Origin of the sequence: Sporolactobacillus sp. CQH2019 (assembly GCF_028765345.1) — a bacterium.
GTDB lineage: Bacteria > Bacillota > Bacilli > Bacillales > Sporolactobacillaceae > Sporolactobacillus.
The window spans coordinates 1-114,732 of the sequence record NZ_JARAJZ010000007.1; the positions used below are offsets into that span (position 1 = coordinate 1).

Annotated in this window: 113 protein-coding genes, 2 pseudogenes and 1 riboswitch (1 of these 116 only partly in view); of the genes and pseudogenes, 69 read left to right on the top strand and 46 right to left on the bottom strand. The window is 47.3% G+C overall.

The annotated features are described in order from the left end of the window. A pseudogene (locus tag OYT88_RS21080) lies at positions 1-83 on the top strand (transposase); the annotation flags it as partial. A 340-nt stretch (positions 84-423) separates the two neighbouring features. Here the strand turns inward: OYT88_RS21080 and OYT88_RS10875 are convergent. The 3 genes from OYT88_RS10875 to OYT88_RS10885 are packed head-to-tail and all read right to left on the bottom strand — an operon-like array spanning position 424 to position 3,386. After that, positions 424-861, bottom strand: coding sequence for a MarR family winged helix-turn-helix transcriptional regulator (locus tag OYT88_RS10875; RefSeq protein WP_274400004.1), 438 nt, complete (start codon positions 859-861; stop codon positions 424-426). Between the two features lie 32 nt (positions 862-893). Further along, positions 894-2,714 carry a DHA2 family efflux MFS transporter permease subunit gene (locus OYT88_RS10880; RefSeq protein WP_274400006.1) on the bottom strand — a complete coding sequence of 607 codons (1,821 nt, stop codon included), beginning with the start codon at positions 2,712-2,714 and terminating at the stop codon, positions 894-896. Positions 2,715-2,729: 15 nt separating this feature from the next. Beyond that, positions 2,730-3,386, bottom strand: a complete 657-nt coding sequence (locus OYT88_RS10885; RefSeq protein ID WP_443029664.1) for an HlyD family secretion protein — start codon at positions 3,384-3,386, stop codon at positions 2,730-2,732. A 469-nt stretch (positions 3,387-3,855) separates the two neighbouring features. Here OYT88_RS10885 and OYT88_RS10890 point away from each other — a divergent pair, with 469 nt between their 5' ends. Both OYT88_RS10890 and OYT88_RS10895 read left to right on the top strand, forming a co-directional pair. Next, positions 3,856-4,614: a DeoR/GlpR family DNA-binding transcription regulator gene (locus tag OYT88_RS10890; RefSeq protein ID WP_274400010.1), complete on the top strand. Its 759-nt coding sequence runs from the start codon at positions 3,856-3,858 to the stop codon at positions 4,612-4,614. A 144-nt stretch (positions 4,615-4,758) separates the two neighbouring features. Beyond that, on the top strand, positions 4,759-5,592 hold the full coding sequence (locus OYT88_RS10895; protein ID WP_274400011.1) for a Cof-type HAD-IIB family hydrolase: 834 nt from the start codon (positions 4,759-4,761) through the stop codon (positions 5,590-5,592). Positions 5,593-5,643: 51 nt separating this feature from the next. On the opposite strand, the gene OYT88_RS10900 is transcribed toward OYT88_RS10895, so the two are convergent. Then, entirely contained in the window at positions 5,644-5,919 is a 276-nt protein-coding gene (locus tag OYT88_RS10900; protein WP_274400012.1) for a hypothetical protein, read from the bottom strand. Then, positions 5,910-6,680 (bottom strand): hypothetical protein, encoded by a 771-nt coding sequence (locus tag OYT88_RS10905; RefSeq protein WP_274400013.1) that lies wholly within the window; start codon positions 6,678-6,680, stop codon positions 5,910-5,912. Before OYT88_RS10905 ends, OYT88_RS10900 begins: the two co-directional genes overlap by 10 nt. 38 nt (positions 6,681-6,718) lie before the next feature. On the opposite strand from OYT88_RS10905, the gene OYT88_RS10910 reads away from it, so the two are divergent. Further along, positions 6,719-7,285 carry an LOG family protein gene (locus OYT88_RS10910; RefSeq protein ID WP_274400014.1) on the top strand — a complete coding sequence of 189 codons (567 nt, stop codon included), beginning with the start codon at positions 6,719-6,721 and terminating at the stop codon, positions 7,283-7,285. A 153-nt stretch (positions 7,286-7,438) separates the two neighbouring features. Here OYT88_RS10910 and OYT88_RS10915 read toward each other — a convergent pair whose 3' ends face one another. Next, entirely contained in the window at positions 7,439-8,047 is a 609-nt protein-coding gene (locus tag OYT88_RS10915; protein WP_274400015.1) for a TetR/AcrR family transcriptional regulator, read from the bottom strand. A 119-nt stretch (positions 8,048-8,166) separates the two neighbouring features. Here OYT88_RS10915 and OYT88_RS10920 point away from each other — a divergent pair, with 119 nt between their 5' ends. Next, complete coding sequence (locus tag OYT88_RS10920) at positions 8,167-8,748, top strand: cysteine hydrolase family protein (protein WP_274400016.1); 582 nt, start codon at positions 8,167-8,169, stop codon at positions 8,746-8,748. A 282-nt stretch (positions 8,749-9,030) separates the two neighbouring features. Beyond that, on the top strand, positions 9,031-10,425 hold the full coding sequence (locus OYT88_RS10925) for an MFS transporter (protein ID WP_274400017.1): 1,395 nt from the start codon (positions 9,031-9,033) through the stop codon (positions 10,423-10,425). Between the two features lie 1,076 nt (positions 10,426-11,501). Here OYT88_RS10925 and OYT88_RS10930 read toward each other — a convergent pair. Continuing rightward, positions 11,502-12,929, bottom strand: coding sequence for a DHA2 family efflux MFS transporter permease subunit (locus OYT88_RS10930; RefSeq protein WP_274400018.1), 1,428 nt, complete (start codon positions 12,927-12,929; stop codon positions 11,502-11,504). Positions 12,930-12,997: 68 nt separating this feature from the next. Next, positions 12,998-13,567, bottom strand: a complete 570-nt coding sequence (locus OYT88_RS10935) for a TetR/AcrR family transcriptional regulator (RefSeq protein ID WP_274400019.1) — start codon at positions 13,565-13,567, stop codon at positions 12,998-13,000. A 402-nt stretch (positions 13,568-13,969) separates the two neighbouring features. Between OYT88_RS10935 and OYT88_RS10940 the strand changes: the two genes are divergently transcribed. From OYT88_RS10940 to scfB, 3 genes are all read left to right on the top strand, one after another. Continuing rightward, the gene (locus tag OYT88_RS10940; RefSeq protein WP_274400020.1) at positions 13,970-14,680 is read left to right on the top strand and encodes an alpha/beta hydrolase; all 711 of its coding nucleotides are present in this window, start codon (positions 13,970-13,972) and stop codon (positions 14,678-14,680) included. Between the two features lie 213 nt (positions 14,681-14,893). Next, positions 14,894-15,043 (top strand): six-cysteine ranthipeptide SCIFF, encoded by a 150-nt coding sequence (gene scfA / locus OYT88_RS10945; RefSeq protein WP_274400022.1) that lies wholly within the window; start codon positions 14,894-14,896, stop codon positions 15,041-15,043. 78 nt (positions 15,044-15,121) lie between these two features. Beyond that, the gene (scfB, locus tag OYT88_RS10950; protein ID WP_274400023.1) at positions 15,122-16,528 is read left to right on the top strand and encodes a thioether cross-link-forming SCIFF peptide maturase; all 1,407 of its coding nucleotides are present in this window, start codon (positions 15,122-15,124) and stop codon (positions 16,526-16,528) included. Between the two features lie 467 nt (positions 16,529-16,995). On the opposite strand, the gene OYT88_RS10955 is transcribed toward scfB, so the two are convergent. Beyond that, entirely contained in the window at positions 16,996-17,757 is a 762-nt protein-coding gene (locus OYT88_RS10955; protein WP_274400024.1) for a class I SAM-dependent methyltransferase, read from the bottom strand. A 309-nt stretch (positions 17,758-18,066) separates the two neighbouring features. Between OYT88_RS10955 and OYT88_RS10960 the strand changes: the two genes are divergently transcribed. The 4 genes from OYT88_RS10960 to OYT88_RS10975 all read left to right on the top strand — a co-directional run bounded on the left by OYT88_RS10960 (position 18,067) and on the right by OYT88_RS10975 (position 21,210). Then, entirely contained in the window at positions 18,067-18,486 is a 420-nt protein-coding gene (locus tag OYT88_RS10960) for a MerR family transcriptional regulator (RefSeq protein ID WP_274400025.1), read from the top strand. Continuing rightward, on the top strand, positions 18,486-19,022 hold the full coding sequence (locus OYT88_RS10965; RefSeq protein ID WP_274400026.1) for a hypothetical protein: 537 nt from the start codon (positions 18,486-18,488) through the stop codon (positions 19,020-19,022). The genes OYT88_RS10960 and OYT88_RS10965 overlap by 1 nt, the downstream gene beginning before the upstream one ends. Beyond that, positions 19,019-20,284 carry an MFS transporter gene (locus OYT88_RS10970; RefSeq protein ID WP_274400027.1) on the top strand — a complete coding sequence of 422 codons (1,266 nt, stop codon included), beginning with the start codon at positions 19,019-19,021 and terminating at the stop codon, positions 20,282-20,284. The genes OYT88_RS10965 and OYT88_RS10970 overlap by 4 nt, the downstream gene beginning before the upstream one ends. Before the next feature lie 158 nt (positions 20,285-20,442). Then, positions 20,443-21,210 carry a metallophosphoesterase family protein gene (locus OYT88_RS10975; protein ID WP_274400028.1) on the top strand — a complete coding sequence of 256 codons (768 nt, stop codon included), beginning with the start codon at positions 20,443-20,445 and terminating at the stop codon, positions 21,208-21,210. Positions 21,211-21,923: 713 nt separating this feature from the next. Here OYT88_RS10975 and OYT88_RS10980 read toward each other — a convergent pair. The 6 genes from OYT88_RS10980 to OYT88_RS11005 form a co-directional block, all read right to left on the bottom strand. After that, a complete protein-coding gene (locus OYT88_RS10980) occupies positions 21,924-22,265 on the bottom strand; it encodes an Imm6 family immunity protein (RefSeq protein ID WP_274400029.1) in 342 nt (113 codons plus the stop codon). A gap of 397 nt (positions 22,266-22,662) precedes the next feature. Continuing rightward, complete coding sequence (locus OYT88_RS10985; RefSeq protein WP_274400030.1) at positions 22,663-23,376, bottom strand: SMI1/KNR4 family protein; 714 nt, start codon at positions 23,374-23,376, stop codon at positions 22,663-22,665. A 157-nt stretch (positions 23,377-23,533) separates the two neighbouring features. Then, entirely contained in the window at positions 23,534-23,740 is a 207-nt protein-coding gene (locus tag OYT88_RS20930; RefSeq protein ID WP_274400031.1) for a hypothetical protein, read from the bottom strand. A 125-nt stretch (positions 23,741-23,865) separates the two neighbouring features. After that, positions 23,866-24,048, bottom strand: a complete 183-nt coding sequence (locus tag OYT88_RS10995; RefSeq protein WP_274400032.1) for a hypothetical protein — start codon at positions 24,046-24,048, stop codon at positions 23,866-23,868. Positions 24,049-24,129: 81 nt separating this feature from the next. Then, positions 24,130-24,657 (bottom strand): Imm6 family immunity protein, encoded by a 528-nt coding sequence (locus OYT88_RS11000; protein ID WP_274400033.1) that lies wholly within the window; start codon positions 24,655-24,657, stop codon positions 24,130-24,132. Positions 24,658-24,668: 11 nt separating this feature from the next. Beyond that, positions 24,669-25,151: a hypothetical protein gene (locus OYT88_RS11005; RefSeq protein WP_274400035.1), complete on the bottom strand. Its 483-nt coding sequence runs from the start codon at positions 25,149-25,151 to the stop codon at positions 24,669-24,671. A gap of 116 nt (positions 25,152-25,267) precedes the next feature. Between OYT88_RS11005 and OYT88_RS11010 the strand changes: the two genes are divergently transcribed. From OYT88_RS11010 to OYT88_RS11035, 6 genes are all read left to right on the top strand, one after another. Then, positions 25,268-25,912, top strand: coding sequence for an MFS transporter (locus OYT88_RS11010; RefSeq protein ID WP_274400037.1), 645 nt, complete (start codon positions 25,268-25,270; stop codon positions 25,910-25,912). After that, the gene (locus OYT88_RS11015) at positions 25,906-26,490 is read left to right on the top strand and encodes an MFS transporter (RefSeq protein ID WP_274400038.1); all 585 of its coding nucleotides are present in this window, start codon (positions 25,906-25,908) and stop codon (positions 26,488-26,490) included. The genes OYT88_RS11010 and OYT88_RS11015 overlap by 7 nt, the downstream gene beginning before the upstream one ends. A gap of 174 nt (positions 26,491-26,664) precedes the next feature. Next, entirely contained in the window at positions 26,665-27,876 is a 1,212-nt protein-coding gene (locus OYT88_RS11020) for a PrsW family glutamic-type intramembrane protease (protein ID WP_274400039.1), read from the top strand. A gap of 236 nt (positions 27,877-28,112) precedes the next feature. Next, complete coding sequence (locus OYT88_RS11025; protein WP_274400042.1) at positions 28,113-28,451, top strand: PadR family transcriptional regulator; 339 nt, start codon at positions 28,113-28,115, stop codon at positions 28,449-28,451. Positions 28,452-28,464: 13 nt separating this feature from the next. Next, positions 28,465-29,820 (top strand): permease prefix domain 1-containing protein, encoded by a 1,356-nt coding sequence (locus OYT88_RS11030; RefSeq protein WP_274400043.1) that lies wholly within the window; start codon positions 28,465-28,467, stop codon positions 29,818-29,820. A gap of 608 nt (positions 29,821-30,428) precedes the next feature. Continuing rightward, positions 30,429-31,820, top strand: coding sequence for a L,D-transpeptidase (locus OYT88_RS11035; protein ID WP_274400044.1), 1,392 nt, complete (start codon positions 30,429-30,431; stop codon positions 31,818-31,820). A 314-nt stretch (positions 31,821-32,134) separates the two neighbouring features. On the opposite strand, the gene OYT88_RS11040 is transcribed toward OYT88_RS11035, so the two are convergent. Next, the gene (locus OYT88_RS11040; RefSeq protein ID WP_274400045.1) at positions 32,135-33,094 is read right to left on the bottom strand and encodes a 3-hydroxyacyl-CoA dehydrogenase family protein; all 960 of its coding nucleotides are present in this window, start codon (positions 33,092-33,094) and stop codon (positions 32,135-32,137) included. Positions 33,095-33,677: 583 nt separating this feature from the next. Between OYT88_RS11040 and OYT88_RS11045 the strand changes: the two genes are divergently transcribed. Then, a complete protein-coding gene (locus tag OYT88_RS11045; protein WP_274400046.1) occupies positions 33,678-33,857 on the top strand; it encodes a MarR family transcriptional regulator in 180 nt (59 codons plus the stop codon). Positions 33,858-34,008: 151 nt separating this feature from the next. Here OYT88_RS11045 and OYT88_RS11050 read toward each other — a convergent pair whose 3' ends face one another. Further along, positions 34,009-37,728 (bottom strand): dynamin family protein, encoded by a 3,720-nt coding sequence (locus tag OYT88_RS11050; protein WP_274400048.1) that lies wholly within the window; start codon positions 37,726-37,728, stop codon positions 34,009-34,011. Between the two features lie 407 nt (positions 37,729-38,135). Between OYT88_RS11050 and hisC the strand changes: the two genes are divergently transcribed. The 3 genes from hisC (at position 38,136) to OYT88_RS11065 (ending at position 40,418) form a co-directional block, all read left to right on the top strand. Continuing rightward, positions 38,136-39,197, top strand: coding sequence for a histidinol-phosphate transaminase (gene hisC, locus OYT88_RS11055; RefSeq protein WP_274400049.1), 1,062 nt, complete (start codon positions 38,136-38,138; stop codon positions 39,195-39,197). 77 nt (positions 39,198-39,274) lie between these two features. Beyond that, positions 39,275-39,754 carry an ASCH domain-containing protein gene (locus OYT88_RS11060; RefSeq protein ID WP_274400051.1) on the top strand — a complete coding sequence of 160 codons (480 nt, stop codon included), beginning with the start codon at positions 39,275-39,277 and terminating at the stop codon, positions 39,752-39,754. A gap of 181 nt (positions 39,755-39,935) precedes the next feature. Beyond that, positions 39,936-40,418, top strand: coding sequence for a DUF3995 domain-containing protein (locus tag OYT88_RS11065; protein WP_274400053.1), 483 nt, complete (start codon positions 39,936-39,938; stop codon positions 40,416-40,418). Between the two features lie 119 nt (positions 40,419-40,537). Here OYT88_RS11065 and pdxR read toward each other — a convergent pair whose 3' ends face one another. Continuing rightward, entirely contained in the window at positions 40,538-41,968 is a 1,431-nt protein-coding gene (gene pdxR, locus OYT88_RS11070; protein WP_274400055.1) for a MocR-like pyridoxine biosynthesis transcription factor PdxR, read from the bottom strand. Between the two features lie 90 nt (positions 41,969-42,058). On the opposite strand from pdxR, the gene OYT88_RS11075 reads away from it, so the two are divergent. After that, entirely contained in the window at positions 42,059-42,490 is a 432-nt protein-coding gene (locus OYT88_RS11075) for a GNAT family N-acetyltransferase (protein ID WP_274400056.1), read from the top strand. Between the two features lie 293 nt (positions 42,491-42,783). Here the strand turns inward: OYT88_RS11075 and OYT88_RS11080 are convergent, their stop codons facing one another. Continuing rightward, entirely contained in the window at positions 42,784-42,999 is a 216-nt protein-coding gene (locus tag OYT88_RS11080) for a hypothetical protein (protein WP_274400057.1), read from the bottom strand. Between the two features lie 592 nt (positions 43,000-43,591). On the opposite strand from OYT88_RS11080, the gene asd reads away from it, so the two are divergent. The 6 genes from asd to OYT88_RS11110 all read left to right on the top strand — a co-directional run bounded on the left by asd (position 43,592) and on the right by OYT88_RS11110 (position 48,325). Beyond that, positions 43,592-44,710 carry an aspartate-semialdehyde dehydrogenase gene (gene asd, locus OYT88_RS11085; protein ID WP_274400058.1) on the top strand — a complete coding sequence of 373 codons (1,119 nt, stop codon included), beginning with the start codon at positions 43,592-43,594 and terminating at the stop codon, positions 44,708-44,710. Between the two features lie 390 nt (positions 44,711-45,100). After that, entirely contained in the window at positions 45,101-45,586 is a 486-nt protein-coding gene (locus OYT88_RS11090; protein ID WP_274400059.1) for a GNAT family N-acetyltransferase, read from the top strand. A gap of 353 nt (positions 45,587-45,939) precedes the next feature. Beyond that, on the top strand, positions 45,940-46,278 hold the full coding sequence (locus tag OYT88_RS11095; RefSeq protein ID WP_274400060.1) for a carboxymuconolactone decarboxylase family protein: 339 nt from the start codon (positions 45,940-45,942) through the stop codon (positions 46,276-46,278). 141 nt (positions 46,279-46,419) lie between these two features. Then, the gene (locus tag OYT88_RS11100) at positions 46,420-46,629 is read left to right on the top strand and encodes a hypothetical protein (protein WP_274400061.1); all 210 of its coding nucleotides are present in this window, start codon (positions 46,420-46,422) and stop codon (positions 46,627-46,629) included. 326 nt (positions 46,630-46,955) lie between these two features. Then, a complete protein-coding gene (locus OYT88_RS11105; protein ID WP_274400062.1) occupies positions 46,956-47,585 on the top strand; it encodes an HAD family hydrolase in 630 nt (209 codons plus the stop codon). Between the two features lie 131 nt (positions 47,586-47,716). Further along, complete coding sequence (locus OYT88_RS11110; protein WP_274400063.1) at positions 47,717-48,325, top strand: transglutaminase-like domain-containing protein; 609 nt, start codon at positions 47,717-47,719, stop codon at positions 48,323-48,325. A gap of 262 nt (positions 48,326-48,587) precedes the next feature. On the opposite strand, the gene OYT88_RS11115 is transcribed toward OYT88_RS11110, so the two are convergent. From OYT88_RS11115 to OYT88_RS11145, 7 genes are all read right to left on the bottom strand, one after another. After that, the gene (locus OYT88_RS11115; protein WP_274400064.1) at positions 48,588-49,349 is read right to left on the bottom strand and encodes an ABC transporter permease; all 762 of its coding nucleotides are present in this window, start codon (positions 49,347-49,349) and stop codon (positions 48,588-48,590) included. A gap of 2 nt (positions 49,350-49,351) precedes the next feature. Next, positions 49,352-50,110 carry an ABC transporter ATP-binding protein gene (locus OYT88_RS11120; protein WP_274400065.1) on the bottom strand — a complete coding sequence of 253 codons (759 nt, stop codon included), beginning with the start codon at positions 50,108-50,110 and terminating at the stop codon, positions 49,352-49,354. Next, positions 50,094-50,468, bottom strand: a complete 375-nt coding sequence (locus tag OYT88_RS11125; RefSeq protein WP_274400066.1) for a DUF1048 domain-containing protein — start codon at positions 50,466-50,468, stop codon at positions 50,094-50,096. The genes OYT88_RS11120 and OYT88_RS11125 overlap by 17 nt, the downstream gene beginning before the upstream one ends. Positions 50,469-50,477: 9 nt before the next feature. Then, the gene (locus OYT88_RS11130) at positions 50,478-50,825 is read right to left on the bottom strand and encodes a DUF1048 domain-containing protein (RefSeq protein WP_274400068.1); all 348 of its coding nucleotides are present in this window, start codon (positions 50,823-50,825) and stop codon (positions 50,478-50,480) included. After that, positions 50,822-51,130, bottom strand: coding sequence for a PadR family transcriptional regulator (locus tag OYT88_RS11135; RefSeq protein ID WP_274400359.1), 309 nt, complete (start codon positions 51,128-51,130; stop codon positions 50,822-50,824). The genes OYT88_RS11130 and OYT88_RS11135 overlap by 4 nt, the downstream gene beginning before the upstream one ends. A gap of 414 nt (positions 51,131-51,544) precedes the next feature. Continuing rightward, positions 51,545-52,411, bottom strand: a complete 867-nt coding sequence (locus tag OYT88_RS11140; RefSeq protein WP_274400070.1) for a pentapeptide repeat-containing protein — start codon at positions 52,409-52,411, stop codon at positions 51,545-51,547. A gap of 14 nt (positions 52,412-52,425) precedes the next feature. Further along, positions 52,426-52,752: a PadR family transcriptional regulator gene (locus OYT88_RS11145; protein WP_274400072.1), complete on the bottom strand. Its 327-nt coding sequence runs from the start codon at positions 52,750-52,752 to the stop codon at positions 52,426-52,428. Positions 52,753-52,890: 138 nt separating this feature from the next. Here OYT88_RS11145 and OYT88_RS11150 point away from each other — a divergent pair, with 138 nt between their 5' ends. Beyond that, positions 52,891-53,139 (top strand): hypothetical protein, encoded by a 249-nt coding sequence (locus OYT88_RS11150; protein WP_274400074.1) that lies wholly within the window; start codon positions 52,891-52,893, stop codon positions 53,137-53,139. Positions 53,140-53,246: 107 nt separating this feature from the next. Continuing rightward, a complete protein-coding gene (locus OYT88_RS11155; protein WP_274400077.1) occupies positions 53,247-53,486 on the top strand; it encodes a hypothetical protein in 240 nt (79 codons plus the stop codon). Positions 53,487-53,670: 184 nt separating this feature from the next. Here OYT88_RS11155 and OYT88_RS11160 read toward each other — a convergent pair whose 3' ends face one another. Then, on the bottom strand, positions 53,671-54,051 hold the full coding sequence (locus OYT88_RS11160) for a carboxymuconolactone decarboxylase family protein (RefSeq protein ID WP_274400078.1): 381 nt from the start codon (positions 54,049-54,051) through the stop codon (positions 53,671-53,673). 90 nt (positions 54,052-54,141) lie between these two features. On the opposite strand from OYT88_RS11160, the gene OYT88_RS11165 reads away from it, so the two are divergent. Further along, positions 54,142-54,510, top strand: coding sequence for a MerR family transcriptional regulator (locus OYT88_RS11165; RefSeq protein ID WP_274400080.1), 369 nt, complete (start codon positions 54,142-54,144; stop codon positions 54,508-54,510). A gap of 68 nt (positions 54,511-54,578) precedes the next feature. Here OYT88_RS11165 and OYT88_RS11170 read toward each other — a convergent pair whose 3' ends face one another. Continuing rightward, positions 54,579-55,787: an MFS transporter gene (locus tag OYT88_RS11170; RefSeq protein WP_274400082.1), complete on the bottom strand. Its 1,209-nt coding sequence runs from the start codon at positions 55,785-55,787 to the stop codon at positions 54,579-54,581. Between the two features lie 137 nt (positions 55,788-55,924). Here OYT88_RS11170 and OYT88_RS11175 point away from each other — a divergent pair, with 137 nt between their 5' ends. The 4 genes and pseudogenes from OYT88_RS11175 to OYT88_RS11190 all read left to right on the top strand — a co-directional run bounded on the left by OYT88_RS11175 (position 55,925) and on the right by OYT88_RS11190 (position 59,432). Continuing rightward, positions 55,925-56,803, top strand: a complete 879-nt coding sequence (locus OYT88_RS11175) for a LysR family transcriptional regulator (protein WP_274400084.1) — start codon at positions 55,925-55,927, stop codon at positions 56,801-56,803. Between the two features lie 140 nt (positions 56,804-56,943). Beyond that, a pseudogene (locus tag OYT88_RS11180) lies at positions 56,944-57,403 on the top strand (GNAT family N-acetyltransferase). Between the two features lie 77 nt (positions 57,404-57,480). Beyond that, on the top strand, positions 57,481-58,095 hold the full coding sequence (locus tag OYT88_RS11185; RefSeq protein WP_274400085.1) for a nucleotidyltransferase family protein: 615 nt from the start codon (positions 57,481-57,483) through the stop codon (positions 58,093-58,095). A 104-nt stretch (positions 58,096-58,199) separates the two neighbouring features. Further along, on the top strand, positions 58,200-59,432 hold the full coding sequence (locus OYT88_RS11190; protein ID WP_274400086.1) for an MFS transporter: 1,233 nt from the start codon (positions 58,200-58,202) through the stop codon (positions 59,430-59,432). Positions 59,433-61,525: 2,093 nt separating this feature from the next. Here OYT88_RS11190 and OYT88_RS11195 read toward each other — a convergent pair. Further along, positions 61,526-62,392: an aldo/keto reductase gene (locus OYT88_RS11195; RefSeq protein WP_274400087.1), complete on the bottom strand. Its 867-nt coding sequence runs from the start codon at positions 62,390-62,392 to the stop codon at positions 61,526-61,528. A gap of 432 nt (positions 62,393-62,824) precedes the next feature. Continuing rightward, on the bottom strand, positions 62,825-63,970 hold the full coding sequence (locus OYT88_RS11200) for a glycosyl hydrolase family 18 protein (RefSeq protein WP_274400089.1): 1,146 nt from the start codon (positions 63,968-63,970) through the stop codon (positions 62,825-62,827). A 379-nt stretch (positions 63,971-64,349) separates the two neighbouring features. On the opposite strand from OYT88_RS11200, the gene rpsN reads away from it, so the two are divergent. The 7 genes from rpsN (at position 64,350) to OYT88_RS11235 (ending at position 71,089) form a co-directional block, all read left to right on the top strand. After that, positions 64,350-64,619, top strand: coding sequence for a 30S ribosomal protein S14 (rpsN, locus tag OYT88_RS11205; protein ID WP_274400091.1), 270 nt, complete (start codon positions 64,350-64,352; stop codon positions 64,617-64,619). 317 nt (positions 64,620-64,936) lie between these two features. Beyond that, entirely contained in the window at positions 64,937-65,848 is a 912-nt protein-coding gene (locus OYT88_RS11210; protein WP_274400092.1) for a metal ABC transporter solute-binding protein, read from the top strand. Positions 65,849-66,467: 619 nt separating this feature from the next. Next, on the top strand, positions 66,468-67,118 hold the full coding sequence (locus tag OYT88_RS11215) for a DUF6944 family repetitive protein (protein WP_274400094.1): 651 nt from the start codon (positions 66,468-66,470) through the stop codon (positions 67,116-67,118). A 259-nt stretch (positions 67,119-67,377) separates the two neighbouring features. Further along, positions 67,378-67,542, top strand: coding sequence for a metal-sensing transcriptional repressor (locus OYT88_RS11220; protein ID WP_274400095.1), 165 nt, complete (start codon positions 67,378-67,380; stop codon positions 67,540-67,542). 104 nt (positions 67,543-67,646) lie between these two features. After that, positions 67,647-67,946: a rhodanese-like domain-containing protein gene (locus OYT88_RS11225; protein ID WP_274400097.1), complete on the top strand. Its 300-nt coding sequence runs from the start codon at positions 67,647-67,649 to the stop codon at positions 67,944-67,946. A gap of 13 nt (positions 67,947-67,959) precedes the next feature. Then, a complete protein-coding gene (locus tag OYT88_RS11230) occupies positions 67,960-69,618 on the top strand; it encodes an FAD-dependent oxidoreductase (RefSeq protein ID WP_274400099.1) in 1,659 nt (552 codons plus the stop codon). Between the two features lie 718 nt (positions 69,619-70,336). After that, positions 70,337-71,089, top strand: a complete 753-nt coding sequence (locus tag OYT88_RS11235) for a TIM44-like domain-containing protein (protein WP_274400101.1) — start codon at positions 70,337-70,339, stop codon at positions 71,087-71,089. 276 nt (positions 71,090-71,365) lie between these two features. On the opposite strand, the gene OYT88_RS11240 is transcribed toward OYT88_RS11235, so the two are convergent. Next, positions 71,366-71,578 (bottom strand): hypothetical protein, encoded by a 213-nt coding sequence (locus OYT88_RS11240; protein WP_274400102.1) that lies wholly within the window; start codon positions 71,576-71,578, stop codon positions 71,366-71,368. Between the two features lie 216 nt (positions 71,579-71,794). After that, on the bottom strand, positions 71,795-72,121 hold the full coding sequence (locus OYT88_RS11245; protein WP_274400104.1) for a YbjQ family protein: 327 nt from the start codon (positions 72,119-72,121) through the stop codon (positions 71,795-71,797). A 444-nt stretch (positions 72,122-72,565) separates the two neighbouring features. On the opposite strand from OYT88_RS11245, the gene OYT88_RS11250 reads away from it, so the two are divergent. Further along, complete coding sequence (locus OYT88_RS11250) at positions 72,566-73,246, top strand: GntR family transcriptional regulator (RefSeq protein WP_274400105.1); 681 nt, start codon at positions 72,566-72,568, stop codon at positions 73,244-73,246. Continuing rightward, complete coding sequence (locus OYT88_RS11255) at positions 73,246-74,160, top strand: DMT family transporter (RefSeq protein WP_274400106.1); 915 nt, start codon at positions 73,246-73,248, stop codon at positions 74,158-74,160. The genes OYT88_RS11250 and OYT88_RS11255 overlap by 1 nt, the downstream gene beginning before the upstream one ends. Positions 74,161-74,376: 216 nt before the next feature. Here the strand turns inward: OYT88_RS11255 and OYT88_RS11260 are convergent, their stop codons facing one another. Then, a complete protein-coding gene (locus OYT88_RS11260) occupies positions 74,377-76,056 on the bottom strand; it encodes an alpha-keto acid decarboxylase family protein (RefSeq protein WP_274400108.1) in 1,680 nt (559 codons plus the stop codon). Positions 76,057-76,336: 280 nt separating this feature from the next. Between OYT88_RS11260 and OYT88_RS11265 the strand changes: the two genes are divergently transcribed. The 3 genes from OYT88_RS11265 (at position 76,337) to OYT88_RS11275 (ending at position 79,844) form a co-directional block, all read left to right on the top strand. Continuing rightward, positions 76,337-76,792 carry a MarR family winged helix-turn-helix transcriptional regulator gene (locus OYT88_RS11265; protein WP_443029668.1) on the top strand — a complete coding sequence of 152 codons (456 nt, stop codon included), beginning with the start codon at positions 76,337-76,339 and terminating at the stop codon, positions 76,790-76,792. Positions 76,793-76,848: 56 nt separating this feature from the next. Next, a complete protein-coding gene (locus OYT88_RS11270; RefSeq protein ID WP_274400109.1) occupies positions 76,849-78,789 on the top strand; it encodes a DUF2207 domain-containing protein in 1,941 nt (646 codons plus the stop codon). A gap of 65 nt (positions 78,790-78,854) precedes the next feature. Further along, entirely contained in the window at positions 78,855-79,844 is a 990-nt protein-coding gene (locus OYT88_RS11275) for a 2-hydroxyacid dehydrogenase (protein ID WP_274400110.1), read from the top strand. Between the two features lie 418 nt (positions 79,845-80,262). Here the strand turns inward: OYT88_RS11275 and OYT88_RS11280 are convergent, their stop codons facing one another. Continuing rightward, positions 80,263-80,370, bottom strand: a complete 108-nt coding sequence (locus tag OYT88_RS11280) for a YjcZ family sporulation protein (RefSeq protein WP_274400112.1) — start codon at positions 80,368-80,370, stop codon at positions 80,263-80,265. A gap of 546 nt (positions 80,371-80,916) precedes the next feature. Between OYT88_RS11280 and OYT88_RS11285 the strand changes: the two genes are divergently transcribed. The 5 genes from OYT88_RS11285 (at position 80,917) to OYT88_RS11305 (ending at position 85,499) form a co-directional block, all read left to right on the top strand. Next, on the top strand, positions 80,917-81,102 hold the full coding sequence (locus OYT88_RS11285; RefSeq protein WP_274400114.1) for a hypothetical protein: 186 nt from the start codon (positions 80,917-80,919) through the stop codon (positions 81,100-81,102). 347 nt (positions 81,103-81,449) lie between these two features. Continuing rightward, positions 81,450-81,641 carry a hypothetical protein gene (locus OYT88_RS11290; protein ID WP_274400115.1) on the top strand — a complete coding sequence of 64 codons (192 nt, stop codon included), beginning with the start codon at positions 81,450-81,452 and terminating at the stop codon, positions 81,639-81,641. A 990-nt stretch (positions 81,642-82,631) separates the two neighbouring features. Then, entirely contained in the window at positions 82,632-83,243 is a 612-nt protein-coding gene (locus tag OYT88_RS11295) for a flavin reductase family protein (RefSeq protein WP_274400117.1), read from the top strand. A 247-nt stretch (positions 83,244-83,490) separates the two neighbouring features. Further along, a riboswitch (M-box (ykoK) riboswitch) is annotated at positions 83,491-83,678 on the top strand. A gap of 231 nt (positions 83,679-83,909) precedes the next feature. Next, positions 83,910-85,226, top strand: a complete 1,317-nt coding sequence (locus OYT88_RS11300; RefSeq protein WP_274400118.1) for an Nramp family divalent metal transporter — start codon at positions 83,910-83,912, stop codon at positions 85,224-85,226. Between the two features lie 33 nt (positions 85,227-85,259). Further along, positions 85,260-85,499: a hypothetical protein gene (locus tag OYT88_RS11305; RefSeq protein WP_274400119.1), complete on the top strand. Its 240-nt coding sequence runs from the start codon at positions 85,260-85,262 to the stop codon at positions 85,497-85,499. Positions 85,500-85,734: 235 nt separating this feature from the next. On the opposite strand, the gene OYT88_RS11310 is transcribed toward OYT88_RS11305, so the two are convergent. After that, positions 85,735-86,340 carry a CGNR zinc finger domain-containing protein gene (locus OYT88_RS11310; RefSeq protein ID WP_274400120.1) on the bottom strand — a complete coding sequence of 202 codons (606 nt, stop codon included), beginning with the start codon at positions 86,338-86,340 and terminating at the stop codon, positions 85,735-85,737. A 131-nt stretch (positions 86,341-86,471) separates the two neighbouring features. Here OYT88_RS11310 and OYT88_RS11315 point away from each other — a divergent pair, with 131 nt between their 5' ends. Beyond that, positions 86,472-87,626 carry an epoxide hydrolase family protein gene (locus OYT88_RS11315; RefSeq protein ID WP_274400121.1) on the top strand — a complete coding sequence of 385 codons (1,155 nt, stop codon included), beginning with the start codon at positions 86,472-86,474 and terminating at the stop codon, positions 87,624-87,626. A 281-nt stretch (positions 87,627-87,907) separates the two neighbouring features. Here OYT88_RS11315 and OYT88_RS11320 read toward each other — a convergent pair whose 3' ends face one another. Together OYT88_RS11320 and OYT88_RS11325 are read right to left on the bottom strand one after the other, a co-directional pair. Next, on the bottom strand, positions 87,908-88,117 hold the full coding sequence (locus tag OYT88_RS11320) for a hypothetical protein (RefSeq protein ID WP_274400122.1): 210 nt from the start codon (positions 88,115-88,117) through the stop codon (positions 87,908-87,910). Between the two features lie 78 nt (positions 88,118-88,195). Next, positions 88,196-88,672, bottom strand: coding sequence for a hypothetical protein (locus tag OYT88_RS11325; RefSeq protein WP_274400124.1), 477 nt, complete (start codon positions 88,670-88,672; stop codon positions 88,196-88,198). Positions 88,673-88,848: 176 nt separating this feature from the next. On the opposite strand from OYT88_RS11325, the gene OYT88_RS11330 reads away from it, so the two are divergent. After that, complete coding sequence (locus tag OYT88_RS11330; protein ID WP_274400125.1) at positions 88,849-90,009, top strand: glycosyl hydrolase family 18 protein; 1,161 nt, start codon at positions 88,849-88,851, stop codon at positions 90,007-90,009. Positions 90,010-90,271: 262 nt separating this feature from the next. On the opposite strand, the gene OYT88_RS11335 is transcribed toward OYT88_RS11330, so the two are convergent. Together OYT88_RS11335 and OYT88_RS11340 are read right to left on the bottom strand one after the other, a co-directional pair. Beyond that, entirely contained in the window at positions 90,272-90,640 is a 369-nt protein-coding gene (locus OYT88_RS11335; protein ID WP_274400127.1) for an ArsR/SmtB family transcription factor, read from the bottom strand. Continuing rightward, positions 90,640-91,071 carry an SRPBCC family protein gene (locus OYT88_RS11340; protein WP_274400128.1) on the bottom strand — a complete coding sequence of 144 codons (432 nt, stop codon included), beginning with the start codon at positions 91,069-91,071 and terminating at the stop codon, positions 90,640-90,642. Before OYT88_RS11340 ends, OYT88_RS11335 begins: the two co-directional genes overlap by 1 nt. Before the next feature lie 654 nt (positions 91,072-91,725). Here OYT88_RS11340 and OYT88_RS11345 point away from each other — a divergent pair. The 4 genes from OYT88_RS11345 (at position 91,726) to OYT88_RS11360 (ending at position 94,915) form a co-directional block, all read left to right on the top strand. Continuing rightward, positions 91,726-92,523 carry a COG4705 family protein gene (locus tag OYT88_RS11345; RefSeq protein WP_274400130.1) on the top strand — a complete coding sequence of 266 codons (798 nt, stop codon included), beginning with the start codon at positions 91,726-91,728 and terminating at the stop codon, positions 92,521-92,523. Positions 92,524-92,848: 325 nt separating this feature from the next. Beyond that, positions 92,849-93,127, top strand: coding sequence for a hypothetical protein (locus OYT88_RS11350; RefSeq protein WP_274400131.1), 279 nt, complete (start codon positions 92,849-92,851; stop codon positions 93,125-93,127). A gap of 253 nt (positions 93,128-93,380) precedes the next feature. Beyond that, complete coding sequence (locus OYT88_RS11355) at positions 93,381-94,076, top strand: lysophospholipid acyltransferase family protein (protein ID WP_274400132.1); 696 nt, start codon at positions 93,381-93,383, stop codon at positions 94,074-94,076. A gap of 191 nt (positions 94,077-94,267) precedes the next feature. Next, the gene (locus OYT88_RS11360; protein ID WP_274400133.1) at positions 94,268-94,915 is read left to right on the top strand and encodes an endonuclease III domain-containing protein; all 648 of its coding nucleotides are present in this window, start codon (positions 94,268-94,270) and stop codon (positions 94,913-94,915) included. Between the two features lie 450 nt (positions 94,916-95,365). On the opposite strand, the gene OYT88_RS11365 is transcribed toward OYT88_RS11360, so the two are convergent. The 3 genes from OYT88_RS11365 to OYT88_RS11375 form a co-directional block, all read right to left on the bottom strand. Further along, on the bottom strand, positions 95,366-95,980 hold the full coding sequence (locus tag OYT88_RS11365; RefSeq protein WP_274400134.1) for a DUF4811 domain-containing protein: 615 nt from the start codon (positions 95,978-95,980) through the stop codon (positions 95,366-95,368). Between the two features lie 53 nt (positions 95,981-96,033). After that, positions 96,034-97,515 (bottom strand): MDR family MFS transporter, encoded by a 1,482-nt coding sequence (locus tag OYT88_RS11370; protein WP_274400135.1) that lies wholly within the window; start codon positions 97,513-97,515, stop codon positions 96,034-96,036. 72 nt (positions 97,516-97,587) lie between these two features. After that, on the bottom strand, positions 97,588-98,073 hold the full coding sequence (locus OYT88_RS11375; protein WP_274400136.1) for a MarR family winged helix-turn-helix transcriptional regulator: 486 nt from the start codon (positions 98,071-98,073) through the stop codon (positions 97,588-97,590). A 340-nt stretch (positions 98,074-98,413) separates the two neighbouring features. On the opposite strand from OYT88_RS11375, the gene OYT88_RS11380 reads away from it, so the two are divergent. Beyond that, positions 98,414-99,490, top strand: a complete 1,077-nt coding sequence (locus tag OYT88_RS11380) for an NAD(P)H-dependent flavin oxidoreductase (protein ID WP_274400137.1) — start codon at positions 98,414-98,416, stop codon at positions 99,488-99,490. A 241-nt stretch (positions 99,491-99,731) separates the two neighbouring features. Here the strand turns inward: OYT88_RS11380 and OYT88_RS11385 are convergent, their stop codons facing one another. From OYT88_RS11385 to OYT88_RS11395, 3 genes are read right to left on the bottom strand one after another with little or no spacing between them, the layout of a single operon-like run. Then, positions 99,732-100,379, bottom strand: a complete 648-nt coding sequence (locus tag OYT88_RS11385) for an ABC-2 transporter permease (RefSeq protein WP_274400138.1) — start codon at positions 100,377-100,379, stop codon at positions 99,732-99,734. Beyond that, positions 100,369-101,235 (bottom strand): ABC transporter ATP-binding protein, encoded by an 867-nt coding sequence (locus tag OYT88_RS11390; protein ID WP_274400139.1) that lies wholly within the window; start codon positions 101,233-101,235, stop codon positions 100,369-100,371. Before OYT88_RS11390 ends, OYT88_RS11385 begins: the two co-directional genes overlap by 11 nt. Next, the gene (locus OYT88_RS11395) at positions 101,232-101,615 is read right to left on the bottom strand and encodes a GntR family transcriptional regulator (RefSeq protein WP_274400140.1); all 384 of its coding nucleotides are present in this window, start codon (positions 101,613-101,615) and stop codon (positions 101,232-101,234) included. Before OYT88_RS11395 ends, OYT88_RS11390 begins: the two co-directional genes overlap by 4 nt. A 345-nt stretch (positions 101,616-101,960) precedes the next feature. Here OYT88_RS11395 and OYT88_RS11400 point away from each other — a divergent pair, with 345 nt between their 5' ends. After that, positions 101,961-103,142: an FtsW/RodA/SpoVE family cell cycle protein gene (locus tag OYT88_RS11400; RefSeq protein WP_274400141.1), complete on the top strand. Its 1,182-nt coding sequence runs from the start codon at positions 101,961-101,963 to the stop codon at positions 103,140-103,142. Between the two features lie 578 nt (positions 103,143-103,720). Here OYT88_RS11400 and OYT88_RS11405 read toward each other — a convergent pair. Next, positions 103,721-104,536, bottom strand: coding sequence for an undecaprenyl-diphosphate phosphatase (locus OYT88_RS11405; RefSeq protein ID WP_274400142.1), 816 nt, complete (start codon positions 104,534-104,536; stop codon positions 103,721-103,723). A gap of 827 nt (positions 104,537-105,363) precedes the next feature. Between OYT88_RS11405 and kdpF the strand changes: the two genes are divergently transcribed. The 7 genes from kdpF to OYT88_RS11435 all read left to right on the top strand — a co-directional run. Further along, positions 105,364-105,441 carry a K(+)-transporting ATPase subunit F gene (gene kdpF / locus OYT88_RS20935; RefSeq protein WP_443217512.1) on the top strand — a complete coding sequence of 26 codons (78 nt, stop codon included), beginning with the start codon at positions 105,364-105,366 and terminating at the stop codon, positions 105,439-105,441. A 38-nt stretch (positions 105,442-105,479) separates the two neighbouring features. Then, complete coding sequence (kdpA, locus tag OYT88_RS11410; protein WP_274400143.1) at positions 105,480-107,186, top strand: potassium-transporting ATPase subunit KdpA; 1,707 nt, start codon at positions 105,480-105,482, stop codon at positions 107,184-107,186. A 39-nt stretch (positions 107,187-107,225) separates the two neighbouring features. Further along, positions 107,226-109,277 (top strand): potassium-transporting ATPase subunit KdpB, encoded by a 2,052-nt coding sequence (kdpB, locus tag OYT88_RS11415; RefSeq protein WP_274400145.1) that lies wholly within the window; start codon positions 107,226-107,228, stop codon positions 109,275-109,277. 12 nt (positions 109,278-109,289) lie between these two features. Continuing rightward, entirely contained in the window at positions 109,290-109,859 is a 570-nt protein-coding gene (kdpC, locus tag OYT88_RS11420; protein ID WP_274400146.1) for a potassium-transporting ATPase subunit KdpC, read from the top strand. 102 nt (positions 109,860-109,961) lie between these two features. Next, a complete protein-coding gene (locus OYT88_RS11425; protein ID WP_274400147.1) occupies positions 109,962-112,250 on the top strand; it encodes a universal stress protein in 2,289 nt (762 codons plus the stop codon). Continuing rightward, entirely contained in the window at positions 112,243-112,767 is a 525-nt protein-coding gene (locus OYT88_RS11430; RefSeq protein WP_274400148.1) for a hypothetical protein, read from the top strand. Before OYT88_RS11425 ends, OYT88_RS11430 begins: the two co-directional genes overlap by 8 nt. Before the next feature lie 116 nt (positions 112,768-112,883). Then, positions 112,884-114,732 carry the 5' portion of a DUF4118 domain-containing protein gene (locus OYT88_RS11435; RefSeq protein ID WP_274400150.1) on the top strand. The gene runs 170 nt beyond the window's last position, so 1,849 of the gene's 2,019 nt are visible here — the first part of the coding sequence; its start codon is at positions 112,884-112,886; its stop codon lies beyond the right edge, outside the window.

Below are 114,732 nucleotides of genomic sequence, written 5' to 3' on the forward strand. Positions count from 1 at the left end.
TTTCCGCCGATTTCATCTGCGAGGACTGGACAAAGTCTCGATTGAATTCGGCCTGTTAGCGTTGGCCCACAACCTCATGAAGAAAGTCCGAAGGGATTTCACCCAGGAAGGAGCCCCTCATTTTCACACAAAGAAGAACCGGAGAGAAATTTTTTTACAAATTTTCTCTCCGGTTCTTGAGTTTTAACAGGGCTTTTGAGACAGCCTCTTTTATCGGGTTGATTTATGGATAACCCGCAGCAGTAAATTATGGCGGGTCGTTTTATATGGAACGGCCGCCTGCTTATGAAATTCGCTATTCCTCCATCACCATAAGAGACAGGGAGTGTTTTCAGGCAACCGCAAAAAGCGGCTGAGCCATTTTCTTCCCGCGTCTTTCATGAATTCTTAGCCTTGCTAGAAGCAACAGTTTGTCAGTTAGAGTCACCGATCAACGCCATTGCTTCCGGCCGCTAATTTTACAAGGAGATCGTTGAGTTCACGGAGTTCGCCGTCACTGAAATTTTGCAGCATACGGTGCGTATAGGCTCTATGAATTTTTTTATACTTTTCATAAAGTGCTGCTCCTTTTTCCGTAACTGTCAGCTGCACGACCCGCCGGTCGTTTTCCGAGCGGCGGCGGCGCACCAATTCTTTTTTAATCAGTCTGTCGACGGCCATTGTTGCAAAACTCGCCGTGACTTCAAATTTTCTGGCAATCATTGAAGCCATCAGAGGCTGATTCTCCGCGAGGTAGGCAAGAAAAACATAATCATTGCCGGTTAATTCATTGCCGTGAAGCTCATTAATATCCCTGCGGAATCTCCGTATGATAATTGTCAGTTCGTTTTTGATTTGCATGATCAGATCGTCCCGGTCCATCGCTGTCACCTCACTCTTGGGCCGATAAACTTCTACGCGTGGGCTTCCGATTCGCCGGTCGAAATTTTAGCCTCGGCTTTGATCTTTTTCTTTCTTCTTGACGGCGTTGCCCTTTTGATAAAGAAGGACAGGATCAGCGCAAGCAAGGTCAGACCGGTGGCGACGATGAATGAGTCATTAATGCCCTGAATCGTTGCCAGCTGTTCAACCTTAGTTTCCAAAAGCTGCATGACGCCGCTCATACCGGCAGCAGATCCTGCATGTCCGGTGCCGGCGAGGACATTTCCCGCTGCGCCAAGCTGCTGCATCAATACGGGGTTGTCCTTTGTCAGGTGATTAGCATACTCTCCGACATGGTAGGTTGCCCGGTTTGTCATGACGGTGACAAGGAATGCTGTCCCCAGTGCGCCGGCTACCTGACGTACTGTGTTGGACATCGCTGTACCGTGGCTGTTCAGTTCGCGCGGAAGATCATTCAAGCCTTCGGTCATGATCGGCATCATCAGAAGCGACATGCCGAACATGCGGGTTGAATAGAGCAGCATGATATGTCCGTATGAAGTGGTGTCCGACAGCATGGAGAATTGCCATGTTGTAATCGTCGTAATGATCAGCCCCGCAATCGCCAGCGGGCGGGAACCGATCCGGTCGAACAGAATACCGGTCAGCGGCGACATCGCTCCCATTAATAGAGCGCCCGGCAGGAGCAGAAGTCCGGACTGAAGCGGGGTGAATCCGCGAATATTCTGGAGATAGATCGGCAGCAGAATCATAGCGGCGAACATGGCCATCGTCACGAGAATATTGACAAGCGTTGTCAGTGTAAATATCCCGTATCTGAACACGCGCAGTTCGAGCACGGGTGTTTCCGTGGTCAGCTCCCGCCAGACAAAAAATGCCAGTGCAATCATCCCGATAATTAATGTAGAGATGACTTCTGTATTATTCCAGCCGTTGTTTCCGGCTTCGCTGAAGGCGTACAGAATGCCTCCGAAACCGATCGTCGACAAAACAACGCCCGGCAAATCAAGCTTTGGAAAGGAGCGCCGGCCGACATTTCGCAGGAAACGGAGAGCGAGCAGAATATCGATCAAACCGATCGGGAAGACGACCCAGAACAGGAGGCGCCATGTATAATGCTCAACAATGTAGCCTGACAGCGTCGGCCCGACGGCAGGTGCGAAAATCATGGCCAGTCCCATCAGTCCCATCGCGCCTCCGCGTTTCTCCGGCGGAAAAACGGTCAGAAAAACGTTGGTCATCAAAGGCATGATGATTCCGGCGCCGGAAGCCTGGACGACGCGTCCAACCATCAGAATAAAGAAGTTCGGCGACAGGGCGCAAATCAGCGTCCCGATCGTGAACAGGCTCATGGCCGAAATGAAAAGTTTGCGTGTCGTAAAGGTCTCCATTAGAAAAGCAGTAATCGGTATCAGGACTCCATTGACGAGCATGTATCCGGTCGTAATCCATTGGGCCGTATTGGTTGAGATATTCAGATCCGTCATCATTTTGGGAAGGGCCACATTCATTAATGTCTGATTCAGCAAGGCGACAAATGCGCCGAGAAGCAGAATAGCGACGACGGGCACATGACTCTGACTTTCTGTCTGATTTCGTATTTTCCCGCCCGCTGTGCGCGCCTGCCCGTTTCCCGTTTCCGGAAGGAGGCTGATATCCGCCGGCTGTTCGGAACCATGTACGTGATCCGGAGATTGAATGTTATCCGGGACAGCCGCTACCTTGTTAAAAGCCTGCCGCCGTCCCGTTCTGCGCCGATACAGAATAATGACGTTGATCAGTATCAAAAAAACGAGCGCGCTTCCTGAATAAACAGAAAGAAACGATGACATAAGATCCCTCCTCTCTTAAATATGGATCTTGACTGTCGCGTTCATACCCGGGAGCAGCTGATCGCCTTTGAAATCGTCAAGAGAAACTTTCACCGGGACCACCTGAGCCACTTTTGTATAATTGCCGTTGCTGTTCGAGCTCGGTATCAGCGAAAAGGTTCCCGCCGTAGCGGTTCCGATCTGCGTCACTTTGCCTGTGAATGCGGTATTCGGAAAAGCGTCGATATAAATATCCACTTTCTGTCCCTTTTTAATCTGATCAATTTTGGTTTCGTCAACATTCGCCGTAATGTACAACCTGTTTAAATCATAGGCCTGAGCGAGCTGCGTTCCGGCGGCAACGAATGTGTTCTGAACGACGTTGTCCAGAGCGATTGTCCCGTTATCCGGCATTGTAATGGCAGTCTGTACGGGTCTGCCGTTCGTATCGACACCGTCGATCTCACCGATGGCCTGATTGCGGCTGAAGCTCTTACCCTGATCGCCGTTCCAGGAAACCAGTTTCCCGGCTGCCGGCGATGCGATTGAAACAGACTGGCCGCTGACCGAAGCATTGTCGGTCGTCACATAATTCGTTGCCTGATCGTAATAGTAGTAGCCGACGGCTCCCCCTCCGATCAATACGACAATAACGACGATGTTAATAATAAGAAGGCGGACAAAATTACTCACTCCCTGACTTCCTTTCTTAATAGAATGGGTTAATCTGCAAAGAAGAAAATAAAAATAGATAACCTTATTAACTATTAACAAGATTAACCTTTTCAGCATAAACCATGCTAACACGATCAACATAAATCTGCAAGAAGTTAACCTGAAATTTTTTTGAGAAAATCAAGATAATTAGAAAAAGAATTCGACATTGTTTACTCATCATAGATCGGGAAACGGGCATTGGACAACACACGAAAGGCCGTTTTGACGGCGGAAAGATCCACTGACAAGCATAAATTCCCGGCTTTCCGGTACAAACTCACCGCGGGAGCGGCATTGAAGGCCGTGTTGCCGGCAGCATAAATAATCTCCATTTTAATTATCCAGGATAGTGCTGCGTTTATTTTTTATCCTGGTATATAAATCATTGACCACAACTAAAAACATAATTATAATTTGGTTATGGTTGCTATTCGGGGTGATTATGTTGGCAAAACCTTTAAATATTGAAAGAAGGACTAAAGTCGCTCAACTCATTATGCTGAGGGGAAGTATATCTGTCAGGGAACTGGCCAGGCAGTTTGATGTTTCAACTGAAACCATCAGAAAAGATCTAATCTTATTGGAGAAAGAGAATATCATTAGCAAGGAGCATGGCGGCGCTACAATCTCCTCTCATTATTCAGAGAGCCACTTTAGTGATAAATTGCTGAAAAATAGCGCCGTTAAGACGAGACTCGCTCAGAAAGCGCTGGAGATGGTGCCGGAAAGAGGCGTCGTTATTTTAGACACGGGAACGACTGTTTTGCAAATTGCCAAGTTATTGAATCTTAAAAACGATTTAGTCATTATTACAAACTCTTTAATTGCGGCAGAGGCACTGGAAAATACTGAAAACCAGCTTCTTTTAACAGGCGGACAGCTGCGCAGAAAGAGTATGTCATTTGTCGGGGACTGGGCAACCAGGGCTGTCGCAAGTATCCGGGCCGATATAACATTTGTCGGCTGCGACGGGTTTCATGAAGATGGTCCCTGTTCCCGATCATACAGAGAATTGGATGTTAAACAGACTATCATAGAGAACTCTGAAAAAGTTGTTTTGGTCGCCGACAGCTCCAAGTTCAGCAGGGACGGACTTTACAGATTCGCAACTTTCGATCAGATTGATTATTTGCTGACAGATTCAGGCATAACCGGGCAACAGCGCGAACTATTTTCTTCTCATGTTGAATTGATTGTGGTGTAAAATTCAATTCTGAAGAGCTGTATTTTTAAACGGGCGATAAGGATAGGCCGGCCTGAGCCGATCAGTCCGCCGGCCGAATCAATTGAATAGGGGATAATCCATCAGCGGTATGAAACGTGACAAAGAAACGGAGGCATTCGTTTGATGATTAAAATGGTGGTAACCGATATCGACGGAACTTTCCTGAACGATCAACACGATTATGAAATTGAGCGTTTTAATCGTCAGTTAGAAAAAATGTCCGCATTCGGCATACATTTTGTCGTTGCCAGCGGCAATGGCTATACACATTTGCTTGATGTTTTCGACCGGAAATCCGATGTAACAACGTTTATTTCTGAAAACGGGGCATTAATTGTTGACAATGGCAGGGCGATTGTTGAAAAAACCATTCCGGACCAGACCATTAAATTACTTTTGAAAAAAGTCTTAAGCGATCCGCATCTGACCAAAAGCTCTGTTCATTTGTCGGGGAGAGACGGTACCTACGTTCAAAAAGAAGATCCTTTTATAGATAATGAAAAAGTGCAATACTTTCTAAAAAATGTTCAGGCAGTTCCAGATCTGGCCGCCGTCCATGACTCCATCTATAAAGTTAATCTCGATTGCCAGGATGAAGACGTTAGTGATAAAGTTGAATATATTAACCGGCTGTTCGATCACCAATTGCACGCGACACAAAGCGGCTGGGGCAGTATCGATATTATTCCGGGCGGTGTCAATAAAGCCTGGGCCTTACAAAGATTAGAAGACTATTGGAAAATAACACCGGATGAGATTGTCGCGTTTGGTGATAATTTCAATGATTTAGAGATGTTGCAGCATGTCGGGCTGGGTTATCTTATGAGAAATGCGGATGCTTCCATACATGATTATCATCTGCCGGTTACCGACAAGGACAATAATCACAGCGGCGTGCTCGATATGATCGATCGGATCCTGGACCGACCGATCATGAGCTGGCAGCATCAGGACTGAACGGCCTACAACAAAACCGGCAGCAGTGACTGATAGATTGCCAGTGACAGATCAGGTGCCCCGGCCGATAAACAGCAGCAACGGTTCTATTGCCGGCGCTGACCGATAGACCGGCTTGCCGGTCGAAAACTCAGGTGCGCGGACCGATAAATCACGTACAACGGTCGAAAACTCAGGTGCGCCGACCGATAAATCACGTATAACGACCGAAAACCCGCTGCTGGTGACCGAAAAACTCTCTGCGCGGACCGATAAACCGGGGCCAGACCGAAAACTTGCTCCGAACGGTCGAAAACTCAGGTGCGCCGACCGATAAATCACGTACACCGACCGAAAACCCGCCGCTTGTGACCGAAAAACTCTCTGCGCGGACCGATAAACCGAGGCCAGACCGAAAACTTGGCTCCGCCGACCGATAAACCGGGTGCGCCGGTCGAAAACCCGCCGCTTGTGACCGAAAAACTCTCTGCGCGGACCGATAAACCGGGGCCAGACCGAAAACTTGGCCTCGCCGACCGATAAACCGGGGCCAGACCGAAAACTTGGCCTCGCCGACCGATAAACCGGGTGCGCCGGTCGAAAACCCGCCGCTTGTGACCGAAAAACTCTCTGCGCGGACCGATAAACCGGGGCCAGACCGAAAACTTGGCCTCGCCGACCGATAAATCACGTATAACGACCGAAAACCCGCTGCTGGTGACCGAAAAACTCTCTGCGCGGACCGATAAACCGAGGCCAGACCGAAAACTTGGCCCCGCCGACCGATAAATCACGTACACCGACCGAGAATCCGCCGCTTGTGACCGAAAAACTCTCTGTGCGGACCGATAAACTGAGGCCAGACCGAAAACCCGGCTGCGCCGACCGATAAAACGGGTGCATCGACCGAAAACCCGCCGCTTGTGACCGAAAAACTCTCTGCGCGGACCGATAAACTGAGGCCAGACCGAAAACTTGCTCCGAACGGTCGAAAACTCAGGTGTGCCGACCGATAAATCACGTACAGCGGTCGAAAACCCGCCGCTTGTGACCGAAAAACTCTTTGCGCGGACCGTCGAAAACCCGGCTGCGCCGATCGATAAATCCATAGTTGGACTTAAATATTATATATGAGGAGTTTATGAAAATGAAATATATTGCCGTATACTGCGGCGCTTCTGCCGGCAACAGTAAAATTTACGCAAATGTGGCTCGGAGGCTTGGCACATGGCTGGTGCAAAATAGATACGGGCTGGTGTATGGCGGCGGCAGAGTCGGACTTATGGGAGAAATCGCAAAAACAGTCGTTGATAACAAGGGCTATGTATGGGGAATTATTCCACGGTTTCTGGCTGAGCGCAAATTAGCATTTACGGAGGTCACCAAATTGGAAGAAGTAGCCGATATGTCGGAGCGGAAAGCAAGAATGTTACATATAGCTGATTGCTGCATTGCTTTGCCGGGAGGTCCCGGAACACTTGAAGAAATAACGGAGGCGTTTTCGTGGGCTCGCTTGGGTAAAAATGCCAGTCCGTGTATATTCCTAAATATTAACGGCTTCTATGATCCGTTAAAAATGATGTATCAGCAGATGGTCGGCAGAGGTTTTCTGACTGAAAAGGATTATAAAAAGCTGCTATTTACTGAAAATCTGGATGACATTAATCCTTTTATAGAAAATTATTCGGCGCCGCAAATACGGCAGTATAAATGATCCTGCTCAAAATAATATTAATTAATCGGAGAATAATGGCATATTTTTTGGCACTTGTTCCCTCCAAGTCTTTCACTCAAAATAGATTTTGATTTTTTATGCGGAATTCCGACCCCGCTGTCTGCAATCGCCGCATGCCAATGATGCATCCTGTTAGCTTAATGTAAAAATCGCGCAGAGCTGCTCCAGGATCTCTTCGGGTGAAAGTCCCCGCACTTCTCTTTGAAATAAATAGGCATCGCTCCTTAATGCCGCAAGTAACATATCCGCCCTGAAAACACTGTTTGGCCGGTCTTTTTTCATTGCGGCCATCTCTTTAAATAAATCGGCAAATAACTGATGCAGCTCATCGTATAAGGGGCTATGATACGTTTTTGACCGGATTCGATTGGTCATTTCCGCTTCTTCGACTCCCTTAAGCAATTGTGCTTTGTTTTCTCTGAAACGAATAAATAAGCCGAGGCTGCCTCTTAGTCGCCGGTCCGGCGAAGCCGTCTGATTGTCCTGCATATATGCCTCAACTTTTTCAAAAAAAATAACTACGTTGTCTTTTATTAAATCAAGGCATAACTCGCCTTTATTTCTGTAGCGGCGATAGAGCGTCCCCGGCCCGATCCCGGCTTTTTTGGCGATTTGATTCATACTGACCGGTTCAACGCCGTTTTGCTCGAACAGCCTGGAAGCAGCGTCTAATATACGCTGACGATTCTCGGCCGCGTCACGTCGTTCTGTATGTACATCAAATATTTTTTTATTATTCACGATGCAATCACATCCAAAATGAGAATAAAAAACGCATTGACAAGTGGAGAGCACTCCGTTTATCATAAGTGATAGACCTCTCCACATATAATAAATCAATAAAAGGGAGATGACAACTCATGACCGATCAAAAGGCTAAAACTGCACTGCTCATCATGGATTTACAAAACGGCACTGTATCACGTTTAGGGGAAGGCAAAGAAAACGTCCTCATTCCATTTCGCAGGGCAGTAAAAGCCGCCCGCGAACATTCCGTTCCGGTGATTTTTGTCAGACTGGGTTTCAGCGAGGGGTATCCTGAGATCAGTACAAAAAATAAAATTTTTTCAGCCGGGCACCTGAATTCTCGAAATGGAGCACTAACTGTTCATGATGGAGCGGCACAAATCCATGAGTCTGTTCACCCGGGAAAAAACGAACCCGTGATTACGAAATATCGGATCAGTGCATTTGCCGGCAGCAATCTCGAAGTCATCCTGCGTTCGCAGCAGATTGATACGCTTATTCTCGGCGGAATTGCGACGAGCGGAGTTGTTCTGTCGACTCTACGGGAAGCGGCGGACAAAGACTTTGAGATTAAAGTGCTGTCCGACGCCTGCTTGGATCAAGATCCCGAGGTTCACCGGGTGCTGATCGAGAAAGTATTTCCGCGGCAGGCCGAAGTGCTGAGTGTCCGGGACTGGATCGATACAATGAAATGAATATTGAGTGCCCGTTTCCGTTAACGGCTGAACAGAATTGGATATTAGGCTGCTGTCTCAATGCTGAAGCAGGCGGAACAGGGATTTAATCCTGCGCTGCTGACTCAATATTGAATAGGTTGAACTGGTTCTGATCCTACGCTGCTGTCCTCAATATTGAATAGGGTGAACTGGTTCTGATCCTGCGCTGCCGACTCAATGTTGAATAGGATGAACCAGAATTTGATACTGCCGGTACCGTTTCATGTTGAAATAGGGTGAAAAAAGAAGGAAGGCAAAAATTTGTCCGAGTCTCGCAATGAAGGTCGGTTTAATCAAAAATTGATTGCACCGATGATCCTGGGATCGATTCTAAATCCGATCAATTCTTCTATTATTTCAGTAGCCTTGATTCCTATCGGGAAAGCGTTCGGTGCACCGCCTTCGCAGACGGCGTGGCTTGTTTCCGCCTTATATCTGGCCACGGCGATCGGGCAGCCTGTCGTCGGAAAATTAATTGATATATACGGCCCGCGGCTTCTCTTTTTAATTGCAACGTCTTTAGTCGGCTTCTCAAGTTTCATTGCCATTTTCGCTCCTGACTTTTGGTGGCTGGTCGTGGCCAGAGTGCTGCTCGGTTTTGGAACCTGTTCCGGCTATCCGGCTTCCATGTATCTGATCCGCAGTGAAGCAGAACGGACCGGAGAAGGCAGTCCGACGAGCGTATTGACTTTGCTGGCGATTGCCAATCAGACGATTGCAGTTATTGGGCCTACATTAGGCGGTTTGCTCATACAGGTCGGGGGGTGGCAGAGCACATTTATCATTAATATCCCCTTGTCGCTGGCCTGTGTTCTTTTGGGCTGGTTCCGTTTTCCGAGAGTCTCATCGATTTCTATCAGGGAAAAGCGAAGGGGAACATCCATTGATTTTACCGGAATGGCCATCTTCGGGATCACGTTAATTTCCGCTTTGCTTTTCCTGATGGACCCGGCTCTGGATAAGCTTTATTTGTTAGCCGTTGCAGTTGTCGCCGGCACCGCTTTTGTCATCGTTGAGCTGAAAAGCAGGGATCCCTTTATTAATGTCCGCGTATTAAGCGGAAATAAGGCTTTGCTGTCGACTTACGCGCGCAGTCTGCTTGCTGCTACAGTCACTTACTGTTTCATTTATGGATTTACTCAATGGCTGGAAAAGGGGAGGGGCCTGTCCCCTGCTCATGCCGGCTTACTGCTGCTGCCGATGTTCCTGACGGCGATTATTATTTCCAGAATCACGGGAAAAAGCCCGGCAATACGTTTGAAACTGATAGTCGGCAGCCTGATCCAATTCATAACGATGGCACTGCTGTTCTTTGCCGGACCTGCGAGCAATCTGGTCTTTCTGGCCGGGATCATTCTGCTGCTCGGCATACCCCAGGGCCTGCTGAATCTGGCCAATCAAAATGCTGTCTATTTTCAGGCGGTTCCAAGCCAGATGGGAGCTTCATCCGGTTTATTAAGAACCTTTATGTATATGGGCGCTATGCTTGCTTCTGCGGCCAATGGACTGTTCCTAAAATCCGAAGATATTACATTCGGGATGCACCAGCTTGCACTATTTTGTGTGGTCATTGGCATAATCTTGATCATCATCACCCTATTCGATCACTCATTAGGTAAAATCGGCATTAAAAAACAAGCGGAAAATAAAATCTGAGAGATAAACGGAGGCCTTCGTGACCCGGCAGTTTCTTGGATGGGCTGAAAGAAATTTTATGACCGTTGGCGCTGCGGCATCTGCCGGAGGGGCTGTTTTTCGCAGCTGCCCGAAAAAATACGGAAAAATCCACGCTGCTTCCTGATACAGAGACGGCGCGATGGATGGCTGTTCAGCGGCAGACACGTCTGCTGAGTGCTTGCTGCTTTGTATGGATTAAAGTTTACATAATGTATGTATGGGTAAACGGAATCATTGATATGCGAGCCGTGGAACGAAAAAGCGGGACAAGAGATGGCTGAAAACGAATAAGCGAATGGAAAATAGAAGGAGAGCGAGAATAATGCCGGGACAATGAGAAGCTTTAAATAATTTTCCACTAAGTGTGAACACGTTAGTCAATATAGAGGGAATGCAGATAGCTCGATTCAATTGGCCTGACTTTTTGTCATGATTGTGACCCTCGGATTCTTGGGAAGATGTTTGATCAGCTAAAGGTTTGTCGTACTTCCATCCTCATAATCTTTCTTTTAGAATTTGGTCTGAGCAACTCTATCTTAACTGAAATGATGGGTTCGGGTTCATTTTCTATAAAAAAATGAAAGAGACAAGAGCAATGGAATCTCATTGTTTTTCTGGAAAAGGGGAGTTGGCTACCACTCCCCTTTTCCAGAAAAACAGAACTTCTAATCCTCTCTTTATATTCAGATAATCATCTTTACACAAGTAACGGACTTAATTGATGTGGGTATAAAAATGGATGGAGAATATGATGTTGGTCCAGCCATCTTGGAGAAGAAAATTGGTAGAGATGTTGACAATCTAAAATTTATCTCAAATGTAATAAACGCTTCTGAGAAAAAATTGATTATTTAAGATTTCCATTATCTATCCATTAATGAAAATTAATGAAAAAAGTTTGCTTATGATCTAAAAACATCTTTATTTTTTTGAGATAATATTCAAATAAAACTTTTTGATAGCATTTAAGCTACCGCCTGCTAAGCAGATGGTAGCTTAATAGTTTCTTGACAATCAGTGGGGTTCAGGATTTTATTATGCTTCCAATTCTTTCTTCAGTTTTTTTCCTGTTCTAAGCCTGGTTTAAGTGCCAATACGCTTGTGTGTTTCATGAAAAGGGACAGCACAAAGCCGATAATGGCGAGAACAAGCGTGAAGGTAAACCCGTATTTTACACCATTCGTCAGCATCTCTGCAGTGCTGTGCCCAATGGTAGCCCGGTAAACATTTTCTCCTGCTGCTAAAAATGTCGTGGTCAGCGCTATCGCAATGGCCCCGCAGATCTGCTGACCTGTATTCATGATCGCACTGCCGTCGGGAGACAATTCTTTAGGCAGTGCATTGAGTCCGTTTGTTTGCGAACAGGTAATAACAAGCGGCATGCCGATCATGAGCAGTATATTGGCACCGATAACATATACGTAGGAAGAGGAGACCCTAATATTCACGAACATAATCGCTGCGATGATATTGAGTGCAGCGCCGATTTTGACGAGCCATTTAGGCCCGTATAAATCATACAGCCTCCCCGAAATAACCGAGACAAGCCCGTTGACAATCCCCCCGGGCAATAATAAAAGGCCCGCAATGGCTGCACTTAATAGCTTCCCACCTTGCCAGTACATTGGCAGCAGTAACATCGCCGACATGATTATGCTAAAAGATGTGACCACTTCAACGATGCCAACTGTAAACATCGGAATTTTAAACCCCCTGATATTCAGCATGGGGTTTTCCATCTTTAATTGTCTTATTGAAAATAATATGATACTGATCACACCGATGGCCAGCAGGAAGAGAACAGCGGTGCTTGTCCATCCCAAGTCTCCTGCAAAACTGCAGCCCGCTACGATACCTCCAGAGCCTAGTGTCGATAAAAAAATGGATAACGGATCAATTTCCGGCCGGGTTACCGTATTGACATCTTTGCAAAATATAATGGAAACAACGAGGGCAAGGATAAGAAACGGGAGCATCAGCCAAAATATCCACTGCCAGCCTAAAGCATTTAAAATCAAGCCGGCAACGGTCGGTCCGATAGCTGGAGAAAACATTAAAATCAGTCCGACCATACCAAAAGCCGTGCCTCGTTTTTGCGGCGGATAAATGGCCATTACGGTATTAAAAAGCAGCGGAATTAAAATGCCGGTCGCGATTCCCTGGATTAATCGGCCTGTTAACAACATAGGAAAGCCTTGAGCCATTGCAGCTATAAAGGTTCCTGCGATAAACGCTGCTAAAGCGGAGAAAAGAAGCTGACGGGTGGTGAACCATCGAATCAGCAATCCTGAAACGGGTACCAAAATACCTACAATCAGTAAATATCCAGTGCTTAACCATTGAACGGTGGGTGCACTGACGTGCAAGGCTTTCATTAAGGGCGTTAAGGCAATATTGATCGCCGTTTCGCCAAACATACCGATAAAAGCGCTAATTAACAGGCCTAGTAAAATCGGCATTCGTTTGCTTTCATTTGTTTTCATTTTGTAAAATTTATCCTCCCCATCAAAGTAGACCAGTCTATATATAAGGAGACAAATAATAAAAACACTCAAATGTTCTTAAAAATAACTTCAACTTTTTCTGTCAGCAAAGTAAAATAGGAAATATCCTGAAAGGTGATCGACAGAGTCACAGCTCCTTCAATCAAAATGTTAATTAAGCTGGCCGTCTGTTTGGCCCGCTCCTCTGTGTAACCTTTTTTCACTAAAAAATCTGCATTTATCGACATCAAGTCTCTGTGGGTTTTTTCGCATGCCGCTCTGATTTTTTCATTGCTTCCGGCACATTCGAATGCAATTAAGCCGATTCGGAATTCTGCTTTTTCTGTGTCCAATACTTTCGCGGCAACATGTTTCAGCTGTGCCCGGATGGCATCAATCGGATTATCATAGAAAGACATGATTTGCAAAATGTCCTGTCGCACTGAGTTTCCAACATTTTCAATAGCGGCGATTGCTATCTCTTCCTTTCCCTTAGGAAAGTAATAATATAAAGATCCCTTCGGAGCGCCGCTTTTCTCGATAATTTGATTAATGCCCGTTGCATGATAACCCTTAATCTGAAAGAGATTTTTAGCCGCATTGATAATTTTGTCCCGCGTATCCTGTTTTTTATCCATTCGTAACTCCTTTATATAGACCAATCTATATAGATATTAATATTTTTTCTGACACAAATCAATGATATTACATTTAATTTAAAAATATTTACTTGCGAAACACATTTGAATTTATTAGGTTTTGTTGAGATTTTATATGCTGTGTGTTTAAGTCAAGATATTATTCACAAAAAGTAAATTTACGATTTCTAACATCATTAGCAGAGACCGAAACAGCGATTCGCTGCATAGATGGCAGACGCTCCGGCAGACTAAGATTACCGTCCTTTTTGAGTAATACATTCGCTGAAACTGAGCGAAAAATCGATGACGGTAAACCTGCGGCCGACCGGAACGAAATAAACCGGCTGAGTCACTGCGTGCTGAACGGGTTATTCAGGGCCGCCTTAGGAGAGGTTTTTTATGCAGCAGGAACTATGTATCCTTATTCACGGATTCGCGGGGAACCCGCAGGAATTAGCGCCGCTCGCTCAGGCCCTGAAGCAGAAGGGCTATGAAGTGATCACGCCTTTGCTGCCCGGGCATCGTATGGACAGGAGACGGATGGAGAAAATCACGGCACCGGACTGGCTGCACGTGATTGAGGATATTGTTGAACACGCTATTGAGGAGAAGAAAGAGATTCATCTGATCGGTTTTTCCATGGGAGCGATGATCGCTTCGATTACGGCCTGCCGTTATCGGACAGCTACCCTGGTACTGCTCTCTCCGTCGCTATATGTGCTTTCTCCCGGCGTTCTGAAGATACGGCTGAAAAATTTTTGGCAATACATGAGAAAAAATCATGGATTGCCGCCCGTCCGGGTAATTCTCAGTAATCGCTCATTTGCCGGCTCAGTTCCCGTTCACAATCTGCTTCAGTTTCAGAAGATCGTCCGCCGTGCAAAGAGAATTTTCCGCCGTATTTCTGTTCCGGTTTGCATCATTCACGGGCGGATGGACGAAATCGTCGATCCGAAAAGTTCCGAATGGATTTTTCATACGGTGTTATCAATGGAAAAAGAGCTTCATTATCTTCCACATTCAAAACACCATATTTGTCATGACAGTGAAAGCGGCGCTGTCATTAAAATGGTCACCGCCTTTTTAGAAAAGCATCATCGGCATCAATGAGTCGGGTAAACTGATTTTTTAACGTTTTTTTATATAAAAGCATGGGGATGTACGATAAACATCACAGGAATAATCGCTTTTATTTATTATAATAATTATTATCAGTACCTGTTGAAAGGGCCCTGATTAGAAAATGAACTTTATGACGGATCTGATGCTTGATCCCGAATACGTGTTTTTTCAAAAAATGTTTTAAAAAAGAGGGTTTGTATAATGAGAAGGATTATATCACTGAATACGATGGACCTGAGAGAAAGTGCCAGACACGGCGGACGCGGCGAGTGTCAGACATCCTGCCAGTCGGCGTGCAAGACATCCTGCGGCGTTGCCAATCAGAAGTGTGCCGATCCGGCGCACCGATAAATAGCAGAGGAAGTGTACCGCCCGACTGTTTCGCAGACGGGCGGCAATTTTTTGAACAAGGGAGTCCGATCGCCAGCTATGATACATCAATATAAGTTAAACGGATATAATATCGTGCTTGATACTTACAGCGGGGCTGTGCACGTTGTCGACGATCTTGCCTATGATATCATCGCACTTTATGAAGAACATTCGTCTGAAGAAATCGCGGATTTGATGGTGAAGAAGTACGCCGATCATACAGACATCGGCGCAGAGGACATATACGAAACGATCGCGGACATCGATAAACTGAAAAAAGACGGACGGCTCTTTTCGGAAGATACGTATCAGGATCTCTCATTCGATTTGAAAAAACGGAGGACGTATATTAAAGCTTTATGCCTGAATGTCGCACATACGTGCAATCTTTCCTGTGAATACTGCTTTGCGAGCCAGGGCAAATACCACGGTGCCCGGGCGGTCATGAGCTATGAAGTCGGCAAGAGGGCGATCGATTTTCTGCTGGAAAACTGCGGATTTCACCGCAACCTCGACGTTGATTTTTTCGGCGGAGAACCTCTGATGGATTGGAAAGTTGTCAAACAGCTCGTCGCCTATGCGAGAAGCAAAGAAAAGGAGTATAAGAAAACTTTTCGCTTCACTCTGACAACCAACGGCATGCTGCTTAAAGATGAAGTCGTCGATTTTCTGAACAAGGAGATGCACAATGTCGTCCTGAGCCTGGACGGGCGAAAAGAGGTTCATGATCGGCTGCGTAAAACGGTAAACGGCAAGGGAAGCTATGATTATATCGTTCCGAAGTTCCAGAATTTCGTCAGGAAGCGGGGGGATAAAGAATACTATGTCCGCGGGACCTTTACCCACAACAATGTCGATTTCAGCAATGACATTTTTCATATGGCCGATCTCGGTTTCGACCGGCTCTCGATGGAACCGGTCATCTGCGATCCAAAGGAACCGTATGCACTGACCGAGGAGGATCTCCCTGAGATCTACAGACAGTATGAGATTCTCGCCAAGGAAATGCTTCGCCGTTCAGAAGAGGGCCATGGCTTTGTTTTTTACCATTACATGCTTGATCTGACGGAAGGGCCCTGTATCCATAAAAGAATCTCCGGATGCGGATCGGGCACCGAATATTTGGCGGTCACGCCATGGGGCGAGCTTTTCCCCTGCCACCAGTTTGTCGGCGATCAGGCATACAGTATGGGCAACATCTGGGACGGCATCACAAAACCGGAGCTGCAGAACCGATTTAAAGAGTGCAACTGCTACTCAAAGCCGGAATGCCGGGACTGCTGGGCGAAACTCTACTGCAGCGGCGGCTGTCCCGCCAATTCGCTGCATGCGACCGGCTCGCTCAACGGGAACTATCAATTCAGCTGCGACGTTTTTCGTAAAAGAATCGAATGCGCTGTGATGATTAAAGCGGCCGAATCGATCAGGGCGATGGACAACGATCAACAGACCGCCGTTGAATGAATGAAGCGTAAGACGAAAAAAGAGGCCGGGCAGCCATCGGAGAAAAATCGATGGATACCCGGATTTTTCATGCAAGGCGGAAAAAGATGAGATTCTCAGACTTCTTCCAAAGCATCATCACGTTCGCGCTTTCATTGATTTATGTTGGATAGGAACTATAAAGATGGGAACAGTACAAGGGTGGGGATCACTGGTTTTACAGAAAATTAAGCGAAGCCGGAGCGTATGATTTACGAAAATATCCGAAGTGATAAAGAGTATGGTAAAAAATGTGGAAAGCGTCTTAAAACATCAGCCAAAAATGACGCAGGAATCTTTTGGCCATCATAAATGATGTCTCCGCTTAATCATATCTGATCAGGCTATTCTTGCAATATAATGTCATAAGAGAAATCTCATTTCCAGACCCCTTCATTTTTTTGTGTCTACTCTTTTATGTTAGAATTACATTTCCATAAAAATTTATCTTAATCGGCGCGGCACACCAAACAAAAAATTCTGTGCGGAATCCCGATAACGTCTGGATATTCTCTTTGCAGCCGTTCTTTTAACCGGCGATCAAATTCGACTAGTTTATCGTGTGGCAGACTGGCGCCTACTCCGGCGCTTGCCCGGATTCTTCCTCTCCATGCTTCCTGACTATAAGTTAAATTAAGATCAAATGTGAATGTTTCGATATCTGTAAATCCACCCATAGCTGCCTGCGTTAGCCAGCCCGGATAAACACCTGTTCCTCCGACGCCTTTCCAATCCGGATTATAGGATAATATAAGTTCCTCTGTTTTCGATACAACATTGCTGCCGAGCGGTATCCAATCCAGATGAACAATGACTAACTTCCCGTGTGCATGCAAAACACGGCGTACTTCTTCCAACACTTTGTCGCCTTGGAACCAATGCCAGCATTGGCCTGCTGTAACCACGTCGAATTCAGGAGATGAAAAGGGCAAATGCTCTGCCCGCGCATTTAGGTATCGAATATACACGTGATCTTTTTTATCCAGCTTCTTGGCCTCTTCTATAAGTTCATCAGATATATCGACTCCTGTCACCCGGGCGCCTTGTTTAGCAAATGTCCTTGCCAGATATCCCGTGCCTGTTCCGATATCCAATATCGACTGGCCTTTGATTCCAATACCATAATTTTTAAGGCGTTCATATAACTCAAGCGGATAGCCTGCCCGATATTTGCTATAGTCTTTGGCAGTAAGACCGAAATTTACATTCATTATAGAACCTCCGTTTCAAAATCAGTCGGCGATGCGGACATTACAGCGATTTTGCCTGCCGGTGAATAGAACTAAAAAAAAGTTTGTTGCAAATCATTCAAAATTATAATGTCATGAATAAAAAGTTCTTCACGGATGGGCTTTAACCTTCTTAGAAAAGACCTTTTTTTAGAATAATCATTCGATCGTCAGTTCTGTACGTCACTGCTGATACTTGAAGCGGGTGACCGGTGAATTTGACAAACATCTATCGTTACACTAAACTGTATCTTGTACATTAAAGTGTAACTTTAAACTGGAGGAATTGTGATGCCAGGCTATACAGCGAAACAGATAACTGAACTGCTTCAACGAGAAGGGGCGGACATTCATTTACGCACGGTAAGGTATTATACGCAAATTGGCATGGTGCCGCCGCTTGAGACAGTTGAAAACAAACGGGTTTATACAGACAATCATCTGGCCCATTTTCGCGCGATTCTGACTCTGAGCAAAACAGGAGAGACACTTGCTTCCATCCGGAAAAAACTGCAGGCACTTTCTATGGATGAAATTAAGAAAATCGGTAAGCAGATGACACTCTACCAATCTGAAAACCTGATTACCCGGGAAACCACGAAAATAAATGATGATGCTTTTATAACACTCAGTTCGAATGTGCCGGAACAGATGAAGCAGGAAATCGTTGACTCTGTTTCAAGAATCATGAAGAAGAATGGGGAGCGATGATGATTCAGGTCAAATTGGAGAAAAATCAGTTGGAGTGCTTCGAGGGCTTGAATCACTTGTGGATTCATATCAGTAGGCCGGCGGTTTCCGAAATAGTCAATTTCAGGCTTCGCCTGATCCTTCCCAAAGGAGTAGGAGCCCAAAAGAATTTAAACCATTTTCCGGAAGATGAAGATCACGCAGTGACTGTACCTGAAATAATAAAAGATATAGATTTGATTTTTGAGCTGTTTACAGAGGAAGAGCTTTTGCCCGGCCGACTATTTCTGACGATCGCTTTTTCCTATTTACTCAATGATCGGCTTTATGATGGCAAAAAACAAATCCCGCTAATGATCGTTCCTGAAGAGATGAGCGATCAAATAGCGCCGGATTCCGAGGTCGTCTCTTTGGTAGAAAAAATTAAGAGAGACCGCGCCCGGGAGTGGGGACAGCACTCCTTTGTTGTTTTTCCTGCCGTACAGACAGTAGAATACGAGCTCTCGCCCTTGGAAAAGAAGTATCGCATTCAGGGTTCCTATGAGGCTTTTCAGTGAATCGATTAATAACCATTTTTAAAAATACGAACTATCGGAGCCTATTCTTCGCTTCTTTTGCGTCCCAATTAGGAACGGTTACTTCAACAACTGCCTTTACCTTTTATCTTCTTGACCGCTATGGAAACAGGCCTTTCTATGCAACCGCTGTAGAATTGATGTACACGCTGCCTACGCTTTTTGTTTTTTTTCTTACCGGCGTGCTGGCCGATAACATCAATAGGCAGAAGATTACGATTTTTTCTGATCTGATCAACTCCGGTTTCTGTATTCTGCTGATCTTCGCAGTTTTTTCGATGAATGTTTTATTTATCTTTCCTTTTCTTTTTCTGATCACGGCAGTATCCAAGTTTTTTACTCCCGCCCAAACCGGTCTGATTCAAGGCATTCTGAGCCATGATGAATATGCCATTGCAGGCGGGCTCAACCAGATGCTGACAAGTATTTTTTTGCTTTTTGGAACGGCTTTAGGCGCCTTTTTTTACTGGAGACTGGGAATTTCAGGCGCGATTCTGATCAATGGCTGCAGTTTTCTGATCTCGGCTTCTCTCATTTTTCACTGCCGTTTTCCAAATGAGGCGGTTTTACCGAAGGGGCGTTCCAATCCTTTTCATTTTAACGTGAGGCTCGTTTTTGCTGAATTTAGGGAAGGTATTTTTTATATTTTGCAACATCATGTGCTCAGGTATTTAATGCTGGGAACGTTTATTTTAGGTTTTGTAAATGGCGGCCTGTCCATTATGCCAATATACATGTTGAAATATAAATTGGCAATCGGATATTATCAGCAAGCCGCGGCTTTATCAGGAATTGTCTTCGGAATCGGTATCTTACTGGGCAGCTTTGCTGCGTCCTTAGCAGCAAACAGGGTCAAACTGTACAAATTAATGATCGGCGGATTTTTGATGGCCAGTGTCTTTATTGCCCCGGAATCGATTGCGTCAAGTCTCTCTTTCTTTCTCATCTTTTATTTTCTCACCGCATTTTCGATACCGATCGTGAATGTTGCTTTCTTCGGATGGCTTCCGCAAATGGTTAATCCCGGATTTTTGGGACGTGTACAAGCGTGGTTCGATCCGCTCGGCAATCTGGCTCAATCATTGCTTTTTATTCTCCTTGCATTTACTTTTCCTCGGTATGTGTCTATCGGAACGCCATTTCTCTGGTTCGGAGGCTGCCTTCTGGCTGTCGGAATGCTTTACATGTTTGTTCTTCCTCAGGCGCAGCGGCAGGTAACAGAAGGCGTATCTCATGAAAATTAAGAAGTAAGAACCGGACAGATGGATTTTGAGGGAAAAGTCATTCTTTCGTGATGTGGACAAACCGAAAAAATGGTCCGCTTTTGTAATATCCGGCGGATTATTTTCGTTTAGATGAATGAGATATTCTTAATGAGATCGGAGAGGGGAGGATAGATGTAATGAAAATTGCCGCACTTTATGATATTCATGGCAACTTTCCGGCTCTGAAAGCGGTTCTTAATGAACTCGAATCAATAAAGCCGGATTGGACTGTCATCGGAGGCGACATGGTTTCAGGACCGATGCCCGTACAGACGCTGGAGTGTCTCTTGGACTTACAAAAAAGAACAAAGATTAAGTTCATCAGAGGGAACGGAGACCGGGAAGTTGTCGAAGCGGCCAGGGGACGGAAGCTGGAGCAATTATCGGAACAGGGTCGTAAAACCCAGCGATGGGCAGCTAATGAACTAACGGATAAGCATCTTGAATTTCTTGCGAATTTAGACAGCAGCGCAGTGATTCAAATGGAAAATGCCGGTGAAGTTTTATTCTGTCATGCGACTCCGGAAAGTGACGAACAGATTTTTACGCCTCTGTCGCCAAGGAAACGGCTTGAAACACTCTTTGCCCGTGTTGACCAGCCAATTGTTGTGTGCGGCCATACACATATGCAGTTCAAAATCGAACTGGAAAAAACGCATGTTATTAATTCGGGGAGTGTCGGGATGCCTTTCGCGAACCAGCCAGGCGCCTATTGGCTGCTTATTCATTCAAATGGGATCGAATTTAAACAAACGCAATATGACTTTGAAAGAGCAGCTGGAGAAATTAGAAAAAGTAATTGTCCAACCGCCGAAAATTTTATAAAAAATAATCTGCTTCACATTCCAGACGAAAAAGAATCGATGGTATTACTAGAAAAAATACCAAAAGATAAGCTGAAATGAGTAGAGTTTCTATTAGAAAATAGTGAATGATCAAAGAATCGATAAAAAACCTAAACCCGCATTTGTCCTGTTAAGAACTCAACTTTCATAGTTCAAAAATCGAGGTGGATTGCCTAAATCACACGAATCACAGCTTTCATAGCTTATTGATTAGGGCTCTTAACTAAAATGGAGGGCCCCCGCTCTTTGGTAAAGTGAATTTTGACGAATAACACGACCAGAAAGAGGATGTCCTCTATGATAACGAAAAGGGCTCAAAACAATTAACTCTTTAGAGAAATAAAAGTAAAATTTGATGAGCTGGGAATTCTGAAGCATCTGCGTCAGGCGGGAATTACTAAGGCCTTCGGCTTTTCCTGCGGAAAGCTCTCTGCGCCGCCACCCCCCCGAAGCGCCGGCAAATTCCGGCTGCAGACTGCCAGGGAAACCCGGCCTCCCGTGTTCAGTTTCCGCTTTATTAATTTTTATCACCTGATCGGTGAAAACAAAAAAACTGTTACGGCGCAATAGGTAAGTGTTTCAGCTAATCAGAAGATTGGTTCATGAATAATTCAGGTATATAGCTTTTCTTGAATCATAGTTTGTAAATCAACATAATTATCAGCTTTATATTGAGTCAAAAAAGAATTCATTTTTTTAATGTATTTTTCGGGATCTGATACACATGTTTTAAAGTTTTCAATAAAATGATCTACTAATGTGTCGTCTACTAATTAAATAGGTTCTGGGAAATACTTTGCTCCCTCACCTTCAAATGCTTTGCGGCTGGTAAAAGCAACTGAATCAATAATACAATTCCAAGCCGTTTCATCTTTTTCAACCTCAGACATTTCTTGAATTGAAACTATTCCTTTCTCCTCGTCATCTAATAAGTCATAAAGAGATTCTCCAATATTTTCTTTGTTTTTTAGCCATTCCCAGCAAGCATCTAAAGCACCTTGAGCAATCTTTTGATCTTCTTCACGAGAAAAAACATCTACAACCTTTTCAGAAAGCCCTAGAAAAAAAATTACCTTGTTATCATCTTTCATTTGTTCAAAATTTTTATTACTCATAACTACCTCCATTTAGTCACTATATTTCCCATTTTTAATTATTAAAAAAAGTCTCCCAGTTACTTTAAGCTCTCCTCCGCAACAAGGACAAGCAACCCTTTCCGTACTCTTAACTAAAAACGCCAGTTGAATGCTTATCAATGAGATCATACTTTGATATAATGATCATATGTGTTGGGGGCATCTCCGTGTAAGTAGGATTACATGACAAAGAGATGTCCTTTTCCTTTCCTAAAATAAGTGCCAGCTATAAAGTTCTACGGACATTATAACTGGCACTTATTGGACAGGAAATCCCGTCAACTTCCGGCCCAAATTAGGCATCAATAACAGCGACAACTTCCAAAACGTTTCGGGTGGATAAACAGTCTTTGTTTCTCATAACTGTATTATTAAATTATGCTTCAAAGCCAATAACCATCCGTTCATCTACAAAATCCCAAAAGTTAATATTATATTCAGGCTGATCTTCTGATGACCACAAAGTTGCGTTGTCCTGTTCGCAATTCTGATAATCAATGGCCACATACGTTCCCATCCCATTGTTAAAAAAGCCAAAAGATGTGTCCAAGTCAATCTCCATTGGTTTTTTTAAATCATCAATAATGATCCAATCGAAATCATCGTCCCCTAAGAAGGAAACATCTTCCAAAGGTACTAGGCCCATAGCCCCACTCGCACAATAATAAAACCCATTATGGATGTTATCATAGAATAATCGTATTTTTGCAGGTATCTTGTCCCAAACTCCCTTTAGCGGTTCATTTTTAAAATCTTCGCAAGGGCTCCTTCCTTTATAGTAAAGTATTTTTCCCTGACGATTTCTGATTGTGTATAAAATGGAATACCTTTTGTTTATTTCCATTAGTTCAATATTTTCTAGATAATTATTTAAATAGGATATAGTGTTTCTTAATTCAGTACCTAAATATCTTTTCCAGATTCCTAATAGAATTTGAATTCTAGGCTTAATTGTTCTTTCTCTGAATATTTCATACCAAGCTTTGGGAAGTGTATCTATTTGTCCGATCTCGTCAGTTGAAATCAAGCGTACATATCCGTCTTTTTTCATCGTGTACTTTTTCAAATAGTCTATTTTCCGTTGATCCATTATCTAATCTTCTTACCTGGCTTCCGGTCTTTTATACCCACTAAATCATCAATTTGCCTTTGCAATACTTTCTCCAACTCGTTCTCCTTTTTAATCATTTTATCTCTAAATGTGGGCTCTATTTCAATCTCACCTGGTTTTCCTTTCTTGTAGTGAGTCACTCCTCATAACTTTTATCCTGCTTAGAACCATTTGCTGTTCTACTTAATCCTATAAAGTTTTTAGGGTTGTTTAAAACTTCAAGTTGTTGTTTCTCCGTTAGTCTATCAAATCCTTCCATTCTCGATATTTTATCCATAGATACAATATGGTCTGGTTCCAACTTCTTTGTAATTATCTTTCCTGGGAGAACAGGATCATCCATTGGTAATTCTACATCTTCATTTACCTTATCTTGTAATTAATTCCTGTGATGGGGTCTTTCCTCTTAATTTTTTATATTGCCCGTCAGAAATTCTCCTATCACCATATCGAGGTGAAGTTCCAATCTTAATCTGTATTCGACACACTACTATCGATCTTCTTGGAAGCCATTTGCCGGAATGTGCTTTTGACATCCTGAATCAGACTCTCCCCGCCGCCTGTACCGCCGCCCCCCGAAGTCCCCGTAAACTCTGGCTGCAGGCCGCCCAGGGAAATCCGGCCTTCCACATTGGCTGCAGCCTGTTTCACGCTTTCTATCCCTGTACGCCCGGCCCCTTCAAAGATTACAAGTCAGCTCCAGCTCTAGATTTTTCTACACATGGCACTTTTCTATAAAAATTTACTGATTAAATTTTTTCTATCAATTGTTTTTCCATAGCTTTCAGGATTATTGGTATGAAAATTCTCAAGAAAATACTCAAAGGTTTTACTTAACCATTGCTTATTAATAGCCTTGCACTTCTGTGCATATCTAAGTAAATCAGTTACAGCCGTACTATCATCAACGCTTTCGATAGATTCTGGAATATTCTCAATGTCTTCTCTTTTCAATGCATGAAATATTGTATACATTATTGTAGTCACTAATACTTTTAAAACCGGGGCTTTAATAGCATCATCTTTGTACTTCCATGAAATATCACTGATAGTCATATCTTCTTCGCTTTCAAACAGTTTCCATAATGCGTATGCCGGAATTGATTGACCTCCACACCAATTCCAACATGCAGTCATCATTTTTTTAATGAGATTATTATCACCATTTTCTTCGAATTCAACGGTCTTTAATACCTTCTCGGAAACTGTTAAAAAGAAAGCTATCCTTCCATAAACCGAAATATCAAATATTTTTTTCATACTTTATCTCCCTATTCAATATATTTCCCAGCTTTTAATACAAAATTTTGTCTTCCAAATGCTTTTACTCCATCTGATCCCTCAGAAGTAACAATGATTATCAAATTAGGGTACTTATCACTAAACTGTTTAAAAACTCCAGGTGCTTTGTTTGGATTCTTAATGCCTTGTAAGCAAGTCGGACATACACCAGCTTTATTAGATTGGTGTATATATAATTCTCCCTTTACGCTTTTAGGAGAAATCCCCCTTGATTTAATTGCTTCATCAAAATGATAGAAAAGTTCTTCTTCTGCATGATTTCTATTCATGGCAACTGTTGTAGGTGCTTTAATATCTCTATTTGGCGCTATATCATCTAAGCTTGGAAGCTTAGCATCTTGTCGTACTCTTGGTGATGTTCCGGTTAAATCGATTATTTCATTGTTTCCTTCAATTCTTGCTTTTCCAACAGCAACCGTATTCCTTTCTGGTACACCCAGCTCTTTTCTCAATTTATCTAGATCGTCTTTTCCAATATTGATTTTACTTTTAGATCCAATGGCTTCAGTAATGCCCTGAACATCCTCTATTTTACTATAAAATTAAAGGAGGGGAGGGTGTTGTTTAAATGATAAAACTCCTTCAAAATCGAAATTTCTCACTGCTGTTTATTGGGCAGCTGATTTCTCAACTGGGAGACTTTGGTTTGACTATTGCCCTTCCTTTTTATGTTTACCAGCTTTCCGGATCTCCGCTGGCGACAGCGCTCACTTATGTTACGCGAGCGCTGCCCATGTTCTTTGTGGGTCCGATAGCAGGGGTATTTGTTGATCGGTGGAATTTGAAAAGAACGATGTGGATAGCGAATCTCAGCAGCGCTCTTGTCCTTCTGCCGGGTTTTTACGTGACATCGGTTCGCTGGATTTGGCTGCTTTGGTTAGGCAGCCTGCTGGAATCTTCCTGCAACCGCTTCTTTAATCCGGCCAAGCAGTCGTTTATTCCGCAATTAGTAAGAAAAGAAGAGTTGGTTGAAGCGAATGGTTTCAGTTCCATGATTGAATCGATTGCCCAGATTCTCGGACCGATACTGGCCGGCGGCCTAGCTGTATGGATCGGATTTCAGTCCATTCTTCTCATTGATATAGGTTCTTATCTCATTTCTGCGCTTTGCATTTTTTTATTACCGGCTCTGTTAATAATCAAAGTAAAGTTGGCAGCCGTCAGCATCACACTGTTTGGATGGAATTTAAGGACGGTCTGGCCGTCATGGTAAAGTTTCAAAAAATACGTGTGCTTTGTATAACAGTCATGATGTTTATGATTTCCCAAGGCATTATTGACGCATTAATTGTCGTTTCTATCTCTGTTGTTCTACATGGGAATCAGTCCGTTCTTGGTTATGCTGAAGCTTCACAAGGGGCAGGCATGGTTATTACCGGCTTGATGATGGGTTGGGTGAAACGTTACATCTCTTATGAAAACATGTTTGCGTGGGGGCTTTTAGGGGTGGGACTTTCATTTATGATCGGTTTCAATGCTGATCGGCTGTTTATTCTGCTTCCCGCTTTGCTGATCACCGGGCTTTTTACGACGATGCAGATGGTAGGTTACAGAACGCTTTTGCAGGTAGAGACGCCGCCCGAAACGCGCGGGAGAATATTTGCTTCGGTCACGTCACTTATGTCCATGTCGGCGATCCTGGCCTCATTTGTATCAGGTGCACTGGCTCAGGTTCTTCCGATTCATTTCTTTTTTAACCTGGCCAGTCTTGCGCTGATCAGCGCTGGAACTTTCGCTTCGGTCATGTTTCTTAAATTAAAAGGCCAAGACAGTCCTGTGAGAAAAGTTTAGCCCGCGATTGCACGTCCGATTTTATGTGCATAAAATCGTTCAGATCAACTTTTTACAGGTAAATGATTCGTTATATCTTTTCTTTCGCACATTAAGCGGTTTAAACAGACAATATCGTTGCAAACTAAAAGATGAACCGCTCGATTTTAAAAGCGAAAGAAGAGGTGAAAGAATATGGATTCCCTCTGGTATTATTTTGATGGTCGGGAGACGCAGGGGCCTTTTTCGGAAGATGAGATGAAATTTCTGGAAAGAAAAGGGCAGATCGGCGGCAAAACGCTGGTCATCGCTCAGGGCATGAGCCGATGGCTGAGAATGTGCGAGACGCCGCTTCAATCATCGGAGCGGAACGTGCGCAGGACTTCCCGCCGGTCAAGGAGTCTGATCAGCCGCGCGACGGAACCGGTGAATGAGCTGATTGGCGAACGCGGTCCGGTTGATCTGAAGCTTCGCGATCTGTTTTCGCAGGTGTTCCGGCGCCATACGAAAGCAGAAAGCGAGCGGATTTTTATCGCCGGCACCGCTTTTACAACGCCAAAGGAAGCGGACATTTCTTCGGCATGGCCGAGGCCGTGGCTTTTTTCAAGGGTTTTCCTGATTTTTTTAGTGACTTATGCGATGCTTTGGGTCTGCCTGATTGATTTCGGCAATCCCTATGCGCTTCCCGGTCTCATGCTGATCGGTTCTTTCGCCGTTCCTTTTTCCCTGGTCTTTTTCTTTTTTGAAACAAACGCACTCCAAAACATCAGTATCTTTGATGTTGTCCGGATGTTCTTCCTTGGGGGTGTGGCCTCAATTATTGTGACGCTGGTTCTTTATACGGTTTTTCCGGTCTACCGGATCAGCATAACAAGCGCATTTGTCGTCGGTATGGTTGAAGAGTTGGGAAAACTGCTGATTGTCGCCGGATTTGTCAGTCAGCTGAATGTCAAATATATATTGAACGGTCTGCTGATCGGCGCGGTCATCGGCGCCGGATTTGCCTCGTTCGAATCCGCGGGCTACGCCTTCAGGGCCTTTCAGACGATGCACAATGAAACCTTTTTAAGTGTTATCGTCACGAGGGCCTGGACGAGTATTGGCACACATGCCGTCTGGACGGGTATTGCCGGCGCGGCGCTCGTTCTTGTGAAGCTGAACAGGCCTTTCACAATCGGCCTGCTGTTCAAAGCACGATTTCTCAAGCTGATGATCGTCCCCATTTTGCTCCATGCCTTTTGGGATATGCCGCTGCCCGGTATCGGCGACTCCATACTTAAGGTGATCGGCTTAATTGTGATCGGCTGGCTTTTCATTCTGGTCCTGATCAACAGCGGCCTGAAACAAGTGACCCGGCGCTCGATGAGGGGAGAGGAGGGTAAGAAAAACAGGGGAGCCGCTGAATAAATTTCTAAGATTGTCGAGAGTTTCATCATGATAGGGAGAAATGGGGAATGGCGTTCCGGCGATAGCCGGCATCGTTTCCTCCCGGCTTTTTCAGTGCCCCCGTTCTAAAAAGGGGCTTTTTTTCATTGTGCAGCCGGGCCGGATTGCGGAAATAGCATATTTTTTTTGCTTGACATGCCTAGAAGTGTTATGTATAGTTTAGATGCATAAGACTTCTAGGTATATCGGAGGGGTTTATGAATGTATCCAAGGATTTAATCGCTGCTTCCGCTGTCCCCTTAATTTTGGCCATATTGCGGCAAGGCGACAGTTACGGCTATTCCATTATCAAAAGGGTTAAAGAGCTGTCAGAAAATGAACTGGTCTGGTCGGAGGGGATGCTGTATCCCGTCCTGCACCGGCTCGAAGATCAAAATTTCATTCAATCGTACTGGAAGAGTTCGGAAACGGGGCGCCGGCGCAAATATTACACAATAAAAGACGGCGGGCTGAAAGAGCTGGAGCTGCAAAAAAAGCAGTGGAATATGGTTCATTCCGCACTCTCGAAAACTTGGCGGAAGCCCAATCAGGAATAAGGGAGGACTCGGTATGTTTGATCTGGAATGGAATATCCGTTCCTGGAGCGATTATCTGCGGGCGCGCGGGAATTTTAAAGAAACGGATATACTCGAATTGGAAAATCATCTGCGCGATGAGATCGATGATCTGATGAAGACCGGTCTCTCACAGGATGAATCTTTTTTGATCGGTGTTAAGCGTCTGGGAAACGTCAATACGATTTCTCAGGAATATTCAAAAGTAAATTCAGAAAACCTATGGAAACATTTATTGGCCGATCCGGATCACGCATACGGCGCGGGCGGGAATCGAAAAGATATTGTGTTAGTCATTATTTTTTCGTTACTGGCCGGTACACTGATCGAAATGCCCGGCTGGTTCGGCCTGAGACTGTTTGATCCGGTCTATCAGCTGTTTTATTTTAAAAATCTTGGATTGTTTCTTCTGCCGTTCATTGCGATTTTTTTCCTTATCAGACATTGGTCAGGCTGGAAAGTGGCTGCGGCCGTTCTCGGGATATTCTGTCTGTCCGCTCTGACAGTCAACCTCTATCCGTCCTATTATCCCCAAAATACGGAACTGCTGACCGGCATTCACCTTCCCATATTTTTATGGCTGATCACGGGTGCCGCTTATATGGGGGCAGCATGGAGACAAAGCGGAAGAAGAATGGATTTCATCCGTTTCACCGGCGAAGCGGTCGTTTACGGAACCTTAATTTTCTGCGGGGTTGTTGTTCTGGCCGTCTTCACCGAGATGATTTTCCAGGCGATTCAAATTGATCTTACTGGTTTCATTCAGCAGTATCTTGCTGTGTACGGGGGATGTGCAACGGCGATGATCACGGTGTATCTCGTCGAATATAAAAAAAGCATTGTCGAAAATTTTGCTCCGATTCTGGCAAAAATTTTCAGCCCTCTGTTTCTGATCATCATGATCGCTTTTCTGATCGTTATGGTCCTCTCAGGACAGAGTCCCTTTGTTGACAGAAATTTTCTCATCGGATTTGATCTCATGCTTGTGTTAGTGCTCGGATTGGTTCTCTATGTCATTTCGGCCCGGAACGTACACGATAATAACAGGCTGTTTGACTATTTGAATCTGGCTCTGATTCTCGTGGCTCTGATGATCGACGGCGTCGCGTTGTCGGCCATCCTTTTCCGATTGTCGGCGTTCGGCATCACACCGAATAAAATCGCGGCGCTCGGTGAAAATCTGACCTTGCTCGTGAATCTCGGAGGCCTTGCCTGGCTGTATCTTCGCTATTTTGCCAAAAAGATTGATTTTAGCCGGCTCGAAAAATGGCAAACCGCCTATCTGTATGTTTACGTTATTTGGATGGCTGTTGTCGCATTTGCCTTTCCGGTCATATTCCATTTCAGCTGATTTATGGAAGCCGCTTTTCGCCGGATCTCTGAATCCGGTTCAGTTTCTGCTGCTGAACTTAAAAGGATCTTCCCCGAACATCGGGGAAGATCCTTTTAAGTATGCCTGTACAGAATTTGCTAAATGCTTACGAAACAGGAATTTCGGGCGAGAGCAGTGTGTCATGCGGCTCCCGTTTAAACATTCTGTACGTGGATGTAAAGACGGTTCCGTTCCGCAAGGGTAACAATTTTTGAAGAAACGTAAAGTCTTGCCTTACTATGGATTCCCCGGAAGATGGCAACAGGATGCCTGAAGATCTGCATCCGTAAAGATTTTTAGTTTGACGGTCTATTTTCATCGGTACCATTAGCTGTTCTTTCATGTTTTGCGCCGGAATCATCGAATGATCAAAATGTAACATGTCCGCCGGGGCCCCATGTAAAAATAACGTATTTTTCGCAATCATTGAAAATAAAGTGTATATTGGTTAATGAAAATTCTTATTTACCAAAATGCAATAAATGTAATAAAATGTCGAAAATACCGATTCATATGGTATGGATGACTAAATTGACATCAAACATTTTTTTAAAATGCGTTGATGATCAAGTCGTTTGAGGTGAAAAATGACAACGAACCGAAAGATTGGCATCATAATCATCAGCAGTCTTATCCTTGTTATTGTTCTACTGTTCGCTGGCATCGGCATTTATCAGGCGACCCATTTCAATGCCCGGATTACCATCAACGGAACGAAAGTGGGCGGACTGACCGCCGATCAGGCGTTAAAGAAATTAAAAACCATGGATTTAAAAAACCAAGTGTACGTCGGCCAGACCTTGATATTCAATGGAAAAAGTACAAAATCGGAATTTTCGAATCAGGATCTTTCTAAGATCAAGAGTTTATTAGGAAAGCAGCGGACGTGGTGGCCTTCGTCTCAGACGGAAAATTATTCGGCGGTGCCCGGACGCACGGATCAATATCGGACCCGGGCGCTGAAGAAAGAAGTCGAAGCGAAACTGAAATCATTGAATCAGCGTTTAAAGGCGCCCAAAGACGCCCAGGCCTATTTGGATCATGGCCGGATCGCCGTTTCGGGGAGCGAAGCGGGCAAACAATATGACATTGCTAAACTATTAAAGAATTATGACAGTCAGGAATACAGAAGCGAGATTCATTTGCAGCCCGTACTTTTGCAGCCTATTAAGGAAAACAGCCGGATCGTGAAGAATGAGAAGCAAAGACTGCAGAAGCTCCTTCAGCAAACGGTAAATTACCAGGTACAGAACAAGACTTATTCTTTAGCAGCGAACAAATTAATCCAGTACGCAACGGTGTCAAAAGATATGAAGATCACAATAAACCCGACCGGCATTCAGAATCAGATCGCAGCGATTAATCGCACCCAATCGACACTGGATAAGAGTTACATATTTAAGACGCATTCGGGTTCAGTCATTTCGGTCAAAGGACAGACTTACGGCTGGGCACTGGATGCCGGCCGGGAAACGGCGCTTATAGAGAATGCCTTTGAAAACGGAGAAAAATCGCTGAAAGCTGACAATGTTTACGGGATCGGTTATAATACTTTCGGCGTCGGCTATCATACGACGACGAATAACGGCATCGGCACGACCTATGCGGAGGTGTCGATCCGGGAACAGCGTATCTGGATTTATAAAAACGGTCAATTGGTGGTCACGACTCCGGTTGTGACCGGCAGGCACGATGTCCACCAGGATACGCCGACCGGCGTCTGGTACGTCATGTATAAGCAATCGCCGTCGACGCTTAAGGGCAGCGAGGCCGGTTCTGCCCATTACTCGGTCAAGGTTTCCTACTGGGCCCAGTTCACGGACGGCGGGGTGGGCTTCCATGACGCTTCATGGCGGAAAAACTGGGCAAACAGCGCCTATCTTACGGATGGGTCGGGCGGCTGCGTCAACACGCCTCCGGGCATAATGAAATCCGTATACGACAATCTAACGCAGAACGAGCCGGTTGTTGTTTATTAACATCGGATTCAGCGAAAAAAAACGTTCATCTGAGTTTATTCAGATGAACGTTTTTTGCGTGTATCCGGAACGGCGGCAGCGGGCATTGAACGTTGCGCGGACCGGTCTGGCAGGGAGACCGGCTGAACCATGAACGATGCGCCTTCTGCTCGATCCGATTCATAGAATGAGGAGCATTGCGGGAAATACTGCCGCCCGGCCTCTGACATAGCTGTTTGCTCCAACACGTGGCTGTCCGCAGGACTATTGCTGCACGCAATTTAACAGTTTAGGCGGTTTTCCGCCTGTGCGAATCGATTTTTCTCTGAAAATGATTAATTTTCGGAAGCAGGTTCGAGTTGCGCAGACTGCTTGATTTGACCCAGCTGCACGAATTGACGATCCCGCTGGTTCAGAGCTTCCTGCACCTCGTTGCCGCTGTAAGTAAATAAGCCTTCTCCTGTCTTGGTGCCGAGTTTGCCTTCGGCGACCAGTCTGTTAATGATTTCCGGAGCACCTTCACTTTTATCCAATTCCGGAGCAATATTGTCAATAACATGTTTCCAAGTGTCCAGGCCGCCGAACTCAGCAGTCCGGATCGGTCCGACAAATGCCCAGCGGAATCCCGGGCCGTCAGTAATGGCTTTGTCTACATCTTCCGCACTCGCTATTCCTTTGTCGACAAGCGAAAATGCCTCTCGAACGAGAGCTGTCTGGAGTCTGTTCGCAATAAAGCCGTTGATCTCTTTCTTTAGCAGAATCGGAGATTTGCCGATCTGCTTTAACAGATTGATCACCTCGTCGGCCACTTCCGGATCCGTTTCGTCTTTTTTAACGATCTCAACGAGCGGAACTAAATGAGCGGGATTAAAAAAGTGGGTAATGATAAATCGCCCGTCGAAAGATGTTTTCTCCGTCAATTTGGAAATCGGGAAGGTAGATGTATTAGACGAAACGACGGCTTCAGGTTTCTTAATCTGTTCCAGGTTCTGATAAAGATTCCATTTCATATTGATATCTTCAGGGATGGCTTCAATGATTAAATCCGCATCGCTGACTGAATCCTTCTGATCAATGGAGTAAGAGATCCGCGATGCGGCTTCCTTTTTCTGATCGTTCGTCAGCTGGCCGGCCTCTACCATCAAGGACAGATTGTCCTCAATATTCTGTCTGGCTTTTTCCAGAAAAGCAGTTTTTATATCATTTATCGTCACAGAATAACCGCCGACGGCGAAAGATTGGGCTATTCCTCGTCCCATCACACCTGAACCAATTATTGCAATGTTTTGCATCATGTTTGTTCCCTCCGATCTGTTTTTTGCAAGCGCTTAACATTACGTCTATTATGTTAACACTATGTGTCTATTCTGTGAAACTTTTTGCTTTGGCCGAGAGAACGGCTGTCCCATCACGGAATCGGTCGTTCACAACAGCGAGAAGACGCATTCTTTAAAGGGAAAAATGCGGACATATTAAAAAAATAATGGTTTGTTTCCTGAAAAGACCATTCCGTCATTTATCCACAGATTCAAAAACCTTTTCAAATATATTCCATATTGTTTTATAATGGAGTAGAGAATGAAGGGTCTGCCGGAGAGGGCTTTGGCAAGTTGTCCGTTCGTCGCGGAAAACGTTACAGCTGCTGTTCAAAAGACGATCGCCTCATAAATGTCACCGTTCGTACTTTTCCAGCATTTTTTTAATGCCAGGCAAAGAACTTTTTTACTATGGGAATAGCGATGCGTTGCTTTTTTAAAAAGTGCCGATTTCTCCAAATTTCATAGTCAGCGAATCGTCTATAATAAATTTAATCAATAGGGGAATGTTTCGACTGCGTCATTTGAGCCTATCATGACAGTAAAAAGGAGACGACGTGCAATGGAAAATTATGAAGCCGTGCTTAAATTTTTCGAGAGCGCCGATACACCGGCGAATGCAGGAAAGGTTGCGGAAGCCACAGGGATTGATAAAAAAGAAGTCAATAAAGTGATGACGAAACTGAAAAAAGAGGAAAAGATCGTTTCACCGAAACGTTGCTACTGGGAAATAAAAAAATAATATTCATCTCATGAACGGAGAAGAGGCGGCGTTTGAAAACGCTGCCTCTTCTCTTAGGTCAGTTCACCTCTATCGGAGATTGACCCAGGTTGTTGATTAACTGAAGGAATCTAAAGCCGGGATCGTCCGTTGTCTCTGCCCGGCGTTTTTCCTATCCTGTGATTAAATCGGTTAAATCTTTATGAATCCGATAGAGAGAATCAAACATTGACGGATAATTATCCTGAAGCATTTTGATATGGCTGTCGGCAGCCTGATCCGTTTGTTGATGAAACATTTCGGTCAGCCCGGCCGCTTTTTCGTAAAACTGCGGCAGGTAATGTGCTTTGCAGTGTTCGCTGTAAATTCCGATGATGTCTGCCAGATGCGGATCGAGCAGTTCCTGCAGTTTATCTCTCATCAGGCTTTTGCCGCCTTTTTCAAAGAACTGTTTTGGGTTTTTATAAAATTTAAAAACAGCGGTGAGCGGAGCAGTGCCCATGTCTTTCAGGTGTTCGGAAAAAACCGGGCTGCTGAAGGCCGGTTCGCTCGCGGCAATGCCTGCATTTCCGATCAGGCCGGCGCTCACCCGCTCACACTGCTCATAAATCCCCGACCATTCCTTTTTCAGCAGCGCTTCGATGCGTAAAAAGGAGGCCCGGCATTCCTGATCGAGATCAAACGACAGAAATTCGATGCAATTTTTCAATCCTTCATTGAGAAAAGTTTTATTCGCACCGGCCGGTTCAAAAAACTGCGAAAATTCATCGATGTATCTCTGAATCAGACGCTTTTTCACGTAAAAAAACCATTCGTCAATATGCTGATTGATTTCCGGCGTTCTGTCCCTGATCGGTATCTCTCTTAATGATTGGCCGACAGTCCGCTTCATCTGCATGAGTTCACGGATCCGTTCATTTTTTGCCGCCCCTTCCAGCCGCATGTCGCCCAGCAGGCGGGCGATTCTCTCAGCCGACTGCTGAATGACCTTCAATCCTGATTGAGCGACTTGCATCATCAGCTTCTGATCGGCAAAAGCCTTCCAGTCATCGAGAAATACCGTCATGCCGGATGCTGCATGGCTCCGTTTTGAGCCTTCGCTCTTTTGTTCCTGCAGGGCCAGCTTGCTTGATACACCGTACAGCCTTGGATAGTGGATGCCGAACATCTGCAGGCGTCCTTTCACATAGGCGGTCACATCTTTCTCTTCCCGGTCGGTCCGGGCAAGGTCGATCGCGTTGATGATAAAAAACATTTTATCCAGTGAAAATGTACCTTTCACTCGGCCAAGCTGAATCAGAAATTCCTGGTCCGAACGTGAAAAAGCATGATTAAAATAGGTCAGGAAAAGAATGGCGTCGGCATTTTTAATGTAATGAAAAGCAACCTCTGTGTGCCGGGCATGAATGGAGCTTGCCCCGGGCGTGTCGACCAGAATATTGCCCCGCCTTGTGAACGGACAATCATAATACATGGTCACACGTTCGATCAGACAGGCGATTGTTTCGTCGGCGACCATCCGCCGGGATTCGGAAAGCGTCGTTTCATAAACTCCGCCCCATTTTTTTCCAAAATGTTCGATAGCATCGGAAAGCGTATGAAGCAGCGCGGCATGCGGATATTCTGCGGTGCTCGGATGACCGCTTTCTATAATGGGGAGAAGGGTTTTCAAATCGGAGGGCACAGTGATCTGCCTGTCGAAAACAGTCAGCGACTGATTGATTTCGTCCAATAAGGTCTGTTCGCTTTTTATCTGCACGACGGCCGAACCGTTCGGATGGCCGGCTGTCGGTTTTCTGATTTCATTGATTACGGCCGTTGTCGGATTCGGCGAAACGGGCAAGATCGCTTCGCCAAGCAGTGCGTTGGCAAAGGACGATTTTCCGGCACTGAAAGCCCCGAACAGAGCGATGGTGAATGTCTGCTGTTTTAATCGCCCGGCAGACCGGACTAAATCGTCCGCGGCTTCACGGAACCCGTCGAGCGGCTGCAGCATAGCAGCCGCCTGTGTCAGCCGCCGATACCATTCGGTTCCCGAAAATCCGGTTTCCTGATTGTCCTGTTCATTGCTGATTCCGTCCTTGACAGCCTGATCGGTATGTTTATTGTTTTCGCGTTCATTGCCGGTTTTGTTTTCAGGTTTTTCCGCCTGCGCGCCTGCTGCCGGAATCCGATATTTTTGCCGGTAGTCGCCAAGGGTCAGCTCCTGATGACGGCTCTCATTCTTTGCAATCTCCTGTGCAAGATACTGAATCGCTTCAGCCGGATCGGAAGACGGACGTTCATCGGAAAAGACAGCAGCCAGCTGCCGGCAGGCGGATTGCAGTTCACGCTTTTTTGACAGGACCGCCTGCATCATTTGCAGCTTTTCCTCTTTTTCCGCAATCAGCCGTTTAAGGGGAGCCGTTTTCTCCCGGCTGCGCTCACGTATCAGAGGTTCCAGATCGCGGATGACAGCCATCGCTTTTTTCCTCATTTTTTGTTTGGTCAGGTCAGCTACTTTATCCGCAAAATGAAGGAGATAGGCGCTGTTTGTTTCCACGCCCGCAGAGAGCGGATCAGTCATGCTTCGCTGCAGATCGTCTTTCGACAGCCCGGAAAAAGGACCGATATCCGTCGCGCTGATCATATCCATGTCTCTGCCGATTCGGACCAGCGTATCCTTGACCGCCCACTCCAATGTCTGTTCCTGTTTCTGAAAGCGTTCAAGGAAAAAATTATGCCGCCGTTCACGTTCTTTTTCAATTTTCTTCCGATTTGTAAAGAGCCCTGTTTTAAATTGGCGACCGAGAGAAGCAAGATAAAACTGGGCGGCCTCGCGTACATCAAAAGGCATTAAAATGGCCGATTGAATGGCTCTTGAAAGCTTTTCTTCTGCAGAAGGCAGCCAGGAGCGTTCCTGTTCGGCCAGACGCGCGGTTTCGGATTGCAGGCCTGTTATATCGGCGCTTAATTGCTGCGGAGCGTCTTCATCAGGAGGCGCATCGATCGATTTTTGTTTTAAAAATTGACTGAATTGCTGATCGAGAAAATGGCGGTGCTGCTCCGTCAATGTCCGTAATCCTTGCAGAATCGTTTCCTGCCCGGCAGCGGTTTTCACTCCGTTCTTCATCGTTTCATTAAGAAACTTTAGAAAACTGTTTAAGTCATTCTCCGGCAGATCTTCTCTGATGAGGGATAGATAAAATATTTTTTCGGGATGAAGCTGCCAGCCGTATAAAGCGTTTTCAATTTGAGCCTTAAAAGAGGCGAATGTTCCTTCCTGATCACGATGCTTGTCGATCTGATTGACAATAAGATAATAGGGTTTCCCAAGCTGCGCCAATGTTCTCATAAAATTAAAGTTAAAATTGGAGAGCACGTGATTATAGTCGGTCACATAAAAGACGGCATCGACAAGATGAAGCGCCTCGTTTGTTGCCCGGCGGTGCCGTTCATCGGTTGAATCGACTCCCGGCGTGTCCAGCCATTCAACCCCCTGCGGAAGGCCGTGATCCACCTGTATGTCAATCCTCTTGATCGAGTCCGAATCTCTCAATAAGTCATGAAGTTTCTCCAGCGGATAGTGCTCCGGCAGAATGACTGTTTCGCCGGCATGCGTTTCGATCCGGACCGAGGGCGCGCCCGAAGTGATCCGGACCAGATTGCCGCTCGTCGGGATCGGACTGGACGGCAAAAGCCGGCTGTTCATGATCCTGTTAAGCAGGCTCGATTTTCCCGCCGAAAAGTGGCCGCAAAAGGCCAGCGATACGTTTGAATCAATTGTTAATTTTTTATACCAGTCCCGCAATTTATCCGCGTTCTGATGATCGCCGTGCTCCTTGAATACTTGGTACAGCAGGGCCATCTTTATCATCCATTGAGCCGGTTTTTCTGTCTTCAGCTCGGCCATGATGATCACCATCCTATTCCAGTGCAAAATACCTTTGTAAATGGATTATAAGTCAATGAACCCTAAATTTGTCAAACATTTTACAAATTGCCGAAGAAAATGTGTTTTTTATGTTTCATTTTATAAAATTGCTCCATTCATTTCAACGATTATCGCTTCCGGCAGATGTGAATGGAAAATTTTTGACGCGGTGCCTATAAGACCATTCGAAAAGCTCAGACAGGGAACTTGTCACGAGAATTCATTCATTCTGATGATTTTTGGCCGCTCAAATGATATGATCGGATTGTAGAATTTTCGAGTGAATCGATGCGGCAGAGCAGAACGAAGATCGTTTCGCTGTTTGCCGGCGTCACCTGTTTGCCCGGAAAAATCAGGCCGTTGACGGGCCGTGAGTGAGGTGCGCGATGAGTAAATATTGGAATGAACGAGTACATAAGCTGGAGCCCTATGTTCCGGGCGAACAGCCCAAGGATAAACGCTATATAAAACTGAATACGAATGAAAATCCATACCCGCCCTCGCCGGGAGTGCTTGCGGCGATAAAAGCGGCGGTTGATGACAGCCTGCGCCTGTATCCGGATCCCGAAGCGGCTGATTTGAGAGCGGCGCTGGCGGAACGTTTCGGCTTATCCAGTGAAAATATATTTATCGGCAATGGATCGGACGAAGTGCTCGCTTTCAGTTTTATGACTTTCTTCTCGCCCGACCGCCCGGTCATGTTTGCCGATATTACTTACAGCTTTTATAAAGTGTATGCCAATCTTTGCCTGCTGCAGGCAGACGTGATTCCGCTGGACGATTCCTTTAAAATGCCCGTTTCGGCTTTTTGCGAACCGAGCGGCGGCGTGATTATTCCGAATCCGAATGCGCCGACTGCGCAGGGGATTTCCATTGAATCGATCCGGAAAATTATCGAAGCGGATCCCGACCGCGTCGTGATCATTGACGAGGCTTATGTCAATTTCGGCGGAGAGTCCGTCGTTCCGCTCGTCAAGGAATATCCCAATTTATTGGTCGTTCAGACTCTTTCCAAGTTCGGGGCGCTTGCGGGCCTGCGCGTCGGTTTTGCTTTCGGCGCTCCCGAACTGATTCAAGGGCTCAATCGGCTGAAAAATTCGATCAATTCTTATACGATTGACCGTCTGGCGTTGGCAGGCGCAAAGGCGGCCGTAGAAGATACCGAGTATTACAAGCGCACGGCGGAACATATCATCCGGACACGGGAGCATACGATAGAGAAGCTGTCCGAAATGGGCTTCAAAGTGATTCCTTCCGAGGCCAATTTTATTTTTATAACGCATCCGCAGTATGACGCCGAGGCTTTATTCCATCAACTGCGGGAAAAAGGCATTCTTGTCCGCTATTTCCACCAGCCGCGGATCTCGAATTATTTGCGTGTCAGCATCGGTTCCGATGAAGAAATGGAGGCATTCATTCAGGCGGTGGCGGATCTTGTAAAAGCCTGAATCCCGTTCCGGTAAATGCCTTAGATAATAGGAGTGTCTGAATTCCGCCGATCGAAATCGGGAAGCTGGGAAACAAAATGGAAAATGATTCGGCTGCCCAATTATGGGCGGACTATCGGAAAATAAATCCGGATATACCTGAGAGCTGTGAAGCCTGGGCTTTCGGCGATTCAAGGCAGACGGCCGATCATCTTGCCGGCTTGGTCTTAAACGGTACAAAGACAGCGACGGCATCCAATTACAAATTATATCGTCTGGAAAATGCTCCATTGCCGCTTGTCGGCCTGTACAACATCATTTTGGACGGAGAAGAAAAGGCTGTGGCTATTGTCAGGACAACAGATGTGAGCGTCGTTCCATTCGATGAAGTGACTGAAGAACACGCTTATCTCGAAGGCGAAGGAAACCGCACGTTAACGTATTGGCGCCAGGTTCACCGAGCCTTCTTCAAAAAGGAATTGGAAGGGGTCGGGCAGACATTCAACGACAAAATTCCGGTCGTCTGCGAGACCTTTCAGGTTGTTTATACGCGCGGGCAGGCGGACAGTCGCCAGTAAAGCGCAAAAAACCGCCAGCAGCTGTCAGCAGTAAATGGCAGAAAATCATCAGTAAGGTCCGGAAATCAATAAGCGTGAATAATCTGAACTCAGATAGCAGAATCAACGGCAAGCGGCGGGAATAACGCGAATGGTTGTCCTATTTAGGAAAAAAATGTACCGCCGGGCAGAGGGAGTCGGGATGAAAATACAAACGGATGGCCGATTTTTATACGCCGGTGTGATCTGGACCGTTATTTTTGCCGGGATAAGCTTTTATTGGGCATCGGGGGGAATGATCGGCGCCAGGTCGCTTGGCGGCTCCATTTATAGACTGGCATTGCATCCGCCCCCGGGTTTTACAGCAATGATTTGGACAACGGGAGTCATAAAATTGTTCGGGGCTCTCCTGCTTATGCTGCTGCTGATTAAATGGCGGAATCCTGCCATTCGGAAAGTTCTTTATTTAATAACCAGGTTTTCCGGGCTGCTGCTGTTTTTATACGGTCTGCTCAATTTTACAACAATATCTTTAAGTGCTGCCGGCTTCTTAAACTTTGCACTAGGAGAATATGCTACTTTCTGGAGGTTGGCTTTTTGGGAACCGCTTTGGATGATCGGCGGGATTTTCTACTTTTTTGCTGTTAAGAAAAAAAGTAATCGATCCTTAGAAGCAGCTGATTAAATCATCACTATAAAATGGAACTTCGAATTTTAAAAAATCACATGACAGATGTATCGGACCAATCGATTCTATTTTTATACAAGAAGCTTGAGATTATTTTCCGTTAAAAAAAGTTGCGGTCACTTTTTCCATGCCAGGGAGAGGCGCCTGATTCCTTCTCCGATTTCATCACCGTTTAAACCGGCAAAGCCAAGCAGGATCTGCGGATGTTCCGGTTTGAGTCCGGCAGCATAGTAAATGGATGTGGGATATACTTTTACGCCTTCCTGCAGGGCAGCAGCGATCAATTCTTTCTCGTTCATCCGGCTGTTTATTTGCAGGATAAGATGGAGGCCCGCCTTCTCCCCAATGACGGCAACGGCCTTATCCATATATTGATGAATCGCCTGGATAATTGCCTGGTGTTTCTGTTTATAGAGCGTCCGCATACGATTGAGATGATGCTCCCAGTCTCCGTTTCTCATAAATTCCCGAATCAGCTGCTGATTGAGCGAGGACGCACTCTGTTTATACAAAGAAAATCGTTTTTTGTAGCAGTCGGCGAGCGGCACAGGCAGAACCATGAAACTGACGCGGAGTGATGGAATTAATGATTTGGAGAAGGTCCCCAGATAGATTACTGAACGGCCGCGGTCCAATCCTTGCAAAGAAGGAATGGGCCTGCCTATGTAGCGGAATTCCCCGTCGTAGTCGTCTTCAATAATCCACCGATTGTTGTTCTGATTAGCCCACTCAATCAGCGCCATCCGTTTAGAAACCGGGAGGATCATGCCGAGCGGAAACTGATGGGACGGGGTAACGTAAACGGTTCCTGCATCCATTCGCCGAATCTGATCGACAGCCAGCCCGTCTGCTTCAATAGGAATGTCTGCCATAGGAATGCCGAGATCCCGCACGAGGCTGCGGACTCGATGAAACCCCGGATTTTCCATTGCGAACGGCATTTGTCCGGGGAGAATAGATAACAGCCGGCTTAACAAAAACTGGGTTCCGGCGCCGACAGCGATCTGAGACGGTGTGCTGATCACTCCTCTGGACTGGTAAAGATAGCCGGCAATTTCCCGGCGAAGAGCGGACAGCCCCTGAAAATGTCCATTCTGAAAAAAACAGGATCCTTCTTCGGTAAACAACCAGCGGCTGTACTTCCTGAAGAATTGAAAGGGGAAGTGGCTGATATCCACTTTGCCGTGACTGAAATCAATGAGATCCGATTGTGGCTCACTCTCGGTATCCGGGTATTTGTTTCTGAATTTCTCTCCGTCCGGGAAAAGATGTTCCGTTCGATAGATGACAAACAAACCGCTGCGCGGGCGGCTTTCGACATAGCCTTCAGCGAGCAGCTGCTGGTAGGCGTTGTCAACCGTATTCAGGCTGACCTTCAGATAAGCAGAAAGTCTTCGTTTCGATGGCAGCTTACATCCATATGGCAGACGTTTCGTTTTAATTTCCTGAGTAAAATAATCAAACAGCTGGATATACAAGGGGCGTTTGTTTGCGCGGCTCAATTCAGGCATGACGGTGTTCACTTGCGTACTGTGCCGATTTTCCAAACTGATCCCCCCTGCTGGTTGAAAACTGGCTCTTTGCCTCATACCAGTTATCGCATATAATCACAGAAAAAGGAAGAGGGAGATTGGCATATGGTTGTCGTTCATGAGCTGAAAAGCGAAGAAGAATGGCGGAAGGCTTATTCCGTCATGCACCAGCTTCGCACGCATTTGGATTTGAAAACTTATCTGGAACTTGTCGCTTACGCCTGCCGCCATGGGGGCTATCGCCTTTTTGCTTTATACGAAGGAGAAAAATTGGTTTCTGTGGCCGGCTTAATGCCGATGACCACCTTATATTACGGAAAATTTATCTGGATAGGCGATCTGGTGACGGACGAAAGAATGCGTTCAAAAGGGTATGGCAGCCGCCTGCTTGATTTTATCCACACCTGGGCAGCAGGGCAGGGCTATTCGATAGTTGCCTTATCCAGCGGACTGCAGAGAAAAGAAGCCCATCGATTTTATCGGGAAAAAATGGGGTACGATCCGGTCAGCTACGTATTTAAGAACGAGTTAGGCTGAACGGGCAACTGAAATTTTTTTAGAGAGCGGCCGCCGCGGAATAAACGTTTTGGGGTTATTTGTTCCAACACGCCGCCATCCTTTTAGCCGCGTTCCCGGCGTACCGGCCTACACTTTTTATTCGGCATAGGCGGCTTGGATCAGGCAGCGTTTTTTTTCATCATTCTGCCGTACTGGCGGCAGGGATATCATACCAAGGCTATTAACCCATTTTCCTGCAGGGCCGTCAGATGATGATCGACTTTTCCTGGGACTGTCAGTCTCTCGAAAGACGGAGAGCGTGTCTGCGATCGCTAAACTTTCGCGACGACCGATAAACTGGGTGCGACGGCCAATAAAACCAGTGACGACCGAAAAACAGCATCTAACGACCGATAAACCTGGCGCGACGACCGATAAATTCCCGGCAACGACCGATAAACCGGATCTAACGACCGATAAACGGCCTGCTGCGGTCGATAAAAGCCACGGCCGAGCTCTCTATGCTGGCTGATATTTGTGAGATACATAAAAACCGGCAATATCAGTAAAAAAACTGCCTGCTTTCCTGCAGAACATGTTGTTGTCCGCAAAAAATCTGCCTGGCACAACCTATCACCGTTCGCAAAAAATATTGCCGCCCTCCAAAATAGGTTGTCCGTCCGTGCACAAATATCTTTTACAGCAATAAAATTGCATTGAGGCACTTTTGGCTCCTGTTATTTTCAGTCAGTCGGACGTCGCTGTCTTGCAGAGGGCCGTTTCCGCGATTTAGTCAAAGCAGGATTCTGCATCTGCGGGCTGTAGCGCTGCCAATTTACGGCCCGGCATCTTTTGCCGGTTTTTCAATGGATCGATCGCTGTCATTGCTGCCGGATCTTTTGACTCCGCGGATTCAAAGCATTGCCTTCTATAATCCGTGTATCTATTTTATAATGAAGGAAAAGAAACCTTAATGACCGCGGCGCGGCAAGAGATATCTTTTTTCGAGATTTTCCAGAAGTGACCCGGCCGGGGAAACGGGCGTGCAGGAATCCGGATCGGACGAACGTTCGATAATTTCCTGCTTTTCGGTTGAATCTGTAGTATAATAACTTTAATTTTATAAAGAGGGTGGGAAGTATGGATGACAAACTGAAGGTTGGAATTCTTGGGGGAACGGGCTTTGTCGGACAGAGATTCATCACCCTGCTCGAAAACCATCCTTTTTTTGAAGTGGCGGCCATAGCGGCAAGTCCCCGGTCCGCCGGCAGGACATATGAAGAAGCGGTTAAAAATCGATGGAAGCTGAATATCCCCATACCGGATTCCGTGAAGACTATTCGGGTGAAAGATGTTCATGAAGTCGATGAAATCAGCAAAGAAGTGGATTTTGTCTTTTGTGCGGTTGATATGCCTAAGGCTGAAATAAGGGAACTGGAGGAACAGTATGCGAAAGCGGAAGTTCCTGTAATCTCGAATAATTCTGCCCATCGGCTGACTCCGGATGTCCCGATGGTGATTCCGGAAATCAACAGCGATCATTTGAGAATCATTGAAAGTCAGAAAGAACGTCTGGGCACAAAATACGGTTTTATCGCCGTGAAACCGAACTGCTCGATTCAGAGCTATGTCCCGCCGCTGCACGCATTGAAAGAGTTTGAACCGACCGATGTGATTGTCAGCACTTATCAGGCCATTTCCGGTGCCGGAAAAACGTTCAAAGACTGGCCGGAAATGAATGACAATGTCATTCCTTTTATAAGCGGGGAAGAAGAGAAGAGTGAAAAGGAACCGATGAAGATATGGGGAAGAATTGAGGGCGACGGCATTGTGAATGCCTCTTCTCCAAGAATCAGCACTCAATGTATCCGCGTTCCGGTCTCAGACGGCCATCTGGCGACGGTTTTTGTCACTTTTAAACATAAACCGACAAAAGAACAGATTCTTGAGCGGTGGGCGTCATACAGCGGAAAACCGCAGGAATTGAAGCTGCCGACTGCCCCCCGGCAGTTCCTGAAATACATGACCGAAGACGATCGGCCCCAGACAAATCTGGACAGAGATTTTGAAAACGGCATGGGAATCACGATCGGCAGACTGCGCGAAGACACAATCTTTGACTATAAATTCGTCTGTCTGTCTCACAATACGCTGAGAGGAGCGGCTGGCGGCGGGCTGCTCACGGCGGAACTGCTGAAGAGCGAAGGCTATCTTATTTCCAGAGAAATAAAGAAAGCCGGACTGTCGACCAGTCTCTGAGGCCTAATTAATAAGAGCTGTTCAAAAAGGAAGGCAATTCGGGCCTTCCTTTTTGATATGACTGAATCGATCCGGAGTAAGGGTCGGAGAACGGCAGCAGAGAGAAATAGAAATGGAATTTAGTATCATTGCCGGGCGGGTATTGGAAGTCTTTGATAAATCAAAGTCAGTTTAAGCCGGAATGTGATTTCAAAAGGTCTTGTTCGAATGACGGTCACGCGGTTATGACGGAGAAAACGGGGGTTGCTGTGCGCCGGTCTTCCTTTTTTGCTGCCGAAAAAAAGGAAGGACAGTGAACGACAGAGGCTTTTTGTACTTCTGCTGTTTAAGGACACAGCGGAACACCTTTCAAAGAGATCCCGGAGGTCGGGAAGGAAGCATTTTAATAAAATGGATCCATCAAAAATTAGTTTGGCTTTTTACTCAGATGAATACAGCGAGGCTGTCCGACGGTATGTCATAAAAGAGCTGCATTTTACCGGTTCTCCTCAAGAGGCCGTTGAAACATGTAAAAGGGAATCCGATCGGTATGCGATTCTGGTTTTAGACGAGGAAACGGTTGTCGGTTTTTTTGTTCTGCATGGCCGGGCAGGTGCGAAAAAATACACAAATAATCGCAAAGCGCTTCTTCTCCGCACCTTTTCGATTGACAGCCGTTTTCAGGGAAAAGGATATGGAAGACGGACGATCGCTCTGCTTGATATATTTGTGAAGGAGCATTTCCCTAATACAGATGAGGTTGTACTGGGCGTGAATCATGCGAATGTTGCGGCTCAGAAGCTTTATCTGCATCACGGGTTTGCTGACACCTGCCGAAGGGTCACGGGCATTCACGGAGAACAACTGGTATTATCCAAAAGGCTTGGTCGGAAGTAGAAACTACGCTGAAGAAGATAATGCACACGAATACGTACAGGGACTATGCGGTCTAAAGGAAAAGAAGCAATATCGGGAGCCGGCAGAGGGATTGGTAAGGTTATTGCCCTATATGATGAGAACGGAGCAGTTATTGTTTGTACAGCCTGAACCGAACAGAGTGAATTCTCAGGCAGTAAACGGCACCCAAATAGTTTGTAATCCCAGCCATATGTAAGTGCTCGTTAAGATAAATTTTTCACAAAATAAAAAAAGTGCAAAGATTTGGCTGAATTTAATGGATAATTGGCGAAAGGTGAAGTTAGTGTCTGATCCAGGCACCACTCAAAAAATCGTCGCGAGGAGAGATATCGATGACCGCGGAACAGTTGAAAAAACAACGTCAGACCTACAATAAAAAATTAATCGAAGCAGATTCTTTTTTTAAAGAATTTAGTACTTTGGATGAAAAAGCTTACGCTGAAGGAGCAATAAGTAAAAAGAACAAAGAGTTAATGGGCCTAGCGATTTCGGTGGCTACCCGCTGTAATGAGTGTATTTTTTATCATCTGGAAACTTCGATGAACGCCGAAGCCACTTTTGATGAGATCATGGAAGCAATAAAAATTGGTGTTATTGGCGGAGGTTCGATTACTTACCCAAATGCGAGATTTGCGTTGAAAATAATTGAAAAATTGATGAAAGAGAAATAACTTTGAGAAAATCAGGAACGTCCAATTTCGATGCAAGATCCGGAAACTCGAAGAAGTATTGTTAGATACAGGGCCTGCCGGAACAATTTTTAATGCGCATAGAGTTGAAAGGTTAGGAGTACCCCTGAAGCGGATGCTGTCGTGGACACAGTAAGAGGGGTTGAGTATGTTTATACTAAGATTTTTGCTGCGGTTTGTTTTGAAGGGGTCTGCCTGAAAAAATTTCAGGCAGAAGTTGGGAGTATAGATTATGGAATGAACATTGACGGGATTTTGAGATTTGACTTTATCCAGCACATACAATTTATTATAGATAACAAGGCTATGCGTGCGTATTCTTTAAAAAAATGATAGGTTCCAAAACAGAAAACTGCCACATAATTATGAGGTGATTTCTTTTATGAAAAAAATGAATGAGTCTCTTAATTTTTGCGGGAGATCTTGCGATAAAATCTGAAAAATATAAGAACCGAAGGACAATTTCGGCATATTCGCGTATGACGCTTATTGGTATAATAAATACAAAGGAATTTAACAGAGTCATCGGAAAGAGCCTGCTTTTCTGCTGTCGCCTGTGACATTCATTGGTATTGCAAATCAATGTGTCGTTTTAATTTTCAGATGGCGATTCGAAACAGTTCATTGAGAGTACAGGACATCATAAGAAGGTCATTTTCATGATTAAACTGATTATTTTTGACTACGACGGTGTGATCGTCGATTCTTTGTTTGCCGTCTATGATATTTATCTGACAATCGGAAAGAAACTCAATGTAGTGATGCCGGCTACAATCGATGCGTTTAAAAAAATATATACGGATGATTTTCGGGAATGCTACAGGCATCTTGGTATCGTTGATGAAAATCAAAAAAAGGCTGTCAAAATTTTTAAAGAAGAATTGGAGAAAAAAACGCCGCAACTTTTTCAGGGGATCAGAGAGGTTTTGACCTGGGCGAGTCATGACTACCGTCTAGTTCTTGTTTCTTCGAATTACACCCATGAAGTGATAAAGAATCTGGAAAATGAAGGTATAAGGAAATATTTTGCGCTGGTTGAGGGAAACAGTGCCATTGATAAGTCTGAAAAATTCGGCCATGTGTTAAAGACATTTGATGTGGCTCCGGATGAAGCGATCGTCATTGGCGATCGAACGGCCGATTTGCTTTCTGCACAGGAGACAAATATAAAGAATGTTATCTTAGTGGATTATGGATACGGCTACGACCGAACAAAATTTCACAATCAAATGACGGTGAATCAGCCTCTCGATTTGATTAGCTTAATTAAAGCGATTGATGATAAGTGAATATCGGGTAGTGGCCTAATGTCCGTTTGTTCGTATTGATTTGGCCTTTGCATTTGATCTGTTTTTTTACTCCCGGGTATGATCAAAAACAAACCGGGAAAAGATGGCAGCGACAGAGGGAGGCGCCTCTTGTGAAGCTAATTCCGGAATCCCGCTTTTTGAAGGACTATTTACAGGAAACGGACATTATTGACTGTTCCCATCCTTCAATTATTAATGCAGGAAGAAAATTATTCGGACAGGGACAATCTGATCTGGAGAAATCAAAGACAGCTTTTGAATTTGTCCGCGACTGCATCCACCATTCCTGGGATATACAGCATACGCGTGTCACCTGCATGGCATCGGATGTTCTTAAATGGAAAGAGGGAATCTGTTATGCAAAGTCTCATTTGTTGGCTGCATTACTAAGATCTCAAGGCATACCGGCGGGTTTTTGCTATCAGAGACTGATGCTTTTTGATACTCCTGAAAAGGGATATTGTCTTCACGCTCTAAATGCCATTTTCATCAGGCAATTGCACAAATGGATTCGTCTGGACGCTCGGGGAAATAAAAAAGGAATTGACGCACAATTTTCGACGGACCGTGAGATTCTTGCTTTTTCAGTTCACGACCGTTTAGGAGAGAAAGACTATCCGGTCATTTACAGCCATCCTCATCCCAACACGGTCAATGCGTTATTGAAAAATGATGATGCTCTGAATATGTATCTTCATCATTTGCCTAGTGACATTTGATGAACATGAAAAAGAAGAGATTAACGATACGTGATCTTTTTTATAGAAGAGATAGTTATAGGGTATAGGATTCTGCGGCGCGGGAGCCTGTGGCCGCGCACATCTCTTTTGCACTTTTTCTTAGCAAGCCGGATGAGGGAGAGAGGGATGGAAAGCGAAATACGCCGCCGTTTCGAAGGGAGGGCGGCGACGTATCTTCCGGCAGACGTACCCGTCAGTAGGGAAATACCTAATCAGAGCTATCAGGTTCGTATAACCATCTTCATACTGCTTTACGTTTATAGACCCGCATGGCGAAAACGTAGGCAACAACAAGAATGCCCAAACACCAGGCGAGCGCAGTCCAGATGTCGTTGCCGACAGGCTGCCGGGCAAGCAGGGAACGTATTGCATTGACGATTGCGGTGACCGGCTGGTTTTCGGCGAAGGCGCGGATCGGTCCGGGCATGGACGAGGTGGGCACAAACGCCGAACTGATGAACGGCAGGAAGATAAGCGGATAGGAAAAGGCGCTCGCACCATCCACCGATTTTGCGGTCAGTCCGGGAATCACGGCGATCCAGGTCAGGGCCAGCGTAACCAGTGCGAGGATACCTGCCACGGCCAGCCATGGTAATATCCCCGCCGACGAACGAAAGCCCATAATCAAAGCTACAAGAATGATGATGATAACCGAAAGGGCGTTTGAGACCAGCGAAGTCAGCACATGCCCCCACAGCACGGAGGAACGCGCGATCGGCATCGAGTAGAAGCGTTCGAAAATGCCCCGCTGTTTATCCATGACCAGGCGGACAGCCGTGTAGGATATGCCGGTGGCAATCGCAATCAGCAGGATGCCGGGCAGCAGGTAATTCACGTAATTATCCGTGCCGGTTTTTATCGCTCCGCCGAACACATAGACAAACAGCAGCATCATTGCGATCGGCATAATGGCAACCGTGATGATGGTGTCCATACTGCGGAAAATATGGCGCATGGAACGGCCAAGCATCACGCTCGTATCGCTGAAAAAATGTCTGTTCATCGTTATTTTTCCTCCTTCTTGCCGACGATTGCGAGGAAGATTTCTTCGAGCGTCGGCTGTTTTTCCACATATTCCACCTTTGCGGGCGGAAACAGCTTTTTCAGCTCTTCAAGCGTGCCGCTCACGATAATTCGTCCCTCATGCAGAATTGCAATTCGATCCGCAAGCTGCTCGGCTTCCTCCAGATACTGCGTGGTCAGGAACACGGTCGTGCCGCTGTCGGCAAGCTCTTTTACCGTCTTCCAGACCTCGATGCGCGCCTCAGGGTCAAGCCCGGTGGTCGGTTCGTCAAGAAAAATAAGCCTCGGTTTTCCGATCAGGCTCATGGCGATATCGAGCTTGCGGCGCATACCGCCCGAATAGGTGGAAACCCTGCGGTCGGCGGCCTCGGCCAGGCCGAAGCGTTTCAGTAAATCATCGGCGATCTGCCGCGGATTTTGGAGGTGGCGCAGCCTGGCGATCATGATCAGATTTTCCCGCCCGGTCAATATTTCGTCTACGGCGGCGAATTGCCCGGTCAGGCTGATCGATTGGCGCACATCGTCGGGCTTTGCTGCAACGTCGAAGCCGTTTACGGCGGCGGTTCCGCCGTCCTGTTTAAGCAGCGTGGTAAGGATCTTAACAATCGTCGTCTTGCCGGCGCCGTTGGAGCCGAGCAGGGCGAAAACCTCACCTCGCTTCACGTCAAATTCGACGCCCTTCAGGACTTCCGTGTCCTTGAAAGATTTCTGCAGGCCTTTCACTTCAATGGCTTTTTCCATCGCGAGATCCTCCTTCCTTATCCGTAACCTTTTTCATGGCCTTGTTCACTTCATGGTTAACAGATTCCTGATAGATGTCAGCGTAAGTTTTTGAATCTTTGATTAGATCGTCGCAGAAAGCTGCTACGTCCCTGCCTGTCACCTCGAGCACGCCTTTCCCCAGGGCCGCGCCTTCTTCAAAAAGATCGACAATCCCCGACAGCAAACCTATCCCGTCGGTTAGTTCAACAGGGCCGACCTTAAAAAGATATTTTTGAATCTCTTTATAAACAATCTGATAATCTTGCGGGAGCGCTTTGACGCGCGCCATGTGCGCCCGCCATTCTTTTTTGCCTTCGATGATATCCTGTATGCTCATTTTGTCCTCCTATTTGCCTAATTTTTTAGCGATATTATTATTGAGTTGCTCGCGCCACTTATCGCGAAAAGACTTGGCTCCTTCTTCGCCGGCCAGCGCTGAACAGAAGCCTTTGATATCGTCGCCCAATACTTCCCGGGCACTTTGACCGTCCGCTGCCGCCTCTTCGAGCAGGCCAAGCACACCGTCAAGAATCGGCATGAGGTTGCGGCCGGTGAAATCTGAGTGCGGCCAAAGATTGGCCTTGATTTTTTCCCATGCCGCTTGATAATCTGCCGGCAGTTTTTTGGCTCGCGATTCAAAAGTTTTCAATTCTTTAGTCATGTCGCTGCCTGTGACTTTTTCCCAAAAATTCATTGCTTTTCCTCCTTTAACTCATTAATTTTTGATGATACGAACTCCCATTTTTTCCAGAACTTCCGCAGTTCCTCGTGCCCCGCGTCGTTAAGCACGAAAAACTTTCGCGGCGGCCCTTTGTCGGAGGGCTTTTTGGTGACCTCTACCAGCTTGCTTCTTTCCAGCCGAACCAGGATGGTGTACACCGTTCCCTCCACAACATCCGTGAAGCCGAGGGCGTTCAGCCGCCGCGTGATTTCGTAGCCGTAGGTTTCTTTGCGGCTTATAATTTCCAGGACGCAGCCTTCAAGCACGCCTTTAAGCATTTCCGTTAGGTTTTTCAGCACAATCGCCCCACTATTCCGTATGACTTATATTCTGTATCACTTACTACAACTATATAGTAATACGCAATAGATGGCTTGTCAATGGCGGTTGTTCTAATAATGAATTTCCTCTAAAACGCAAAAGGCATACCGGCAAGCAGGGCTACAGCTGCCTATCTTTATTCGAGTGCAAAATAATCCGATTGTTTCCGCCAATAAAAATGGCGCACGTTCTGGATGGCTCAGTTTCGCATAATCTTCGCTTATCGTAAGATAAAGATTTGACCTCAATAGGAAATCTCTGCCCGGCCGGGTGCTGGTTATTCTCTGAAATGACAGGTGGTCGATCCGAGACGCCGAAAACGGCCGATAGGACCGCAAATCCAGCCGGAAGGGAACCCAAATTTTCCGGGCCTAAATGACAGTAACTTTTGATAGATCGGCTTTTGCACCTTTGAGCGCAGCATAGGTCAGCTTATCCATCATCGCACCGTCAAAGCAGATAGTTTTAATGGCGCGGTAATACTTTTTGGAAAAAGTAATCGGTGCAAGGAAGGATACATTTTTGAACGTCGCCCCTCCAAACATCGCTTCGTTCAGCGCCGCTTTGTCGAACTTGACGCCGATAAATGTCTGCCCGTCGAGGCACAGGCCCCGCAGGTCGGAATATTTGAAGTCTACGCCGTCAAAGGTACAGTTTTCAAATAGGGTTTTTCTGAGATCGGTCATTGTCAGTTTGACGTCGGTCAGTTTTACGTCTGCAAATTTGGCCCCGTTCAGATCCGACGTGCTGATATTGGTGCGGACAAGAATCGATTGCCGGAAACTGGTATCTCTGAGATCGCTGGCGTATAGCGTGCAGTCAGTCAGGTTCGCACCATCGAAATTGGCTTCGCGCAAAGCGCTGGCGGCGAACGAGCTGCCGGTTAAATCTGCACCCGAAAAGTCGGAGCCGCGCAAAGCGCTCCCTTTAAATTTTCCTTTATGTGCGGTAACGCCGGCAAAATCGCTTTTCTGCAGATCGCTCGCGTTGAAGTTTATCAGCGCCTGCCGCTCCAGCGAGCGAGAAGAGTTGGCAACTTCCTGTACCGTTTGCTCAATATCGCCGATGCTGTCGACCGTCATCTGGAAAGCCGTTTCATCGTCCTTGCCCTCGTCCCTGAGCTCGCGGAACCGCTCCTGCAGATCGGTGAGCAGGTCAGCCTTCAATTCGGCAACACTTTTTACTCCATCATAAGGCGCGAAAACGTCATTCAAATAATCCGTTAACTTTTCATTCATAACATCCGATCTCCTCACAATAAGTTGTCAAGTACGCGCTTGGCGTATTCCCAGTTCCTTTTGTTCTCCGAATAAACGGCTTTCCCTTTTTCGGTGATCTTATAGTACTTTCTTCTGCCTCCTTGTGTCTGGTCGCCCCAGTAAGAAACGATACATCCGTCGCTTTCCAGCCGTTTCAGGCTGGAATACATGGTCGCCTCCTTCAGCTCGTATTCGCCATTAGAATTTTGCCGGATCAATTTTGTGATTTGATAGCCATATTGGTCTTCGTCTATCAACAGTTTCAAAATCATTGTATCTGTATGCCCTCTGAGTAAATCGGAGGAGAGTTTTTTATTCATCGTATGCCCCCTCGTCAAATATAATATAGGTCATATTACTATGACCGTCAATATAATATGATCGTCGCTATACCATGATTATCATTAATTTAGAGGAAAATGGATTCTAAGGTAAAAATCTCAGGCAGAAATCGGAGAATGAATGATGAAATAGAGACAGACGAAACTTCAGAATTGGATTTTATCCGGCATTTATTACCAGATAACAAAGCCGCCTTATGTGAGTGGGGTCACCCTATTAATCTCTATGATTTCAAAACCAGTGGAAGGGGGCTGCCTTGTTTCAATGATGAGGGGAACGAAATACTGAGACGGGATCGAACCGGCGGGCCGATTCGGAGCAGCTGGAAAAATAGACTTGATTCTTTTCAAAATGGCTGTGATTAATGCGCATACAATTAAAAAAAGCCATTTACTTTTGAATCGACAGCAAATGGTTAAAAAAAAAATTAAATAGGTATCCCTTATCGATCGGTGCATTCGGTTTATCGGCCATGGCACTCCGCTTATTGACCAGTCCCCTCGGCTTATCGGTCATCGCAGCTGATTTATCGGTCGACATGGGCAGTTTATCGGTCATTGTACGTGATTTATCGGTCGACAAAGGCAGTTTATCGGTCATCGCAGGCGATTTATCGATCGCCGCCGGGAGTTCATCAGTCGGTGCCCCCGGTTTATCGATTGCCGCGGGAATTCATCAGTCGGTGCCCCCGGTTCATCAGCCGTCGCAGTAAGCTGATCAGTCGTTAGGCGCCGTTTATCGGTCGTCACGTCCGTTCTATCGATCGTTGCGGCAGTTTATTGATTGCGGAAGGAAACGCTTTTCATCTTTCGAGATTGACGATCGCAGAAAAAGTAAATCATCGTCTGATGACATAGCAGGAAAATGGGCTAAAGAGATACTGATAAAAACTTATTTTATATGAGTCCTCTTTCTTGAAAAATTTTCTTGGCTGCGGCTGCCGCATTTAACGCTCTGGGGAAACCGGCATAAGGGACACAGTGAATAAAAATTTCAGCAATTTCCTTGGGCGTCACGCCGACATTTAGTGCACCGTTGATGTGGACGCGCAGCTGATTTTCTGCACCGCCGATTGATGCGAGGCTGCTTAATGTGATTCGCTCGCGCTGTTTCAAGTCCAAAACAGGGCGAGTATAGATGTCTCCAAAGGCAAATTCAATGATGAACCTTCCCAAATCAGGAGCGACGTCTTTCAAAGATTGAACGACCTCGGTTCCTGCACCGCCGTCCACTTCGGACAATTTTTCCAATCCGGCTTCATAACGATTTTTCTCCATGTTTTTTATCCTCCTTTTTTTTGCTACAATCTAAGCGTAAGGGCTGGAGTATACTCTATGTCAAATCAAAATTTACGGGGAGGCATTCGGATGGATTTTTCAATCGGCGACTTTGCAAAATTAACCGGACTAAGCATTTATACGCTTCGCTATTATGAAAAGGAAAAATTAATTTTCCCCGGCAGGGATGAGCATAATCAAAGACGCTATACGGAGAAGGACAAAGCCTGGATTGAATTTATACTCAGGCTGAAAGAAACGGCCATGCCTTTAAAAGACATACAAAAGTATGCGAAGCTGAGATATGAAGGCGACCAAACGATGGAAGAAAGACTGGAAATGCTCCGCCTGCACCGGCTGTCGATACTCGAAAAGAAAAAAGCGTTAGAAAATAATCTCAGCCACTTGGATAAGAAAATTGAAATCTACAGGAGAGCCATTCTTTCCGCAATGAAATAATCTTTATTCTGCATTCACATTTTTAATGAGTTCCAGGGGACCCGTTTTATCATGTTTTTAAAACGGCTTTACTTGCCGCTTGCTGCTCCGGTTTGAGCCGGATGGAGAGTCTGCCGCCCGGGACCGAGAAGAAAGATAAAGAACAGCGTCAGGAGGGACAGGATTCCGCAACTGAACCAAGCAAGCGGAAACAGATGGCGGCTCTGAACAAAATCGAAGAACGGGCCGCCGATGAGATTGCCCGCTGCTGCTCCGATCGCCCAGCCGAGATCGACAAATCCGTAGCAGGTGCTGAGCCGGTTTTCGGGGGCCCGTTCGGAAACCAGACTGTCGATTGTCGGAAGGGTCAATACCTCGCTCGTACTGAAGAGCAAAACAAAAAGAAATATGGACACTAAATGAGGAATCAGGCCAAGGATGAAGTAAGCGGCGCTCATCGAAAGAAACCCGAAGCATAGAATGAACCGGCCGGAAAATTTCTGGAAAAATAATTTTGCAATGGCGTATTGAAGAGAAATCACAAATAATCCGTTTATCGTGAATAAAAATCCGGTCAGAGAAGGCCTTTGAAAAAAATCGTTCATGTATAGGGGAATGGCCAGATTGAACTGGCTGTACACGAACCAGAAAATCGCGTTCACGAGTGCCAGAATCATCATGACGTAATGATGAAAAACATAATGGAACAGGTCTGCGGCAGGAATTTTCTGTTCGGCATGGATGTCATCGGGACCGGCAAACAAAATGAAAAGCAGAAAAATCAAATGAGCCAGAGCCGTCAGCATAAATATCCAAAAAACAGAGTAGCGGTAAAGCAGTCCGCCCAGTATCGGGCCGATTGCCAAGCCGATATTGATCACTGTATTGCGCAGAGCAAAGACTGCCTGTTTTGAGTCCCCGGCCAACTTGACAATAGTCGCCATTAAACCTGGAGCGAATAAGGCACCGCCTAGGCCGACGCATGCCGAAGCCAGAAAAATTGATGAAATATGACCGGCGGAGCTATAAAGAATGTAACCGATCAGCCGCACTGACAGACCGATGATCAGTAATCTTCTTTCCCCGAACCGATCGCTCAGTATGCCCCCAAAAAAAGTCAGTCCGCGCTGGCAAAGTACATTGACCGTCAGGACAAGTCCGATCGTGCCCGCTGATAGCTTCAGGCTGCTCAGATACTGGCTCAAAAAAGGCAGGATCATGAATGAACCAGTGTTGGTAAGCAGCAAGCCGAATAAGATAAGGGCAAGTCGCGGATGTATGCTCTTAAACAGTTTCATATCATCAAGTTCCTTTCTTAATCATGGATTTTGCCCCTTTTCAGAAAGCAACTTCATCTTAATCGATTGACTTCTATTTGATAAACGAATAGTTTTAATAGTATTAATGAAAAAAATAAATAGAAAGAAGGCCGGCCATGGATCAGGAACAACTGGAAACGTTCCTGACGCTCGCGGAAACGTCCAGCTTCACCAAGACCTCGGAAATACTGAATGTTGTCCAGTCAACCATCACCGCACGAATCAAGACCTTGGAAAATCAATTGAACAGGAAATTATTTGATCGAGGTACGCGCTATGTCCGATTGACGCCCGACGGCCGTCTATTTCTCTCTCATGCCGGGAAAATAGTCAGTCGAATGAGGCAGGCTGAGGCGGATCTGCGGATCAGGGGGAAGGTTGACTATCGGATCGTGATCGGCGGACTGAATACGATCTGGGACAGTTCAATCTATTATTTAATAGAAAAGCTGTGCGCAAAGGGTACAATATCGGTCCGGACGGTCACCGACCACTCGTCGCATCTAATCAACCGTCTTCAGGAAGGGTCCATTGATGCCGCGTTTGTCTTCATTCCGCCGCGTTCTTCCTTATTTGAAAAAAACCTTTTCCGACGGGAGCGGATTCTCCTGATCGGCAGCAGTAAAAGTTATCAGGCAGTTCAGTCTCTCTCACGGGAAGAAGTGTTTCGGAACGGCAGGCTGCTGTACCAGAATTGGGGCATTGCCTATGACGAGTGGTTTAAAAGCGAATTCGGAGCAGATACCGCAGCGGGTGTCCGGGTTGACTATTCCGGCCTGGCTTTAAGATTAATCTCGAATCTTGATTATCTTGGATTTTTGCCGGAAAGTGTCGCCCGGGAAGGGGTGAAAAAAGGTATACTGAAATCTATAGAATATTCTTCCAAAACAGCGCCTCCGGATATGACGGTTTACTTGACCTATCTGAAAAGCAGGGAAAGGGAATACCGCCTTGCATCGTTTTTGGCATTTGTACGAGAAAATGCCCGACGATGAAACTTAGGATTCGCCCATTTCAGTTCAGGCTCACCTCAATAATCGCATTTTTGCTATTAGATTTATCGTGAAGGAGGGGCACGCGCATGTATCCAACTTCTGAAAGACTGCTCTTTCGCCCGTATGATAATCACGACTTGATGTTCTTGCATTCATTGCTCTCCGATCCTGAAGAAGTCCGCTTTATCGGTAATGGAAGAACTCGTGACGAAGAGGGGGCCCAACGATTTCTGGACTGGATTTACGCTGCGTACAAAGTAGATCCGCGTTTGGAGCTCATGGTGCTGACCAGAAAAAAGGATCACGTAAAAATCGGGCACGCCGGTCTCGTGCCTCAGACAGTTGATGGAACAAGAGAAATCGAAATCGGCTATTGGGTCGCCAGAAGTTATTGGAATAATGGCTACGACCGAAGCGGCCCGTGCGCTGTTTCATTATGGACAAACGAATTGCGGCATCAAAAGATTCATTGCACTAATTCAGAGCGGAAATACGATTTCTCAAAAAGTTGCTGAAAAAATCGGCATGAAATGTGAAAAAAAAATCACACTTACGGGGAAAAAAGTCAAGGTTTATTCAATCGAAACTGGGCCGGGATAATCTGTATGCGTTCACAAGTTGGCGGCACACACGCTGCTGACAGCTATTTCAGGATGCCGGGGGCGGGGGGAAGAATAATGCTGGAAAATAAGGCTGATATTCTATCTTTTATAGAAAATGATCGGGAAATAATAAAAATATTGACTTTAGTACGTGATTTAGATCTTCCGGATAGTTGGGTATGTGCAGGTTTTCTACGTTCAAGAATCTGGGATTACCAGGCTCAATTACTTCATCGTACGCCTGTTCATGACATTGACGTCATCTATTTTAACGACCGGTTTATTGATGACTCATATGAACAAAAAGCGCAGTCTCAATTGAAAGCTAAGGAGCCTGGATATCACTGGGAGGTGAAAAACGAAGCACGTATGCATGTACATAACCCTGATACTGCTCCTTATGCATCTTCAACCGATGCCATTTCTAAATTTCCCGAAACGGCTACAGCAATTGGCGCACGACTGGATGCGCATAATCAAGTCATTTTGACAGTTCCTCACGGAGTCAGTGATTTATTGAGTATGACTGTTCGACCGACACCTTTTACTCGGGAAAAGAAAAAAAGGATGATGATTTATAACGAAAGGATGAAACAAAAAAATTGGCAAAATAGTTGGCCTTTACTAAAAATAATAGCTCGATTGCCCGGTCTGCATGAATTGGCAGAGAAAGATCGTAAGCTAAAATAAAGAGGGCCTTTTTAAATACCGGATTTGGAGAAAATGGGCCACCAATAAATTCCACACCTAGCGCAAAAAAATTTCTAATGATGTGAAAAGAGGCACAGGTAGTTTTGGCCCCAAATAATAGCTTATTGCGTCGAAATGCGAATTATCGAAAACTATGGCTGGCGGGCAGCGGCAGTATACTGGGAGATTGGTTTAACCAGGTTGCGCTCAGTCAGGTGACGTTATCTCTGACACATTCTCCGTCGGCCATGGGCATGGTTCTTTTATGCCGGTCGCTGCCTTCCGTTGCGCTGGGTCCCTTTGTGAGTCCGTTTATTGATCGTTATCCGAAAAAGCCGCTCATGCTGATCAGTGATCTGATCCGGGCCGCAGTCGTGCTGCTTTTCCCCCTGGCTGTTTTTGACCACGAGACTTCTTTTTTGTATGCCGGAGCTATTCTTTTGGGATTGTCCGGAATTATGTTCGTACCGGCGCAGCAGGCAGCCTTTCCTCTTATTGTTTCAAATAAAGATTTAGCATCCGCCAATGCTTTGAGCTCGGGGACGTATGGCTTCATGAGTATTCTTGGAGCAGCGGGCGGCGGCATCGTTTCTTCTTTGGTGAGCCCTGTTGTCGGTTTTCTGATTAATTCTCTGTCCTATATTTGGTCTGCTTTCTATATTTTTCAGATTCATATGCCGAAAAATACAGGCGGAAATAAGAGAGCGGAACCTTATTTTAACGCTTTAAAAGAGGGCTTCAGGGAGGCCTCCGGGAATAAAGCAGTCAAAGCGATCCTATTGATCGGCATCAGCTGGGGTTTTGCCGGCGGAGGATATGCCATCCTGATACCGATCCTCGGAGAAATGGTTTATAAAATGGGCGGATTCGGTATTGGTATGCTGTATGCCATAGACGGCCTTGGGGTTCTGCTGGGAGCTTTGTTTGTCCAAAGGTTTGTCGGAAGCAACGATAAACGGGCAAACTGGTTGTACGGGGCTGCCTATTTGACACAGGCTCTGTTCTTTGCGCTGCTCGCGCAGTCGGCCGTTTTTATTGCCGGAGCCTTTATGCTGCTTCTGATGCGCATCAGCTCGGGGATTATCATCCCACTGGACAGTTATCTGATGCAGGTTCATACAAAAGCAGAAGTCCGAGGGCGGATCTTTTCATTGCACACTTCCACTTATTCAGGTGTCATGCAGCTCTCTTATGCCGGCTTGGGTTATCTTTACGAAACGGCCGGCATTCCCATCATGGGTCTGATAATCGGCCTGGTTTCTTTTCTCTGCGGACTGTCCTGGCTGCTTCAGCTGAAAACGTTTACGAAGCCCGATTCAATCAGTCATCATTTGTAATAAAAAATTGTACCTGATAATGGGCGGTATCTGGCCGTTACCTCATTGCCATTTCTCAATTTTCTGTTTGGAACATAACGGAATTTTTATAAAAAACGGTAATTCTCAACCGATAAAGTACACGGATCCGGATCAGAAAAGAATAATAGATGATGAACGAGTCGCAGAATCGGTACAAAACCGGGCTTAACCATCGCCGTCTGCATGAAATAGGGCATCAACCGAAAAAAAGCTGTTTATGAGAAAGTGTTGCTGCTTAACCGAACAGATTGCTTGCACGTATATCTTAATTAATAAGACTGATCGGATCATGCCTTCTGTCAGATCTCAATAGGGCTAACAAACCAGTGGAAACAGGCGGATTTGGCTGACAATCAAACTTCGTTTAACTATTATTTCATCAGACAGAAGCTGTGATTTACTGAATGGTGAGAAGCGCCGGTCGACAGCCGGCCCAGTAGCGACGAAAAAATCGCGCACGACCGATAAATCGTGAGCGCTGACCGAAAAACTGCCCGCGATGACCGAAAAACTGCCTGCGCCAACCAAAAAACTGCAAGTTACGGCCGATAAACCCCTGGCAACGACCGATAGACTGCAGTGAGCGAGAAAAACCGAGAAGCGGCCTGAACAAGCCGGTTTCTATGTGTTCACCGGAACATGCAGCTGAACAATCGCCAATAAAGTGCAAAGAATCAACAGTAGTTGCTGTAGAATTAATAAGCGCGAATAATCGGAACAAAGGATAGCTATTTAAGTAATTAATCAAAGCACAAATCGGGTCTTTAATCGGTACAGACCGTTTCAGCGCAGCGGCATGATCCTGATTATTCGTTAAAAAGTTCAGAACATGTTTCCCGATGGATACGCAATGTCTTATAATCGATTTTTGCCTCTCACTCGGAAAATCTTTTATACGAGTATCCCCTTAACTCATTGTCCTACTGTGGCCTGCCGTCAATCGATGATCGACTCTTCCTAAAACCATCTCTTGAAAGACGGAGAACGTTTCCACGATCCATAAACTTCTGCAATCGTCGAAAATCGGGCGCCGGCTGATAGGTTCCGTGTGACGACCGAAAAACGGCTAATGGATAATAACTGGACTGAAATCCGATCCATACAGCCAGGCCGCCGGCTAGTATCGGTCCGAGAATCCTTGTCCCGAAAAATTCGCTAATCGGCCTGAAACAGCGAGTTATCGCCCCGTCAGGAGTTTATCACTCCGAAAAAAGAATGAATCGTCCTAAAACAGTGAACGATCGCCCCAAAATGATCTCGATCCGCCCTATTCAGGCAAAGTATCACCCCATCAGGAGTTTATCACTCCGAAAAAAGAATGAATCGCCCTAAAACAGTAAACTATCGGCCCAAAATGGTCTCGATTCGCCCTATTCTGGCAGAGTATCGCCCCATCAGGAGTTTATCACCCCGAAAAAAGAATGAATCGCCCTAAAACAGTGAACGATCACCCCAAAATGGTCTCGATTCGCCCTATTCTGGCAGAGTATCGCCCCGTCAAGGGTAAACAGCAATTAGTTAAATGAATCGGGGACAACTGTTTGTTCCGATTATTCGCGCTTATTTATTCCACGTCTACTGTCGATTTTTCGGCCGCTACTGTTGATTTTAAGCACTTTACTGTCGATATTCTGCGCTTTACAGATATGATAGGCGGCGCTTTACTGCTGATATCCGTCGTCTTCGGCTATTTTCGTTTCCAATTCATAAAAATACGCGGCGGGCCGAAGAAAGAGATCGTGTGTTTCCGACAGGTAACGCCTATTCGCACCGGGTAGCCCTCTTTTTTAGCGGAATAAATCGCTGTTCGCATGAACATTCGGAAGCCATAGACGACCGCTCTTGCCAACTCGTTTTTCGGAAGCATCAATGACACTTTCACGCAGCGGCCTGGCTGGATACATGAGTTAAGAGGATACCAATTATCTTTCAATAACATGCCGTTCTCCCTTATAAAATATAAAAACAGGAACGCTCCCCATTGAATCGGCAAAGCGTTCCTGCTGTCTGTTTTTTTTCAGTTTATATTTTCAGATGAATCGGCGGATTTTCCAGCGCTGACCGGGTTCCGTTCAGACAGCCTTTGACAGAGTCTGAAAGTCTGCGTCACTGAGTTTAATTCCGGCGGCGGCAATGTTTTCTTTTACGTGGGCAACTGAAGACGTTCCCGGAATCGGCAGAATGACCGGCGAACGTTTCAGCAGCCAGGCCAGGGCGATCTGTGCCGGTTTCGCGTCGTATTTTCTGGCGATCTGATCGAGCGCTCCGCCTTCCTTGGCGAGCGCTCCCGTTGCCAGAGGGAACCAGGGGATGAATCCGATCTGGTGCTTTTCGCAGTAGTTCAGTACGAATTCCGAATCGCGTTTGGCCAGATTGTACAAATTTTGGACGGAAACGATCGGCGTAATCTCGTTGGCGGCCTGCAGTTCTCCGACGCTGACCTGGCTCAGTCCGATATGGCGGATTTTTCCTTCCAGTTTCATCAGCGCCAGTTCACCGATCTGGTCGGCAAGCGGCACCTTCGGATCGATCCGGTGCAGCTGAAGCAGATCAATGTGATCCAGTCCGAGCGTGCGCAGATTCAATTCAACCTGCTGACGAAGATACTCCGGCCGGCCGACGGGGATCCATCTGCCCGGTCCCTGACGTGTATGTCCGACTTTTGTGGCGATCACAAGGCCGTTCGGATAGGGATAGAGAGCCTTTTTGATCAATTCATTGGAGACAAACGGACCGTAAGCATCCGCCGTATCAATAAAATTGACGCCGAGTTCCGCGGCGGTCCGCAGGACACGGACGGCTTCCTCCGGATTACTCGATTCCCCCCAAACGCCGGGGCCCGGCAGCTGCATCGTCCCGTACCCTAGACGATTGACCGGCAAATCGCCGCCGATTGTAAAAGTACCTGATAAGGCTGCTGTAACGGTTGATTCAGACATTCGCTTTCCTCCCTGAACATGTTTTTTTAGAAAGTCGTCTTTATTCTTGCCCGCAACCTTCTGCTTTTGGTTTAACACAGTCGTCTTTTCGGATTCAAAAGAAATGCTCGGATTAACATAATTGTCACAAAAAAGGCCGCCGATAAAGACATATATCGGTTGCCAATGGCCGGGTTCTGCCGCATCCTGTACAGTCCCCCATTATGAGCTGTGGCGATATACCTATTCTAAAATGCAGCATCTTGACAATAATGGACGGGGCACGCAAATGCCATTGTCCGTTGTCCCGGGCATTGTGTGCCGTTCACAGAACCTTCGCGATCTTAGACAACTGACGGCAGCAGGTTGATTCTGTTTCGGGACGTATTAAAGGGCCGGACAGTCAAAGTAATGAGACGTTCGGACCCGCAGGATGTGATCGGGCCCTTCTCATTATCTGATCCATTTGCGGATGCTGAAATTGTCCTCAAGCATAACCCAGTTTTGCCGGAAAGAGTAACCCAAAGCCCAATAACTGATCCCGCGGAGGTGATAGCGTTTGGCCAGGTCGAACTTGGCCTGCGTGCTCCGCGGATCTTCAAACCAGACTTCGTGAAGGCGGTTCTGTCCGTCGACATAGCGGAAAAACGGGGCCTGAGCGGCGGAATCGTACTGAATCGCAGCGCCGTATCTTACCGCCAGTTCCACGGCTTCCTTCGGACTGAAGGTTCTTGCCACCTGGCCCTGTACATGCGGAAGAACCCAGTCCCGGGCGTAAATCTGGAATCCTAAAAAAATTTTATTTGCCGGCATTACCGATAAGGCGTATTCCACAACTCTTCTCATCTGATAAAGGGGTGAGATTGCCTGCGGCGGCCCAAGCCGGTAGCCCCATTCATAGGTCATCAGTACGACAAAATCGGCGATCCTGCCGTGTGCCTCGTAATCGTGCGCTTCGTACAACAATCCGGCCTGCGCAGCGCTTGTTTTTGGCGCTAAAGCGGTGGATACAAAATAGCCTAATGGATGGAGGCGATTTACAGCCTGCTGAAGAAACTGATTGTACTGCTCACGGTCGGCAGGGAGGACATTTTCAAAATCAATATTTAATCCGCGATATCCTTTTTCACGCATGATCCGAATTACGTCCGACAACAGATTTTCGCGATAGGCCGGCGTACTCAGGACAACATGCGCCAGATTGGTGCCCGTTGCTGTTGCGGTAAAATTGGTAATCGACATCATAGGAACGGCTTTTTCAGCGAATGCAGCGGAAATGATCGCCTGATCGTCTATCGGATCGAGTGTTCCGTTTTCGGTGATACGGTAGGCGAATGGGGCCAAATAAGTGAGCAGACGGCCGACCTCTTGAATCGATCGAACGGCCTCACCGCTCGTCTGATACGTATAGGCATTGACTTCAACGTCGGGTTTGCGCCCCTCATGACCTGTTTCCGGAACGGGAATAATTAGTGCCTGGCCGACCACCAAACGATTCGGATCAGACAAATCATTGATATCCGCCAGCGTATTTACCGATACATGATAGCGCTGTGCAAGCTGCCATAGAAACTCTCCGCTTTGGACCACATGAATCATCAATGAAAATCTCCCCTAAAGTGTTCTCACTCGTACTGTATGAAAATGCGGGAAGAATTGTGCGTTTCCCCAGTAAAGCCCGGATCATTCCGGATCGGCAGGAGACACGGATAAAAAATGTCAGAAAAGGAAGAAACTGCTATCTTTCAAACACCTGTATTCACCCTGCGGCAAAGAGTAAACGGAGAATCCTGACGATCGGCCTGTTCCCCTTAATTCCCATCGGCGGTCTGCAATTTGTATTTAAACAATGAAAAAGGATCAGATTCGGCCCGGAAGGGGAAATTATTTTTAACATGTCTTGCCAAAGAGGCGGCAGTATGGTTTAATAGAAAACGTAAATCGTAATTATTACGATTTATAGAGGAGTGAAAATACAGTGGCTAAGAAGTCAAAAATAGTTAAGGAATTGAAACGTGAAACTTTGGTCGCCGAATATGCCGATCGGCGCCGTGAACTGAAAGCGGAGGGAAATTATGCCGCGCTGGCAGGACTCCCCCGCGATTCATCGCCGACGCGGCTTCATCATCGCTGCCGGCTGACCGGAAGGCCGCACGGCTATATGAGAAAATTCGGGATGTCCCGGATTGCTTTCAGAGAATACGCGCATAAAGGACAGATACCCGGGATCAAGAAAGCAAGCTGGTAAATGAAGAGAGACGGCCTGTAAAAAGCGCGGAGAGATTGTCGAGCGGACGGGCCGGGTGTTCCCGACAGAGAGAAGGGGGGAAGAAACCCGTCAGGATTTCCATGACTCTGCCGGAACATCATATTTACATATTAATTGACTATCATAGGCATTTATTTAAGAGATTTAAAGTGATCGGGAGATCTTTTTAAGCGCCTTAAACGCCGGGTTGTGAATGTGAAGGGTATTAAAAAAACAGAAGCGCTCAATCTTTGCTTTATAAAACGTTATCATGACGATTAAAAACGGATCAAGCGATCAGGAGGAGCAACGGAAACATGAAGCGTCATCATTTTATCCATCAATTTTTTATTTTGTTCGGAGTCCTTATCATATCGGCAGGAGTGCTGTCAGGATGCGGAAAAGCGTCATCCAATAACAGCGCTTCGTCAAAAATCAATGTTGTCGCTGCGGAAGATTTCTACGGGGAGGTTGCCCGGGCTGTCGGCGGCAGCCGTGTCAATGTCACTTCGATCATTAACAAACCGAGCGTTGATCCGCACGAATTTGAACCGACGACGGGAACGGCTCAGTCCGTCGACCAGGCTAAGCTGATCATCTATAACGGCATCGGCTATGACAGCTGGATGGATAAACTCGTTTCGGCCGGTCAGACGAATAAAAAGGTGCTTCGTGTCGGAGAAGATCTGATGAACAGGAAAACCGGAGACAATGAACATTTGTGGTATAATCCGGAGACGATGCCGGCACTTGCCCGGCAAATTGCCGCCGAACTGGCGAAGCTTGATCCGTCTCATGCCAAAGACTACCAAAAGAATGCCGCTGCCTATATTGCGAAAATCAAGCCGGTGAAAAAGCTGGTTGACAAGCTTTCTAAACAGGCGGCCAACCAGACGGCAGATGTCTCTGAACCGGTATTCGACTATATGCTGCAGGCGCTAAAGTATAAAGTCGGCAATAGAGGCTTTGAACTGGCGGTTGAGAATGGAAATGATCCTGCGCCGAGGGATATTGCCGCTTTGCAGAACGATATCACCCATCATCGGATCAAATTCTTTGTTGACAACATTCAGGCAAGCGACCCGACTGTCAACAGGATCGTAGCGCTTGCAAATAAAAACAACGTGCCGGTCGTTAAAGTGACGGAGACGCTGCCTACAGGGCAAAGCTACACGTCCTGGATGCTCGGCGAATTAAAGCAGATTGAAAGGATACAGAGCAATCAATGATATTTTCCTCAGGAGCCGGCCGGGCATACAGGCTAAACATGATTGAACGGATTGAAATCTGTATTAGAAGGTTTTCCCATGGCGGGCGGAAATTTCGGAAGGATCATCGGCACGGCCTGAACGGAGAAAATATCGGATCATCCGCCTTTTGAGGCGGATCCTGGTGAGAGGTCTGCGATTATCGGACCGGGCCGCGCTGCCGATGAATAGTGAACCTCAGTCTATCCGATCCCGAGAAACTCTTATTTGCGAAATTCATCGATTGGAGCCCTCAGTCAGAACAGGGCTCTTTTTTTTAAAAATCCAATTTTGGCGAAATGAAGGCCAGCACGGCAGATATTGCCGAAACAGGGTGTCGGCCCCCTTTCGGCGCTTGCTCCGAAAAAAGAATCCTGCCGCGGAAACGGACGAAAATAAGCGATCCAATATTGAAACTGTTCATCCGGTCCCGGCCTGAAAACTTGCTTTATCCTGATTGCCGATAGATATAACGGGAATATCTGCCAATCATTATTTTACGGGACAGTGACCCGCATTAATTGAATGATAGCCGGGGCTTTCGCCCTGTCTTTCGTTTGAGAAGAGGAATATGCTTTTAATACCGGGAAGGGGGGAAGGCATGGAAGCGAAAAATGAAACGCTGAAACTTACCGCGCTGTTTTCAGTCGTTCTTGGAAAGGTTATGGTGGCATCGGGCCTGACTCCTTCGCTTGGTTTAACGCCTAAGGCTCAGCAGTCGCTGTTTTTTTATGGGAGCCTTGTGCAAATTAACGGAGATGCGCTGGATGCGGAGTTCCTGCGCGGAGGAACCCCCGACAAAATGGGGACGCAGCTTCAGGCATTTGGCTATGTGTTAGTCATTTACGCTTTCATCGTTTTGCAGGATCCATATAAAAGATTAAAACTATTTCAGGTCAATAATATAAATCAGATACTGGCAGGGATCATTATTCTGTCGGATAAAAATGTGTGGAAAAAGAACTCCCTTGTTATTGGAAATATGATCATTATTCTGGGTAATTTTATCATGGCTTTAGGCAGAAACAGCCGGCTAAAAAGTGTTGCGCCGCTGTCTTACATCGATCCGCTCGAAACTAAGGGCGGATGGGCACAGGCTGCAGGGGCAGCTGTCATCTTTCTTGGCGAAGCTGAGAAGAGCATCGGGAATAAAAAGGGCTATGCAGCTGAGAAAGACAAGAACATCAAAAATGAAAAAGAAAAGAAAAAAACCAGACGGTTCCGCAGAGTCTCAGCGGTTCCGGGCAGATGAAATGTTCCCTGAGAAATGGGAGCACAAATGTAAACGGCAGTCCTTCCGATCAGAGTGCCGCCGACCCGAACAAGGACATGACGAGAACAGAGAATGGACAATCCGGGCAGCGAATCTGTGCAGGGGGAGTACCTTGAAGCGCCTGTCCCTGCCGAGGTTAATATATGGAGCGGGCTTGGAGAAAAATGTCGGTCAATAAAGTTGACGAAAGATGTTCTTTTGATTAATATACCCTTGTGGGTATAAAAGAGGCCGGCAGATGGACGATCTGCTGCCGATGAAGAATCGTCTGAAACGGATCGGCGGACAAATTCAGGAAATTTTACGAATGACGGATCAGGAGGCGGATTGCAGGCATAGTGTGATGTCAATGACAGCTGTAGATCGTGTACCTGGACGGACTGCCGGAAAGAATCTCGACTAAATCGTCGGCGTCAGACTTTTTCATAGACTTTTATATACCCTATAGGGTATAATAGCGCTAATGGCCTGTATGCGCTGAAAATAGAACAAAGCGAGGAAGATAGGATGTATGGAACAATCACTCCCGAAGAAGTTGAACGGTTAATCAACGGGAAAAAGGATGTCAGTATTATCGATGTCCGGGAACCGATCGAGTACGCCGGCGGGCACATTCCCGGAGCAAAGAATATTTCAGTCAATATCATTCAATTCCGCATGGACGAAATTGACAAAACGAGAGAGCACATTATTGTTTGCCAGTCCGGAAGCAGAAGCGGAGTGGCATCGGCTATTCTGGCCGCTAACGGATTCAAGGTGAAAAATATGAGCGGCGGCATGATGAACTGGACAGGAAGTATGGAATGAGGAGGGGATGCAGATGAAATTTGTGATTGTGGGCGGAGTCGCCGGCGGCATGTCCGCGGCCACGCGTTTGCGCCGGTTGAACGAAGATGCCGAAATCATCGTCCTGGAAAAAGGGCCTTATGTCTCTTTTGCAAACTGCGGACTCCCCTATTATATCGGGGGAGTGATTCAGAATCGCTCAGCGCTGCTTGTTCAGACAGCGGAAAAACTTTATGATCGGTTCCGTTTAGACGTCCGTATCGAAAGCGAAGTGTTGAAGATTGATCGTCAGCATCAAAAAGTCACAGTTAATCATCAGGATTACCTTTATGACGAGAGTTATGACAAGCTGATTCTTTCGACGGGCGCGAAACCGGTGGTACCCCCTATGAAGGGGGCCGGAGAAGCGGACAACCTGTACACATTGAGAGATGTTCCGGATGCCGAGCGGATTGTCCAAATGATCGAGACAAATAAAACCGGGCGTGCGGTCATTGTCGGTGCCGGTTTTATCGGCCTGGAGATGGCGGAAAATCTTTATCGCCGCGGTTTAAAAGTGACTGTAATCGAGCGGGCCGGCCAAATCCTTCCGCCGCTGGACATTGAGATGGCTGCTGCTATTGAGCGGGAGCTCGTTTCCCGCCATATCCGATTGTTCAAAGGCAGGACCGTTACCGGATTCGAGGACCGCGGAGCGACAGTTGTCATGGATGACGGCCGCAAGCTGGAGACGGATCTGACGATTTTATCCGTAGGCGTCCGCCCCGAATCCGCCCTTGCCGCCGATGCCGGCCTTGAGCTTGGCACGCGGCAGGCAATCGTGGTCAATGATCGGCTGCAGACCAGCGATCCGAATATCTACGCGATTGGCGACGCTATTTCGGTCAGGCATTTCGTCAGCGGAACTGCGGCGGTCATTCCGCTCGCCTCGCCGGCCAATCGGCAGGGACGGATGGTTGCCGATATACTCAGCGGAATCGAAAGGCATTACGCCGGAACGCTCGGCACGTCGATTGTCCGCGTGTTTGATCAGGCTGCCGCCGTGACCGGTCTGAATGAAAAACAGCTGCAAGGCTCCGGAATCGCTTATGAAACGGTTCATACCAGTCCTTATGATCACGCAACCTATTATCCCGGAAGCCAGTCGATGCAATTAAAATTATTATTTGAATCCCCGGCCGGCCGCTTGCTCGGCGCCCAGGCCGTTGGCGAACAGGGGGTCGATAAGACGATCGATGTGCTCTCAACCGCAATTAAGGCGAAGATGACGGTCTATGACCTCACCGAACTGGAGCTCGCCTACGCGCCGCCGTTCAATTCGGCCAAATCGCCTGTCAATATGCTCGGCTACGTCTCACAGAATATACTGGAACATAAAGTCTATGCCATTCAGTGGAACGAAGTCGATCAGAGAATCCGTGAAGGCAGTCTGCTTATCGATGTACGGACGAAAAGCGAATATGAACAGGGAACGATTCCCGGAGCGGCGAACATTCCGCTGGACAGTTTACGTGAGCGAATAGATGAACTGCCCAGGCACAAAGAGATCATTGTTGCTTGCCGGGTGGGGCTGCGCGGCTATCTTGCGGCCCGTATCCTTTCCCAGAAGGGTTATAAAGTCAAAAATCTGGATGGCGGATATAAACTTTATTCGACAGTTTTTTCTGCTAAAAACAAAAAAGAAAAGAATTAAAAAGATGTCTGCACCTGCCGGATCGGAAAGGGGTGCGGATGTTTTTTTACAGCGGTCCGCGCCCAGAATTGTCACAGGTATTGGGCATGGGCATATGGTGTAAGTGAAACAACGGGGCAAATCCCCAAGGAGGCTGGAAATACATGAATGAAATACCTTCTTATTATGAGCCGGGCCGGGACTATGGAGAGATCGATCCAACCTATTATTCCGACGACTTGGACTTCCCTCAGGAACGGCAAATGACTGCACCGCCCGCATCCTATCCCGGGCAGCCCTATCCGCCCATGCCTTACCCTGTGCAGCCCTACCCGGCACATTCCTACCCGCCGGCACATCCTTATCAAACTGCTTATCCGGCACATCCCTACCCGCCGCGGCCTTATCCGCCGCGCCCGCCGTATCCACCGGGACGTCCGCCTTACTGGTACGGTTCCGGCACCGCTGCACCGTCCCCTATGCCGCGTTTCTTCTGAAGGCTGAAAAAGATCTTTAACTTTTTGTCTGCACGTAAAAAGGGGCTTGAATAAATCGGAGCGAATGTCAATCTCGATTTTCGTTTCGATTTTTTTATTGCCTTTTGCGAGTTTTCAATCCAAAGGATGACGGGGTTTTATAAAATGCAAACACGTCATGTAGGAAAGCTAAATCATTCTTTATAAATTGAATCGCGGGGAGTATAGTTTAAGTAATCTTAAAGGTACGGCGGAGTGAAAGCATGAACCGGCTGAAAATCATTTCTTTAATTTTTCTGATCCTTTTAAGTGTGGGAACCGCAGCGGCGGACGTTCACGTCGCTTATGCACGGGCCGGTGGCGGCGGAGCGGGAAGCGCCGGCGGCGGAACAGGCGGGGGAGGGGTATCGGATCAAGGTGAAAATACGGGTGGAGGAACGCCGCCTTCCGGACCCGGACGTTTTATGAACGCCGGAAGTGTTCCCGCATCCCAGGGTTCCCCGATCGATTTTCTGATTTTTCTCCTTTTCTTTGGGGTCTCTCTGTTTGGCGGGAAAGGGGCGTTTAAAGGCTTGTTCTTCTACCGCATTAAAAATCCGACACGGAGAGACATCACATTCTGGAAGGATAAGAGCCTGCGCAATCGGATCACGGCATGTTATGCCGCGATTCAAAAGGCCTGGTCCAGACAGGATCCGGATGCAGCCAAAAGCTACATGTCGGAAGCGATGCTTGAAGAGCACAGGCGGCTGATTGATGAGATGATTGAAAGAAATGAACGCAACGTGGTCGCTCTTGTGGATGTTGTCGCTATCCGCGCCGTCTATGTTTCAGCGGGCAAAGATGATCTTCGGGTAGTGATTACAGGGAAAATGATTGATTACCGGATCAATACGGCTACCAAAAAGCTGCTTGCCGGCAGCCGGTTTCGCCGCGATACGGCGACAGAAGGCTGGCGGTTTATAAGGCGTGACGGCGTATGGGTCGCCGACCGGATCAACGGAGAAATTATTTAATATGAGTATCCCTTTCGCTCATTTTCCCGCTGTGCCGTCAGATGATGATCGACTTTTTCTGAAACCGTCAATCTCTCTAAAGACGGAAAGCGTTTCCACGATCCATAAACTCCCGCGCCGACCGATCAACGGCTTCAAACGACCGATAAAACGGATGTAACGACCGATCAACGGCGCTTACCGACCGATGGGCGCTCTGCTTAGCTCATAAACTCCCGGCCATGATCGATAGATCCCGCGCCGACCGATCAACGGCTTCTAATGACCGATAAAACTCTACACCGACCGATAAACTCCCGGCCATGATCGATAGATCCGGCGCGCCGACCGATCAACGGCTTCAAACGACCGATAAAACGGACACACCGACCGATAAACTCCCGGCCATGATCGATAGATCCGGCACCATGACCGATCAACGGCGCTTACCGACCGATAGGCCCCCTCCATGGCCGATAAACTCCCGGGCATGATCGATAAAACGGACACACCAGCGGGTCCAACTCCGGCCGCGGCTGATCCATTAATCAGGGACGGTCTTTCTGGGTCTGATTATTCTTCAGACAGGCCATTCAGAAGACAGATCCGCCGTTGGTATCGAAAGGATAAAAAACACCTGCCGGATTTGCGGGTGTTTTTTGGCGAGTCTGGCCTTCGGATGTCGGAAAACATCATGGATACTGCAGCGAAAGATCGGGAGGACGTTTATTCTTCTTCTTTTTCAACAATAACGGCTGTTCCAAAAGCCAGAACTTCGCTCATGCTTTGTCCGATTTCGCTCGAATCGAACCGCATCATCACAACGGCGTTTGCTCCCGTGGCTTCGGCATTGGCAATAAGGCGGTCGATCGCCTGCTGACGGGCGTCTTCGAGCATGGCCGTATATTCATGAATTTCACCGCCGATCAGGCTCCGTAAACCGGCCATGATGTTGCCGACCAGGCTGCGGCTCCTGACAATCAGCCCAAATACCTCTCCTTTTACCTCTTTGACTCTATAGCCGTGAATGTTTTCCGTTGTCACAACGATCATGTAGTCGTCCTCCCACTTTGATTAGATTTCATACTCCCCTAACCAGATTATCATTTATGCATCAATTTCAATAGCCCTGTCCTCTGTTTTTATGGATCATTTTTTGAATCTTGATGGATGTCGATGAAGAACAGTAATCGTTAAGAAAGATTTGAGTGAGAAACTGGTGAAAGTCTGCATCACCTTTATGATGGAAACGGCTAGTCGAATGATGCAAGAATAATGGAGACGCGGATAGGTTCCGCAGCATTGCCGTTATCGAGCTAAATAGAGATGAAGTCCCTATATTCAGCCTGCTGATAAAACAATTTGCCGGAGCGTCATGACTGCCGGTACGTTTATCGAATAGGGGCCTTTTTCTCCTTTTGGATCTCTTTATTTGCATTTCATTAGTGCGGCTGTATAATATGTATGCAATATATTGCATACAAGGAGGTAAGAGAAATGCCTATTCCTCAGAATTTTTCTTCACCGATCCGGATGCTGGCAAAAGACAGAGCATTCAATCAATTGCAAAGATGGATCATTGATGGAACGCTTGAACCGGGTGAAAAAATATACGATTCGGAAATTTCGAAGGCGCTGGGTATCAGCCGAACACCGATCCGAGAGGCTCTGCAGCTTTTAGAAGTACAGGGTTTTATTGAGATGCAGCCGGGAAAAGAAACGCGGGTGACGGAGATCAAAAAAGAAGATGTCCTGAAAATCTATCCGCCTCTGGCTTCTCTGCACGCTTTGGCAGCCGAAGAAGCGGCCAAAATCGTGACTGCGGAACAAATTGAAACATTGAAAGAAATGGCTGACGAATATGGACAGCTTATCGATCGTCAGGAACAGTTTAAAGCGATGGAAAGCGATGAACAGTTTCATAATTACATCGTCGAGCTTGCTGACAATCCCTACATTACCGACTTCTCCTCGATACTGCAGTTGCACATCCGGCGGTTTAAATATGTTTTTCTAAAGAGAGATTTCGTGATTGTGAAAGAGTCTCTGAAAGAGCATCGAGCTTTAATTCAGGCATTCGAAGAGCATCAGGCTGAAAAAGCGGCGTCGCTAATGAGACAGAACTGGCTGAGGCCGATGAAAGAAGTTTACAGCTTTCTTGTCGGAGAAAAGAGATGATGAACAGAGAGAATCACCGACTCGCAGATCTTTCTTTACTTTTTGTAGCCGTTGTATGGGGCTCCAGTTATCTTGCAACAAAAATTGTACTGGCGGATGTTGCGGTATTCACTTTTCTGTTTCTCCGATTTCTGCTTACGTCACTCGTGATGGTCGCCCTGACCTGGAGAAAATTAGTGAAAGTGACGAAGCAAACATGGCTGTCCGGCATTATTTTCGGCTTGTTTCTTTCAGGCATCTTCATATCCGAAACATGGGGTATTCATTTTACTTCAGCAGCCAACGCCGGTTTTTTAATTAGTCTATTCGTCGTATTTACCCCGCTGATCGAATCGGCCGTGTTCAGAACAAGGCTCCGCGCCGGTATCTTCGGTACAGTGCTGCTCTCGGTTTTCGGGACGTTCCTGCTAACGATGAAGGGCGGATATCAATTCAATACCGGCGATGCCCTGATTCTGATTGCCGCGTTATTGCGCGCTATTCAAATGTCGGTGACACAAAAATTGACGGAGGGCAGGGTTATGGATTCCGGCGCGCTGACAACCATACAATTGGGAGTCGTAGCCGTGATAATGGGCATTTTCTCTCTGCCTTCGGGGCGCTTGCCCGATTCGGCCGTCTTATCGTTGCCGTTCTGGCTGTTAACCGCTTATCTCGCCTTTTTTTGTACGCTGCTTGCCTTTTATATTCAGCTCATCATGATCCGGCGGACTTCTTCCACGCGAGTCGGTCTTTTGACGGGGACGGAGCCGCTGTTCTCAGCTCTTTTTGCTGTGTGGCTGGGCGGTGAGCGCCTTTCCCCGCAGGAGTGGTTGGGCGGGCTTCTGATTGTTGCCGCCACCTATTTCGGCCGGCACATGGAGGCAAAGAACCGCATGGGAAAGACGACAGCCGCTGCTGTAAAAGACGTATAAAACAGCGGATTTGCCGGCAGCCGGCAGAGAAATGGAGCGTTCATGCGGATGTTAAGCCGAAAAAGCGCTGGCCTTTCGAACAAAAAGAGACCACGTCAAAAAAAGCGGCTGATAAAGTGAGGATCCGCAAAGAGGGGACGGCCTTTTTTCTTCAACGTAAAAAAAGCGTCCCACTATCAATCGATAATGGGACCATCTTATCAGATCGGGTATGGCTTAGTTGTTCTGCGCAGCAAACACTTTGCCCAGTTCGGACAAAAGCTCGGGCATGTCCATTTTGCCCATGACGATTTCGACGAATCTTAGGGATTCAGGATGGACAATTATATCTTTAAGCGCGTCTTCGAGTTCGCCTTCAGTGGCTGCCTTATAGCTTTTCACAAATTCGCTGCTTCCGATAACGGCAGGAATCTCTGCGTATTTCCACATCTGGATGTCGTTATAGGCCGCGTCCGGACCGTGAATGGATCTTTCGACCGTATATCCGTCATTATTAATGACAAAAATGATCGGATGAATCTGCTGACGAATCATGGTTGAAATCTCCTGGAATGTCAGCTGAAAGGCGCCGTCGCCGATCAGCAGAATGTTGCGTCTTGTCCGGTCGGCAAGCTGCGTGCCCAGTAAGGCAGGCAGCGTATAGCCGATCGATCCCCACAGCGGCTGGCCGATAAAGGTGACGTTTTCTTTCAGCGGAACCGTTTCCGAACCGAAAAAAGACGTTCCCTGGTCGGCGATGACAACGTCGTTTTTCTGAATAAAAAGCTGCACCATTTCCCAGAACCGTTTCTGAACAAGCGGCTGATCGGCTGCGACATAAAATGGTGAGCGGCCCGTTTTCTCCTGTTCGGCTGCAGGCGTTATCGCCAATGTGTTTTTATTCCGTGCGGCGAGAGAATCCGCCAAACGGTTCAGCGTTTCTTTGATCTCAATATTCTGGAAGCGCTGATCCTGGTAAGCCACGTCATCCGGATTCACGTGAATCACGGTGTCATCGCTGAAACCTTGCGAGAATCCGCCCGTAATCGAATCGGTCAGCCGAACGCCGATGCTAAGGAGGCAATCCGATTCATCGACGCACTTTCTTACATAAGGCGTGCTCGTTTTTCCGCTGTAAACGCCGATGAACTGCGGATGTTCTTCATTAAAGACGCCCTTTCCCATGCTCAGAGTGGCCACCGGCAGTCCTGTCTTTTCAGCGAAATGCCTGAGCTCTTCCTCGACATGATAGCGGTATACTTGAAAGTCTGCCAGGATTACAGGCGATTTGGCCTGTTCGATGACCGGGACGAGCGACTCCAGCATTTGCTGAAGGTGCTGCGGATCGGTCCTGCTCTCATCCTGCAGCAGCGGTTCGGCGGGGGGCGCGGCCGGCTGTGAATGAATATCGACGGGAACGTTAATATAGACCGGACGTTTTTCGGCCCAGCATGCTTTTAAAACACGGTCGATTTCCTGCGGTGCGTCTTCCGCCGTTAACGTCGTCTGTGCGACGGTGACTTCCTGGTACATCCGTGAAAAATGATTGAATTGGCCGTCGCCGAGCGTATGGTGAACGATTCGTCCTTCGCGGGCGACCTTGCTTGAAGGGGAGCCTGTAATCTTAACGACGGGCACCTGTTCCGCATAAGAACCGGCAATCCCGTTTACGGCGCTCAGTTCGCCGACGCCGAATGTCGTCACGAGTGCCGCGATTCCGTGTATCCGTGCATAGCCGTCTGCGGCGTAAGCCGCATTCAGCTCATTGCAATTGCCGATCCATTTGACGGCGGGATGTTCGATGATTTCATCGAGAAAAGATAAATTATAATCGCCCGGCACGCCGAAAATGTCGCGAATGCCGAGTTCCGCCAGCCGGTCAATGAGATATCGTCCGATTGTATAATTGCCGCTCATCTTTTGTCTTCGCCTCGCTTTATAAAATTTTCGTTTGGAACAAAACAGGTCTCAGGCAGAAAAAAATCTGGTTTTATAGGTCAACATCATTGACCTATAAAACCAGTGTAAGGCAAAAATACATTTAGGTCAACATACTTGACCTAATAGGACGCCTGATTTTTTCAATTCATGCAAAATGATAAGGAAGAAGGCGCAACTTTATGGTATACTACTATTCCGAAGTGAAAGGAGTCTAAACATTTTGAATGATGAACAGCAGAAACTAAATGAAGTATTAATGCTATTTTATTTTGCTTACCGGACATTTACTGAAAAACCGGATCAAATGATCGCGAAGTACGGAATTCAAAGGGTGCATCACCGTATTCTGTTTTTTATCGCCCGTATCCCGGGTATTACGGTGAACGAGCTGTTTACCGTTTTGGAAGTGTCAAAACAGGCGGTCAATGTACCTTTGAGGCAGCTGTACGAGAAAGGATTTATTGAGTCGGAGCAGGCAAAATTCGATAAGCGATATAAGCAGCTGTTTCTGACCGAGAAAGGGTACCGGCTGGAACAGGGACTGAGCCGGGTGCAAAAGGAACAAATGAAAGAAATTTTTTCATCATTAGGGGGAGACCACCAGAAGGCCTGGATGGACGTGATGAAGGAGCTGGCTGAAGTGCGGCCGGGACGCAGGCAGCTGGAGGCCCTGTTCAGAGAAAAGCAGACAATTGACAGAATCAGGCAATAATCCGATTTAATGGCTGTTCACGGTATGATGTTAAAGAGCGGAAAGGTCGTGAAGCGATGAAAAAGGGAAGAATCTTTCCTGTTCTCTTCCTGTTAATTCTGCTGCTTGTAAGCGGATGCAGCGGTTCCGGGGAAAATAAAACATTCCGGATCAATCAGGTGGCTATTCATGCCGCTGTGCGGCCGGATGGTTCAATGCAGGTGAAGGAACTTTACGATTACACGTTTCACGGCTCTTTCAATGGAACGACCCGTTCGATAAATTCCGATATCACGGGCTTTAAAGCGTATCTGATTTCAAAGAACGGGGATTTTTTTCAACCCGACGAATCAAATCTTTTAAAAACGTCCTTAGAAGACCATACATATAAAATTTACACAAGGTCGGTGAATGAAACAAAGAAGATCCTGTATGTTTATACTGTAAAAAATGTGGTCAGCAAGTCCCGTGATGCCGCCTTTATCAATTACAGTTTCTTTGATCATGACAACCGGACGGATTTACAGCACTTATCCATTCATTATCAGTTTCCCGGAACGCTGAACAATCAGGTAAATGCATATTTATACGATTATTCCGGTCAGGCCGTTCTGACAAAGCAGCAAAACTATTATGCCTACACGATAAACCGTCTCCCGGCTGGAGAATCGACGGAGACGCATTTTCTTCTTCCGTCTGCCTATTTTCCCCAGAAGTCGACCGATCATGACATCGATCGGTACATGGCATTAAAGAAAAATGAAGACGCCTTTCAGCAGAGGCTGGTCCACCGAAAGGGCTATGTGGCCGCCGCTAAGAGGCTTTTAAACGATTTAACATGGATCCTCTTTCTTGTTTCGGCCGTATGGCTGCTGATCCGACGTCTGCGACGGCCGGCCGGCCCTTCTGACATTGATCTGCATTTTTTAGAAAAAATGGATCCGCTCTACGCTCATTATCTGGATCATCGATTACGCTTCTCAAATGACGCAATCATTGCGGGGCTGCTGTCTCTTGTGCGGAAAAATATTGCCGATATGGCTGTCGTTCCGATTCATGAAAAGTACAAAAAAGACAAAGATTTTCCTGAGAAAACTATAAGGTTCACGCGAAAACAGCAAACGGTAAAACTGACAAAAGCTGAAAACTATTTAATAAATTGGCTGTTCACCTCGAAGTATGATGGCAAGGCCGGATTTACCCTTGATCAGATTTACGGGCCGACCGGGAAGGAAAAGAAGTCCGGGAAGGTGCTCGCAATCTATCAAAAAAAAGCTGAACGGTTTAAAAGCAAGCTCACGGTCTGGAAGGACCTTCTGAAGAAGGAAGCACCTTTCTCCAGAGATCTGTTTCAGCCGAAGGTGAAATTTTTTCCGCTTATTGCCCTTATTTTTACAGGAGGTATTTTCGTCTTTGCCAATTGTTTATGGCGGATCGATGCGACACAGTCAAAGACGGTGACCGGCCTGAACATGGTCCTTGCCGGCCTGTTGATTGCTGCGTTTGTTATTTATTTCATTTCTCCAAGGTGGAAGGCAGGATTTTATGTTTTCTTTGCCGCTGCTTTTTTTGAACTGATGAGCCTTCATGATCCGGATCTCAAAGTTGCTGCTTCTTTATTCATCCTTGCCGCTTCAATTTTATTTGGCTTCTTCCCAAGTAAAAAATGGCGCCCGGACAAAGCCGCGGAACGGCGGATGCTTAAGAAATGGAAAGAAGACATATCACGGCCGCATACGGAGCCATCCGTCACTCAAGCTCAATTGGACCATCTGTTCGCGCTTTCTGTTTCGTTAAATGTCGGCCAATCATTTATTTGTGGATATAAAAATCTGATGAAACCAAGTATGACGGCTCCCTGGATGGAGCAGGCAGATGTAACAGCCGCAAGCTTTTACCCGAGCTGTTTTCTTTACTATTTTGCAGCGACGGACTCGGCGGCGTCAGGAGATACGGGGAGCGGTACATCTTTTGGCGGCGGACCGTCTTCCGGAGGAGGCGGTGCCGGAGCCTTCTGAATAGATCGCATCTAAAAATGGAATGACTATTTCAATTGAGCAAAATTACGGGAGGGAGAACAAGTATGAAGATTCTGCTGATGACGTTAAAAAAAAGAATAGAAAGATTTTCCGATCTGGCGGCGATACCGGAATCATGGGAACTCGTCTTTGCGGATTTTGAAACCGATACGCGGAAGCTGTTGACAATCGGCGGCGATGCCGATGTGATTTTTGCCGATGCGATGCAGCCAGTCCGAAAGAAATTAATTGATGCGATGTCTCATTTAAAAATGATCCAGTCAGAGGGCGTCGGTTATGATTGGATCGACATCCGCGCTGCAAAGGAAAAGGGCGTCTTTGTCTGCAATAATGCCGCAGCAAACAGCAAGGCCGTCGCGGAACAGGCCGTTCTGCTCATGCTGGCGGTGCTGCGCCGAACGGTGGAGGGCGACAGAATGGTGCGGGAGGCGCGCCAGATCGAGGCCAAAAGCAACTGGAGCCTGGAAGGAATCCGAGAGCTTTGGAACTGCCATGTCGGCATTATCGGCATGGGCGCCATTGGACAGGAAACGGCCGGGCGGCTCAAAGGCTTTGAGGCAAAAGTCAGCTACTACAGCAGGCACCGGCTTCCGGAAGAGCGGGAGCGCGAGCTGCGGGCCGACTATTTGCCGCTCAATGAACTTCTAAGCACATGCGATATTATCAGCCTTCACTTGCCTTCGAATGCCGAGACGAAAAATTTTATTAATTTGGACCGCCTTTGCCTGATGAAAAAATCCTCTGTCCTGATCAATACGGCGCGGGGAGAAGTGGTCGATCAGGACGACCTGATTGTCGCTCTGAAAGAAGGGCTGATTGCCGGAGCAGGGCTGGATACGATTTCACCGGAACCTGTCCGGCCGGATAACGCACTTCTGCATCTGCCGGAAGAGATTTCCGAGAGAATCACATTTTCGCCTCATATCGGCGGAGTGACGGAACAGGCCTTTAAACAGATGCACACGTTTGCCTGGACGAATATCAGGCGTGTGGATGAAGGCAAAAGGCCGGAAAATATCGTTAACGGATTGTAATTTCAAGCGGGAAAAATGTCCGGCGGCACGGTTTCGAACCTGCCTCCGGCACGAAACAGGCGGCGCGCAGCGACGTGCTGCCGGACTTGCCTGCCCGGGCTGCCGGGCGGCATGAATATGGGCCGGACGGATGTAAACCGCTGAATACGGTATCACGCTTCAGGAAATCTGCCCGCTTCGGCAGGCGCCGCTTGCAACGGCTTATGCCGCCGCATTCTGCCGGACGCATCTGGCATTTCCCGGCTCGCAAGGCTTATATCCGGACTGGGGAGAGCCGGTTCGGGAGGCCCAATCATCCGAAATGGGCGGCCGCTTCGGCTCCTTTAAAAAAATAATCTAATAATAAACAGGGCACCTTGTGCCGGGGTGCCCTTGATACAGGAGGAATGCTGAGTGCCGAGGGACAGATCAGATGTCATTAATACACGAAAGCAGTGCCGACAATGATCAACAGAATGAACAGCACAACGATCAGAGCGAATCCGCTGCCTGTGCTGTATCCACCATCATATCCCAAGAGAAGCACCTCCTTGTCAGGGAATAATTTAATATATGAATGGACAGGCGGTCGGCGAAAGGTACAAATTGATGAGTGAAAAAACCTATTTGTGAGAAGCGCAGTTTCAGCAAACATTCTCAATCAAATGTCGGCCGCCATTTTGAAAAAATGAAGCAGATTGAGCAGCGCGGACAGTAGAAATTCAGGATGCACCAGATCGGCGGTGCATCCTGAATTGAATAAAAAAACGGGATGACTTCATTCAGGATGATACGGCCGCGAAAATTTCAATGTCGTTCGCTGTGATGAAAAGAAGTAAAAACAGCAGCGCTTCGATGCCGCGATAAAAGGGGGAGGATCAGAAATTTGCAGAACCTTCATATCTTATCATTAAGCCGCGGAATCAGGGGTTTAAGTAACGGGCAATGAATCGAACCAACCGGATTAGGATAGAGCGTTGCACCGCTTTATGATGGCGCCTCTGGATACATGTCCGTGCAGCGCCTTACTCATGTATAAAAATCCCTTCATTTGAGTAACGATAAATTATCCCTGCAATTGGAGATGAGATGATTGAAAATAAAAATATTTTCAGACCATGAACCCAGTAAAGTAGAAAAAGCAGTGAACAACTTCTTAAGTAAACATGCGCCGATTAAAAAGATCGCTTTCAGCACTTCATTAAAAGATATGGATGAAATGGTAAATGGAAATGATGAGAAATTGTTTTATTCCGTGATGATTGTTTATGATGACTGATCGTGCAGCACCTTTACAGGTGCTTTTATTTTTTTCAAAGAAGCAGAACCGATCTTGATTGCAGGATCTGTAGGTATGGAATCAGAATGATAGGATCGTTACAAATAAAGATATGTACTCGGAAAGGCACGGATCATCAGCCTTTCGCTAAGATAAGCAGTTCAAAAAATGATTGTTTACTCAGCAGCTATAGCTATTTTATGGCTGACGTACAGATTTGCTGAAAAAAAAACCTTTTCTGGTTTATAATTAAATTAGAAAAATGCACAGGCATGCCAGTCGCGCCGAATCGAGCAGTCGCACCGAATCTGAGCGGTTGCACCAAATCAGGAGAAAGTTGCACCGAAATGCTGAAAAACCGCACCGAACCGGGAAAAAGCCGCACCGAAATGCTGAAAAGCCGCACCGAACCGGGAAAAAGCCGCACCGAAATGCTGAAAAGCCGCACCGAATTTGAGCGGTCGCACCAAATCAGGCTAAAGTCGCGCCAAAATGCCGAAAAACCGCACCGAACTGGGAGAAAGTTGCACCGAATCTGAGCGGTCGCACCAAATCAGGAGAGAGTCGCACCGAAATGCTGAAAAACCGCACCGAACCGGGAAAAAGCCGCACCGAATCCGGCAGAACTTGCACCGAATCCGGCAGAACTTGCACCGAATCTGAGCGGTCGCACCAAATCAGGAGAAAGTCGCACCGAAATGCTGAAAAGCCGCACCGAACTGGGAGAAAGTTGCACCGAATCCGGCAGAACTCGCACCGAATCTGAGCGGTCGCACCAAATCAGGCTAGAGTTGCACCGAAATGCTGAAAAACCGCACCGAACCGGGAAAAAGCCGCACCGAATCCGGCTCCAGATGCACCGAATCGAGCAGTCGCACCAAATCAGGCTAAAGTCGCACCGAAATGCTGAAAAACCGCACCGAACCGGGAGAAAGCCGCACCGAATCCGGCAGAACTCGCGCCGAATCGAGCAGTCGCACCAAATCAGGCTAGAGTTGCACCGAAATGCTGAAAAACCGCACCGAACCGGGAAAAAGCCGCACCGAAATGCTGAAAAGCCGCACCGAGCTGAGAGAAAGTTGCACCGAATCCGGCAGAACTCGCACCGAATCTGAGCAGTCGCACCAAATCAGGCTAGAGTTGCACCGAAATGCTGAAAAACCGCACCGAATCCGGCAGAACTCGCACCAAATCTGAGCGGTCGCACCAAATCAGGCTAAAGTCGCGCCAAAATGCTGAAAAACCGCACCGAACCGGGAAAAAGCCGCACTGAATCCGGCTCCAGATGCACCGAAACGTCAAAATATCGCTCCGAATCACCGAATTAAACAGCTGAGTCCAAATTCATGTTGGCCTGCGTTGAGTCGGCATGACAAAAAAAGTTCATCCGGTTTATTTAAAGCCAGATACTGCTGCGCACTATCATCCGTTCTCGGTAAGGGATTTTTTAAATAAAGATGTTATCCACTTTAGGAGAAACTTCATTATAAAAGGGGAAGCCCCGTTTATAAAAAAGGGAGGAATCAATCATGATCGGACTGGATCCGTCCGCCTTATCCGAACGGGACAACTATAAGTTTTTAACGGGCAGCATTATTCCGAGACCGGTCGCTTTTGTGACCACGAAGTCGCCGGAAGGGGTGCTGAACGCCGCCCCTTTCAGCTTTTTTAATATTGTGACCGACGAACCGCCGATGGTTGCGGTTTCCGTTCAGCGTGTAAATGGGAACATGAAAGATACAGCGAGAAATGCGATCGCAATGAAAGCATTTGTTGTGCATATATCCGATGAACGCTATATCGCTCAAATCAATCAGACGGCCCGATCCTTGCCGCCGGATGAAAGTGAAGTCAGCATTACCGGGTTAACTCCCGTCGAGAGTACCAAGATAGGCGTTCAAGGGGTAAAAGAAGCAAGTATTCGTCTGGAATGTGTCCTTGAAAGGGCCGTCGCGCTCGGTGGAACGGCCCCTCATCCTTCGTGTGACTTATTAATCGGCCGTGTCGTTTTTTACCATATCAGAGATGATTTATATAAAAACGGAAGGATTGATCCTCAAGGTTTAAAGCCTGTCGGCCGGCTGGCGGGAAGTTCCTATACAAAACTGGGGGAAATCTTTGAATTAACCCGGCCTGTGTAAAAAAAGCCTCTGATCCGGATGCGATGGATCATTGAACCGTCAATGCCCGGACTGCTTGAGCCCGTAAAGTGTATTCCAGCCGTTTTGACTTATCATTTATCAAAATCCGAATGCTGAATGGTCCATGTATTTTTGTACCTTTTTTGTGGAAAAGGTTGACACAATTAGATTTGTGGCATAGTATAAATCATGGATATAAGATATATTAAACTTAATCTTAATTAATAATTATTTTCAAAAGACAACTGCATATCCTTGTTAGGTGAGGCTACTGTAAAGATACACGCTACTGCCCAAAAATGTCGAGAGACGCCAATGGGTCAGCAGGTATTACCGGACTAAGGTTTTACTTAATGTAGCTGACTACACGCGCAGAAATGCGGGTGCTTATGCTCAAAGCTTTACAGTGCTAAAACTCAACGAGTGGGGAGGATTCGGTTTTTCCGATGCTTTTAGATGATTTGAAAATCTCTTCACTTTGTTGTGGAGAGATTTTTTGATATTAAGGAGGTGATTGGCATGGATGATGTTCCCGGTAGTAGTCATTATAAGCTGTCTTTGAAACAATCTTATACTGGTGGTGCCATGGCCAATTACCATCCCTTGTTCTGCTGACAAAAAGTTCGGATCGGTAATGGCGATAGATGAGTAACGAGGTGAACAATTATGGAAGCGGAGATGAAAAATGGTACTCATGTAGCGGAAGACAAACTGACTAAAGCACGGGTCGTCAAAAGTCCGGCAGCAGGACGGCTGCTTACCTTTCTAATGGTATTCGGACCGGGACTTATCGTGATGGAAGCGGATAATGATGCCGGAGCGGTGTCTACCTATACCCAGGCAGGTGCACAGTACGGCACAAGATTGCTTTGGGTACTGCTCATTCTTCTTCCGGTGACGTATTTTTGCCAGGAAATGGTGGTCAGACTGGGGATCGCGACGGGCGAAGGACATGCGGCGATGATATATAAACGTTTCGGAAAATGGTGGGGAAGGTTTTCATTGTTTGATCTGGAACTGGTTAACTTTCTGACACTGATTACCGAATTTGCGGCGATATCGCTGGCGTTAAGCAAAATGGGCATTTCCCCCTATCTGTCTGTTCCTGTCTCAGCGATCGGCCTGATTTTTCTGGTTGTTTCAGGCGGATATCTGAGATGGGAGCGGGTAACGATCGTTCTTTGCCTGCTGGATGCCGTCTGGCTTCTGCTGGCTTTTATGTCGCATCCCGCTTTCGGCCGTGTGGCCCATGATCTGGTGGTTCCCGGCGTGCCGGGCGGAGGGATGACAGGCAATCTGGTCTTTATGATTATTGCGATTATCGGGACGACGGTGGCGCCCTGGCAATTATTTTTTCAGCAGAGCTGCATCGCGGATAAGAAACTGCGGTTTAAGGATCTGCCGTTCGAACGGCTCGATACGCTGATCGGAGCCGTGTTCACGGTGATCATTGCCGGCAGCATGATGCTAATAGGAAATGTACTTTTTCAAAAGGGCATCGGTTATCGGGATCCGGCGCAGATGGCCGGCGTTCTCGGACCTGTGCTCGGAAGCTTCGGAAAGAACGCCGTCCTTTTGCTGATGTGCAATGCGGCCGTTCTCGGAACAATGGCTATCTCTCTGTCAAGTTCATGGGCTTACGGCGAAGTCGTCGGATGGGAACACACGCTGCGCAAAAAGTTTAGAGAAGCACCGCAGTTTTATTGCTTCTTTGTCGGGGCCATTGCTTCTGCAGCCGGCATCGTCTTAATTCCCAATGCACCCTTGCAGCTGATTATTGTCGGCGTTCAGGTGCTGGCCGGTTTGATGCTTCCGTCGGCGATCGTATTCTTGCAGCTGCTTTTAAATGATAAGGAGCTGCTCGGGGAAAGATTTTCGAACAAGCCGTGGAACAATGCGATCAACTGGGTGATTATTACGATTTTATTCATTCTTTCGGCAATCCTGGCGGTACAGGTTATGCTGCCCGGCCTGTTTTCTTAAATGAATAGGTAATAGAGTAAGGAGGTTATTAAAATGAAAATGATGAATCAGGCAATGCATAATACAGAAATGGGAAACGGCTATAAGAAGGAATTTTATGTCGTACACCCTTTATTTGATAAACCGGAAAAAAAGTTGAATCCTGACAATCTTGGAAAAATGAAAATGACGAGAAGTGTTAAGTTTTCACTGGTGACACTGCGCTTTTATCTGATCGCCATGGTCATTCTGGCATTTTATCGCATTCTTGAAATGTCCGGAGCATTCCATTGATCTTTTTCCGGGTTTGGAAACGCTGTGGAGTCCGGAGTGAAAGATAACTTATACGCTAAAAATCAGACGAAGAAAGGACCGTCCCGCAGTCGGAAATATCGACCGGCGGGGCGGTTTGTTTTTTCCGAGGATCATGTCCCCGCTCAGTTCGGCTGATTCTTATACAGAAAGTCATAGAAAATGCAGGCGGGCGGCGGGAGAATAAAAAAAGAGAGCAGGCGGATTCCGTGGACCATCATTGGCGATGACGCGAGCGGAACCGTCTGATTTTGTCTGCATTGCCGCAGGTTCTCATATTGCACCAGCGGCGGCTATGATTTTTTGTTTCGTCGATAAACAGCCAGGTGCAGGAAGGGTTGGCGCACTCTCTGACGCGAAATGGAACGGCGGAAGCCAGCAGGTCGGCGGCGGAACGGGCCGGGGGAGCGATTATCGAGTCGAGACGGACAGGCTCTTCCCATCCCCACATGAAGCCGGACGGTGTTGAAATAATGCGCGACTGGCAGAGACCGCGAGCAAGTTCGTTATTGATCACTGCAAGATCAGGGGCGGCCGGCTTTTTCTGGACGGCAACGGCTGAAAAGATCCGATATATCGATTCCCTCAGATTTCTGGCCCGATCCAATACCCTGTTTGACGCAATTTTATGTTCTTTCGATTTTTTTTCCAGATAAACAGCCTGCTCTGCGCTTAATAATCCCGCCTGCTGTCCCCAATTCAGCAGATCCCGATAGCTGTTAAGATGCTCCGAAACGTTTGTCTGACCGCGTGCGCCGCTGATGGTGTTGGCGAAGTCCAGGCAGATGGCACCGGCAATATATTCAAAGATTTTTTCAGCCATGATTATTGATTACCTCCTATTGCGTGAAACCGTTAGAATCTAAATTGACAGGTTGCAGATCTTCTTCGTATAATGAAACCATTAAAACATATTTTAGAGGGTTACAAGGAACGAGTCAAGGAGGAGTAATCATGCCGGTAGAGCCTTTTCAAATCCATATCGCTCAGTCCGTGCTTAATGATTTGCGGACACGACTGGAACAGACGAGATGGCCTGACGCTGCGGAAGAGGCAGGTTGGAATTACGGGACCAACAGGGAATACCTGCAGGAAATCCTCTCATACTGGAGCCGGGAATTTGACTGGCGCAAACAGGAAAAATATCTGAATGGATTTTCGCAATTTCGTGCTGATGTCGGCGGGCTGGCGATTCATTTTATCCGCGAGCGCGGCCGCGGGCCCCGGCCCATGCCTCTGATTCTCACCCATGGGTGGCCGAGTTCTTTTTTCGAAATGACAAAAATCATTCCTCTTCTGACTGATCCGGTCTCATTCGGAGGCGATGCAGCAGATGCTTTTGATGTCGTGGTTCCGTCGCTTCCCGGATGCGGATTTTCACAGCGTCCCATTCGTCGGAAAATGACACTGAAAGCGATATCGGACATCTGGGCAGAACTGATGATCAATGCATTGGGGTATCAGCGGTTCGGAGCCCATGGGGGAGACATCGGCGCCGGCGTCGCTACCAGCCTCGGGCGCAGCCATTCCGAGTATCTAACAGGAATTCACATTCTGGCTGTCGGCAGTCCGTTTCTTGGCCGGGGCGCTGCGCCGCTGACACTGGCGGAGCTTGCCTATCAATCCAAAGTCCGTTCCTGGGAACAGGAAGAGGGAGCCTACGAGCACCAGCAGTCGACTCGGCCGCAGACGCTTGCTTACGGTCTCAATGATTCACCCGCCGGCCTCGCAGCCTGGATTCTTGAAAAATTCAGATCCTGGAGTGATTGCGGCGGCGATATAGAACGAAGGTTCAGCAAGGATGAATTGTTAACCAATTTAACGATCTATTGGGTGACCGAAACCATTAATTCTTCCATTCGCTTATATTACGACCACCGGTATTATGAAAAATCCGCATCACTATTTCAGCGTGTTGGGGTGCCGACCGGAGTCACTTTGACAGTGGAATCCGTAAATCAGGCACCGCGCGAATGGGCGGAACGCACGTATAACGTGCAGCGCTGGACCGCATTGCCGAGAGGCGGCCATTTTGCTGCTTTTGAAGAACCTGAATTGCTTGCCGAAGAGATTCGTGCCTTTTTTCGTCCGCTGCGGGACCGGATATAGATTTAAATTTGTGACTATAAGACCCAGAGCAAGTTGCCGGAACAGCTGCGGAAGCATCTGAAGCAGTTCCATCCTCCGACTATGAGTCCCAAGAGGCAGCCTCGATGCTAAGCACACAATTGCCGATATACCTTGGTGGAGATTGATAAACCGCCGGTGACAGCTGATAACCTATCTGGCACTACCGATGATCCACCTACAACGGCCGATAACCTGCCTGTGAGACCGATAACACGCAGTCAGCGACCGATAACCCGCCTGCGCCGACCGATAACGTGCAGTCAGCGACCGATAAATCGCCTGCGCTGACCGATAAAATAGCCGTAATGACCGATAAATTTGCTGCCGATCGATAACCTGCCTTTGTCGACCGATAACGTGCAGCCAACGACCGAAAAATCGCCTACGCCGACCGATAAAATAGCCGTAATGACCGATAAATTTGCTGCCGATCGATAACCTGCCTTTGTCGACCGATAACGTGCAGCCAACGATCGATAAATTGCCTGCGCTGACCGATAAAATAGCCGTAATGACCGATAAATTTGCTGCTGACCGATAACGGACTGTCAACGACCGATAACCCGCCTGTGCCGACCGATAAAATAGCCGTAATGACCGATAAATTTGCTGCTGGTCGATAACCCGCCTTTGTCGACCGATAACGGACTGTCAACGACCGATAAACCGTCTGCGCCGACCGATAAAATAGCCGTAATGACCGATAAATTTGCTGCTGCAATAAGCTGTCTGTGCCGACCGATAACGTACAGCCAACGACCGATAACCCGCCTGCGCCGACCGATAAAATAGCCGTAATGACCGATAAATTTGCTGCTGACCGATAACCCGCCTTTGTCGACCGATAACGGACTGTCAACGACCGATAAACCGTCTGCGCCGACCGATAAAATAGCCGTAATGACCGATAAATTTGCTGCTGCGATAAGCTGTCTGTGCCGACCGATAACGTGCAGCCAACGACCGATAACCCGCCTGCGCCGACCGATATAAGAACCGGATTTCGGTTCTTTTTTAGTTGGCACACTACGTATTTAATAATAAATTCAAAATTGATCCGGCCTCTATCAATCTGCGCTTGCGATCACTGGGCCGAGCGATTGCCGATTCTCCTGCCGGTGCTCCAACATCCGATTCTGCCCGTCTAATCATCAAGGATTTTACATAGAGTAGTAGCAGATGCCTTTCGGGAGGGAGAATCATGAATAACTTGCCTGTCCTTGCTGACCGCCTTGCAAAACTATTTCTCATTTACAGTCTTTTCATCGCTGCTATCGTCATTGGCATCCCTTCAGCTATTGTCCTCTTTCATTCTGATTCGGCCGACCCGGGGAAAAATATCGTCGACACGTCTTTAGAAAAAAATGTTGCCAATCCGGCGAAATCGGAAAGCACGGCCAAGCGTACGACAAAAAGCAGTCCAACACCGGCTCCTTTACATACCCTGTCTTTTGGTTGGGTGACGGGTAATTATAGTAACTTAGCGAATTATAACAATCTTCAAATCGTGTCTCCGCTGTTTGCGTCGATTGGGGCTTCAAGTCCTCTGAAGGTAGAAACAGCATCGCCTCTTATTTCAAAGATGCATGGCGAAGGGAAAAAAGTGTGGGGACGTGTAACGATGGAAGCACAGACCAGCGCGGCAACCCGTCAGTTTTTAGAAAATCCGGGCAGGATCAATCAGACCGCTCAGGAGATCGGAAGCAATGCGGTAAAAAGCCGTCTGGACGGGATAAACGTGGATATTGAAAATATCGGTGCAAATGATAGAAAAGCTTTCATGAGTTTTATCGTCGCTCTTTCAAATGCGTTAAAACCGAATCATATTCTATTATCGGTTGATCTGCAGCCGGAAACAGGGGGAGTGCAAAATATATCGTCTTTTAATCAAGTGCTGAATCAATATAGTGATTATGTTGTTTTCATGGGCTATGACGAACACTGGGCAACTGATCCGACACCCGGCCCTGTGACATCTCTGCAATGGCTGAAAAATAACGTGCAGCAATTCATAAAAACAGGTATATCCGCTCAAAAATTATTATTGGGTTTGCCTTCCTATACAAGAGTTTGGCAGGTCGATGCAAACGGAGCAACGATTCAGAGCCAGGCCGTCTCCAGTGAAGATTTCAATAACCTGATGTTAAAAGAACATCACAGCGGGCAATGGAATTCAACTACAGGAACTTCCTATGTTTCTTATTCGATGGGGGGAAAACAGTATAAGGCCTGGCTTATGAATGACCAATCGCTTCAATCCTATTTACAGCTGATCCAGGATTATCATTTAGCAGGATATGGATTCTGGAATTTAAATTTAATGTCTGCAAATAATTGGAATAAACTTCCTAATCCGGGCTGATTTTTGCATCTTAACATTATGATCGGCCTGCCGAGAAAATCTGAGATACAGATTCCGAGCGTACCAGACCGTAACTCAATAAGGACGATCACAAAAAGGGCGGGCTGTTTTTTTTACCCGGCCTCAGAAACTCTGTTTCACAGGCCTTTTTTCGGCAGCGACCTTTTTAACCATTGTCAGGGTATTCCATGTAGCCTGTCCGGCAGCGCGCTGCCGCCTTTTTCTATCACTGAGAAAAATCGGTGAAATTTTTTCCGGTGATTCAATGATTTTCGCCTCTCCGGGATGTCGGAGGTATTTTCATCGTGGCTCTCTGATGCTCAGCCTGATATTTGAGCATCGATAATTTATTGCTCCAGAATTGCTTGAAATAAGAGAGCCATTCTTGCACTTCCGCAAACGATTCCGGCCTGAGCCGGTAATATTTTTTTCTTCCGATCTTTTCACCGCGCACCAGATGCGCTTCAGAGAGAATGCGGAGATGCTTGGCGATAGCCGTGCGGCTCATCGCGAAACGGCCGGTGATTGCGGATATCGGCAATTCTTCTTCGGCCAGCAGGCGCAGGATTTTTCTGCGTGTCGGATCGGCAATCGCTTGAAAGACATCGTGTTCCTGCTTCGCCGTGGCCATCACGTTTCCGCGATCTTTCTGAGCTGTTTGCAGATTCCGTTCCAGCCGCCGGCCATCGTTTGACGAACCGCGTCGTTTCTGCGGCCGGCTTTCGGAACGATGTCCTCGGGATTTTTCCAGCCGTCGTGAATCAGTGTAAAGGCTGTTCTGTCCCCCTCGCTTTTCAGAATAAACGAAACAATCCAGCCGTCTTCATCCCAGGTGAAAGAAAGACGATGCGGCGGATCGAGTTCAATGACTTTGCACGGCGAGGACCCGTAGGGCGTTCGCAAATGAAAAAGATGCCCCGCTTTCGTTTCAAAATCATTGGGCATGAACCAGAATTCAATCCCCTTCGATGTGGATATAAAATCCCATACTTTTTGAATGGGGGCATTGATCAAAACAGTTTGTTCGATTGCCGGTAGGGCAGTCTGATTCTTGTCGGTCATTATTTTCTCCCTTTCATTTTCAAATAAAACCTTTTGGTTTCACTTAATAATATAACACCAAAAGGTTTCACGTCAATGTTCGGGCGGAAGGTTCCGCGGCTGTTTTTTATTCTGAATGCATGATCATGAGTGTTTTGTTTGGTAAAGGCATCAAATAGCTTAGACTCGTTTGAAAATTTGTATTTATAAAGTGATCCTTATTTTTTTAAAAAGAACAATCGGTGCAAATCGTTTTGCAGTCGATTTTTTATAAAATTTTTTGCCGGTCTTAATGCGATGATTTTGCCCGGTCATCGTTTGATCGATCGCTATCCATTTATTAAAAAATTCTAATGTTCAGGTGATCCTGTTTCTCAAAAGACACGGACAGAGGACGTTCGTACATTGCGATTATAATGACTGCTGCAAACGATCGAGGAAGCGATAGAATTCGGCGTCCTGTGGCCCTGTATCGGTTGCAGAATACGGTCGGCATCGCCGCGGCAAAGAAATGCCGAATCACGCTGCTGCAGAAATCCGAATCCGGCTGGTTCCTGAAGGTCCGAGAAGAGCAGTGCCGGGGATCGGAATTTAAACCGAATCCGCCGAATTCAATCTATGGAAGAAAAAAATATTTTTCTAAACGGATAGCAAAAAAAAGAAAAGAGTGAGTCAATGAATAAACCATTGCTGGCCGATGCGCTTCATCAGCAGAGCGTTTTTTCTAAAGTTCCTGAGATTACGGCCTATTTTTGGATCACCAAGCTGCTGACAACCGGAATGGGGGAGGTGTTCTCCGATTATCTGGTTAAACAGATCAATCCGGTGATTGCCGTTATTCTCGGCGGATTGGGCCTTGCAGCCGCAATCATTCTTCAATTCCGGGTGAGACGCTATATTGCCTGGATTTACTGGCTGGTTGTCGTCATGGTCAGCATATTCGGAACGATGGCCGCAGACGTTGTCCACGTCGTGCTCGGCGTCCCCTATCTGATATCGACCCTGTTTTTTGCAGCGGCACTGGCCGCCGTCTTCCTGATCTGGTACGCAGCCGAGAAGACGCTGTCGATACACAGCATTTATACTTTTCGCCGCGAACTGTTTTACTGGGCTGCCGTATTGGGAACATTTGCGCTCGGTACGGCTTCCGGAGACATGACGGCGATGACCCTGCATCTCGGTTACTTCTCTTCCGGAATATTGTTTGCCGTCCTTCTTATTTTGCCGGCTATCGGCTATCGGCTGTTCGGTCTCCATCCAATTTTCGCTTTCTGGTTTGCTTACGTTATGACACGTCCGGTAGGCGCTTCTTTTTCCGATTGGCTTTCCAAGTCGCACAACCTCGGCGGAATCGGTTTTGGAGAGGGCGGAGTCAGCCTTGTTTTAACGATGATTATTGTCGTCCTCGTCGGATATTTGCAGATCGCGCGGCCGGATGTAAAAAGCAAAACACCGGCATCGGCCGTACGCTGATCCTGTCGGATTGAAAACCTGCAACATTATAAATAAAAGATAAAAGCAAACTGCCTGTTCCCTTATCTTAGATAGGGAGCGGGCAATTTTTTCCCGTTTTCGGCCACTATTCATATCTGCGGGTCGCATGCATGGCGTTTTACGAGAAAATATCACTAAGCAATTATTAGTTCGCAGAAAAAATATTTGCCTTTCAGCCATGATACTGTCCGCTGTAAGGCTGTCTTCAGCGGGTTTTCGGTTGTCGGCAGCCCGTTATCGGTCGCTGCGGGCAGTTTATCGGTCATAGGCAGCCTGTTATCGGTCGCTGCGGGCAGTTTATCGGTTGTCGGCAGCTCCGTTATCGGTCGCTGCGGGCAGTTTATCGGTCATAGGCAGCCCGTTATCGGTCGCTGCGGGCAGTTTATCGGTCATAGGCAGCCCGTTATCGGTCGCTGCGGGCAGTTTATCGGTTGTCGGCAGCCCGTTATCGGTCGCTGCGGGCAGTTTATCGGTCATAGGCAGCCTGTTATCGGTCGCTGCGGGCAGTTTATCGGTCATAGGCAGCCCGTTATCGGTCGCCGCGGGCAATTTATCGGTCTTCGGCCACTATATCGATCATTAGCAGAATGGTCGGTCGTCGCAGAGACAGCTATCGGTCTTATCATTTGGAAGGCGGGGCTGGATGTTCAAGTGCCGGCCGGTTCGTAGATGCTCTTTATCTAAAAAGTTCTGATCCTCTCAGGCGTCTTCGTGATATAATAAATAACCGGAGTTTTTCATTTGATTCGTGAATAAAACTTGTCGTTTCTCAACTGTTTCGCAAGTATATTTTTAAAATTGTTTTTCAAAAACGAAAAAATAATGAAGGGTTTTCCATGAGCGTTCAAAAGAAATCCAGCCATCCGCTATTTAAAAGTCTGAAGAGGGTTGTCCGATTATTTTTTCGCCGACGAACGCTTATCGGAGCTGAGAATGTGCGCCGGGATCTGCCGGCCGTTTTTGTATGTAATCATCTTGGCTCTTATGCGCCGATCATGATGGAACTTTTCTTTCCTTATCCGTTCAGGCCCTGGGTCACTTATCACATTGTTACAAAAGGAAAATGTGCGGATTATCTTGAAGCCCATTTTGCGCAGACAGAGCTGAAGCTGCGCCGCCCGTTCAGCAGATGGGCGGCGGCGATCATCGCTCCTCTTTGTATACATATAGTCCGAGCTACTGGGGCGATTCCGGTCTACGGAGGGTCGCTTCGCATAACGCGGACGCTTGAAGAGAGCTTAGACGCAATTAAAAAAGGAGAAAATCTGGTTATTTTCCCGGAAAATGAGGAAAAGCCGTTTTCGCCGGTTATCGATGATTTCGATGTCGGATTTATTCATCTGGGCAAACTCAGCTATCAGAAAACGGGAAATCGGCTTCCGTTTTATCCCGTTTTTATAAATAAACAGAAAAGATCGATTTCGATCGGATGCCCGATTATTTATTCTCCCGCCCGATCTTTTCACGTGGAAAGACAGCGCATCAAAGCGTATCTGCAGGAATCGATCAGCAAAATGGCGAGCGGCCGCTGAATCTGAAAGGAAAGGGATCCGTGCCGTCTGCTCCGGGTGCTGCGGATAGGAACGCCATCTGCAGAGGTTCTGCGTCTTCGTTCTCTGCCGTTTGTTCCGGGTGCTGCAGATAAAGAGGCCGCGGTCTTTTAAAAGCCATTTTCGAGGGCCGGTTTCTGAATAAAAAAATTCCTATTCGAGGTTATGTGCAAATGAAAGCCGATTATATGGAAAGATTCGGCATTTTGCTCGATTATCACGGACCGCAGCACTGGTGGCCCGCCGGATCGATTTTTGAAATGCTGATCGGGGCGATTCTGACGCAAAATACAAATTGGAAAAATGTTGCGATCAGTTTGAAAAAGCTGGCGCCTTTTCTGACTCCCGAAAAGATGGAGCGGCTGGAAATCGATGAATTGGCCGGACTGATTCGATCATCCGGCTTCTACAGGTTGAAAGCGCAGAGAATCCGTTCTTTCCTGAACTGGTACAGACGCTATGATTATGATCCCGGAAAGGCGGGAGCGGAGGACGGCTGCGAGCTTCGTAAGGAATTGCTCGATGTGAAGGGAATCGGCGAAGAGACGGCCGATGCCATGCTTGTCTATGCGTTCGGCAAGCCGTTTTTTATTGCGGATGCCTATGCTCGCCGCCTGTTCACAAGGCTCGGAGACCGGGTACCGAAAACATACGGCGCGCTCCGGGCACAGGTGGAAAAAGATCTTCCTCACGACCTGACCGTGTATCAGGAATTCCATGCCCTGATTGTCGCCCACGCCAAAACGCATTGCAGGGCTGTACCCAGCTGTGAGCATTGCCCGCTCGCCGCTCAATGTGAAAGCCGGGGCGCGCTTAAGTAGGGATTCACGAATATTCGAGTATGTCCTGCATGCATCAACGCCGATTTTGATGCTTGCTCCGCACAGCCGTTAAAAAGGCAATGCCTAATCATCGGCTTTTTTTATACAGACATGCGGGCTCTTCATGGCTCTTTTTGACGATTCAGGCAGCCCGATCATCCCGTGCCCGGGACTGAAGCGGCCGCAGTAGATCATGCCGGGTGATTCCGATGAAACCAGGCAATGAAAGCGGCATTGTAAAAAGGGTGCCGAACATGCCGAAAAGATTGACTGAGCGGCTCCATCATTTGCCGCAGACAATCCGCAGCGGATTTAAGCCGATTTGCAGCCATGCTTACAGGCCGGCGATGGATGCCGGAATTGAAAAGGGGGCGGATCAATGCCTCAAAAAAAAAAGAAACCGGAGAAATACCGGTTTCCTTTCCCGGATAGACCGAAGCGATATCCGGATCATTGACGAAGGGTCCTCCCTGCTGCCTTTTTCATCGCCTGCTGCTTCTGTTTCATCTGCTGCTGCATTTTTTTGGCCTGGGCGGTGCTGAGCACCAGACGGTTTTTCGGAAGATAGAAAACGTTCTGCGTAGATACGAGCACATCGTTGTTTCCGCTTAAAGCGAACAGATTCCGATAAAACGCATTCGCATAGACGCGCTTCGTCTTCCTGACGGAGAGATAGGGCGACTGATCCGTTGTCCGGATCTGACTCTGATCGGTGATGGCGGTGTGCTTCATTTTTGTTTTGTTTGTTTCGCTGATATTATAAATATACAGTTTATCTTTTCCGACATCCTGGTGGAGAAGGAGAAACGGGACGGCGGACGGCTGTCCGGCTGTCTGCGGAACGGTTGAATAAATTTTTACTTTCTGTGATTGGACAACGTCTTTCATGCCAAAGTGCTGATAATCATTCAGTACGATCAGGCATTCACTTCCGATCAGAACAATCAGCGACAGGGCCACCAAAAAACCGTTGATCCATTTATGTTTTGAAAACCATTTGTCGCCGCTCATAAGAACAAAAATCACAAAAAGAACGGCGCCGATGATGAGGGTGAACAGAATCAATATTTTCACTTCCTGAGTGTTGAGATTAAGAATCGATGAACGGCAGCGGGCGGTCAGCCGGCCTGCTGCAGATCATGTTTTTCCCGTTCCTTCTCTTTTCCTTTTATGAAGAAGGTCAGAAACAGGGTGGCCAGGCAGAAGCAGACGGCGACCCAAAATGCTGCCGTCATTCCGTGCAGGCCGGCATCAATCGTTTTTTGTCCGTAAGCGGCCGGATCGGTTGAGAGCATGCTTTTTGCCGGCATCGTGTTTTTAGTCACATTAGTCAGAACGCTGACCAGAATCGCTGTACCAATGGAACCGGCCACGGTGCGGATCGTATTATTGACGGCTGTGCCATGACTCATGAGATTATTGGGGAGGGCATTCATTCCCGCAGTCGTTACCGGCATCATGATCATGGATATGCCGAGGAAGCGGATGGCATAGAAGACAATGATCGATACAAAAGATGTGTTTTCGGTAAAGAAAGCAAACGGTATCGTACCGAGCGTCAGCAAAGATACTCCGGCGATCGCCAGTTTGCGGGCCCCGATTCGGTCGAAAATCATGCCGGTCACAGGACTCATCAGTCCCATGACAATGGCTCCGGGAAGCAGCATGAGGCCGGAATGAAGAGCGCTCTGACCGCGCAGATTCTGAATATAAAGCGGGAGAACGAGCTCGGCTCCGATCATCGCCATCATGACAATACTGCTGATTGCCACCGATAAACTGAAGATCGGCGAGCGGAACACTCTTAATTCCAGCATGGGTTCTTTCATCCTCAGCTGGCGCCAGGCAAACAGAATGACAAAGATAACGCCTATAATCAGCCACCAGATCACTTCGGGACTCGACCAGCCGTCATTGCCGACGCTGCTGAATCCGTACAGAAGGCCGCCGAATCCGATCGTCGAAAGGACAACCGAGAGAAAATCGATGCTCGGATTGGTTAAAGGGACCACCTTTCTCATCGCCATAAAGGCGAGAAGGATGACGAGGATCGTAATCGGAATAATCATGTAAAAAAGGACGCGCCAGCTGAAGCTGTCGACAATCCAGCCGGACAGTGTCGGCCCGATCGCCGGAGCAAAAGCGATGACCAGCCCGGCCATTCCCATAGCAACGCCGCGTTTTTCCCTTGGGAAAATCAACAGAAAAATAGTCTGCATCAGCGGCATCATGATCCCGGCGCCGGCTGCCTGAACGATCCGTCCTGTCAGCAGGATAGAGAAATTAGGAGCAAACGCCGCCATGATGGTCCCGATCAGAAAAACGGTCATTGAGATAATATAAAGCGTCTTTGAACTGATTTTATTAATCATCAGAGCCGTTACGGGAATCATGATCCCGTTCATCAGCAGGAAAGCCGTCGTCAGCCACTGGCCTGTCGAAGCGGTGATGTGAAAATCCGACATGATTTTTGGAAGCGCCGTGGACAGCAGCGTCTGATTGAGAATCGTGCAGAAGGCGCCTACCAGTAAGACGATAATAAGAAAAGTGCGATTATAGGCCTTGCCGTCAAGATCAACAGGCCGTGTTTTTTCGGTCAATGATTCATTCTCCTTTATTAAATAATTTTTCATGGGATAAAAGCATCATAATAAGATGAGGCGCTCATTGTTTCAGCATTTCGGCTCCTCACTTTTAAGATGTCTGTTTTCTTCGGTTTCATGATCTTTTAAATAACTTTCAATAAGAACCAGGTCCTCTCTTAAGTTCAGCAGCTGTTCTTCGGAGAGCGCCCTGAGCGGCTCGTTTCTGATCTCATCCGCTATCAGGCCGAGTTCCTGAACAAGTTTCCGGCCCTTTTCGGTAAATATAATATTCTGCGATCGGCGATCCTGAGGATTTTGTTTTCGCTCGATGAGCCGGTTTTTTTCGAGCCGATCGATAATGCCCGTCATGGTTGAGCGGGAAATACCTGTCAGGGCTGAAAGATCCGCCGGGGAAATCGTCCTTTTTTCTTTGTGTGCTCTTTCGTAAAGCACCTTCATCACAAAATACTGCGGCAGTGTCAGACCTCGTTGAGCCAGCCGTCTGTTTAATTTTAACTTACCTCTTTTGGCAACTTTGAAGATTAATTCTACGACCTCCTGCCTGAGATCCATACAGACCACATCCTTAGAAAATATGATATCTATGGAAATAATATCAATTAATATAGTTATTGTAATAACTATATCAGCAAAAATCAAGTAACAGGATTCCACTCGTTTCGAATTATTTTCCGATCGAAGCCTGTATACTAAGGGTTTTGGCTAATCAGTACCTTTTGTTTTCTGCTTTTTCAAGAAAATATTTTTCTGAAAGGACTTAAGCTTCCGGATGAAGAACTCTTCATTTAACGGTATTATGCCGTTCTCGGCAGCCCGGGACGTTTCATAATAAAGTCCTGTTTCACTAATCGTTCGTCGCTGCCACCTAAATATCAAACAGAGGGATGAGACGATGTGGCAGCAAAATGAAATCAGCAAACGATTGAAAATTAATTATCCTATTATTCAGGCCGGGATGGCCGGCGGTCCGACAACCCCTCAGCTCGTTTCCGCCGTTTCTAATGCAGGCGGACTGGGTACGCTGGGTGCCGGCTATATGACGCCGGAGCAGACACGGTCCGCTATCGAAGAAATCAGGCGGCTGACCGGGCATTCTTTTGGGGTTAACCTTTTTGTACCCGAGGCCTTCGAATGGGACGAAGGGAAAGTCGAAGCATCAAACCGGCTCTTAAGGCCTGTGCGTGAAAAATTGAATCTGGACAATCCTTCCGTTTCCTCTAAGCCGTCGTCAGAAACATTTTTGAAGCAGATCGAAATTATTGTGCAGACAGGCGTCCCGGCCTGTACATTCACATTCGGCATTCCGGACAAGCGCGTGATCGATCGATTAAAGGATCGCCATATTGCGGTGATCGGTACGGCCACGACGGTGGAAGAGGCAATCCTGAATGAAACGGCCGGAATGGATATGGTGGTTGTTCAGGGAAGCGAAGCAGGCGGGCATCGCGGGAGTTTTGCCGTTCCTTATGAACAGGGAATGATCGGAACGATGGCGCTGGTTCCTCAGGCTGCCGATCAGGTTCATATTCCTGTGATCGCGGCGGGCGGAATCATGGACGGACGCGGAGTTCTGGCCGCGCTGGTTCTGGGAGCTGAGGCGGTTCAGATGGGGACGGCGTTTGTCACATGCGAGGAAAGCGGAGCTGATGAACGCCACAAAGAGATGATCTTAAAAAGCGCTGAGAATGAAACCGCGATCACATCGGCCTTCAGCGGCAAACCGGCCAGAGGCATCCGCAACGCTTTTATCGATTTAATGGAAGGAAAAGAAAAACTGCTGCCTGATTATCCGGTTCAGAATGCATTGACAAAAGATATCCGGGCGGCGGCAGGCAAGGTTAATCGGCCGGAATGGATGTCGATGTGGTCCGGCCAGGGCCCGCGGCTAAGCAGGAGAATGCCGGCGGGCGCTAAAGTCAGAGAAATTGTATCGGAAGTCGAACACCATCTTGAAATGATGATGAAATAATTGAAGGGCATTAGAGAAGCAACATTTTTCCATAAAACGACGGTTGATTAGATTCCCGACCGGATGCTGATGCTGCATATAAAAGTTTCCTCCACTTTGATCCAGATACCGGAACCTTCATTCATTCATTCCGGCTCCGGATCTGCTCTGTCGAGGGAACTTTGGGTTCTCATGGGACCGTTCACATCACGATTCATCGTCCTTTCAAGGTCTTATTTGCCGCTTTCATCAGTGAGGAAAATCAGAGATCCTTCTTTGCATAAATTTTCAGCGAGATAAGCATGGAGACAGCCGCAAAGACCATTCCGATGAAAATGGGAAGCCATGCCTGAATGCCCGTCGGCAGGGGCAGCGGGACTGTAAAATGGAGATTCAGCGATTGGAACCATTTAATGACCGGAGAGATAGTAAAAGGTACAAAGAAAATAATAACAAGAAAAATCAATTTGGCTTTATCAAAGCCGATTTTGATTTGAACAGGTATCAGCACCGCGAACAGCAGGCTGAGTGCCATGAAAGTGATGGCGACTGCCTGAACGGTTAACCGGCCCAGGACCGTCGGCGCGATAAGCGAGATGATCATCTGGATGACGACCATCGCTATAAAAACGATAAAGAGAAAAAGATATTTTGCTTCGATAAAGGTATTCCGCGTGTACGGTGTTGCACAGAGCAGGGCGGCTCCTTTATATTGATCCTCAAGCTTTGCGATCTGAAGATAAAGGACCAGTTCCGTCACAATGGCGACCAGAAAAAAAATAAGCGAATGAAAGCTGCTGGATGATGATTGCCAGGACATATAGACCGGCGCAACGGCAACAAAAAGTATAAAAAAGAGCAGGTATTTCTTAATCAGGAGAAAGTCTTTTTTGACAAGATTAATCAGCATTTTTTCCGCCTCCGATGTAGGCCAGCATGATATCCTCTATTGCCGGCTTTTCGATCCATGCGTCAGGAATCAACCGGCACACGTTTGTCTTATCGCGGGCGATGCCTTCAAAGCCGTACGGGGACTGGTGCAGGGTCAAAAATAATCGGCGCGTTTCGTCAGTGATCAGCCGGTTGTCGCCCTTCACCCGTGCGTGGGTCTCGAGCAGGGTATCTTTCTCTTCGTTGAATAAGATTTTGCCGTCATCGATCAAAATGAGCATATCGGCGATTTTATCAAGGTCCGAGGTAATATGCGTGGAAAAAAAGACGCTTTTCCCATCCTCCTTCATGAAATCGAGCAGTATGTCCATTAATTCACTCCGGATTAACGGGTCGAGGCCGCTCGTCGGTTCGTCCATGATCAGCAGGTCCGCGTGGTGCGAAAGCGCCAGAGCGACTGCATACTTCATCCGCATCCCCTTGGACAGCGTCGCGATTTTCTGGTTTAATTTTAAGCCGAAGCTTTTGATGTAGTTTAAAAAAACGGTTTCGTCCCAGCCGCTGTAAGCGGGGGCAATCACACTTTTCATTTCTTTAAGCGTCATCTCTTCATAAAAGTAGCCTTCATCGAAGACAAAACCGATCCGGTCTTTCGCCTTCCTTTCGTTTTTTGCCATGTCCTTGCCCAAAAACTTGATGCTTCCGGAATCTTTGAGAATGAGGCCGAGAATCGCCTTGATCGTTGTCGTTTTTCCGGAACCGTTCGTACCGATAAATCCGGTGATGCAGCCTTGATTAAGTGAAAAGGTAACATTTTTCAATCGGAAGTTCGCGAATGTTTTATTGAGATTCATGACTTCTAAAACCGGGGTCATTTTCCATCGTCCTCCTCAAATAGCAGATCCAGCATCGTGTGAAGGTCTTCTTTGCTTATACCTAAGCTGCGCGCCGTCCGGCAGACCTCGGCAAGCCCTGCCTCTACCCGGCGCCGTTTCGATTCCATGAACAGTTCCAAGTTCTCCGGAGCCACATAAGACCCCTTGCCTGCCCGGGTAATCACGAATCCTTCGGCCTCCAGCTCCGTATAGGCTCTCTTCGTCGTCAGAACGCTGACATGCAGATCATTGGCCAATGAGCGGATCGAGGGCAGCTGTTCGCCTTCTTTTAAATCCTTATTGAAAACGGCCGTCTTGATCTGTTCTTTAATTTGTTGATATAAAGGTTGATCGGAGATGTTTGTTAAGACAATTTTCATGAAATAACCTCTTGATAACTGTTATACAGGATAATATACGGAATACACACTATGCACAGTTATCAGTATAGAACAAGGTATCGGAAATGACAAGAGCCGGCTCAAAACGAATCCGTTCCGGACGCCGTCATTACGAATCCTGCCTGCGTTTATCACCATTCATACGTTTTTCCTTAAAAAAGCGCCATGAAAGGCGCTTTCAAAGTGGTAAAATAAAAAAGACCGTTTCATGCAGAAATCACTATTCACTGTTGAATAATAGTCTTAAGGTGTCGTTTGCGTCCGGTCAGTCTGATGCAAAAAAGACGGCTGCGCTTGCAAACGAGCCAATGAGGAGCCACAAACATGGTACATACGCTCGCCAGAAAAATAGATCTGCCCATCCTGCTGATTGTCAGTGCGCTGGCCATCCTGAGCATCGTTTTTATTCACAGCAGCCAGCAATCGGGGTTTTACGGAAATCAAAATTTTGCCCTGAAACAGGGGATCAACTATGCGATCGGCATCATACTGCTGGTTCTTTTTGTCTGCCTTGATTCGGATCAGATTGAAAAGTTGGCGTGGCCCTTTTATCTGATCAGTTTTGCGGCCATCGTCCTGCTTCCGCTTTTGCCTTCTTCGATTGCGCCTTACATTCTCGGCGCTAAAAGATGGTACAGTATCCCTTTTCTGGGTTCCCTGCAGCCGTCTGAATTTTTTAAGGTTGCGCTTCTGATCCTGGCGGCAAGCATCGCCGGCAAACATCATTCCGCTTATCCGATCAGGACGGTCCGCTCGGATTTTCTGTTAATCGCTAAAATTTTATTGATCACGCTTCCGCCGTCCTTCTTTGTTTATGTGCAGCCGGACACGGGCATGGTGTTTTTGTATCTGGCCGGCAGTATCACGGTCATTCTGATGTCCGGGGTGCAGAAAAAGATAATCCTGTTTCTGACGATGATTCCGGCTGCTTTGGCCGCTCTGCTGATGTACATCTATTTTCAGCGGCCTGACATTCTCTATCACAAGCTGATTCCTCTGCTGAGCCCGCATCAGCAGGCGCGTATTGTCGGCTGGCTTTCTCCGGCCGGGCACTCCGATCAGTCGTATCAGGCGCAGCAGGCGCTAATTGCGGTAGGAAGCGGTGAATTAGGCGGGAAGGGGATCGGAAAGGGGAATGTTTATATCCCTGAAAAACCGACAGATTTTATTTTTGCCTCGATTGCTGAGGAGGGCGGTTTTCTCGTTGTCGGCCTTGTTATCTTTCTGTTTATCCTGCTGATGTACCGCATGCTCGTGATTGCCTGCCTGGCGGAATCACTGTTCGGCACTTGTTTCTGCTCCGCGGCGATGGTCATATTGGCTCTCCAGATTTTTCAAAACATCGGTATGAATGTCGGCCTGATGCCGGTGAAAGGCATATCGCTGCCTTTTTTGTCCTATGGGGGAAGCTCTGTTTTTTCCAATATGATCCTGATCGGCATCCTTTTATCGATCAGAAAATCCTCGGGAAATTATTTATTCAGAGTCAGACGGCTCGACGTCTAGAAACATTTCGGTATAAAAAACCCCCTCCTTTTACCGGATATACAGCATATAAAGGAGGGTTCCGCTATTTCGCGTATTTTTGTTAATGATGATCCTTCTTGCTCACTCGAATCGGTAAAATACAATCCAACGTTTCTGTCACGCATCGGCCCGCTCAGGATGATGGTCCCGCTGCTGTTAAAATCAAGCAATTAACGTCTACAAAGGGTCCCTTTATAGTTCTGATTATTCGAACTTGTCGATTCTTTGGCTCTTTCTGTTGATCGTTTGTGTCTTACGGCAGCTTTGGCGGCTGACTGGCGATACTCTGCTGGTTGCTGTCGATTTTCGGCACAATTTCATCTGAAATGTGCGGCCGATCGGAAAAAATATCGGATGCTTCCGGAATTTAATGCCTTTTCGTGCATGATATCGCCTTTCAAGGGAGATACTGCCGCCCGTGCCGATTATTGTTCTGCAAAAGAGTCAATGAGCTGCAAAGATACTCCTTTTCTTTTTTTGACCGGCAGTGGATCAGGACGGTAAAAGAAACGCCGGTTATCTTTCCGCGGCCTGCCCGCTGATCAGTGTCTGTTCGCTCAGGCGAACAGAAGCCGGCTGAGTAAAATGAGCGCCCCGGCAATCCAGCAATAATAGGCAAACGGGCGCATGGCTTGGATTTCCTTTCTCTTAAACCATTTCATCAGAATCCAGACACTGAGGAAAGCGAAAATACCTGCCGCAAAACCGCCTAATAAAGACATTTGAAGCAGTCCGTGCGTTCCCGACTTGACTAATTTCGGAATTTCCAGTATGCTCGCGCCGGCAATGATCGGCGTTGCCATCAGCATCGAGAAGCGGGCGGCTGATTCATGTTTTAACCCCATCCAGAATCCGGCGGTCATACTGGATCCGGAACGGGAGAAACCGGGGACAAGCGCCAGTGATTGGAACAGGCCGACAATAAGAGCCTGTTTCATTGTCAGATCCTGAATTTCTTTGGTTCCTTTCGACCGGAGTTTTTCTCCATAGAAAAGGAAGAAGCCGTTAAGAATCAGAAAAATGGATGCGCTGGTCACGTTGCTGAAAATTCGCGTCAGCGGTTTTTCAAGCACCAAACCGATCACCGCCGCCGGAATCGTTGCCACAATCAGGAGCAGCAGGACTTTTCTGTTGCCTATGAAGATCGAACGGATCATGTCAACCCATTCCCTCCAGAAAAATATAAACAGGGCAATCGCTGTACCCAGATGAAGCATCACGACGTAGGACAGAAAGTGCTGCTGAAGAAATTCAGGACCTAAATTCCAATGAAACACGTACGGGACAAAAACTCCGTGGGCAACGCTGCTGACTGGAAATAATTCGGAGATTCCCTGAATGATCGCAAAAATCAATGTTTGCAAAATGGTCATAAATGAATGGATCCCTTCTGAATTGAATTCATAATGCTTGTCCGGACGAAAAACATTTAAATTCCGTCTCTATCTGTGATTGCCTGTTCCCGATACCCTATTATAAAGTAATTTTAAGAAACATTTGATTAGAAACTGATGAGAATTAAACGAGACTCGGGTTTTTGTCTTTCTGCTATTGTGCCGCCGTCCTCAGCCGGGTACTTTGTTCATTTTCTGCTCATCTTCTGCGGCCGTCCGCTTTATTTGTGCCGCCGTCCCGAAGCCGCTGTCACGTTAAACGGGAAATTGCCCGGGGAGTTCGTTATGGTGCGGTACGGGCCGCTTTTATGATTTTGTTTCTCCCATCCTTGCTTTCAACAAAGCTGATATATATCAGCCCCTCGTCAGCAGCGGTTATCTATTAAACAGCATTAACAGATCGCTGAGAATTCGGCTCCTCAAAAAGACTTTTCCCGGCTGCTGACTGTTATTATCCGGATTTGCCGGAAAATCCGCCCGGACTAATAATCCGCCCCGAACAGGGAAATCTACAACATAATTCGGATGATCGATCAGACAGCCGCAGCCGTTGCGGCCGTTTCTATGGAATCATCCATCTATTTTTACGTTTTTTTTATACCGCGGCTCAAATCCTTCACACTATTTTTACGCAAAAGCATTTTAAAATAAATGGGCAATAGGCAAAGTGGCTTCTGCATCTTACGAAACGGGGGAGTGAATCACTGATGGGCGATCTTGTATCACTGGGACTCTTTGTTGTTACTTTTTTGCTGTTTGCTCTGTTCATCCGGATATTCGACAAAGCTTGACGTGAGGTGAGAAAAATGTGGATACTGCTGATTCTTTCCATTCTGCTGATGATGTATTTGACTTATGTAATTTTCTATCCGGAAAAGTTTTGAAAGAACACGGCGTTCTTCGCGAAAAGGAGAGGATGTAGTTGACTTGGCTGGGAATCATACAAATTCTGCTGGTGCTTGGGCTTATACTCCTAATCGCCGTTCCATTAGGCGGTTACATTTACAAGATGTTCACGGACCGGCGCAGCAGGCTGGAAGTTGTCTATGCGCCCTGTGAAAAACTGATCTACAGGTTGTCGGGGATTAAGCCTGCCGTAGAAATGAATTGGAAGAGCTACTTAAAAGCTTTGCTCCTCGTTAACTTTGTAATGGTCATTTTTGTTTACCTGATTCTGAGGCTGCAGCAATGGCTGCCGCTTAACCCCGATCATCAGGCTGCCGTACCTTGGGACCTGGCTTTTAATACGGCCGCTTCGTTTATTACCAATACGAACTGGCAGAACTACGGCGGCGAATCGACGCTCTCCTATCTGAGCCAGACGATGGCGATCACGTATTTGCAATTTACGGCGGCGGCCACCGGGCTTGTTGCCGTGATTGCGTTTTTGCGCGGACTCGTCGGCAACAGAGGAAAGTCGTTCGGCAATTTCTGGGTCGACTTTGTCAAAGTGCATACACGGCTGCTCCTGCCGCTTGCCTTTATCCTGGCGATCGTCTTTGTCGGCCTTGGCCTGCCGCAGACGTTCAGCGGCGCCCAGACGGCGCACACACTGCAGGGCGCGGTCCAGACGATTTCCCGCGGACCGGTTGCCTCACTCGAAGCAATCAAGCAACTGGGAACAAACGGCGGCGGTTTTTTTAACGCCAATTCGGCTCACCCGTTCGAAAATCCAAATACAATCACCAATATTCTTGAGATTTTAGCCATGGCTGTAATTCCGACCGCATTGCTTTTTACATTCGGCCGTTTTTTGAAAAAGCGGCGTCAGGCCTTTATTCTTTACGCCTGCCTCGTCGGGATGCTCTTCCTTGGGGTCCTGCTCGTTTATTGGAGCGAGACGGCCGGCAACCCGATTCTGCACAAGCTGCTCGGGATTTCGAATGTCTCGATGGAAGGAAAGGAAGTGCGTTTCGGGCTGCCGCTTGACAGCCTATTCGCCGGTGCGACGACCGCATTCACAACCGGTGCTGTCAATATGATGCATGACAGCCTGACGCCGCTCGGCGGATTCGTCCCGATGCTGTTCATGATGCTGAACATGGTCTTCGGCGGGAAAGGGGTCGGCCTGCTGAATATTATCATGTACCTGATCATTACCGTATTCATCTGCGGCCTGATGGTCGGTCGGACACCGGAAATTTTCGGCAAGAAGATCGAAGCGCGGGAAATCAAGCTGGCGACACTGGCCCTGCTGGTCCACCCCTTCCTCATTCTGTTTGCGAGCGCTATTGCGCTGGTGACAAAAACCGGTGCGGCGAGTATTGCCAATCCGGGTCTGCATGGTTTTTCGGAGGTTCTTTATGCCTTCAGCTCGGCGGCGGCGAATAACGGCTCGGCTTTCGGCGGGCTGAGCGGAAACACACCCTTTTATAACATCATGCTTGGCCTTGTGATGCTCTTAGGACGCTATATAAGCATCGCTGCCATGTTTGCGATTGCCGGTTCATTGATACGAAAACCGGTCGTCCCGGAATCGGCGGGCACACTGAGAACGGACACCTTTGCATTCGGCGGTGTCTTCGTGGCCGTTGCCCTGATCGTCGGTGCCTTGACGTTCTTTCCGGCCCTTGCTCTCGGACCCATTGCCGAGCACTTACAGATGTGGTCCGGAATGCTGAGTAAGTAGCTGTGATGAATAGGAACGAATAGGGAGGAGTCCTAACGAATGTCAAACAAAAATCAATCGATTAATAAAGGCATTTTTAAGATGGCAGTTGTCGATTCATTTAAAAAACTTGATCCGCGCGTGATGGTTAAAAATCCTGTCATGTCCGTTGTTGAAATCGGTTTTGTCGTAACCTTGCTGCTCAGTTTCGTCCCCAATCTTTTCGGCGGCCATTACGGTGCAGCGCAGATTCCGTTTAATGCCGTTATCAGTTTCATTTTGCTAATCACCGTCTTATTCGGGAATTTTGCCGAAGCAATTGCGGAGGGGCGCGGGAAGGCGCAGGCAGAATCGCTGCGCCGGACCAAGACGGATCTGACGGCCCAGCGGCGGCGCCCGGACGGTACTTATGAAAGCGTCCCGGCCTCGACGCTGCGCAAGGGCGACGTCATCCGCGTCCTGGCCGGAGAAATGATACCGGCTGACGGCGAGGTTAAAGAGGGGATCGGAAGTGTGGACGAATCGGCAATCACAGGCGAATCGGCTCCGGTCATCCGCGGCGCGGGCGGCGATTTCAGTTCGGTGACCGGAGGAACGAAATTGCTGTCCGACCAATTGGTAATTGAAGTGGCGGTCAATCCCGGGGAATCCTTCCTTGATAAAATGATCGGGCTGGTCGAGGGTGCAACCCGGCAGAAGACGCCGAATGAAATCGCATTGACCGTTCTGCTTGCCGGTCTGACTTTAATCTTCCTGATTGTCGTCATAACGCTGAGTCCGTTTGCTAATTTTGTTAAGGGCTCCATTGACACTGTGTCATTGATTGCTCTGCTTGTCTGCCTGATTCCGACGACGATCGGCGCGCTGCTTTCGGCAATCGGCATTGCCGGAATGGACCGGATCATCCGCTTCAATGTCGTGGCCAAATCAGGCAAAGCCGTTGAAGCGGCCGGTGATGTGAATACGCTGATTCTTGATAAAACCGGTACGATTACGATCGGCAACCGGCTGGCGAGCGATTTTATTCCTGTCGGTTCCCACAATTTAAAAGAACTAGTCAATGTGGCCGTCCTTTCGTCATTGTTTGACGAAACGCCGGAAGGACGGTCGGTTGTCGATCTGGCCAAGAAAAACGATGTCGGCCTGCTGCGCGAAGATTATAACGATGCCGAGAATGTCGCATTCAGTGCGGATACACGCATGAGCGGTCTGAATCTGCCCGATGGAACCGTGGTCCGCAAAGGGGCGGTTGACGCGATCAAACAATATGTCAAAAATAAAGGCGGCCGCATCCCGGAAGATCTTGATGCGAAAACGGAACAGATTGCTAAAGAAGGCGGGACGCCGCTCGCCGTTATTAAAAACCAGGAAGTTTTCGGCCTGATTTATCTGAAAGACATTATTAAGCCGGGCATGCGCCAGCGCTTTGAAGAATTGCGGAAGATGGGGATCAAAACGGTGATGTGTACGGGCGATAATCCATTGACCGCCGCAACGATTGCTCTCGAAGCAGGTGTCGATGATTTTATCGCAGAAGCGAAGCCGGAAGACAAGATGCGCCTGATTAAGCAGGAACAGAGCCAGGGAAAATTGGTGGCGATGTCCGGAGACGGGACAAACGATGCGCCCGCTCTTGCGCAGGCGGACGTCGGCCTGGCGATGAATACCGGCACGACGGCTGCCAAAGAAGCCGGCAATATGGTCGATCTCGATTCCGATCCGACGAAGCTGATTGAAGTCGTTTCGATCGGGAAACAGCTGCTCATCACCCGGGGCAACATTACGACATTTTCGATCGCCAACGACGTTGCCAAGTATTTTGCCATTCTTCCGGCCATGTTCGCGACCATCCTCCCGCAGCTGCAGGTTTTGAATATCATGGGATTGACAAGCCCGAAAAGCGCGATCCTGTCGGCTATCATTTTTAACGCTTTAATTATTCCGGCGCTGATTCCGCTGGCCATGAAGGGCAGCAAATACAAGCCGATCGGCGCCACCGCCTTGTTGATGAGAAACCTGATGATCTACGGCGTCGGCGGCATCATTGCTCCGTTTCTAGGCATTAAGCTGATCGACATCATAATCACTGCTTTGGGAATAGCAAACATTTAGGAGGGTACACGGATGACAAATGTCTGGCGTTCCATCAGAGTCACCGTCGTTTTCGCAGTTTTATTAGGCTTGATCTATCCGCTTGTTATCGGTCTGATCGGTAATTTACTGTTTCCCTATCAGGCACAGGGGAGTATGGAGAAGCACAACGGAACCATTGTCGGCTCCCGATTAATTGCTCAGTCGTTTACCAGTGCGCGTTATTTTCATTCGAGGCCGTCGGCGGTTGACTATGCCGCCAATGGTTCGGCGGGATCGAATCTCGGTCCGACCAATCCGGCTCTGATTAAAGAGATCGGCGGGAATATCGCGCTTGTGAAGAAGCAGGACGGCGCACCGGCGAGTCAGTCGATACCGGCGGATATGGTTGAAACCTCCGGGTCCGGCCTTGATCCGGATATCTCGATCGAAAATGCCCGGCTGCAAATCCCGCGTATAGCAAAAGCGACCGGGTTGAGTGAAAAATATTTGCAGGATCTCGTTTCAAAAGGGACCAATAATCGGTTTCTGGGGATTTTCGGAGAGCCGGCCGTGAATGTGCTCGATCTGAATCTGGCGCTTCAGACGAAGCTGGGCCGGTAAGCGAACGTGATCCCTATTCTCCTGGGAAATCGTTCGGGAACCCTGCCCTTTTCCGATGTCCTTCCAATCCGATCCTCCGGAAATGATGAGGAGTGAGCGTACGTGGAGAAGAATCCGGAACAGCTGGATGAAAAGAGCCTTGAAGAAAATCATTCGGTTAAGCGAAAAGGAAATTTAAAAATCATTATCGGGGCGGCTGCCGGTTCGGGGAAAACCTATAAACTGCTGAAAGAGGCCAATGACCTTTTGCGGAAAGGGACGGATGTTGTCGTCGGTTTCGTCGAGCTCCATCACCGGAAAGAAACGGCGGAACAGATAGGCGATCTGGAAATTATCGCGCGTAAAAAAGTGACATTCCAGAAGCGGCTGTTCGAAGAGATGGATGTCGACGCCATTATTGAACGGCGGCCGGCCGCCGTTGTTGTCGATGAATTGGCCCACACGAATCTGACGGGTTCACGGTTTTCCAAGCGGTACATGGATGTCGAATATATTCTGGAACACGGCATCGATGTCCTGACGACGGTTAATGTTCAGCATCTTGAAGGCACCTATCGCGAAGCGGAAAAAATAACGGGAGTCGAAGTCCGGGAAATTGTTCCCCAGTCTTTGATCGAAAGCGCCGACGAAATCGAAGTGATCGATGTACCGCCGGAAACACTGCGGCAGAGAATGAGAGACGGAAATATTTTTCGCAAAGGGATGGTTAATCAGGCGCTGAATCACTTTTTCAAGAAAGAGAATCTGTCTGCGCTGCGCGAGCTGACGTTACGTGTCGTTGCCGATACCGTCGACAATCAATTTCAGAGATCGTTTGAGCGCCGGAACATACCGGGACCGGTCGGCGCCAAAGAAGTGATTCTCGTCTGTACAAGTTTTCTGGCGCGTTCGGCGGTCCTGATCAGAAAGGGCTACCGGATGGCCCGAAGAATGAAGGCCGATCTGTTTATTCTGACCATCCTGGAAATGCCCGAGGAGGATTTATCTAAAAAAAATAAAGATAGAATTAACAAACTCAGAAGCCTGGCGGACTTCTGCCGGGCCAGGTACCTTGTCGAACAGCGCGGCGGCCGGGCACTCGGCAAGGTCGTGATGGACGTTGCCGGCCGCCTCGGCGTGACACAGATTGTCGTCGGCCAGACCCATTCTACGCGAAGCTGGAGATTCTGGGACTCCAATCCGGTTAAGTATTTATTGCTGAATATGAAATACGCCGATCTTCATATCATCGGCTGGAAAGAAGGGGGCAGGCCCTATCTATTCAGGGATGCGACCCGCCCGATTCAGCAGACCGGCCTTTCACACGATCGGAAAAACCGCCGGGGACGGCTGACGATTTATATCGGTTCGGCACCGGGTGTCGGAAAGACCTATAAAATGCTGCAGGATGCCAATGAGCGGCTGTTAAAAGGTGCAGATATCGTGATCGGGCTGATTGAAACCCACGGAAGAAAAGAAACGGCCGATCAGACCGGCCGTCTGGAACAGCTTCCGCAGCGGGTGGTTGATTATAACGGGCGCCGCTATAAGGAGCTGGATACCGAAGCAATCATCCGCCGCCATCCGAAAATTGTCCTGATTGATGAGCTGGCCCATACGAATGTTCCCGGCAGCGAGAGAGAGAAAAGGTATCAGGATATCCTGTATATTCTGGAACACGGTATCGATGTGGTGACGGCCGTCAATATTCAGCATCTCGAAAGCCTGCGCGACACAGTGGAACATATTACCGGCATAAAAGTCAAAGAACGCGTCCCCGACTGGTTTATCGATCAGGCGGAAGAAATCAGGCTGATGGATGTTACTCCCGAACTGCTTCAGCTTCGGCTGGCACAAGGCAAAGTTTATGCAAAAGATAAGATCGACTATGCGACGGATCACTTTTTCCGCCTGGGAAACTTATCGGTCCTTCGCGAACTGGCTCTGTTTGAAGTTGCCGACAATGTCGATCAGAGTCTGGACCGGCAGCGCGGCCTTGGGAAAATCCCCCGGATTCTTACCTGCGTCAACTACCGGCCCCATTCGGAGAAATTGATCCGAAGAGGCTGGCGCATTGCCGACCGTTACCACGCAGAACTGTATGTCCTTGCGGTCGTATCGGATGAACCTTTGCTGGAAAAAGAAAAACGGGATCTGGAGACCATGAAGCAGCTCAGCGAACAGCTTCAGGCAACGTTTCTCAGCAAAGAAGCACCTGAAAACCGGGTGGGAGAAACGATTGTAAAAACGGCCGCAGAACTGCAAGCGGAACAAATCGTTCTCGGCCAGCCGCTTCCCGTCCGCCGTTTTCTTGATAAGTTTAAACGCAATCCGGTGGTTTATGTCCTGCTGCACGCGGAGTTTGTCAATCTGCACGTCGTCGCCAATTCAAGAGGTAATGATCATGAATAGAAATTTTAAACGTCTTTATTTCGGAACAGGCCAAGACTATCTGGATATTTTTTCTTTGCATTATCGCTGGTTCGGGGCCGCCTGGACAGTCGATGCGGAAGAGATTATCGTTACGAGTTATGCTTTTGCGGATAATGAAAAGGCAGTAAGAACAAAGATCCGGAACGGAGCGCCTGCCCGGCGGGACGACGCCCACCTGCAGGAGATCTATGCATTCATTAGAAAGACGCAAAAAGATGAGGACTGGGGCAAACGGTCGCGGCTCCGCCTTTTCGGCGTCCGGGAATCGCCCTGGAAAAAAATGAAGCCCGGCTGGTATGTTGTCCGTTCAAGAAAACACTACCCGCTCTATATATCGGCCGTCCACGTTAAAAGATTCTCAACCTGGCTCGTTCACACGGCTGTGTGTGAAAATCGAGAGGATGTTGCCGATTTTATTCAAAAGGTAAACCAGTCACATCGTATTAAATTACTGGAGGCCTTTCCAAAGAACGATCAAAATGATAGCATAAATTAAACAAGCGGCAAGGGAAAGAAATTGAAAACATCAGGGGACTGATGTTTCTTCTTTTTTGAGGGATTTCGAGACAGACAGTCGGCTTCCGATCAATACGAGGGAGGAAAACGGTGAAAATGGCTCAAAAAAGGCGGCAGTCGGGGAATGCACGAATCGATAAAGAAACGAAGGCAGGTGAAGAACAAATGGAAGGCCGAAATACGGCCGGGGGGAAAATGATGGTTTGCGTCAGCGGCAGTCCTTTTTCCAGAGAATTGATCCGGTCGGCGCGGCAGATGGCCGTTGATTTAAAAATAAAGTGGATCGCCCTGTATATAGATACCCCGCAAAGGGTGCCGAAAACAATGAAGGATCGTATGGAAATATCCAGGAATCTACGGACCGCCGAGAACCTGGGCGCCGAAACGTTTACAGTTTCCGGAACCCGAATATCCGACGAAATTATCTCTTTTGCGAGGAAACACGATGTCCGGCATATTGTGATCGGCAAACCGAAATATTCGAGAATCATGGAATGGGTGCGTCCTTCTGTCGTTGATCAAGTCATTCGAAAAGGAGAGGACATAACGTTCCATGTGATCCCGGGACGGCGGGAAAGCCGGACAGACTCGATCAATTATATCTTTCCGGAGCATTCCGCTGAATGGACACCCTATTTGATTTTAACGGGCATGATCATCGTGCTGACTTTGCTGCTGCGGCTGATCGGATCGGCCAATGATCTCGTCAACGTCGCTCTTTTATTTTTATTGCCCGTTCTGGTAGGATCCACGCGATGGGGCATGGGGCCGGGAGTTTATGCTTCATTGGTCAGCATGCTTTCTTTTGATTTTTTCTTCGTCCCGCCTGTTCAGAGCTTTACGGTCGCGGACCTGCGTTATCTGCTTTCATTTGCCGTCTTCCTGATTGTTGCGATGCTGACGGCAAGCTTATCGTCGAAATTGAGAAATCAGCTGAAAGAAGCCAGGGAAAATGAAAAAATGACTCTGACTCTGTATACACTGAGCCGTGAGATGACGGTTGTCGATGAATTGAAATCGACGCTTCATCGCATCGTTTTGCAGATAGCGGATAAGATCGGTTTTCAGGCGGCCATCTATTTACCCGATAAAAGCGATGAACTGGACATGGCGGCCTGTTCGGACACGGCCGACTGGGCAAAGCTGAAAGGGAGCGATTTCATCGCCAAGTGGGTGTACCGCCATGGGGAAATGGCCGGCCGCGGCACACAAACGCTGGGCGAATCTTCCGGCTTATTTTTACCGCTGCGGACGGAAGACCAGGTCCACGGTGTTTTTGTGATTCATTACGGAGATTTTCCCTTCCCCGGTTCTTCGCTGGAACACAAAAAAATGGTCGAAGCAATCGCCGATCTGGTTGCGACGGCCGTTGCGCGCATTAAACTGCAGGAGGAGGCGAAGAAAGCGCAGCTGGCCGCAGAGTCGGAGAAGCTGCGCACCATTCTTCTCGATTCGATTTCTCATGAGCTGCGGACGCCGCTTTCAACTATCACCGGCTCGGTCACGGCTCTGTCCGATCCGGATGAAGTTTTCACTCCGGAGGACAGACGGGAGCTGCTGGCGACGATACGCCAGGGCGCCGCGAGAATGAACCGGCTGATTACAAATTTACTCGGCATGGTCCGTCTGGAAAGCGGTATGCTTCATTTAAACCGCCATTGGTGCGACCTGGAAGATATCATAGGCGTTTCAATCCGGCAGATCGAAGATTCTCTTGAAAATCGTGAATTGAAGGTGGAAATCAACGAATCGCTGCCGCCTGTGCAGGTTGATGAACTGTTAATTGAACAGATGCTGGTCAATATACTGAGCAATGCAGTTAAATATTCTGCCGCCGACAGCCGGATCAGTCTTTCAGCCTATCAAAAAGGTGATACTATTGAAATTAGTGTTAAAGATCAGGGCATCGGCGTTCCGCTCAACGAGCTGGATCATATTTTTGATA

What these genes read in the sequence shown, in the direction of transcription:
- OYT88_RS10875 (WP_274400004.1), bottom strand. Translation starts at nt 861, where the DNA reads ATGGACCGGGACGATCTGATCATGCAAATCAAAAACGAACTGACAATT.
- OYT88_RS10880 (WP_274400006.1), bottom strand. Translation starts at nt 2,714, where the DNA reads ATGTCATCGTTTCTTTCTGTTTATTCAGGAAGCGCGCTCGTTTTTTTG.
- OYT88_RS10895 (WP_274400011.1), top strand. Translation starts at nt 4,759, where the DNA reads ATGATTAAAATGGTGGTAACCGATATCGACGGAACTTTCCTGAACGAT.
- OYT88_RS10905 (WP_274400013.1), bottom strand. Translation starts at nt 6,680, where the DNA reads ATGGATTTATCGATCGGCGCAGCCGGGTTTTCGACGGTCCGCGCAAAG.
- OYT88_RS10910 (WP_274400014.1), top strand. Translation starts at nt 6,719, where the DNA reads ATGAAATATATTGCCGTATACTGCGGCGCTTCTGCCGGCAACAGTAAA.
- OYT88_RS10920 (WP_274400016.1), top strand. Translation starts at nt 8,167, where the DNA reads ATGACCGATCAAAAGGCTAAAACTGCACTGCTCATCATGGATTTACAA.
- OYT88_RS10930 (WP_274400018.1), bottom strand. Translation starts at nt 12,929, where the DNA reads ATGAAAACAAATGAAAGCAAACGAATGCCGATTTTACTAGGCCTGTTA.
- OYT88_RS10935 (WP_274400019.1), bottom strand. Translation starts at nt 13,567, where the DNA reads ATGGATAAAAAACAGGATACGCGGGACAAAATTATCAATGCGGCTAAA.
- OYT88_RS10940 (WP_274400020.1), top strand. Translation starts at nt 13,970, where the DNA reads ATGCAGCAGGAACTATGTATCCTTATTCACGGATTCGCGGGGAACCCG.
- scfA (WP_274400022.1), top strand. Translation starts at nt 14,894, where the DNA reads ATGAGAAGGATTATATCACTGAATACGATGGACCTGAGAGAAAGTGCC.
- scfB (WP_274400023.1), top strand. Translation starts at nt 15,122, where the DNA reads ATGATACATCAATATAAGTTAAACGGATATAATATCGTGCTTGATACT.
- OYT88_RS10955 (WP_274400024.1), bottom strand. Translation starts at nt 17,757, where the DNA reads ATGAATGTAAATTTCGGTCTTACTGCCAAAGACTATAGCAAATATCGG.
- OYT88_RS10960 (WP_274400025.1), top strand. Translation starts at nt 18,067, where the DNA reads ATGCCAGGCTATACAGCGAAACAGATAACTGAACTGCTTCAACGAGAA.
- OYT88_RS10965 (WP_274400026.1), top strand. Translation starts at nt 18,486, where the DNA reads ATGATTCAGGTCAAATTGGAGAAAAATCAGTTGGAGTGCTTCGAGGGC.
- OYT88_RS10975 (WP_274400028.1), top strand. Translation starts at nt 20,443, where the DNA reads ATGAAAATTGCCGCACTTTATGATATTCATGGCAACTTTCCGGCTCTG.
- OYT88_RS10980 (WP_274400029.1), bottom strand. Translation starts at nt 22,265, where the DNA reads ATGAGTAATAAAAATTTTGAACAAATGAAAGATGATAACAAGGTAATT.
- OYT88_RS10985 (WP_274400030.1), bottom strand. Translation starts at nt 23,376, where the DNA reads ATGGATCAACGGAAAATAGACTATTTGAAAAAGTACACGATGAAAAAA.
- OYT88_RS20930 (WP_274400031.1), bottom strand. Translation starts at nt 23,740, where the DNA reads ATGGATGATCCTGTTCTCCCAGGAAAGATAATTACAAAGAAGTTGGAA.
- OYT88_RS11000 (WP_274400033.1), bottom strand. Translation starts at nt 24,657, where the DNA reads ATGAAAAAAATATTTGATATTTCGGTTTATGGAAGGATAGCTTTCTTT.
- OYT88_RS11010 (WP_274400037.1), top strand. Translation starts at nt 25,268, where the DNA reads ATGATAAAACTCCTTCAAAATCGAAATTTCTCACTGCTGTTTATTGGG.
- OYT88_RS11015 (WP_274400038.1), top strand. Translation starts at nt 25,906, where the DNA reads ATGGTAAAGTTTCAAAAAATACGTGTGCTTTGTATAACAGTCATGATG.
- OYT88_RS11020 (WP_274400039.1), top strand. Translation starts at nt 26,665, where the DNA reads ATGGATTCCCTCTGGTATTATTTTGATGGTCGGGAGACGCAGGGGCCT.
- OYT88_RS11025 (WP_274400042.1), top strand. Translation starts at nt 28,113, where the DNA reads ATGAATGTATCCAAGGATTTAATCGCTGCTTCCGCTGTCCCCTTAATT.
- OYT88_RS11030 (WP_274400043.1), top strand. Translation starts at nt 28,465, where the DNA reads ATGTTTGATCTGGAATGGAATATCCGTTCCTGGAGCGATTATCTGCGG.
- OYT88_RS11035 (WP_274400044.1), top strand. Translation starts at nt 30,429, where the DNA reads ATGACAACGAACCGAAAGATTGGCATCATAATCATCAGCAGTCTTATC.
- OYT88_RS11040 (WP_274400045.1), bottom strand. Translation starts at nt 33,094, where the DNA reads ATGATGCAAAACATTGCAATAATTGGTTCAGGTGTGATGGGACGAGGA.
- OYT88_RS11045 (WP_274400046.1), top strand. Translation starts at nt 33,678, where the DNA reads ATGGAAAATTATGAAGCCGTGCTTAAATTTTTCGAGAGCGCCGATACA.
- OYT88_RS11050 (WP_274400048.1), bottom strand. Translation starts at nt 37,728, where the DNA reads ATGGCCGAGCTGAAGACAGAAAAACCGGCTCAATGGATGATAAAGATG.
- hisC (WP_274400049.1), top strand. Translation starts at nt 38,136, where the DNA reads ATGAGTAAATATTGGAATGAACGAGTACATAAGCTGGAGCCCTATGTT.
- OYT88_RS11060 (WP_274400051.1), top strand. Translation starts at nt 39,275, where the DNA reads ATGGAAAATGATTCGGCTGCCCAATTATGGGCGGACTATCGGAAAATA.
- OYT88_RS11065 (WP_274400053.1), top strand. Translation starts at nt 39,936, where the DNA reads ATGAAAATACAAACGGATGGCCGATTTTTATACGCCGGTGTGATCTGG.
- OYT88_RS11075 (WP_274400056.1), top strand. Translation starts at nt 42,059, where the DNA reads ATGGTTGTCGTTCATGAGCTGAAAAGCGAAGAAGAATGGCGGAAGGCT.
- OYT88_RS11080 (WP_274400057.1), bottom strand. Translation starts at nt 42,999, where the DNA reads ATGTATCTCACAAATATCAGCCAGCATAGAGAGCTCGGCCGTGGCTTT.
- asd (WP_274400058.1), top strand. Translation starts at nt 43,592, where the DNA reads ATGGATGACAAACTGAAGGTTGGAATTCTTGGGGGAACGGGCTTTGTC.
- OYT88_RS11090 (WP_274400059.1), top strand. Translation starts at nt 45,101, where the DNA reads ATGGATCCATCAAAAATTAGTTTGGCTTTTTACTCAGATGAATACAGC.
- OYT88_RS11095 (WP_274400060.1), top strand. Translation starts at nt 45,940, where the DNA reads ATGACCGCGGAACAGTTGAAAAAACAACGTCAGACCTACAATAAAAAA.
- OYT88_RS11105 (WP_274400062.1), top strand. Translation starts at nt 46,956, where the DNA reads ATGATTAAACTGATTATTTTTGACTACGACGGTGTGATCGTCGATTCT.
- OYT88_RS11115 (WP_274400064.1), bottom strand. Translation starts at nt 49,349, where the DNA reads ATGAACAGACATTTTTTCAGCGATACGAGCGTGATGCTTGGCCGTTCC.
- OYT88_RS11120 (WP_274400065.1), bottom strand. Translation starts at nt 50,110, where the DNA reads ATGGAAAAAGCCATTGAAGTGAAAGGCCTGCAGAAATCTTTCAAGGAC.
- OYT88_RS11125 (WP_274400066.1), bottom strand. Translation starts at nt 50,468, where the DNA reads ATGAGCATACAGGATATCATCGAAGGCAAAAAAGAATGGCGGGCGCAC.
- OYT88_RS11130 (WP_274400068.1), bottom strand. Translation starts at nt 50,825, where the DNA reads ATGAATTTTTGGGAAAAAGTCACAGGCAGCGACATGACTAAAGAATTG.
- OYT88_RS11135 (WP_274400359.1), bottom strand. Translation starts at nt 51,130, where the DNA reads ATGCTTAAAGGCGTGCTTGAAGGCTGCGTCCTGGAAATTATAAGCCGC.
- OYT88_RS11140 (WP_274400070.1), bottom strand. Translation starts at nt 52,411, where the DNA reads ATGAATGAAAAGTTAACGGATTATTTGAATGACGTTTTCGCGCCTTAT.
- OYT88_RS11145 (WP_274400072.1), bottom strand. Translation starts at nt 52,752, where the DNA reads ATGAATAAAAAACTCTCCTCCGATTTACTCAGAGGGCATACAGATACA.
- OYT88_RS11150 (WP_274400074.1), top strand. Translation starts at nt 52,891, where the DNA reads ATGAATGATGAAATAGAGACAGACGAAACTTCAGAATTGGATTTTATC.
- OYT88_RS11155 (WP_274400077.1), top strand. Translation starts at nt 53,247, where the DNA reads ATGGCACTCCGCTTATTGACCAGTCCCCTCGGCTTATCGGTCATCGCA.
- OYT88_RS11160 (WP_274400078.1), bottom strand. Translation starts at nt 54,051, where the DNA reads ATGGAGAAAAATCGTTATGAAGCCGGATTGGAAAAATTGTCCGAAGTG.
- OYT88_RS11165 (WP_274400080.1), top strand. Translation starts at nt 54,142, where the DNA reads ATGGATTTTTCAATCGGCGACTTTGCAAAATTAACCGGACTAAGCATT.
- OYT88_RS11170 (WP_274400082.1), bottom strand. Translation starts at nt 55,787, where the DNA reads ATGAAACTGTTTAAGAGCATACATCCGCGACTTGCCCTTATCTTATTC.
- OYT88_RS11175 (WP_274400084.1), top strand. Translation starts at nt 55,925, where the DNA reads ATGGATCAGGAACAACTGGAAACGTTCCTGACGCTCGCGGAAACGTCC.
- OYT88_RS11185 (WP_274400085.1), top strand. Translation starts at nt 57,481, where the DNA reads ATGCTGGAAAATAAGGCTGATATTCTATCTTTTATAGAAAATGATCGG.
- OYT88_RS11195 (WP_274400087.1), bottom strand. Translation starts at nt 62,392, where the DNA reads ATGTCTGAATCAACCGTTACAGCAGCCTTATCAGGTACTTTTACAATC.
- OYT88_RS11200 (WP_274400089.1), bottom strand. Translation starts at nt 63,970, where the DNA reads ATGATTCATGTGGTCCAAAGCGGAGAGTTTCTATGGCAGCTTGCACAG.
- OYT88_RS11210 (WP_274400092.1), top strand. Translation starts at nt 64,937, where the DNA reads ATGAAGCGTCATCATTTTATCCATCAATTTTTTATTTTGTTCGGAGTC.
- OYT88_RS11215 (WP_274400094.1), top strand. Translation starts at nt 66,468, where the DNA reads ATGGAAGCGAAAAATGAAACGCTGAAACTTACCGCGCTGTTTTCAGTC.
- OYT88_RS11220 (WP_274400095.1), top strand. Translation starts at nt 67,378, where the DNA reads ATGGACGATCTGCTGCCGATGAAGAATCGTCTGAAACGGATCGGCGGA.
- OYT88_RS11225 (WP_274400097.1), top strand. Translation starts at nt 67,647, where the DNA reads ATGTATGGAACAATCACTCCCGAAGAAGTTGAACGGTTAATCAACGGG.
- OYT88_RS11230 (WP_274400099.1), top strand. Translation starts at nt 67,960, where the DNA reads ATGAAATTTGTGATTGTGGGCGGAGTCGCCGGCGGCATGTCCGCGGCC.
- OYT88_RS11235 (WP_274400101.1), top strand. Translation starts at nt 70,337, where the DNA reads ATGAACCGGCTGAAAATCATTTCTTTAATTTTTCTGATCCTTTTAAGT.
- OYT88_RS11245 (WP_274400104.1), bottom strand. Translation starts at nt 72,121, where the DNA reads ATGATCGTTGTGACAACGGAAAACATTCACGGCTATAGAGTCAAAGAG.
- OYT88_RS11250 (WP_274400105.1), top strand. Translation starts at nt 72,566, where the DNA reads ATGCCTATTCCTCAGAATTTTTCTTCACCGATCCGGATGCTGGCAAAA.
- OYT88_RS11255 (WP_274400106.1), top strand. Translation starts at nt 73,246, where the DNA reads ATGAACAGAGAGAATCACCGACTCGCAGATCTTTCTTTACTTTTTGTA.
- OYT88_RS11260 (WP_274400108.1), bottom strand. Translation starts at nt 76,056, where the DNA reads ATGAGCGGCAATTATACAATCGGACGATATCTCATTGACCGGCTGGCG.
- OYT88_RS11265 (WP_443029668.1), top strand. Translation starts at nt 76,337, where the DNA reads ATGCTATTTTATTTTGCTTACCGGACATTTACTGAAAAACCGGATCAA.
- OYT88_RS11270 (WP_274400109.1), top strand. Translation starts at nt 76,849, where the DNA reads ATGAAAAAGGGAAGAATCTTTCCTGTTCTCTTCCTGTTAATTCTGCTG.
- OYT88_RS11275 (WP_274400110.1), top strand. Translation starts at nt 78,855, where the DNA reads ATGAAGATTCTGCTGATGACGTTAAAAAAAAGAATAGAAAGATTTTCC.
- OYT88_RS11290 (WP_274400115.1), top strand. Translation starts at nt 81,450, where the DNA reads ATGCTGAAAAACCGCACCGAACCGGGAAAAAGCCGCACCGAAATGCTG.
- OYT88_RS11295 (WP_274400117.1), top strand. Translation starts at nt 82,632, where the DNA reads ATGATCGGACTGGATCCGTCCGCCTTATCCGAACGGGACAACTATAAG.
- OYT88_RS11300 (WP_274400118.1), top strand. Translation starts at nt 83,910, where the DNA reads ATGGAAGCGGAGATGAAAAATGGTACTCATGTAGCGGAAGACAAACTG.
- OYT88_RS11305 (WP_274400119.1), top strand. Translation starts at nt 85,260, where the DNA reads ATGAAAATGATGAATCAGGCAATGCATAATACAGAAATGGGAAACGGC.
- OYT88_RS11310 (WP_274400120.1), bottom strand. Translation starts at nt 86,340, where the DNA reads ATGGCTGAAAAAATCTTTGAATATATTGCCGGTGCCATCTGCCTGGAC.
- OYT88_RS11315 (WP_274400121.1), top strand. Translation starts at nt 86,472, where the DNA reads ATGCCGGTAGAGCCTTTTCAAATCCATATCGCTCAGTCCGTGCTTAAT.
- OYT88_RS11330 (WP_274400125.1), top strand. Translation starts at nt 88,849, where the DNA reads ATGAATAACTTGCCTGTCCTTGCTGACCGCCTTGCAAAACTATTTCTC.
- OYT88_RS11335 (WP_274400127.1), bottom strand. Translation starts at nt 90,640, where the DNA reads ATGGCCACGGCGAAGCAGGAACACGATGTCTTTCAAGCGATTGCCGAT.
- OYT88_RS11340 (WP_274400128.1), bottom strand. Translation starts at nt 91,071, where the DNA reads ATGACCGACAAGAATCAGACTGCCCTACCGGCAATCGAACAAACTGTT.
- OYT88_RS11345 (WP_274400130.1), top strand. Translation starts at nt 91,726, where the DNA reads ATGAATAAACCATTGCTGGCCGATGCGCTTCATCAGCAGAGCGTTTTT.
- OYT88_RS11355 (WP_274400132.1), top strand. Translation starts at nt 93,381, where the DNA reads ATGAGCGTTCAAAAGAAATCCAGCCATCCGCTATTTAAAAGTCTGAAG.
- OYT88_RS11360 (WP_274400133.1), top strand. Translation starts at nt 94,268, where the DNA reads ATGAAAGCCGATTATATGGAAAGATTCGGCATTTTGCTCGATTATCAC.
- OYT88_RS11375 (WP_274400136.1), bottom strand. Translation starts at nt 98,073, where the DNA reads ATGGATCTCAGGCAGGAGGTCGTAGAATTAATCTTCAAAGTTGCCAAA.
- OYT88_RS11380 (WP_274400137.1), top strand. Translation starts at nt 98,414, where the DNA reads ATGTGGCAGCAAAATGAAATCAGCAAACGATTGAAAATTAATTATCCT.
- OYT88_RS11385 (WP_274400138.1), bottom strand. Translation starts at nt 100,379, where the DNA reads ATGCTGATTAATCTTGTCAAAAAAGACTTTCTCCTGATTAAGAAATAC.
- OYT88_RS11390 (WP_274400139.1), bottom strand. Translation starts at nt 101,235, where the DNA reads ATGACCCCGGTTTTAGAAGTCATGAATCTCAATAAAACATTCGCGAAC.
- OYT88_RS11395 (WP_274400140.1), bottom strand. Translation starts at nt 101,615, where the DNA reads ATGAAAATTGTCTTAACAAACATCTCCGATCAACCTTTATATCAACAA.
- OYT88_RS11400 (WP_274400141.1), top strand. Translation starts at nt 101,961, where the DNA reads ATGGTACATACGCTCGCCAGAAAAATAGATCTGCCCATCCTGCTGATT.
- OYT88_RS11405 (WP_274400142.1), bottom strand. Translation starts at nt 104,536, where the DNA reads ATGACCATTTTGCAAACATTGATTTTTGCGATCATTCAGGGAATCTCC.
- kdpF (WP_443217512.1), top strand. Translation starts at nt 105,364, where the DNA reads ATGTGGATACTGCTGATTCTTTCCATTCTGCTGATGATGTATTTGACT.
- kdpB (WP_274400145.1), top strand. Translation starts at nt 107,226, where the DNA reads ATGTCAAACAAAAATCAATCGATTAATAAAGGCATTTTTAAGATGGCA.
- kdpC (WP_274400146.1), top strand. Translation starts at nt 109,290, where the DNA reads ATGACAAATGTCTGGCGTTCCATCAGAGTCACCGTCGTTTTCGCAGTT.
- OYT88_RS11430 (WP_274400148.1), top strand. Translation starts at nt 112,243, where the DNA reads ATGAATAGAAATTTTAAACGTCTTTATTTCGGAACAGGCCAAGACTAT.